We start from the raw sequence: 112,805 nt of genomic DNA, 5'->3' as shown, positions 1-112,805 counted from the left end.
AAACGGCCAAGGTCGCGATCCGCAACCTGCGCCGCGACGCGAACGAAGCGCTCAAGAAGCTCGTGAAGGACAAGGAAATCTCGGAAGACGACGAGCGCCGCGCGAGCGACGACGTGCAGAAGCTGACCGACAAGCACGTTGCCGAAATCGACAAGCTCGTGCAGAGCAAGGAAGCCGAGATCATGACGGTCTGACGACCGTCCTCGCGCGCCGCCTTCTTCCCGCATTACTGTCTCAACGGCCATGACCTATACCAGCTCTACCGTTCGCGTGCCTGACGTCGGCGTCGTGCCGCGTCACATCGCGATCATCATGGACGGCAACGGCCGTTGGGCGACCGAACGCCGCTTGCCGCGCGTCGCGGGGCACACCCGCGGCGTCGATGCCGTGCGGGCGGTGGTCGAAGGCTGCGCGCGCGCCGGCGTCGAGTACCTGACGCTGTTCGCGTTCAGTTCGGAGAACTGGCGCCGTCCGAACGACGAAGTGTCGTTCCTGATGCGCCTGTTCATCACCGCGCTCGAGCGCGAGGTCGGCAAGCTTCACGCGAACGGGATCCGCCTGCGTGTCGTCGGCGATCTCGACCGCTTCGAGCCGCGCATCCGCGAGCTGATTCGCCGCGCCGAAACCAAGACGGCGCGCAATACCCGTCTTACGCTCACCATCGCGGCCAACTACGGTGGCCGGTGGGACATCCTGCAGGCGACGAAGAAGCTCGTCGAGCAGGCCGTGCGCGAGGGTCGCGAGGTCGAAGTGACCGAGGACGCTTTCGCGCCGCACCTGGCGATGGCCTATGCGCCGGAGCCCGATCTCTTCATCCGTACCGGTGGCGAGCAGCGCGTCAGCAACTTCCTGCTGTGGCAACTCGCGTACGCCGAATTCTATTTCACCGACAAATACTGGCCGGATTTCGACGGCGCGGCGCTGGCCGACGCCATGGCGTCGTATACGGAGCGCGAGCGCCGTTTCGGCCGCACGAGCGCACAGCTCGAACCGCAATCGCAGAACGCCGACTCCCTTTCATGCTGAAAACCCGTGTGATCACGGCGATCGTGATGCTGGCGGTCCTGCTGCCGGTGACGCTGTTCGCGCCGCTCGCCGCGTTCGGCGCGCTGATCGGCGTCGTGCTCGTGTTTGCCGCGTGGGAATGGGCGCGCCTGCTCAAGCTCGGCGGCGCCGGCCCGGTCGTCTATGCAGTCGTCGCGGCGCTGGCGCTCGCGGCAACGGCGCCGCTCGGCGTCGATGCGGCATCGTCCCGTCCCCTTTTCATGGCAGCCGGCGTGTTCTGGCTGCTGGTCGGCCCGTTCACGCTGCGGCGCAAGCCGGCGCTCGCGGGCGGCGTATGGCGGCCGTTCCTGCTCGCGGCCGGCCTCGTGGTCTTCGCGGCCTGCTGGCATGCGCTCGTCGCGGCGCGTGCGCAGGGCGTACCGTTCGTGCTGTCGCTGCTTCTGGTCGTCTGGCTCGCCGATATCGGCGCATACTTCGCGGGCAAGGCCTTCGGAAAGCGTAAACTGGCCATCACGATCAGCCCCGGCAAGAGCTGGGAAGGCGCGATCGGTGGCTGGCTCGCCGTGATGGTCGTCGCCGGTGTCGCGATGACCGTGCATGCGTTCGAGCCGACCCTGTTTTCCGCGTTCGCCGTGCGCTACGGCATGCCCGGCGCATGGGCCGCACTGACGCTGCTGGTTGCATACAGCGTGATCGGCGACCTGTTCGAGTCGTTGCTGAAGCGGCAGGCGGGCGTGAAGGATTCGAGCGGACTGCTGCCAGGCCATGGCGGCGTGCTCGACCGTGTCGACGCGCTGCTGCCGGTGCTGCCGCTCGCGATGCTGCTGCTTGGTTAATCCACTCATTCTGTTATGCAAAAACGCCTGACATTGCTCGGTTCCACGGGCTCCATCGGAGACAGCACGCTCGACGTCGTCGCGCGCCATCCCGAGCGCTTCTCGGTCTATGCGCTGACCGCACACCGCAACGGCGACAAGCTGGTCGAGCAATGCCTGCGCTTCACGCCCGAGGTGGCGGTGGTGGGCGATGCCGAGACGGCCGCGCAGGTCGACGCGAAACTGCGCGCGGCGGGCAGCAAGACGACCGTGCTGCACGGGCCGCAGGCGCTCGTCGACGTGTCGAAGAGCGATGGCTGCGACACGGTGGTCGCGGCGATCGTCGGGGCGGCCGGCATGGCGCCGAGCCTCGCGGCCGCGCGCGCCGGCAAGCGCATCCTGCTCGCGAACAAGGAGGCGCTGGTGATGTCGGGCGCGATCTTCATGGACGCCGTGCGCGACCATGGCGCGATCCTGCTGCCGGTCGACAGCGAACACAACGCGATCTTCCAGTGCATGCCGCGCGACGCGGCCGAGCATGGCGGGATCTCGAAGATCATCCTCACCGCGTCGGGCGGCCCGTTCCGCACGCGCGAACCGGCCACGCTCGTCGATGTGACGCCGGACGAGGCGTGCAAGCACCCGAACTGGGTGATGGGCCGCAAGATCTCGGTCGATTCCGCGACGATGATGAACAAGGGCCTCGAGGTGATCGAGGCGCACTGGATCTTCGGGCTGCCGGGCGAGCGCATCGACGTGCTGATCCACCCGCAGAGCGTGATTCATTCGCTCGTGTCGTATCGCGACGGCTCGGTGCTCGCGCAGCTCGGCAACCCCGACATGCGCACGCCGATCGCGCACGCGCTCGCGTTCCCCGAGCGTGTCGATGCGGGCGTCGAACAACTCGATCTCGCGCAAATTGCCCAGCTGTCGTTCGAGAAGCCCGATTACGCGCGCTTCCCGTGTCTCGCGCTTGCGCTGAAGGCGCTCGAGGAAGGCGGCATCGCGAGCGCCGCATTGAACGCGGCGAACGAAGTCGCGGTCGAAGCGTTTCTCGAGCGCCGCATCGGCTTCATGGCGATTGCGGCGACGGTCGACGCCGTGCTCAACGCGCTGCCGAACCGTACGCCCGACGGGCTCGAGGATGTCCTGGCGGCGGATGCCGAGGCACGCCGCCTCGCCGCTGAGATCATTGCGAAAGCGCCTGCGCCACGCGTGGAGCGCACTGTCTGAATGGAGTGCTCATGAACGTGCTGGTCGAACTGATCGCGTTTGCGGTGGCGATCGGGGTGCTGGTCGTCGTGCATGAGTACGGACACTATCGCGTCGCGCGCTGGTGCGGCGTGAAGGTGCTGCGTTTCTCGATCGGCTTCGGCCAGCCCGTCGCGCGCTGGGTCAGCCGCAGGACAGGCACCGAGTGGACGCTGTCGGCGCTGCCGCTCGGCGGCTATGTGAAGATGCTCGACGAACGCGATCCCGGCCCCGGCATCGCGCCCGAGGAGCTCGGCCAGGCGTTCAACCGGCAGTCCGTCTACAAGCGCATCGCGATCGTTGCAGCCGGGCCGATTGCCAACTTCCTGTTGGCAATCGCGCTGTTTTCCGTCGTATTCGCCACCGGTGTAACCGAGCCGGCCGCGATCGTCGCACCGCCGGCCACCGGCACGGTGGCGGCGCGCGCGGGCTTCGACGGCAGCGAGCAGATCGTGTCGATCCGCAACGCGCAGGGCGGCGAGGCCGAGCCGGTGCGGTCGTGGTCGGACCTGCGCTGGAAGCTGCTGGCCGCTGCATTCGATCACCGCGAGATCGTGCTCGGCGCACGCGATGGCAACACGACGTTCGACTTCCGCGTCGACCTCCGCCATGTTCCCGAAAGTCAGCTCGACGACGATTTCATGGCCCATCTGGGCTTCGAGACCGGCGGCGGCACGCTGTCGGTCGCGTCGGTGCAGCCCGGCAGCGCGGCGGAGCAGGCGGGCCTGAAGACCGGCGACAAGCTGGTCGCGCTCGACGGCAAGCCGATCGGCGGCGCGTCACGCTTCATCGATTTCGTGAAACACCATGCGGGCAAGCCGCTCGACCTGCAGATCGAGCGCGACGGCGCCGCGCAGACGGTGTCGATCGTGCCGCAGATGCAGCGCGACGACGAATCGGGGCAGCAGGTCGGCCGCATCGGCGCGGCGCTGTCGATGCATGCGCCGTCCGTCGACGTGCGATATGGGCCGATCGAAAGCCTGCAGCTCGGCGCACACCGTACGTGGGACATCTCCGTGTATTCGCTGAAGATGTTCGGGCGCATGATCACGGGCAACGCATCGCTGAAGAACCTGTCCGGCCCGGTGACGATCGCGGACTACGCGGGCAAGAGTGCGCGGCTCGGTCCGTCGGCGTTCCTGTCGTTCCTCGCCCTTGTCAGCATTAGCCTTGGCGTCCTGAACTTGTTGCCGATTCCCGTTTTGGACGGGGGGCATCTGTTATATTATGCGGTTGAAGCCGCGACCGGGAAAGCCGTCTCGGAGCGCTGGCAGCTGATTCTGCAAAGAGCCGGGTTGATCTGCATCGTCGCATTGTCGGCGATCGCGCTGTTCAACGATCTGGCTCGGTTAATCCATTTCTGAAGCGTCAGGCGGCGGCCGCTGGGCAGCCGCCTGATTTGATGCAGCTAAATATTGGGGATGCATGTTGTTCAAACCTCATCGCTTTGTACCTAAGACAGTTGCAGCGGCCGCGCTCGCCGCGCACGGCCTCGCGGCCCATGCAGCGGCACCGTTCGTGGTGCAAGACATCAAGATCGAGGGGCTGCAGCGCGTCGAAGCGGGTTCGGTGTTCGCCTACCTGCCGATCAAGCAGGGCGATACCTTCACGGACGACAAGGCATCCGAAGCAATCCGCGCGCTGTACGCGACGGGCTTCTTCAACGACGTACGCATCGCCACGCAGGGCAACGTCGTGATCGTGCAGGTGCAGGAGCGTCCGGCCATCGCGTCGATCGACTTCACCGGCACGAAGGAGTTCGACAAGGACAACCTGACGAAGGCGCTGCGCGCAGTCGGCCTCGCCGACGGCCGCTACTACGACAAGGCGCTCGTCGACAAGGCGGAGCAGGAACTCAAGCGCCAGTACCTCACGCGCGGCTTCTACGCGGCCGAGGTCAAGACGACGGTCACGCCGGTCGACGCAAACCGCGTGTCGATCCTGTTCGCGGTGGCCGAAGGCCCGAGCGCGAAGATCCGCCAGATCAACTTCATCGGCAACAAGGCCTTCAGCACCAGCACGCTGCGCGACGAAATGCAGCTGTCGACGCCGAACTGGTTCTCCTGGTACACGAAGAACGACCTGTACTCGAAGGAAAAGCTCACCGGCGACCTCGAGGCGGTGCGTTCGTACTACCTGAACCGCGGCTATCTCGAGTTCAACATCGATTCGACCCAGGTGTCGATCTCGCCCGACAAGAAGGACATGTACCTGACGGTCACGCTGCACGAAGGCGAGCCGTACACGGTGTCGGGCATCAAGCTGTCGGGCAACCTGCTCGATCGCGAAGCCGAACTCAACAAGCTGATCAAGATCAAGCCGGGCGATCGCTTCTCGGCCGAAAAGCTGCAACAGACCACCAAGTCGATCGTCGACAAGCTCGGTGAGTACGGCTACGCATTCGCGACCGTCAACGCGCAGCCGGACATCGACCAGGCGAACCACAAGGTGAACCTGAACCTCGTCGTCGATCCGAGCCGCCGCGTGTACGTGCGCCGCATCAATGTCGTCGGCAACACGCGCACGCGCGACGAAGTGGTGCGCCGCGAAATGCGCCAGCTCGAAAGCTCGTGGTTCGATTCGAACCGCCTCGCGCTGTCGAAGGATCGCGTGAACCGTCTCGGCTACTTCACCAACGTCGACGTGACGACGCTGCCGGTCGAAGGCACGAACGACCAGGTCGACGTGAACGTGAAGGTCGACGAAAAGCCGACCGGCGCGATCACGCTGGGCGCCGGCTTCTCGTCGACGGACAAGGTCGTGCTGTCGGCGGGGGTGTCGCAGGACAACGTGTTCGGTTCGGGTACCAGCCTGTCGGTGAACGTCAACACCGCGAAGAGCTACCGTACGCTGACCGTCACGCAGGTCGACCCGTACTTCACGGTCGACGGCATCAAGCGGATCACGGACGTCTACTACCGCACGTACCAGCCGCTCTACTATTCGACGAGCTCGAGCTTCCGGATCATCAGCGCGGGCGGCAACCTGAAGTTCGGCATCCCGTTCTCGGAAGTCGACACCGTCTACTTCGGCGCGGGCTTCGAGCAGAACCGTCTCGACGTCGATTCGAACACGCCGCAGAGCTACCAGGATTACGTGAACCAGTTCGGCCGCGTGTCGAACACGGTGCCGCTGACGGTCGCGTGGTCGCGCGACGCGCGTGACAGCGCGCTGATTCCTAGCCGCGGCTACTTCACGCAGGCGAACATGGAGTACGGCGTGCCGGTCGGCAAGATCCAGTACTACAAGGCCGACCTGCAGGCCCAGTACTACTATTCGTTCTCGCGCGGCTTCATCCTGGGCCTGAACCTGCAAGGCGGCTACGGTAACGGTATCGGCAACCCGTACCCGATCTTCAAGAACTACTACGCGGGCGGTATCGGCTCCGTGCGTGGCTACGAGCCGAGCTCGCTGGGCCCGCGCGACACGAAGACGAACGACCCGATCGGCGGTTCGAAGATGGTCGTCGGCAACATCGAGCTGACGTTCCCGCTGCCGGGCACGGGCTACGACCGCACGCTGCGCGTGTTCACGTTCCTCGACGGCGGTAACGTGTGGGGCAACGCACCGGGCGGCACGAGTACGGGCGCCAACGGCCTGCGTTACGGCTACGGTGTGGGTCTCGCGTGGATCTCGCCGATCGGCCCGCTGAAGCTGAGCCTCGGGTTCCCGCTGCAGAAGCACGAAGGCGACCAGTACCAGAAATTCCAGTTCCAGATCGGGACGGCGTTCTGATCGAACGCATGACAACAGCAACGAGAGGGTAATTTTGCTAACCGGTAAGTTTTCGAAACGAGTGATGTGCGCGCTGACCGTTGCGCTGGCCTTGGGCGCGGCAACGGTGCACGCACAGGACGTCGCCCGCATCGCGGCGGTCAATTCGGATCGGATCCTGCGCGAGTCGGTGCCCGCGAAGGCGGCGCAGACGAAGCTCGAAGCCGAGTTCGCGAAGCGCGACAAGGATCTGCAGGATCTGGCGGCGCGCCTGAAGTCGATGTCCGATTCGCTGGACAAGAACGGCGCGTCGCTGTCGGCGGCCGACCGCGCGCAGAAGCAGCGTGACCTCGCCCAGCTCGACACCGACTTTCAGCGCAAGCAGCGCGAGTTCCGCGAAGACCTGAACCAGCGCCGCAACGAGGAGCTGGCGGCCGTGCTCGAGCGGGCGAACAAGGTCATCAAGCAGATCGCCGAGCAGCAGAATTACGACCTGATCGTGCAGGAAGCCGTGTACGTCAGCCCGCGCATCGACATCACCGACAAGGTGCTCAAGGCGCTCGCGTCCGGCTCGACGAACTGAACGGAGCAGACGACGAATGGCATTGACGCTTGAGGAACTCGTAAAGCGGTTCGGCGGCGAGATCGCCGGCGACGCACAGTGCAAGGTGGGCGGGCTCGCACCGCTCGACCAGGCAGGCCCGCAGCAACTCGCGTTCCTCGCGAATCCGAAGTACCTGTCGCAGGTCGAGTCGACCCGCGCCGGCGCGGTGCTGATCGCGCCGAAGGATCTGGAAAAGCTGGGCGCGGCCGCAAGCGGTCGCAACTTCATCGTCACGCCGAATCCGTACGCGTACTTCGCGCGCGTCGCGCAGATGTTCATCGACCTGGCCACGCCGCAGCGCGCCGCCGGCGTGCATCCGAGCGCGACGATCGATCCGGCCGCGCAGGTCGCCGCGAGTGCCGTGATCGGCCCGCACGTGACGGTCGAGGCCGGTGCGGTGATCGAGGACGGCGTGCAGCTCGACGCGAACGTCTTCATCGGCCGCGGCACGACGATCGGCGCGGGCTCGCACCTGTATCCGAACGCGTCGGTGTACCACGGCTGCAAGGTCGGCCCGCGCGCGATCATCCATGCGGGCGCGGTGATCGGCTCCGACGGCTTCGGCTTCGCGCCGGATTTCGTCGGCGACGGCGATGCGCGCACCGGCAGCTGGGTCAAGATCCCGCAGGTCGGCGGCGTCACGATCGGCCCGGACGTCGAGATCGGCGCGAACACGACGATCGATCGCGGCGCGATGGCGGATACCGTCATCGAGGAATGCGTGAAGATCGACAACCAGGTGCAGATCGGCCACAACTGCCGGATTGGCGCCTATACGGTGATCGCCGGCAGCGCCGGGATCGCGGGCAGCACGACGATCGGCCGCCACTGCATGATCGGCGGCGCGGCCGGGATCGCCGGCCACGTGACGCTCGGCGACTATGTCATCATCACCGCGAAGTCGGGCGTATCGAAGTCGCTGCCGAAGGCCGGCATCTATACCAGCGCGTTCCCGGCCGTCGACCATGGCGAATGGAACAAGAGCGCCGCGCTCGTGCGCAATCTCGACAAGCTGCGCGAGCGCATCAAGGCGCTCGAAGCCGCGCTCGCCGCCCAGGGCGGCACGGACGCCTGAGCGCATCATGCGAGACCTCGAACCGGGTACGGCCAGCGCAACCGGCCCGGTTTGCCAGACTGGGCCGCACGCCGGCCCACTTCAGCCTTTGCATCACCACCGCGCAGCCTCTGCGTGAGACGAACCATCATGAGCACTGAAAAAATCAATCTCGACATCCACAAGATCCTCACGCTGCTGCCGCATCGCTACCCGATTCTGCTCGTCGATCGCGTGCTCGAACTCGAACCGCACAAGGGCATCAAAGCGCTGAAGAACGTGTCGATCAACGAGCCGTACTTCCAGGGGCATTTCCCGAAGCGGCCGGTGATGCCGGGCGTGCTGATCCTCGAAGCGCTCGCGCAGGCCGCGGCGCTGCTGACCTTCTCGGAAGAGCAGCCGAAGGATCCGGAGAACACGCTGTACTACTTCGTCGGGATCGACGGCGCACGCTTCAAGCGTCCGGTCGAGCCGGGCGACCAACTGATTCTGAACGTGACGTTCGAACGCTACATCCGCGGCATCTGGAAGTTCAAGGCGGTGGCGGAAGTGGACGGCAAGGTGGCGGCGGAAGCCGAACTGATGTGCACGGTCAAGACGACCGACGTGGCGCCCTGAGCGACGCGGCACGGACAGGCAACGCAACGCGACACATCACATCGAGAGGCAACGGCGCATGACCAGGATTCATCCCACCGCGATTGTCGAACCGGGCGCGCAGATCGACGAATCGGTCGAGATCGGCCCGTACGCGATCATTGGTCCGCACGTCACGATCGGCGCGCGTACGACGATCGGCTCGCACAGCGTGATCGAAGGCCATACGACGCTCGGCGAGGACAACCGCATCGGCCATTACGCGTCGGTCGGCGGTCGTCCGCAGGACATGAAGTACAAGGACGAGCCGACGAAGCTCGTGATCGGCAGCCGCAACACGATCCGCGAATTCACGACGATCCACACGGGCACCGTGCAGGACGTCGGCGTGACGACGCTCGGTGACGACAACTGGATCATGGCCTATGTGCACATCGGTCACGACTGCACCGTCGGCAACCACGTGATCCTGTCGAGCAACGCCCAGATGGCCGGCCACGTCGAGATCGGCGACTGGGCGATCGTCGGCGGGATGTCGGGCGTTCACCAGTTCGTGCGCATCGGCGCGCACTCGATGCTGGGCGGCGCATCGGCGCTCGTGCAGGACATTCCGCCGTTCGTGATCGCGGCCGGCAACAAGGCCGAACCGCACGGGATCAACGTCGAAGGGCTGCGCCGGCGCGGTTTCTCGCCCGACGCGATCTCCGCGCTGCGCAGCGCATACCGCCTGCTGTACAAGAACGGCCTGTCGCTCGAGGAGGCGAAAGTACAGTTGCGCGAACTGGCGGCGGCGGGCGGCGAGGGCGACGCACCCGTGAAGGCGCTCGTCGAGTTCATCGACGCGTCGCAACGCGGCATCATCCGCTAAGCGATGCCGCTTCCGACCTCTCAGCTCCGGCTCGCGATGGTGGCCGGCGAACCGTCGGGCGACCTGCTCGGCGCGTCGCTGCTCGGCGGGCTGCGCGAGCGGCTGCCCGAATCGGCCCAGTACTACGGGATCGGCGGGCCGCGCATGATCGCGCAGGGCTTCGACTCGCACTGGCAGATGGACAAGCTGACCGTGCGCGGCTATGTCGAGGCGCTGGGCCAGATTCCCGAGATCCTGCGGATTCGCGGCGAGCTGAAGCGCCAGTTGCTCGCCGAGCGGCCGGACGCGTTCATCGGCGTCGATGCGCCCGACTTCAACTTCAACGTCGAACAGGCGGCGCGCGATGCGGGCATCCCGTCGATCCACTTCGTGTGCCCGTCGATCTGGGCATGGCGCGGCGGCCGGATCAAGAAGATCGCGAAGTCCGTCGATCACATGTTGTGCCTGTTCCCGTTCGAACCGGCGATTCTCGACAAGGCAGGTGTTGCCTCGACCTACGTCGGCCATCCGCTCGCCGACGAGATTCCGCTCGAGCCCGACACGCACGGCGCGCGCATCGCGCTCGGACTGCCGGCCGACGGCCCGGTGATCGCCGTGTTACCGGGCAGCCGGCGCTCGGAAATCGCACTGATCGGCCCGACCTTCTTCGCGGCGATGGCGCTGATGCAGCAGCGCGAGCCTGGCGTACGGTTCGTGATGCCGGCGGCCACGCCCGCGCTGCGTGCGCTGCTGCAGCCGCTCGTCGACGCGCATCCGCAGCTCGCGCTGACGATCACCGACGGCCGCTCGCAGGTCGCGATGACGGCTGCCGACGCGATCCTCGTGAAGAGCGGGACGGTCACGCTGGAAGCCGCGCTGCTGAAGAAGCCGATGGTGATCTCGTACAAGGTGCCCTGGCTGACCGGGCAGATCATGCGCCGGCAGGGTTACCTGCCGTACGTCGGCTTGCCGAACATCCTGGCGGGGCGTTTCGTCGTGCCCGAGCTGCTGCAGCATTTCGCGACGCCCGAGGCGCTCGCCGATGCGACGCTCACGCAGCTGCGTGACGATGCGAACCGCCGCACGCTGACCGAAGTCTTTACCGAAATGCATCTTTCGCTGCGGCAGAACACGGCCGTGAAGGCGGCCGAAGCGGTCGTGCGCGTGCTCGAACAACGCAAGGGGCGCGCATGACCGCAGTCCGTGCACCACGCCGCCGCGCGTCGAGCGACGTGCAGGGCGGTTTCGATTTCAGTCGCCCCGACGAGATCGTCTGCGGCGTCGACGAAGCGGGCCGCGGCCCGCTCGCGGGGCCGGTGGTGGCCGCCGCGGTGATCCTCGATCCGGCGCAGCCGATCGACGGGCTCGACGATTCGAAGGCGTTGTCCGCGAAGAAGCGCGACGCGCTGTACGAGCTGATCGTCGCGCGCTCGCTGTCGTATTGCGTCGCGTCGGCGAGTGTCGACGAGATCGACACGCTGAACATCCTGCACGCGACGATGCTCGCGATGAAGCGGGCGGTCGAAGGGCTGTCGGTCCTGCCGACGCTCGCGCAGATCGACGGCAACCGCTGTCCGACGCTGACCGTGCGCGCCGAGGCGATCGTCAGCGGCGACGCGCTCGTGCCGAGCATCTCGGCCGCGTCGATCCTCGCGAAGGTCACCCGTGACCGCATGCTCGTCGACCTGCACGAACGCTTCCCGGTGTACGGCTTCAACGTGCATGCGGGCTACGGCACCGTGAAACACCTTGCGGCGCTGCGCGAGCACGGCCCGTGCGAAGCCCATCGGCGTTCGTTCGCGCCGGTTCGTGCGGCACTCGACCTGATTCGATGAAAAGCATTACTTCCCGTGACAACCCGCTGTACAAGCGCCTGAAGGCGCTCGCGGGTTCGACGTCCCATCAGCGCCGCGGCGGTCAGGCGCTGCTCGAAGGATTCCATCTCGCGAGCGCATACCTCGATACGGGCGCGACGCCCGAGCTGTGCGTCACGACCGAAGGCGCACTCGGGCATGCCGAAGCGCAGGCGATCGTCGCGCGCATCGATGCGCAGCGGATCGTCACGCTGCCCGACGCGCTGTTCGGGCAGTTGTCGAACGTCGTCAACGGCGTCGGCTTCCTGCTGCTCGTCGACCGGCCGGCGCAGCCGCTGCCGGCGCGCGTGACGCAGTCGTCGGTCGTGCTCGACGGCGTGCAGGACGCCGGCAACGTCGGCTCGATCCTGCGCAGCGCGGCGGCCGCAGGCGTGCGTCACGTGTTCTGTGCGCCGGGCACCGCGTATGCGTGGTCGTCGAAGGTGCTGCGCTCGGGCATGGGCGCGCATTTCCTGCTGTCGATCCACGAGGACGTCGACGCCGGCGCGCTCGCCGAGCGCCTCGCTGTGCCGGTCGCGCTGACCGACTCGCATGGCGCGCAGGCAGTCTATGACTGCGACCTGTCGGGGCCGGTTGCCTGGGTGTTCGGCAATGAGGGGGCGGGTGTGTCGGCGTTCTGGCGCGACGCGGCCACGCATCGCGTGACGATCCCGCAACCGGGCGGGATGGAGTCGCTGAACGTCGCGGCCGCGGCCGCGGTCTGCCTGTTCGAGCAGGTGCGTCAGCAGCGGCGTGCGTGACGCCGCACGCGTGCTCGCTCCGCACCATGAAAAAGGCCGCGTTCGACGCGGCCTTTTCGTTTCCAGTGGCGACCAGGCGGCCGCCAGCGCTCCGGCTTAGTACGACTGCCGGTCGAGACGGATTTCCTGCAGGATCGTCGTCGCGATTTCCTCGATCGACTTGTGCGTCGACGACAGCCACTTGATCCCCTCGCGGCGCATCATCGCTTCGGCTTCGTTGATCTCGTAGCGGCAGTTCTCGGGCGCCGCGTATTTGCTGCCCGGCCGGCGCTCGTTGCGGATCTCGGACAGGCGCTGCGGGTCGATCGACAGCCCGAACAGCTTCTCGCTGTACGCGGCGAGCGCCGACGGCAGCTTGCCGCGCTCGAAATCTTCGGGAATCAGCGGATAGTTGGCCGCCTTCACGCCGTACTGCATCGCGAGATACAGGCTCGTCGGCGTCTTGCCGCTGCGCGACACGCCGACGAGGATCACGTCGGCTTCCGACAGGTTGCGGTTCGACTGGCCGTCGTCGTGCGCGAGCGAGAAGTTGATCGCCTCGATCCGGGTCTTGTATTCCTCGGTGTCCGCGTTCTGGTGGCCGCGGCCCATCGCGTGGCTCGACTTGAGCTCCAGTTCCTGCTCGAGCGGTTCGACGAAGCGCTGGAACATGTCGAGCACGAGTGCGTTCGAGCGCTTGACGATGTCGTTCGACTCGCTGTCGACGAGCGTCGTGAACACGATCGCGCGGCGGCCGTCGTGCACGGCGGCCTCGTTGATCTTCTCGACGGTCGCATAGGCCTTGTCGAGCGAATCGACGAACGGCACGCGCACGAGACGGAATTTCTGGTCGAACTGGGAGAGGATCGAATGCGCGAAGGTTTCGGCAGTGATCCCGGTGCCGTCGGAGACGATGAATACGGTAGGCAGCATGAATCTGGGCGTCGAACGTGAAGGGCGGTTGCGCGGGCGGCTGGAGGTTCGCCTCCAGACGCAGTGACAAGGTCGCGCCACATCCGGCAGCCGGCACGGTAGAATAGCGGCAACCTGTTGGATAAGCAATTGCGGGGGCAGGGCGCGAACGGCGCCCCAGGCTTCGCCGCTCGATTCCAAAATTCCCGGCAAGTTTGGCGATTTGTCTGAAAATATCGCTCTTCTGCCGGGATTTTTGCAAATCGGGTCGGAAGATCATCCGCCGCTGCGATTGTTTCTCCAACAGGTTGCGCAAGACGCGCCGCGCCTTTTTGCAAGCGCCCGCGTCCAAGCCCACTTGCGCAATCGAGCATTTTTTTCACACTTAGGGGCTTGTATGACTAACGCAGCAAACGTCGCAAAGGACCAGGCGTATGTAATTCCGTTCGAGCAGTTGCGGATGACCGATGTGGAGATCGTCGGCGGCAAGAATGCGTCGCTGGGCGAAATGATCAGCCAGCTTTCCGAAGCAGGCGTTCGCGTACCCACCGGTTTCGCCACGACCGCGCTCGCGTTCCGCGATTTCCTCAAGCACAACGACCTTACCGACCGCATCGCCAAGCGTCTCGAGTCGCTCGACATCGACGACGTGAAGGCGCTCGCCGAAGCCGGTGCCGAAATCCGCAAGTGGATCGTCGATGCGCCGATGCAGGCACGTCTCGAGCAGGAAATCCGTGAGCAGTTCGAAACCCTGAAGAACAGCTCGCCGGGCGAGCTGTCGTTCGCCGTGCGTTCGTCCGCGACCGCGGAAGACCTGCCCGACGCATCGTTCGCCGGCCAGCAGGAGTCGTACCTGAACGTCGTCGGCATCGACGACGTGCTCGACCGCATGAAGCACGTGTTCGCGTCGCTGTACAACGACCGCGCGATCTCGTACCGCGTGCACAAGGGCTTCACGCACGCGGAAGTCGCCCTGTCGGCCGGCGTGCAGCGCATGGTCCGCTCGGACGTCGGCGCGGCCGGCGTGATGTTCACGATCGACACCGAATCGGGCTTCAAGGACGCCGTGTTCATCACGTCGAGCTACGGCCTGGGCGAAACCGTCGTGCAGGGCGCGGTGAACCCGGACGAGTTCTATGTGTTCAAGACGACACTTGCACAGGACAAGTACCCGATCATCCGCCGCTCGATCGGCTCGAAGCTGATCAAGATGGAATTCACGCAGCCGGGCGAGCCGGGTCGCGTGAAGACGGTCGACGTGCCGCACGAGCAGCGCAACCGCTACTCGATCACCGACGAAGACGTGATCGAGCTGGCGAAGTACGCGGTCATCATCGAGAAGCACTACCAGCGTCCGATGGACATCGAGTGGGGCAAGGACGGCCGCGACGGCAAGATTTTCATCCTGCAGGCACGTCCGGAAACCGTGAAGAGCCAGGCGACCGGCAAGGCCGAGCAGCGCTTCAAGCTGAAGGGCCAGTCGCAGGTGCTGGCGACGGGCCGTGCGATCGGCCAGAAGATCGGTGCGGGCCCCGTGCGCGTGATCCAGGATCCGTCGGAAATGGAACGCGTGCAGCCGGGCGACGTGCTGGTGGCCGACATGACTGACCCGAACTGGGAGCCGGTGATGAAGCGTGCAGCCGCGATCGTCACGAACCGTGGCGGCCGGACCTGCCACGCGGCGATCATCGCGCGTGAACTCGGCGTGCCGGCAGTCGTCGGCTGCGGCGACGCGACCGACATCCTGAAGGACGGCGCGCTCGTCACCGTGTCGTGCGCAGAAGGCGACGAAGGCAAGATCTACGACGGCCTGCTCGAGACGGAAGTCACGGAAGTGCAGCGCGGCGAACTGCCGGAAATCCCGGTCAAGATCATGATGAACGTCGGCAACCCGCAGCTCGCGTTCGACTTCTCGCAGCTGCCGAACGGCGGCGTGGGTCTCGCGCGTCTCGAGTTCATCATCAACAACAACATCGGCGTTCACCCGAAGGCGATCCTCGAGTACCCGAACATCGACCAGGACCTGAAGAAGGCCGTCGAGAGCGTCGCGCGCGGTCACGCATCGCCGCGTCAGTTCTACGTCGACAAGCTGACGGAAGGTGTCGCGACGATCGCGGCGGCGTTCTATCCGAAGCCCGTGATCGTGCGTCTGTCCGACTTCAAGTCGAACGAGTACAAGAAGCTGATCGGCGGTTCGCGTTACGAGCCGGACGAGGAAAACCCGATGCTGGGCTTCCGCGGCGCGTCGCGTTACATCGCTGAAGACTTCGCGCAGGCGTTCGAGATGGAGTGCCGTGCACTGAAGCGCGTGCGCGACGAGATGGGCCTGACCAACGTCGAGATCATGGTGCCGTTCGTGCGTACCGTGAAGCAGGCGGAGCGCGTCGTCGGCCTGCTCGAGAAGTTCGGCCTGAAGCGCGGCGAAAACGGCCTGCGCCTCGTGATGATGTGCGAAGTCCCGACCAACGCGATCCTCGCCGAAGACTTCCTGCAGTTCTTCGACGGCTTCTCGATCGGCTCGAACGACCTCACGCAGCTCACGCTCGGCCTCGACCGCGACTCGGGCATGGAACTGCTGGCTGTCGACTTCGACGAACGCGACCCGGCCGTCAAGTTCCTGCTGAAGCGCGCGATCGATACCTGCCGCAAGATGGGCAAGTACGTCGGCATCTGCGGCCAGGGCCCGTCCGATCACCCGGACTTCGCGCAATGGCTGACGGACGAAGGCATCGTGTCGATCTCGCTGAACCCCGACACGATCATCGATACGTGGCAGGCGCTCGCCAACCGGAAGTAACGGTCGGTAACGTGCCATCGACGAAGGAGCGGCGCTGCTGCTCCTTCACTGAAGGCAAATTGCAAGGTTCATGCTATAAACACCCCGGTAGATACCGGGGTGTTTTTGTTTGTCGGTACGAAGCGGGCTGCCCCAGGCCTGCCGAACGCCCGCCCGGGAGTCACGAACAAATCGATCCGGAACAGCGCTTCAGCGCGTATTCTGGTTCCATGCCACGCAAGTAAGCGCGGGAGATGTTTTTCTGGAGACCACAATGATGTCGGGGCATCTGTTCTGGTGGGTCGCGGTGGGCGTGCTGGTCGTGGCCGAGTTGCTGACAGGTACGTTCTACCTGCTGATGATCGCGCTCGGTTTTCTCGCGGGCGGGCTGCTGCAGCTGGCCGGTTTCGCGCCGCACGTGCAGTTCGGTGCGGCGGCCGTGGTCGCGATCGTCGCGATGGTCGTGTTGCGGCGTTCGGGGCTCGGCCGCAAGCAGAAGCGCGACACGTCGACGAATCCCGACGTCAATCTCGATATCGGCGCGACCGTCACGGTCGACGCGTGGCGTGACGGCCGCGCGCGCGTGCAGTATCGCGGCGCCGACTGGGACGTCGAGCTCGAGAACGGCGAGCGCGACGACGCGCACGTGTACCAGGTGAGTGCCGTGCGCGGCAATTGTCTCGTGGTCGTGGCGAAACCCGCGGGCTGATCGTCCGCCGATACAACAAGGAGGGAATATTTCATGGATTCGCTGATCATCTGGGTTGTCCTGCTCGTCATCGCGATCGTGATCGTGTCGAAGACGGTGAAGATCGTGCCGCAGCAGCATGCGTGGGTGCTCGAACGCTTCGGGCGCTATCACGCGACGCTGTCGCCCGGCCTGAATATCGTGCTGCCGTTCGTCGATCGCATCGCATACCGGCACGTGCTGAAGGAAATCCCGCTCGACGTGCCGAGCCAAGTCTGTATCACGCGCGACAACACGCAGCTGCAGGTCGACGGCGTGCTGTACTTCCAGGTGACCGATCCGATGAAGGCGTCGTACGGGTCGAGCAACTTCGTGCTCGCGATCACGCAGCTCGCGCAAACGACGTTGCGCTCGGTGGTCGGCAAGCTCGAACTCGACAAGACGTTCGAGGAGCGCGACTTCATCAACCACAACATCGTGTCGGCGCTCGATCAGGCCGCGGCGAACTGGGGGGTGAAGGTCCTGCGCTACGAGATCAAGGATTTGACGCCGCCGAAGGAAATCCTGCACGCGATGCAGGCGCAGATCACCGCGGAGCGTGAAAAGCGTGCGCTGATCGCCGCATCCGAAGGCCGCAAGCAGGAGCAGATCAACCTCGCGTCGGGCGCGCGCGAAGCGGCGATCCAGAAATCCGAAGGCGAGCGGCAGGCCGCGATCAACCAGGCGCAGGGCGAGGCCGCCGCGATTCTGGCGGTGGCCGAGGCGAACGCGCAGGCGATCCAGAAGATCGCGAACGCGATGCAATCGCAGGGCGGGATGGACGCGGTGAACCTGAAGGTGGCCGAGCAGTATGTCAGCGCATTCTCGAATCTCGCGAAGCAGGGCAACACGCTGATCGTGCCATCGAACCTGTCGGATCTCGGCTCGGCGATCTCGTCGGCGCTGACGATCGTCAAGAGCGCGGGGGGCGCGTCGGGCGGGAAGGCCTGAGTCCGGATTGGCGCGGGGCGCCGGTGGCCGCCGCGTGTGATCGACGTGCGGCGAATCGTCGCGCAGCCGGAGGCGGATGATGCCCATGCGGTGCCGTCGTCGGTGCCTTTGTACAGCCGAAACCGGCGGCGTGGCGTGCCGAGTGTCGCCCGTGTAGCCGCGCCCGATTCACTGATACCAAAGCAACACGGCCCGCTTCGAGCGGGCCGTGTCGTGTGTGATGCGTGTTGTCGCGCAGGTCAGGTGCCGGCGCGCATGATGCGGGCCTTTTCGCGTTCCCAGTCGCGCTTCTTCTCGGTTTCGCGCTTGTCGTGCAGCTTCTTGCCCTTCGCGAGCGCGATGTCGCACTTCACGCGACCGCCCTTGTAGTGGAAGTTCAGCGGCACGAGCGTGTAGCCGCGCTGCTCGACCTTGCCGATCAGTTTCTTGATTTCCTCGCGGTGCAGCAGCAGCTTGCGCGTGCGAACCGGGTCGGGCGTGATGTGGGTCGAAGCCTCGGGCAGCGGGCTGATATGGGTACCGATCAGGAAGATCTCGGCGTGCTTGATCACGACGTAACCTTCCCGGATCTGGCCGCGCCCGGCGCGCAGCGCCTTGACTTCCCAGCCCTCGAGCACGAGCCCCGCCTCGTAGCGTTCCTCGATGTGGTAATCGAAGTGCGCTTTCCTGTTGTCGATGATGCTCATGAAAGGATCGGGCCAACTCGTTTAAAATCACGATTTTAGCAAAGCGGGGCGGGAATCGCCCGGCTTGCGTTCTCACCTTGAGCGATGCCGCGCGATTTATGGCAGATGTCCAGAAAACCGTATTGATCCGTCACTCGGCGGAACAGATGTTCGACCTCGTCACCGACGTGGCCGACTACCCCAATTTCCTGCCCTGGTGCGGCGGTGTCGAGATTCGCCGTCAGGACGAGAGCGGGATGGAAGCGCGCATCGACATCAACTTCAAGGGCATCAAGCAGCATTTCGCGACGCGCAACACGCAGCAGCGCCCGACGCGGATCGACATGGAGTTCACGGACGGCCCGTTCAAGAAGTTCACGGGCGCGTGGCGCTTCACGGCACTGCGTGCCGATGCCTGCAAGATCGAATTCGCGCTGCACTACGAGTTCTCGAGCATCCTGCTCGAGAAGATCATCGGGCCCGTGTTCAGCCATATCGCGAACACGTTCGTCGATTCGTTCGTGAAGCGCGCCGACCAGCGCTACGGGAAGGGGTGACGCGATGCTGTCGATCGAAGTCTGCTACGCGCTGCCGGATCGCCAGACGCTGATTCCGCTGTCGCTGCCCGAAGGGGCGACCGTTCGTTCGGCGATCGATGCGAGCGGCGTGCTCGCGCTGCACCCGGAAATCGATCTCGCGAACGCGAAGACGGGCGTGTACGGCAAGCTTGCGCCGCTCGACGCACCGCTTGCCGACCACGACCGCGTCGAGATCTACCGCCCGTTGATCGTCGATCCGAAGCTCGCGCGCCAGCGCCGCGTCGACAAGTCGCGCCGCGCCGGCTCCATCGAGGGCCGCAAGTGGATGCACAAGGATTCGCGCTGACGCCGGCCGTTCCACGCCTTTCGTCCCGATTCGTCTGATCAAACGCCGTGGCGCTCAGTGGGCCGCGGCGTTTGCGTTTGCCGGCGCGCTTTCCGACGTATCGCCGCCGGCGGGCGTGTCGCCGTGCTGCCGCACCGATCCGTAGACGCCCGTGAGCAGCAGCACCAGCGCGGCGATCTCGAGTGCATGCGGCATCCGCTGGTCGTAGACGAACGCGTAAAGCATCGCGAACACGGTTTCGAACACGATCAGCTGGCCCGACAGCGTGAGCGGCAGCCGCTTCGACGCGGCATTCCACAGCCCGTTGCCGAGCCACGATGCGCCGATCGCGAGCACGAGGTTCAGCAGCCAGAACAGCTGCCAGCGCGACGCCGGGACGGCTGCCTGCACGGTGCCGGCCGGCAGCGCGAGGATCGCGATCCAGACGAGCCCGCCGATCAGGCCCGTCACGACACCCCACAGCACCGACCACTCGTTGCCGCCGAAATGATGATGGCGCTGCAGATAGCGTGCGTTCGCGACCGCATACCAGGTCCAGCTCGCGAGCGCGCCGGCCGCGCAGGTCATGCCCGCGAGCTTCTGGCCGAGGGTCGTCGCATGCGCGGCCTCGGAGGTGAACAGGTCGACGTTGATGCAGACGATGCCCGCGATCACCAGCGCGAGTGGGGCCGCGAGCCGCCGCAGCGGCACGGCGCCGTGGTCGCCGAGGCCCGCGAGCGTGACCGTGACGGGCAGCACGCCGACGATCAGCGAACTGGGCGCGATGCCGATCAGATGCACGGCGCCGGACAGCAGCATGTAGTACGCGACGTTGCCGACGACGGCGAGCCTGACCAGCGCGACGAGATCCTCGCGGGTCAGCCGCGCGAGCAGCGAGCGGGCCGCCGGCAGGGCGGCCGCCAGCGACACGAGGCCGTACATCGCGTAGCGGCCGGCGCTCAGCAGCAGCGGCGAGAAGTCGGTCAGCAGCCGAGGAACGAGAAACACCATGCCCCACAGGGCACCTGCCAGGACACCATAGACCACACCGCGTCGCATCGACCGCTCCGAACACATGACTGACGAGCGCGCATCGTAGCGACGCGGCTGCCACGTCGTCTTGTTCATTCCTGCACTCGGCACCGGGCGGCGCGCACGCGTGCTGCGCCCGGGAGCGATCACGGCAGGCTGCGGATCATTCGTCAGCCGAATCGGGCGGTGCGCCCGCGTTGTGGCCCGACGCCCCGGCTCGCGCGGGCCGACGTACGGCGCGCAACGTGCCGCTGTTGCCGCCGCCGCAGTAGAAGCGCTCGTGGCCGTCGGATTCGAGCCCCGATACGCCGACGCCGGCCGGCATGTCGATCTGCTCGAGCACCTGGCCGGTGCGCGGATCGATGTGCCGCAGGTCGGCCTGGTCGGCTTCCCAGGTGCCGTGCCACAGCTCGCCGTCGACCCACGTCACGCCGGTGACGAAGCGGTTCGATTCGATCGTGCGCAGCACGGCGCCCGTTTGCGGGTCCACCTGATGAATCTTGCGTTCGCGGTACTGGCCGACCCACAGCGCGCCTTCGGCCCAGGCCAGCCCGGAATCGCCGCCTTTGCCGGGAGCGGGGATCGTCGCGAGCACGCGGCCCGATTCGGGATCGATCTTCTCGATGCGATCTTCGACGATCTGGTACAGGTGGCGGCCGTCGAACGCCGTGCCCGCATGCGCGGCAACGTCGAGCGAGCGGACGGTCGTGCCGCGTTCCGGGTCGAGCGCATTCAGCTTGTCGCCGGACGCGTACCACACGTACTGCCCGTCGTACGTGACGCCGTGTACGCCGTCGACGCCCGGAAACGGGCCGTATTCGCGAAGGATGTCTGCTCGGGAGCGTTTCATGTTCGTTACCTCGTCGTTCGATGCGGTCATCCTAATCGGCCGGCAGCGGGGCAGGGAGTAACAAGGTCGTCGCGAAACCGGGCAATGGCGGCGTCATCCAGCGGCGCGCACGGCCACGGCCGAGCGCCTGGACCTTGTTCGCTTCAGAGAGTGCGTCGAGCGCGCGCTGCACGGTGCGCTGGCTCGCGCCGAGGGCCAGCGACAGCGCGGAGCTCGACCACGCTTCGCCATCGGCGAGGAGCGCGAGCACGGCCGCGTGGCGATCGTCGACCGGGCGCGCCAGCACGACGGTCTCGCGTATGCCGAGCGGTTCGAGCGCGAAGCCGCGCGGCGTGGCGACGACGTTCGCGAGCGGCCGCAGCACCGCGCGCAGCCGGCCGATCTCGACACGCAGGCGTGCGCGATGCGATTCGTCAGCGTGTTTCGCGCGGAATGCGACGGCGACGAGCGCGTTGCGCGACACGTCGGCCGGCCAGGCCTCGCCGAGCGCGCGGGCAAGCACGAACAGCACGGGCCGCCGCGCAAGCGACACGGTCGTGCGCGCGTCGCGCACCGTGTGGCGGCACGCATCGACGACGAGCGCGTTCGACGCGAACAGTGTTTCGACTTCGTCGAGTTGCACGAGCCGCGATGTACCGCGCGCGATGAGGCGCGCGGCTGGGGCGTCGAGCACGCGTGCCGCGGCCTCGACCTCGGCCGTCAGCGCGGCGATGCCCGCGTCGCGGGCGGCTGCGCGCGCACGGGCAAGCGCTGCGCGGGCTGCGTGCGTGCGGATGCGGCGCATCGCAATGCCGGCCGCGATCAGCTCATGGGCGGCGCGCGATGCAGCCGGCAGCGGCGCGGGATCGAGATTCGCGAGCATCCGCTCGGCATCGTCGAGCTGGCCGATCAGCAGCAGCCGGCGCACGCCGAGATAGTGCGCATGCGCGGCGTTCGCGCGGTCGCCGTGCGCGTCGAGCGTCGCGCATGCGGCATCGAGCGCGCGCGTCGGCCAGCGCAGGTCGCGCGACGCGAGCGCGATCTCCGCTTCCGCGACGACGCAGCGCGCACGCGCCACGGCCTCCCTGGCGCCGAACGCACGCGCGGCGCCGCGCACGAGTGCGCGAGCCCGTTCGAAATCGCCGAGCTGCGCCATCGCGATCCCGCGCAGCGCGAGCGCCGGCGCATCGTCGCGCAGCGCGACGCGGTTCAGCGCGCCGAGCGCGTCACCGGCCGCGAGCGCGCGCGCGGCCGCGGTGATCAGCGAATCCATCCGAATCCCGACACACTTGTCACTCCCTCCGGTCCGATGCCCGCCCCTAATCTAGCACCACGCACACGGCACCGGACGCCGTGCCCGGATACCCATCGGAAGGAGGAACCCGCCATGACGACTCATCTCACCGGAACCCGCGACGAATGGCTGGCCGAACGCCGCGCGCTGCTCGACGCGGAAAAGGCGCTGACGCGGCAAAGCGACGAACTCGCGCGGCGGCGCCAGGCACTGCCCTGGGTGCGCGTCGACAAGACCTACCGGTTCGACACCGAAGACGGGCGGGCAACGCTCGACGACCTGTTTCGCGGCCGTTCGCAACTGCTCGTCTATCACTTCATGTTCGGCCCCGACTACCAGGCCGGCTGCCCGTCGTGTTCGTCGGTCGCCGACGGTTTCGACGGCTTCGCCGTGCACCTGGCGAACCACGACGTGACGCTCGCCGCCGTGTCGCGCGCGCCGCTCGCGAAGCTGCTCGCGTACCGCCAGCGGATGGGGTGGCACTTCCCGTGGGCGTCGTCGGTCGGCGGCGATTTCAACTTCGACTTCAACGTGTCGTTTACCGAAACGCAGCAGCGCGCGGGCGACGTCGAGTACAACTACGCGCGGGCCGGCCACGCGATGGACATGGATCCGCCGCCGGCACCCGTCGTGGCATTCGCGGCGACCTGCGGTACCGACGCGCTCACGTATTCGCTCGACCGGCCGGGGATGAGCGCGTTCGTGCGCGAGGACGGTGCGGTTTATCACACGTATTCGACCTATGCGCGCGGCCTCGACGGGCTGTGGGGGATGTACCAGTGGCTCGATCGCGCGCCGCACGGGCGCAACGAGACCGGCCCGTGGTGGCGCCGTCATGACGAGTACGCACGCGGCTGAGCGCGCCGGCGACGGGCGGAGGCGGGCGATGACTCGGCCTGCCGCAGGCGTCGCGGGCCCCGATCCGCGGGCCTTCGCGGTGGCGCTCGCGGCCGTGTTCGCCGTTGCCGTTGTTGCGACCGTGATGCAGCACGCGTCGATGGCCGCGATAGGCGGCGCACCAATGTCCGGCGGCTGGATGACGCCGGCGGCATGGCAGCGGCCGTGCGGATGGGGCGCCGGCCGCACGTTCGAGGCGTTCGCCGGCATGTGGGGCGCGATGACGGCGACGATGATGCTGCCCGTGCTCGCGCCGGTGCTGTGGCGATACCGGCAGGGCGCCGGGCCGCTGGCGGCGGCGCGTTCGACCTGGCTCGTCGCCGTGGTGGGCGCCGGGTATTTCGCCGTGTGGATGGCAGTCGGCGCGCTCGTGTTTCCGGCCGGCGCGGCGCTGACGAGTGCCGCTGCAAGGCTGCCGGCGCTCGCTCGCGCCATGCCGTTCGTGGCCGGCGCGGTCGTATTGGTCGCAGGCGTCCTGCAATTCTCCGGATGGAAGGCGCGCCGGCTGACGTGCTGCCGGCACGCGGCGACCGGCGTGCATCCGCCGCACGCGGAGGCCGGTGCGGCATGGCGGCACGGGGTGAGCGCCGCCACGCGATGCGGGGCCTGCTGCGGCAACCTGATGGCGGTCGCGCTGGCCATCGGCATGATGGATCTGCGCGTGATGGCGGTCGTGACGGTTGCGATCGCCGCCGAGCGCCTGGTGCCGGCCGGCGGGCGGGTTGCGCGGATCGTCGGCTGCGTCGTGGTCGGCGGCGGCGTGGTGATGATCGTCCGCGCGGCCGGGCTGCTATGAGGCGGGACGGTGGGCCCGTTCGGCCCATTGCCGGGCCGGGCTTCATCGTCGCCGCCGCCGCGTGGCCCGTCCGCAACAGGCGGATAGGCCGTTTCGCGGCCGGCTGCGCGAATGGCTCGATGCGGCGGTGAAACGAAAGGCGATCGAAAACGAACCGAACGGCGATCCGAACGATTCGGCCCCCGAACGGCCGAAACCGGCTAAGCCGTTGTTCGTGTTGTGAAAATTCGCAGCGCTTCGCGTATAATTCGCTTTTGCGCCCATAGGATTTGCCATGCGTCTGATCCAAAAAGCACTCACTTTCGATGATGTGCTCCTCGTTCCCGCCTTCTCCGACGTTCTCCCGCGCGACACCAGCCTCAAGACCAAGCTGACCCGCAACATCTCCCTGAACATGCCGCTCGTGTCCGCCGCGATGGACACGGTCACCGAAGGTCGCCTTGCGATCGCGATGGCCCAGCAAGGTGGCGTCGGTATCGTCCACAAGAACCTCACGCCGGCCGAACAGGCCCGCGAGGTCGCGAAGGTCAAGCGTTTCGAATCGGGCGTCGTCCGCGATCCGATCACGGTGCCGCCGCAAATGAAGGTGCGCGACGTGATCGCGCTGTCGCGCCAGCATGGCATCTCCGGCTTCCCAGTCGTCGAAGGCCCGCAGCTCGTCGGCATCGTCACGAACCGCGACCTGCGTTTCGAAACCCGCCTCGACGAGCCGGTCAAGTCGATCATGACGCCGCGCGAGCGCCTCGTCACGGTCAAGGAAGGCACGCCGCTCGCCGAAGCGAAGGCGCTGATGCACAGCCACCGCCTCGAGCGCGTGCTGGTCGTCAACGACGCGTTCGAACTGCGCGGCCTGATGACCGTCAAGGACATCACGAAGCAGACCGAGCACCCGGACGCGTGCAAGGACGAACACGGCAAGCTGCGCGCAGGCGCGGCGGTCGGCGTCGGTCCCGACAACGAAGAGCGTGTCGAGCTGCTGGTGCAGGCCGGCGTCGACGTGATCGTCGTCGATACCGCGCACGGCCACAGCAAGGGCGTGCTCGAGCGCGTTCGCTGGGTCAAGCAGAACTTCCCGCACGTCGAAGTGATCGGCGGCAACATCGCGACGGCCGCCGCCGCGAAGGCGCTCGTCGAATACGGCGCGGATGCGGTCAAGGTCGGTATCGGCCCGGGCTCGATCTGCACGACGCGGATCGTCGCCGGTGTCGGCGTGCCGCAGATCAGCGCGATCGCGAACGTCGCGGAAGCGCTGAAGGGCACGGGCGTGCCGTGCATCGCCGACGGCGGCGTGCGCTTCTCGGGCGACGTGTCGAAGGCCCTCGCGGCCGGCGCGAACGCGGTGATGATGGGCAGCATGTTCGCGGGCACCGAAGAGGCGCCGGGCGACGTGTTCCTGTACCAGGGGCGCCAGTACAAGTCGTATCGCGGCATGGGTTCGGTCGGTGCGATGAAGGACGGTGCGGCAGACCGCTACTTCCAGGACAACTCGGCGAACATCGACAAGCTCGTGCCGGAAGGCATCGAAGGCCGTGTCGCGTACAAGGGCTCGGTCAACGCGATCCTGTTCCAGCTGGTCGGCGGCGTGCGCGCGAGCATGGGCTACTGCGGCTGCAAGACGATCGACGAGCTGCACGACAAGGCCGAATTCGTCCAGATCACCGCGGCGGGCATGCGCGAGTCGCACGTGCACGACGTGCAGATCACGAAGGAAGCGCCGAACTACCACGTGGACTGATTGCCGATGAAACCGCTGCTGCGAGCCGTGCTGATCATTGATGCCGTGCTGCTGCTGGCGTTCGGCGTGCTGTTCGTGCTGACGCCCTGGCAGTCGCTCTTCAACGCGCTGCAGCTTGCGAACGTCCAGCCGGCGATGCTCGGCCAGGCGCTCGGCATCGCGTTGCTCGGGCTCGCGTGGCTCGCGTTTCATGCAGCGTTCAACGGGGATCTCACGGCGCCGGTCGCGCGTTCGGTCGGCCATGTGTATTGGCTGACCGGCGCGCTGACGATCGTCTGGTCGATCGGCACCGGCAGCGGTCCCGCGCTCGCGGCCGCCGGCCGCGTGCTGTCGGCCGTGGCCGGCGTCGCGCTGATCGTGCTCGGCCTCGGCGGCGTGCGGCTCGCGTCGGCTGTGCGCCGGCGCGAAAAAGAGCAGGCGCGGGAGCAGGCGCTCGAGGCGCGCGCGCCTGCGCAGCGTCCGGCCGAGCCGGCGACGGCACCCGCGTCGTCGCCTGCACCGCAGCGTGTCGAACCCGTCGTCAGCCGTCCCGCAGCGTCCGCTGCATCGTCGTCACCGGCCGCATCCGGCCCATCGTCGTCCGGCACCGTCGCACTCGACGAGCGCCCGCCGATGCAGGATTGACCGGCCATGCGTCGCGCGTGCTGCCTTCCGCCCGACGCCGCTGTCCATGCTATTGACGCAGCGCATGATGAAAATGATGCGCTGCTTTTCTTATTCTCTTCATCCCGTCCGCAGCCATGCACGACAAAATCCTGATTCTCGACTTCGGTTCGCAAGTCACCCAACTGATTGCGCGACGCGTGCGCGAAGCGCACGTCTACTGCGAAATCCATCCGAACGATGTGTCCGACGACTTCGTCCGCGAGTTCGCGCCGAAGGCGGTGATCCTGTCGGGCAGCCACGCGAGCACGTACGAAGACCATCAGCTGCGCGCGCCGCAGGCCGTGTGGGATCTCGGCGTGCCGGTGCTCGGCATCTGCTACGGCATGCAGACGATGGCCGTGCAGCTTGGCGGCAAGGTCGAGTGGAGCGATCACCGCGAATTCGGTTACGCGGAAATGCGCGCACACGGACACACGCGCCTGCTCGACGGCATCGAGGACTTCAAGACGGACGAAGGCCACGGGATGCTGAAGGTCTGGATGAGCCACGGCGACAAGGTTGCCGAACTGCCGCCGGGCTTCGCGCTGATGGCGTCGACGCCGAGCTGCCCGATCGCCGGCATGGCCGACGAGGCGCGCGGCTACTACGCGGTGCAGTTCCATCCGGAAGTCACGCACACGGTGAAGGGCCGCCAGATCATCGAACGCTTCGTGCTGCAGATCGCCGGTGCGAAGCCCGACTGGATCATGAGCAACCACATCGAGGAAGCCGTCGCGAAGATCCGCGAGCAGGTCGGTGACGAGGAAGTGATTCTCGGCCTGTCGGGCGGTGTCGATTCGAGCGTCGCCGCTGCGCTGATCCATCGCGCGATCGGCGACCAGCTCACCTGCGTGTTCGTCGACCACGGCCTGCTGCGCCTGAACGAAGGCAAGATGGTGCTCGACATGTTCGAGGGCCGCCTGCATGCGAAGGTCGTGCACGTCGACGCGTCCGAACAGTTCCTCGGCCACCTGGCCGGTGTGACCGATCCGGAAGCGAAGCGCAAGATCATCGGCCGCGAGTTCGTCGAGGTGTTCCAGGCCGAGGCGCAGAAGCTGTCGAAGGCGAAGTGGCTCGCGCAGGGCACGATCTACCCGGACGTGGTCGAATCGGGCGGCACGAAGACGAAGAAGGCGACGACGATCAAGAGCCACCACAACGTCGGCGGCCTGCCGGAAACGCTCGGCCTGAAGCTGCTCGAGCCGCTGCGCGACCTGTTCAAGGACGAAGTGCGCGAGCTGGGCGTTGCGCTCGGCCTGCCGCCGGAAATGGTGTACCGCCATCCGTTCCCGGGCCCGGGCCTCGGCGTGCGGATTCTCGGCGAAGTGAAGCGCGAGTTCGCGGACCTGCTGCGCCGCGCGGACGCGATCTTCATCGAGGAACTGCGCAACACGACCGCGACCGCGCAGGATGCGGCTGCCGGCCTGTGCGGCGAAGCCGATGTCGGCAAGAGCTGGTACGACCTGACGAGCCAGGCGTTCGCGGTGTTCCTGCCGGTGAAGTCGGTGGGCGTGATGGGCGATGGCCGCACGTACGACTACGTGACGTCGCTGCGCGCGGTGCAGACGACCGACTTCATGACCGCGCACTGGGCGCACCTGCCGTACGCGCTGCTCGGCCGCGCGTCGAACCGGATCATCAACGAGGTGCGCGGGATCAACCGTGTGGTGTACGACATCTCGGGCAAGCCGCCGGCGACGATCGAGTGGGAGTGAATTGACGTCCTTCGATGATTATCGCCAGCCATCGAAAAACTGCCGTAACGTTTTGACTTTCAAATCAATACGTCGCGGAGTCTATCGGTGGCTATCGTCGGCCTGCAAAACAAGTTGGCGGTAGAGTGGGCGGTAAAAGTCGAGGCCGGATCAAGACATTCCCGGTCACTATTCAGACTTTTACCGTCTTCGACGGTAAAAGTCTTCCCGGGGAAGCTTGTTTTATTCGGCTTTCGGGGCATCCGCAGGTCTCCCGATCCCTGACGGTAAAGCCGACGGTAACGCCGTCAAAAAATTGGACGCGGTGAACGTTTCGGAATGTGCGAAACGGACTGCGTTCAAGCGGCTGCGCTGCCGCGAAGCGAGACGGCGTCGTACCAGCGTCGCAGCGCACGGAATTCTTCCGGAATCGACAAGTCGATCGCCTTGGCGGCGAAATCCACTGTGGCGAGCAGCGTGATGTCCGCTACCGAGAAGTTCTCGCCAGCGGCGAAGGGCGACTCGGCCAACCGCGCGTTCATGTCCGCGAACAGATTTTTCACGCGCTGCGTGCTGCGCTCAACCAGTGCAGGGATCTGCTCGTAGTCGTGCGGTCCCGCGATCGCTCGACCCTTCAGGCCGGGCGCCTTGTTGCGAATCGCCTCCATCACTGACGCGAAACCTTCCTGCTCGATGCGGCGATCCCACATCGAGACCACGGCCTGCTCCGCGGGCGTCGTGCCGAAGAGCGAGGGCGTCGGGTACACATCCTCGAGGTAGCGGCTGATGACGGGCACTTCGCCGATGGCCGTCCCATCGTCCAGCACCAGCGTGGGCACGACGCGGCGCGGATTGATGGCGCGGTAGGCGTCGCCGTGTTGTTCGCCCGTGCCCAAGTCGACCGGGACCAGGGTTGGAGTGAGGCCCTTCTCGGCGAGCAGGATGCGCACGCGGCGGGAATTGGGCGACGAGGTGGAGTGATAGAGCTTCATTTGGATTTCCTTGAGAGATTGAATGGGTGGGGGTGCCTCAAAGCTTGGAGCCGCCATCCACGCGCAACGTGTCACCGGTGATCCAGCGCGCCTGGTCCGAGGCCAGGAACGCGACGACGCTGGCGATGTCTTCGGGTTGGGCCACGCGTTGCAAGGCCTGCATGCCGAGGGTTGCCTCGCGTCCCGCGTCCGTCTTGGTGAAACTCGACATCTCGGTTTCCACCACGCCCGGTGCCACCGCGTTGACGCGGATGCCACGCGAGCCGAGAGCCGCAGCCCAGTGCTTCACCAGCGTATCGATCGCACCCTTGGTGGCCGAGTAGGCAGAGAGCGTGCCGACCGAGGCGTGTGCCGCCAGCGAGGACAGCAGGACGATGCTGCTTCCTTTGCACAGAGCAGGCAGTAGTTGCTGCACGAGGAAAAATGGTGCGCGCACGTTGACGGCGAAGAGCGCGTCGAAGTCCTCGACCGTCGTCTCCTCGATCGACGCGGCCTTGGCGATGCCCGCATTGGCCACCAGAACATCCAGCCGTCCGCCGATGATGGTGCGAACGCGTTCGGCGAGCTGGTGCGGACCGTCCGGCGAACGCAGGTCGGTGGCGATCGTCTCGGCTTTGCCGCCGGCCCGGCGGATTTCGTCGACCACGGCGGTCGCCTCCGTCTCGCCGCTGCCGTAGTGAACCAGGACCTGCGCTCCGGCCGCGGCCAGCGTCAAGGCGGTGGCGCGGCCGATGCCGCGCGAAGCACCGGTGACGAGCGCGGTCTTGCCCGTGAGTGAGTTCATGACGTCCGTCTCCAAAGAGGTTGCGAGGTCGCTCAAGCGCTGGCCATGCCGGCCGGGCCTTCGTTCAGGAACTGAACGGCGTGTGCGACGAAGCGCTCCGGGTACTGATAAATCGAGCCGTGGCCGGCGTCCGGATAGAGCACCAGCTGGGCGTTCGGCAGGTGCTGCTGCAGCGTGACGGAGTGCGCAGTCGGGATGATCGCGTCGTGGCTGCCCTGGACGATCAGCGTGGGCTGCCGGATCGACTCCAGGTAGGCCAGCGCATTCTCGTCCGGCGCGATCCATTTGCCGATGGCGGCGCCTTGGGCGGCGACGGTTTGCGCGCTCACTTCCGGGTCGCGATCCTGGCGGCGCCACTTGCGTTGAAGGAAGGCGATGCCGGCTTTCTGGCTGGCCTCGGACGGAGCGAAGTGCACCGACAGCCAGAGATGTTCAGGCGGCTCGTAGCGGCCTGCAAAGATCTCCGCCGAGCGGCTGGCCGTCATGTCGTTGCCGCGATGGCCGGTGCCGACGAGGATGAGCTTGCGCACGAGATCCCCGCCTTGAAGTGCGATCTCTTGCGCGACAAAACCGCCAATCGAGATGCCCAGCACATCGACCTGGGGGAGGCCGAGCGCGCGGATGAAGGCAATGGCGTTGGCGCCCATTTCGGGGAAGCTTGCCGGTGTCTCGCCGGACGAGCTGGACACGCCGGCGTTGTTGAACAGGATCACCTCGCGCGTCTCTGCGAGGCCGTCGGTCACGGCCGGATCCCAATAGTCCATCGTTCCGGTGTAGTGCTGGTTGAAAACGATCGGCACGCCGCTTGACTTACCGAACCGGCGATAGGCGAAGCGGATGCCATTGGCCTCGATGTACTGGGTCGGGGCGGTGTGATGAGTGAAGGTGTGCATGGTCGTATTCCCTATGAGGCTGACGGATCCTTGAGCGGGCAAGGTGCTGCCCCGCCTCGGTGAAAAGCCGGGCGTTGCCTGGGTGACGGGCAGGGCCGCGCCGGCTCGGCGCGGCCCGGATCAGCCGGCTGTCTTGCCGCCATCGACGGTGACGATCTGGCCGGTCACGAACGCTGCGGCGTCCGAAGCCAGGAAGCGCACGGCCGCTGCAATCTCGGCCGGCTTGCCGACGCGGCCCAGCGGCACGCGTGAAGCGAGCGCAGCCTTGTTCTCCGGCGTGGCGGTGAAGCGGTCCAGCATGCCGGTGTCGGTCGGACCGGGAGCCACGGCGTTGACGCGAACGCCTGCGGCCGCCACTTCCAGCGCTGCGGACTTGGTCATGCCCTCGACGGCATGCTTGCTGCCGGCGTACACCGACGCGTAGGCCGCGCCTTCGTGGCCGTAAGTCGAAGAGATGTTGATGATGCTGCCGCTGCCCTGGGCAGTCATCACGCGCAGTTCGTGCTTCATGCTCAGCAGCGTGCCGAGCACGTTGGTGTCGAAGGTGGCGGCGTAGCTGTCGGCGGTCTGGTTCACGATCAGGCCGGGCTGGCCTTCGGTGCCGGCGTTGTTGACGGCCACGTCCAGGCGGCCGAAGTGAGCCACGGTCTGGTCCACCAGATCCTGAACCTCCTGGTCATGCCGGACATCGGCCTGGATGAAGTGGGCCTCGGCGCCCAGCTGACGGAGTTCGGACTCGAGTGCCTGGCCTTCCGCCGGCCGGCGGCCGGAGATGACGAGACGGGCGCCGCTGTCCGCGAACGCCAAGGCGGTGGCGCGACCGATGCCGGTCAGCGCGCCGGTGATGAGAATGACGGGGTGGTGGCTCATGATATGCTCCTTGAGGTATGACGGTTGACGTACGGGCGATGGGTTGCTGTCGTTCCGAATCTGCTTTCCCCGCCGCCATGGGTGAGAATTTAGGGGCTCCCCTTCAGAAACAAAAAGACTTTGTAAGCGGGTGGGGATGCCTAAAAAGCATGGGAGCAAGCATGGAGCTGAGACATCTGCGCTACTTCATCGCTGTGGCGGAAACGGGCAGTCTGACGGTGGCCGCCGAGCGGCGGCTGCATACCTCCCAGCCTTCGCTGAGCCGGCAGATCCGCGACCTGGAGGATCAGGTCGGCGTGGATCTGCTGAGCCGCAGCACGCGCGGCGTCGAACTGACGCCGGCGGGGAAAGCGTTCATCGATCACGCGCGATTGGCCCTGAGTCAGGTCGATGCGGCGATCGAGGCCGCGCGCCGGGCGGCGCAGCCGAGCAAGCAGCGTTTTGCACTGGGCTTCCTGACCGGACAGGAGATGACCTGGTTGCCGAAGGCGCTGAACTTGCTACGCGACGAGTTGCCGAACATCGACGTGACGGTCTCCAGCGATTACTCACCGGACCTGGCGGATGCATTGGCGCGTGGCAGGCTGGACCTGGCCTTCCTGCGCGCCGAGCCGGGCTTCGATCTGGACTACACGACGGTTGGGCAAGAGCCGCTGGTCGTGCTGATGCCGAGCGATCACACCTTGGCCTCGCAAGAGCGCATCCGACCGCAACAACTCGTGGGACAGCCCTTCGTGGCCATGGCCAACAAGGCGCGCGTGCTGCGTTCCGTGGTGGACACGTACCTGCAGCGCGAAGGTGTGACGCTTACGCCCACCCAGGGCGTGGACAATCCAGCGATGGTGATGTCGCTCGTGGCGTCGACGCGCGGGCTGACGTTGATTCCCGACTACGTCGAGAACCTGCTGCCGTGGTCCGTGGTAAGCCGCCCGTTGGCGGGAGACGCGCCGACAATCGACCTCGTTGTCGGTCACAGCCGTTCCAACACCTCTCCAATCCTCAAGCTCTTCCTGTCCCGGTTGAGCGAACTGGTGCCAGCGGCCGCCAAACAAGCCATGCAGCCGAGAGTGTCGTAAGGACAGGGGTTTGCCATGTTCGGCGCAGAACCTGTGGTGCTGCGTCAATTTTTTTGCAATACAGTGCCGAGCCCAAGCTCCGCGCACGGGTTGGAGAAATCGGTTGGGCGCGCACCCTGCTCATCATGTCGCGCTGCAAGCGCGCGCAGGCGCGTCAGGACGACGAGAGCCTGTCCATCTGCATCATCATGTGCAAGAAGAGGCCTTGCATGACACGAACACATCGCAGCTCAGTCAGTCAGCGTCGTGGGCGGCCACAAAATGGCCGTCCTGCCGTTGCCTTATATTTGGAATCAACCGGAAGACTGCTGCGACAAGAAAACGGCCTGGCAGGTTGCCAAGCCGTTTTTCATCAATGGATTGCGCGAATCGGAAGCATCGCGACCCCGGATGCTCACGCGTGTGCGCCCACGAGCGAACGCAAGTACGTCGGCACTTTCGCCTTGGCCGTTGCCTGCACACGGGCCATGAGCGCGTGATCGATGCGATTCAGTCCGTACGTCCGCGCAATGTCGTGCTGCAGCCGGCACCACAGGTGTCCGGCCATCTCGGCATCGACCATCGCCCGGTGCGCACGGCCCGATTTCGGCAGCCGCAGCATATCCACCAGGCTCGACAGGCGGTGACTCCGGGCATCCGGATAGATACGTCTTGCCACGAGCATCGTGCACGCAAAGGCATGCTCGGCCGACACGCCAAGCAGCCCGAGTTCGGATTGCCAGAACCGTTTGTCGAACCCGGCGTTGTGGGCGACGACCGCATGCTTGCCGACGAACGCCGCGGCTTCCTTCATGACCTTCGATGCAGGCGGCGCGGCTGCAATCATCTCGTTCGTGATGCCGGTCAGCGCGACGACATCGGACGGTATGCGTCTGCCTGCATTCATCAGGCTCTGGAAACGGTCGACGATTTCACCGTCCCGGAGCAGGATGACGGCGATTTCGGTCGCACGGTCGCCCATGTTCGGCGAAAGTCCGGTTGTTTCGAAGTCCAGTACCGCAACGGTTTGCATGGTCGAATCCTGTGGCTTCACGCGGTGTCGTTAGAGTGGCCGAGAGGTTAGCATCTCCCGGCCCGCGACAGGCTCGTTCCGTCCGGGAAACGATCATCCGTGCAAGGGTCGAGCGCGTGGTGCCGGTGCGTCGTGCATGACGCGTCACGTGGCCGCATGCGGCATGCGTGGAGCGGACCTGGTATCAGGTCGCCGCGTTCGCGTGCCCGGAGCGCATGACGTGGAGGGCGGCGCGCTATCCCGCGCCGGCCACCGTTATGCGTGCTGCGGCGAGGACAGGGGTGCCGCTCGATAGCGCAGGTGAATCAACGGATAGGCGCGCCCCTGCCCATCGAGCGCCGATCGCCCGGTGCGCTCGAAGCCGAGCCGTTCATAGAATCCTGCCGCCGCTTCGTTCTGTTCGTTGACGTCGGTCGACAGGTCGGGATGACGCTTGAGCGCCTCTCCCACGAGCAGGCGCCCGACACCCGCGCCGTGGTGAGCCGGATCGACGAACAGTGCTTCCATGTGACTACCGTCGAGCAACATGAAGCCGATTGCGCGGTCGGCTTCGTCGACGGCGAGATCGAGCGGTGCACCGGGCAGGAACGCGACGACTTCGGATTCGATCGCGCGGCGGTCGTCGTTGCTGAGGAAGTGGTGCGTGGCGTCGACCGCGTTGCGCCAGATATCCAGCACGCGTGCGCCGTCGGCCGGAGTGGACTTGCGAATTCGGATCATGGGTTGGCCCATCTTTGATTTGTAATTGGCGGTTCGTCGGCGCGTAGCCGGCACCGTTATGGTTCCGATCGGGCCGCGCGCAAGCGCTGCGAGAAAGACAGCGTTGCTTCACGCATTCAAGTATTGGCCGGACGCTGCGCATGACCAAGTGCCGCCGCACGCTCGATCGCGCGTCGCGCGACATCACGAACCCCCACGCTCATCGGCAAGTCATCGCGATCGAGTTCGGCGAGATCGAACCAGCGCGCGTCGAGTGCATCGTCGCCGGCAGCAGGCGCGCCGCGCAACCATCGGCACAGCACCGCGACCATCACGAAATGCTGACGCACGTCGCCGCCGGCATCGTAGTCGAACGCATCCAGTGCGGTAAAGGTGTCGAGCGCCTCGACGTCGACAGTCGCCTCTTCGGCAATCTCGCGCACGACCGCGTTCGCAATCGATTCTCCCGCTTCGATCTTGCCGCCGGGAAAGCCCCAGCAGCCCGCATCGGGCGGATTGGCGCGACGTACCAGCAGCACGTCGCGCTCTCGCAGGACGATGCCGATCACGGCGGGAACCGGGCGGACGGAAGCGGGGACGATGGTCGGGGAGCGGGGTGAGTCGGACATGGGACGCTACGTGCGGGTGCGTTCGAGTGGTTGGGGCGGCCGGCGACGATTCATTGCGCGCCGTCGGTGCGCTGCTCGATCGCGCGGATCACGGCGACCATGTCGTCCGCGCCATGTCCGGCCCGCTCGGTCTCGCCGTACAGCGCATGGCAGATGTCGAGCAGTGGCGACGCGACGCCGATGCCGCGCGCGGATTCGGCGACGAGGCGCGCATTCTTCAGCACGTCGGTGATCGCGGCCTGCACCGAGAAATCGGCCGCGACGAGTTTGCCGAGCTTCACGCGCGACACATCGCTCGCCATCGGGCCCGCGTTCAGCACGTCGGCGAAGCGGGCGAGATCGATGCCGTGGCGTTGCGCAAAATGCGTGGCTTCGGTCAGGCCGGTGACCATCGTGATCAGGAACAGGTTCACGGCGAGCTTCATCGTCAGCGCCGACGGCACGTCGCCGCACACGAAGCTGTCGCGGCAGAGCGGCTTCACGAGCGCGCGGACGGCGTCGACGTCGTCCTGTGCGCCGGCGAGCATCACGACGAGTTGACCGGCTTCGGCCGGCTTGCGCGACCCCGACACGGGCGCTTCGACATAACGGCCCGACGCGGAGGCGATGTCATCGGCCAGTGCGCGCGAATACTCGGGTGCGTTCGTGCCCATGTTCACGATGACGTGGCCGCCGACACGGGCGGCGAAACCGGGCGTGCCGCGCGCGAGGGCGCCGTCGATCGCCGCGTCGTTCGCGAGCATCAGGATCACGGTGCGGCAGGCCGTGAACACGTCGTCGATGTGCTCGGCCACGCGCGCGCCGGCGTCGCGCAGTGCATCGTCGTTGCCGTGCGACCGGCTCCATACGACGAGCGGCGTGCCGGCCCGCGCAAGATTGAGCGCCATCGGCGTGCCCATCACGCCGAGGCCGATGAATCCGACTGCGGTTTGCATGTTCTGGCTCCCACGATGGGTGGAGACGATCGTGGGCGTCAGTATCGCAGCGTTTCCGCACGCCTGCCATGTCGTCCGCGCAGCCGCGGGAGCGACGTCACGGCCGCGCCGTCATGCCCGCCAGATACGGCCACGGATAGATGCCACGCGCATGACCGTCGCCGAACACCACGCGGATGCCGTAGCCGGCTGCTTCAATGCTGTCCAGCATCAGGTCGGGCCGCGCATCGACACGACCGCCGTCGTGCCGGATCCTCCGGCATTCGGCACACGGGCAATCGCCGCGCAACCGTGCATAGCCGACGCGTTGCGTATGACCGTCCGGCCAGCGGAGGGTCAGCGTGCGCGCCGGATGATCGAGCACGATTTCGGTCGGGGAGATCATCGCGACGCCTCGTCGATCTGCCGGATCGCGATCCGCACGGCCTTGCGGACTTCCGGATCGTGATCCTCCCGTGCGCGGGTCAGTGCGGGCAACGTCGCGCGGTCCCGCAATTCGCCGAGCGCAAGCGCGGCTTCCTTGCGCAGGTTGCTGATCGCGTGCGAGAGCAGCGCGACGACGGCCGGCGCCGCGGCCGCGTCGCGCAGTTGCCCGAGCGCACGCGCGGCACGCAGGCGCACCTGCCAGTAGTCGTCGTCGAGCGCGGCGACGAGCGGTTTGCGCGCGGTCGCAATGCGCAGCTTGCCGAGCGTCGTGGCCGCTTCCTCGCGCACCTGCCATTCGCGGTCGCGCAGCGCGGCGAACAGCGCGTGGATGACGAGCGCGTCGTCGGGCGTCGCGAACCCGATCGCGCCGACCGCAATGCGTCGCACGTCCGCTGCGGCATCGCGTGTCGCGACGCCTGCAAGCGGTGGCAGCGCACGCGGATCCTTGAGCCAGCCGAGCACCGCCACGGCTTCGGCGCGCACCTCGGCGTGTTCGGCATCGAGCGCGTGCAGCGCGGGCGCGAACGCGCCGGGGTCGCGCAGCTCTCGCAATCCGCGCAGCACGGCACGGCGCACGAACGGCTCGGGCCGGTCGGCCCATCGGCACAGCACGTTGCCCGATGCCGCGTCCTTCAGTTCGGACAGGCTCTGCGCGGCGGCGGCGCGCACGTCGTCGTCCGGATCGAGCAATGCGCCGCACAGCGCGTCGACGACGTCGGGTTGCTCCCATGCGCCGAGCACACGGGCGGCTTCGCCGCGCACGTCGGCCGACGGATCGTCGCGCAGCGCGGTGACGAACGCGGGCACGAACCCCGCGTCCTCGAGGTCGGCGAGTTCGAACAGGGCGACGCGGCGCACGGCGGCATCGGGCGCGGCGAGGCGGGCGACGAGTGCGGCTTCGTCGGGGGCGTCTGCGCGCGGCAATACGGGAGCGAAGGAGGGGTTGGTCATCGGCGACTCAAATGAGCGTTGAGGGACGCGGTCAGCGCAGCAGGTAAGGGATGTCGACCTTGACCGCGCCGGTCGGGCAATCGCGTTCGCACGGCATGCAGTACCAGCATTCGTCGAACTGCATGTAGGCCTTGCCCTTGGTCACGTCGATCGCGAGCAGGTCGAGCGGGCACACGTCGACGCAGACGGTGCAGCCCTTGTCGGCGATGCAGAGGTTCTCGTCGATCGTCACGGGTGCGCTGCTGCGCTGGAAGATTTCGTGCGGCGTATGGGACATGGCAGGTTCCTCAAAGGGCGGCCGCGAGCGCGGCCGGTTCGCGGATGCGCAAATTCGTGTAGGCGCCGCGTTCGTCGTCGGCAAGCGGCACGACGTACGGTTCGACCGGACGCTTCTCGCTGCGCATCGCGCCCGCGGCGTCCTTGCGCAGCCAGGTGTGGCAGAACCATTCGGCGTCGTTGCGATGCGGAAAGTCGACGCGGTGGTGGTACAGCCCCCAGCGGCTCTCGGTGCGGAACAGCGACGCGCGCGCGGCCATTTCCGCGCAGTCGCGGATCGCACGCACTTCGGCGGCGCGCATCAGTTCGTGCGGATGGTTCGCTTTTATCGCTTCGATATCCTCAGTAATGGCGTCAAAGCGTTGCAGCCCGATTTCCATCTTGCGCGTCACCTTCGGCGGTTGCAGATAGTCGTTCACCATGCGGCGCAGCTTGTATTCGACCTGCGCCGGTGCGAGGCCGCGCTCGCGCAGCAACGGCGCAAGCACACGGGTGCGTTCGGCGGCGACCTGTTCGTCGTCCACCGGCGCATGCGCGCGGCCGGCCACGTAGTCGGCCGCGTTCTGCCCGGCAAACCAACCGTACGTGAATGCGCCGAGCATGTAGTTGTGCGGGACGGCCGCCATGTCGCCGGCCGCGTAGAGCCCCGGCACGGTCGTCTCCGCGCGGGCGTTCACGTACACGCCGGACGCGCTGTGGCCGCTGCAGAAACCGATCTCGGAGATGTGCATCTCGACCATCTGGCTGCGGTAATCGGTGCCGCGCCCGGCATGAAAGCGGCCGCGGCTCGGCCGCTCGTTCGTGTGCAGGATCTGCTCGATGGTCTGGATCGTTTCTTCCGCGAGATGGTCGAGCTTCAGGAACACGGGGCCGTTGCCGCTTTGCAGTTCCTGGTAGAACTCCCACATCATCTGGCCGCTCCAGTAATCGCATTCGATGAAGCGTTCGCCCTTGCCGTTCGCGGTGAAGCCGCCGAGCGGGCCGGTGACGTACGCGCACGCGGGGCCGTTGTAGTCCTTGATCAGCGGATTGATCTGGAAGCATTCGAGATTCGCGAGCGCGGCACCGGCGTGATACGCCATCGCGTAGCCGTCGCCCGCATTGGTCGGATTCTCGTAGGTGCCCATCAGGTAGCCCGAGGCCGGCAGGCCGAGGCGACCGGCCGCGCCGCAGCAGAGAATCACGGCCTTCGCGCGGATCACGTGGAATTCGGCGGTGCGGCAGTCGAAGCCGAGCACGCCGCTTGCGCGGCCCTGCGCGTCGGTCAGCACGCGCGTCGCCACGATCCGGTTCGTGATCGCGATGCGCGCGCGCTTCAGTTGCCGGTACAGCACCTTCTTGATGTCGTGTCCTTCCGGCATCGGCAGCACGTACGAGCCCATGTGATGGACCTTCTTCACTGCGTAGTCGCCGGTGCCGTCCTTCTCGAACTTCACGCCCCAGCGGTCGAGCTGCTCGATCGTTTCGAAGCTGTGCGTCGCATATGCGTACACGGCCTCCTGGTCGACGATGCCGTCGTTGGCGATCGTGATCTCGCGCGTGTACTGCTCGGGCGTCGCATGCCCGGGGATCACGGCGTTGTTCAAGCCGTCCATCCCCATCGAGATCGCGCCGCTGCGCTTCACGTTGGCCTTTTCGAGCAACAGCACGCGCATGGACGGGTCGCGCTCCTTCGCCTTGATCGCCGCCATCGGGCCGGCCGTGCCGCCGCCCACCACGACGATGTCGTATTCGAGCACATGGGTAGTCATTGCTGTTTCCTTGCAGGTTGGCGCGGTTTCTGCCGATCGATGCGCAGCCGGTACTGGAAGGCGTCGCCGCGGAAGTAGAGGTATTCGAAGTCGATCGGTGCGCCCGACGCGTCATGCGTGAGGCGTTCGATGCGCAGCACGGGGCTGCTTTCCTCGACGTGCAGCGCATCGACGATCTCGTCGTCGGCGAGGATCGCGTCGATCGACACGTCGGCATGGCCGAGCGGGATGCCGCAGTCGTTTTCCAGGACCAGGAAAATGTCGCGCGTCGCGAGGTCGGCACCCGCGAGGCGCTTGCCGAGGGCTTCGGGCACCCACGTCTGCTCGAGCGACACGGGCTCGCGATTGAGCAGCCGCACACGATGGATCTCGACGAGCGGCGCGCCTTCGGGCACGTTCAGCTTTGTCGCGAGATGGCGGTCGGCCTTGACGGTGCGGAAGCTGCGCACCTGGTTGACGATCTCGTAGCCCATCGACGACATCGCCTCGGCGAAGCCCTGCAGTGACGTCACGTTCTGGAACGCCTTCGGCTTCGACACGAAGGTGCCCTTGCCGTGCAGCTTGAACAGCAGTCCTTCCTTCTGGAGATCGCCGAGCGCCTGGCGTACCGTGATGCGGCTGACGTCGAACATCGCGCAGAGTTCGTGCTCGGACGGCATCCGGCTGTGCGGCGCATAGGTGCCGTCGAGAATGCGCGCGCGCAGCGTGTCCTTGATCTGCACGTAGAGCGGGGCCGCCGACAGCGGCACGACGTTGGGGGAGGTCATCGGTCAACTTGTTATGACAAGATCGATCGAGTGTAGTCAGCCGGGTCGCGTGGCCCAACCAACTATTTCTGATTTCGACTTTCCGATTCCGGAAAAGCGCGGCGGCAGGGGGCAGACCGAACGGACCACCCGGCATGTAGCGTCGGCTCGCTCCGCCCGTTGCGGGCCGAGCGGATCGGCGGACAATGAAAAATTCGGCGACGCGTGTGCCGCGCATGTCGATTTCGCGGCGCGTCGCCCGTCGTATCCATGTCGACCGGGCCTTGCGCGAAGCAGGTGGCGCCCGGTTCCCGAGGATCGCCGTCACGACAAGGAGGCACCCCATGCCGGATTCCCGATACCGCTGGGTCATCGTCGCCGCGGGCGGCCTGATGGGCTGCATCGCGATCGGCGCGATGTTTTCGCTGCCGGTGTTCCTGCGCGCGATCGCGCGCGACACGGGCTGGTCGATGACCGGCATTTCCGGAGCGATGACGCTCGGCTTCATCGCGATGGCTTTCGCGAGCATGGGGTGGGGCAGCCTGTCGGACCGCATCGGCACGCGCCCGGTCGTCATGACGGGCGCCGTCCTGCTGTCGGCAAGCCTGGCGCTGGCGAGCCGCGCGCCGTCGCTGCTCGCATTCCAGCTCACGTTCGGCCTTGCCGTCGGCGGCGCGACGGCTGCGATATTCGCGCCGATGATGGCGTGCGTGACGGGCTGGTTCGACACGCACCGCAGCCTCGCGGTGTCGCTCGTGTCGGCCGGCATGGGGATGGCGCCGATGACGATGGCCCCGCTGGCAGCGTGGCTCGTGTCGGTGCGCGACTGGCGCACGTCGATGCTGCTGATGGCGGCGCTGGCGGCCGTCGTGATGATTCCGGTGTCGCTGCTGGTACGCCGGGCGCCCGCGCTCGACGGCGCGCAGGCGGCGTCGGCGCCCGCCGGCGAGCCGGCGGCGATGTCGGTCGCGGCCGCGCTGCGTTCCCCGCAGTTCATCGTGCTGCTGCTGACCAACTTCTTCTGCTGCGCGACGCATTCGGGCCCGATCTTCCATACGGTCAGCTACGCGGTGACGTGCGGGATCCCGCTGATCGCCGCGGTGTCGATCTACAGCGTCGAAGGGCTCGCCGGCATGGGCGGCCGGATCGCGTTCGGGATCCTGGGCGACCGCCTCGGCGCGAAGCGCATGCTGGTGGCCGGGCTGCTTGCGCAGGCGCTGGGTGCGCTCGGGTACTACTTCGTGCGCACGCTCGACGGGTTCTACGCGGTCGCGGTCGTGTTCGGCTTCATCTATGCGGGCGTGATGCCGCTGTATGCGGTGCTGGCGCGCGAGAACTTCCCGCTGCGGATGATGGGCACCGTGATCGGCGGCTGCGCGATGGCCGGCAGCCTCGGGATGGCCGCGGGGCCCGTCGCCGGCGGTCTGATCGTCGATACGTTCGGCAGCTACGGCTGGCTGTATCTCGGCTCGTTTGCGATCGGTGTCGGCGCGTTCCTGATCGCGACGATGTTCCGTCCGTTCGCGAACGCGCGGCGGGAAGCGGCGGCTGCGTGACCTTGCGACCGAAGCGGGGACGGCTTCCGTTTCACCGGATCGGCGCGGCGTGGTCCGCGTTGCCGCAGAAAAATAGGGCCCGGCACCGTACGCGTTGGAGGGTATACGAACGGCCCGCAGCCCGCTGCGGCGCAGCAGAGCGGCAAATGAGACCGATCGGCGTGCATGCCCCGCGATTCGGCCCCTAAAAAACACAATATCGAGCATATATTCGAAGGGCCTGTCATACCCGCGTCACCCTGCTAGAATTCGGCCTGCCGCATTGTTCCGATTGACTGATGAGATTGCTTGACGCCCTGGTCGAACAACGTATTGCCGCCGCCGCCGCGCGGGGCGAGTTCGACGATTTGCCGGGTACCGGCGCGCCACAGGCGCTGGATGACGACCTGCTCGTGCCCGAGGAGGTGCGGGTGGCCAACCGTATCCTGAAGAATGCGGGCTTCGTGCCGCCGGCCGTCGAGCAATTGCGCGCGCTGCGCAACCTGCATGACGAAGTGCAGGCGGTCAGCGACCGCGCCGCGCGGTGCCGGCTGCAGGCGAAGATCCTCGCTCTCGACATGGCGCTCGAATCGCTGCGCGGCGGCCCGATGGTGATGCCGCGCGATTACTGCCGGCGCATCGCGGAGCGCTTGTGCGAGCGCGGGCTCGACGAAACGTCCGCCGAAGCGGGGCCGATGTGACGTCCGACGCGCTGCACGACGCAGCCCGGTCGGCAGTCGCCCCGGCGGCCGAACCCGCCGCCGAATCTCCCGTTCCCGAAGCCGCGCCCGTATCGGCGCGCGACCTGCATTTCATGCGTCTCGCCCAGGCCGCCGCCGAAGAGGCGCGCGCGGCCGGCGAAGTGCCGGTTGGCGCGGTGCTCGTGCGTGGCGACGAAGTGATCGCACGCGGCTTCAACCATCCGATCGGCGGGCACGACCCGTCCGCCCATGCGGAAATGGCCGCGCTGCGCATGGCCGCACAGCATCTGCAGAATTACCGGATGCCCGGCTGCGAGCTGTACGTGACGCTCGAGCCGTGCCTGATGTGCGCGGGCGCGATCATGCATGCGCGCATCGCGCGGGTCGTCTACGGTGCCGCCGATCCGAAGACGGGCGCGTGCGGCAGCGTGATCGACGCATTCGCGAATCCGCAACTGAACCACCATACCGAAGTGACCGGCGGCGTGCTCGCCGACGAGTGCGGCGCCGCGCTGAAGTCGTTCTTCGCCGAGCGCCGTCGCGCGCTGCGCGAAGCACGGCTCGCCCGCGACGCCGACTCCGGCGCGTCATAGGCGCCCGCCGCGCCCGTCGCTCGACGCGAACCGGGCGTGCACGGTTCCGTGAACCGGAGACGGTTCGGTCCCTCTAAGGGGTTTGACGACCCGACACCTTTCTTCGCCATGTCCTTCCAGCCTGCCGCGTCCTACACCATCCGCCTGCTTGCGCCGTCCGGCTATCCGCACGATCCGGACGCGATCAATCGCGCGCTCGAACGCCTCAGCACCGCGCAGCATCGCATCGAGAACATCGAGGCGACGCAGCGGCGCTTCCAGCGGTTCGGCGGCACCGACGGCGAGCGGGCAGGCGACCTGAACCGTCTTGCCGATCCCGAGCGGCCGCTGCCGGACATCGCGCTCGCAGTGCGCGGCGGCTATGGCGCGGCGCGCATCCTGCACGGGCTCGACTATCGCGGGCTCGAGCGCAGGCTGCGCGACCAGCCGGTCGCACTCGTCGGCCATAGCGATTTCACGGCGCTCCAGCTCGCGCTGTACGCGAAGGCGCGCATCAAGACGTTCGGCGGCCCGATGCTGTCCGCCGACTTCGGCGCGGAAACGCCGAGCGACTTCACGATGCAGCACTTCTGGCAGACGCTGACGCAGCCGAGCACGACGATCATCGCCGAAGCGCCGCAGGTGCAGAGCGTGAACGTGACGGGCACGCTGTGGGGCGGCAACCTCGCGATCCTCACGTCGCTCGTCGGCACGCCGTACATGCCCGACATCGAGGGCGGCATCCTGTACATCGAGGACGTCAACGAGCAGCCGTTCCGGATCGAGCGGATGATCTATCAACTGCATCTCTCGGGGCTGCTCGCGCGCCAGCAGGCGCTCGTGCTCGGCCAGTTCACCGGTGCGCGGCCGTTCGAGTACGACAACGGCTACGACATGCAGGCGATGATCGACCAGGTGCGCGCGGTGATCGGGATTCCGGTCGTGACGGGGCTTCAGTTCGGTCACGTGCCTGACCTGCTGACGCTGCCGTTCGGCGCACAGGCGCAACTGGTCGCGAATGCACACGGTTTCCGGCTCACTTTGTCGGACTATCCGCACCTCGGTTGAGGCGGTGCAGCCGGTCGAAAGGCGGGGTTCCCGCCTTTTTCTTTATGCAAACGCGCAACTAACGGTCAAATATTTTCGTCGACATCAGCACGCTCGTCGCCGGTTCTTGCACCAGTTTTGTCAACAAAACGACCGGGAGGGTATACGACGAGAAGCGCGCCCATCATACGTACCAGCCTTGTCGTGCATGGATTTGACGCATCGTGCACCGGACAGGGTCACATCGATGCACGCCGATTGTGCGCAATGCCGGAAAAGAATTGTTGACAATCTTTATGTCCGCCCTAGGATGAGGATCATCACACGATGCCGATCATGAACGAGCCCGAATCCCACCCGTCCGGTGCAGCCAGTCCCGAAGCGATCGCCGAGCGGATCCGCACGGCGATTCTCGAGCATCGGCTCGCGCCGGGCGCGAAGCTGACGGAGGCGCAGCTCTGCGACGTGTTCAACGTGAAGCGCGGGGCGATCCGCCAGGCGCTCGCGCAGCTCGCGACCGACAAGCTGGTCGATCTCGAGCCGAACCGCGGCGCGTTCGTCGCGAGCCCGACGCTGCAGGACGTGCACGAAGTGTTCGAGATGCGCCGGATCATCGAGCTCGCGGTGGTCGAGCGGCTCGCGACCGGGCCCGGGGCGAAGCGGCTGAAGGGCGTCGCCGCGCTGATCGAGAAGGAACGCAAGGCGTTCCAGCGGCAGGACTTCGCGGCCTGGATCCGCCTGTCCGGCGAATTCCATACGGCGCTCGCGACGCTGATGGGCAATGCGACGCTCAGCGCGTGCCTCGAAGGGCTCGTCGCACGCTCGACGCTGATGTCGGCGCTGTACGAGTCGCACGGGCGCAGCCCGTGCTCGTGCGACGACCACGACGAGATCCTCGGTGCGCTGGAGGCCGGCGATCCGAAGCGGGCGGTGACGCTGATGGCGCACCACCTGCAGCATGTCGAACTGAAGATGCTGGACCGGCCCGCGCAAGGGCAGGTCGATTTGCGCGAAGTGTTCGGCGGCGCCTGAGCGGCGACGCGAACCCGGCCACGCGCCACAAGAACGAGCGAAATGCAGGCCCGCGGCATTTGCCGCGGGCCGCTGGTCCGACTCCGGGCGTCGATCCGGAGCGATATCGATGACGGTGGAGCGGCCTTGCGGCCGCGTCAAGGAGAAGTCATGGCTCAGTTCAGTGTGGCGCAGGACAGCGCCTATCCGGCGGATGAAGGCGGCGAGGGCGGCGACCCGACACTGCCGAAGGGTTACAGCGAACGTCTGTACAACGAAGATTTGGCACCCCTGAAAAACCAGACATGGGGTGCGTACAACATCTTCGCGTTCTGGATGTCGGACGTGCACAGCGTCGGCGGCTACGTGTTCGCGGGCAGCCTGTTTGCGCTCGGGCTGACGAGCTGGCAGGTGCTGATCGCGCTGATCGTCGGGATCGGCTTCGTGAACCTGCTGTGCAACCTGATCGCGCGGCCGAGCCAGCAGATCGGCGTGCCGTATCCGGTTGCATGCCGCGCGACGTTCGGCGTGCTCGGCGCGAACGTGCCGGCCGTGATCCGCGGGCTGATCGCGATCGCGTGGTACGGGATCCAGACCTATCTCGCGTCTAGCGCGCTGGTGATCGTCGTGCTGAAGTTCTTCCCGCAATGGCTGCCTTACGCGGACGTGCATCGCTACGGCTTCCTCGGGCTGTCGGCGGTCGGCTGGGCCGGCTTCATGCTGCTGTGGGTGCTCCAGGCGTTCGTGTTCTGGAACGGGATGGAGACGATCAAGAAGTTCATCGACTTCGCGGGGCCGGCCGTCTACGTCGTGATGTTCATCCTCGCTGGCTACATGGTGTGGCGCGCGGGCTGGCGCAACATCGGCCTCAACCTCGGCGGCGTGAAGTACCACGGCGCGGAAGTGATTCCGGTGATGATCACGGCCGTGTCGCTGGTCGTGTCGTACTTCTCCGGGCCGATGCTGAACTTCGGCGATTTCTCGCGCTACTGCCGCTCGTTCGGCGAAGTGAAGCGCGGCAATTTCTGGGGGCTGCCGGTCAACTTCCTCGCGTTCTCGCTCGTCACGGTGATCACGACGGCCGCGACGCTGCCGGTGTTCGGCGAACTCATCACCGACCCCGTCGAGACGGTCGGTCGCATCGACCATCCGACCGCGGTGATCCTCGGTGCGCTGACCTTCACGATCGCGACGATCGGCATCAACATCGTCGCGAACTTCGTGTCGCCCGCGTTCGACTTCTCGAATGTCGCGCCGCGCCTGATCAGCTGGCGCGCGGGCGGGATGCTCGCGGCCGTCGCGTCGATCTTCATCACGCCGTGGAACCTGTTCAACAACCCGGCCGTGATCCACTACACGCTCGACGTGCTCGGCGCGTTCATCGGCCCGCTGTACGGGGTGCTGATCGCCGACTTCTACCTCGTCAAGCGCGGCCGGCTCGTGCGCGACGACCTGTACACGATGTCGGAAAGCGGCACGTACTGGTACACGGGCGGCGTGAACCGCCGCGCGCTGGCCGCGCTGTTGCCGGCCGCGGTGATCGCGATCGTCTGCGTGATGGTGCCGGGCTGGCAGGGCGTCGCGAACTTCTCGTGGTTCATCGGCGCGGGGCTCGGCTTCGTGTTCTACCGGCTGCTCGTGAGCGCGAAGGCCTGAGGAGCATGCGATGAAGATCCGACTGATCAATCCGAACACGACCCAGCGGATGACCGACGCGATGGGACGCTGCGCGCGCGAGGTTGCCGCTGCCGGCACGGAGATCGTCGCGGTGAGTCCGCCGATGGGGCCGCCGTCGATCGAAGGGTATTACGACGAGGCGCTGGCGACGCCGGGGCTGCTCGCCGAGATCGTGCAGGGCGAGCGCGACGGCTGCGATGCGTACGTGATCGCGTGCTTCGGCGATCCGGGCCTGTATGCGGCGCGCGAGCTCGCACGCGGGCCGGTGGTTGGCATCGCCGAGGCCGCGATGCATGCGGCGAGCGTGCTCGCCCCGGGCTTCTCGGTCGTCACGACGCTCGCGCGCACCTGCGGGATGGCATGGCATCTCGCCGAGCGCTACGGGATGAAACGGTTCTGCCGCAACGTGCGCGCGACCGACGTCGCGGTGCTCGAGCTCGACCGGCCGGGCTCGGCTGCCCGCCGGATCATCGTCGACGAATGCCGGCGCGCGCTCGACGAGGACGGCGCCGACGCGATCGTGCTCGGTTGCGCGGGGATGGCCGAGTTCGCGCACGAGATCGAGCAGCAGATCGGCGCGCCGGTGGTCGAGGGCGTCACGGCGGCCGTCAAGTGGGCCGAGGCGCTCGTCGCGCTGCGCCTCGCGACCGCGAAGCGCGGCGACTACGCGCGGCCGCTGCCGAAGCGCTACGACGGCGCGTTCGCCCGCTTCAGCCCGCCGGACGGGGCGCAGGCGGAACCGGTGCCGGATTTGCCGCAACCGCACATACACACCGTCTGACACGCACTATCTGCGCCGCTGTATGGGCGCGTATGGACGTTTTCGCTAAACTGGGCCGTCATCGCATCGGCTTGCGCAGCCGGCCTCCGGCCCCCGTGCAGTCGATGCGAACCCATTATTTCAGCGAGCTTTCGCCGCACTTCGAACCATGTCACTCGATCCCAACTATCCTCGCGACCTGATCGGCTACGGCCGCCATCCCGTTCAGGCGAACTGGCCGGGACGCGCCCGCGTCGCCGTGCAATTCGTGCTGAATTATGAGGAGGGCGGTGAGAACTGCGTGCTGCACGGCGATCCGGGCTCCGAGCAGTTCCTGTCGGAAATCGTCGGCGCGGCCGCGTATCCCGACCGCCACATGAGCATGGAGTCGATCTACGAATACGGTTCGCGGGCCGGCGTGTGGCGCATCCTGCGCGAATTCGAGAAGCGCGGGTTGCCGCTGACGGTATTCGGCGTCGGCATGGCGATCGAACGCCATCCGGAGCTCGCGCGCGCGTTCGTCGAGCTGGGCCATGAAATCGCGTGCCACGGCTGGCGCTGGATCCACTACCAGAGCATGACGCCGGAACTCGAGGCCGAGCACATGCGTCTCGGGATGGAAGCGATCGAGCGCGTGACGGGCGAGCGCCCGCTCGGCTGGTACACCGGCCGCGACAGCCCCAATACGCACCGCCTGGTCGCGGAATACGGCGGCTTCCTGTACGACTCCGACAACTACGGCGACGACCTGCCGTTCTGGATGGACGTCGAAGTGTCGGGCGGCAAGAAAACGCCGCAACTGATCGTGCCGTACACGCTCGACACGAACGACATGCGCTTCGCGACGCCGCAGGGCTTCAACACCGGCGATCACTTCTTCGACTACCTGCGCGATGCATTCGACGTGCTGTACGCGGAAGGCGACGAAGCGCCGAAGATGCTGTCGATCGGCATGCACTGCCGGTTGCTCGGCCGGCCGGGCCGGTTCCGCGGGCTGCAGCGTTTCCTCGATCACATCGAGAAGCACGATCGCGTATGGGTGACGCGCCGTGTCGATATCGCACGTCACTGGCGTGAACATCATCCGTATCAGCCCAATCATCGAAACGAAGGGAAAGCATGAAGGCGATGCGCTACACGTTGGAACAACTGAATACGATGGCGCCGAGCGCATTCGTCGCGGCACTGTCGGGGATCTTCGAACATTCGCCGTGGGTGGCCGAAGTCGCCGCGGGTCAGCGGCCGTTCGCGAGCATCGACGCGCTGCACAAGACGATGTCGGGTGCGGTGGAAACGAGCGGCGAAGCGCGCCAGCTCGCGCTGATCAACGCTCACCCGGAGCTGGCCGGCAAGGCTGCCGTGCGCGGCGAGCTGACCGCCGAGTCGACGCGCGAGCAGAGCGGCGCGGGCCTCGACCAGTGCACGCAGGAAGAGTTCGACAAGCTGCTGACGCTGAACCGCACGTATCGCGAGAAGTTCGGCTTCCCGTTCATCCTCGCGGTGCGCGGCTATGACCGGCACGGCATCATCGCGAACTTCGAGTCGCGCGTGAATCACTCGCGCACCGAGGAACTGCGGGCGAGCCTCGACCAGATCTACCGGATCGCGCGCTTCCGCCTCGACGACCTGATCGACGCCTGACACCGCAATACGGCCTGCTGCGTCGCAGCGGCCTGATCGCCTCACTGAAACAAGGAAACATCATGGCTGTTCCGCTTCTCGATCCCAACGCACCCGACTTCACGCGGCGCTACGTGAACCTGGCCGACCCGCGTCTCGGTGCGCAGGCGCTCGAAGCCAGCGACGATTTCTTCGCGCCGAAGGACCGGATGCTGAACCCCGAGCCGGCCGTGTTCATCCCCGGCAAGTACGACGACCACGGCAAGTGGATGGACGGCTGGGAAACGCGCCGCAAGCGCACGACGGGCTACGACTGGTGCATCGTCAAGCTCGCGCGCCCGGGCGTGATCAAGGGCTTCGACATCGACACGAGCCACTTCACCGGCAACTTCCCGCCGGCCGCGTCGATCGAGGCCGCGTTCGTGGCCGACGGCGCGCCGACGCATGCGACCGAGTGGGTCGAGATCGTGCCGTCGACGACGCTGCAGGGCAACAGCCATCACTACGTCGAAGCGAGCGATGCGCGCGCCTTCACGCACCTGCGCGTGAACATCTATCCGGATGGCGGCATTGCGCGCCTGCGCGTGTACGGCCAGCCGCAGCTCGACTGGGCCGGCGCGAGCGCGACCGAGCAGTTCGATCTCGCGGCGATGGAAAACGGCGGTTACGTGGTGGCCGCGAACAACCAGCACTTCGGCGTCGCGTCGAACCTGCTGCTGCCGGGCCGCGGCGTGAACATGGGCGACGGCTGGGAAACCCGCCGCCGCCGCGAACCGGGCAACGACTGGGCAATCATCGCGCTCGCGCAGCCGGGCGTGATCCGCAAGATCGAAGTCGATACCGCGTTCTTCAAGGGCAACTACCCGGATCGTTGCTCGATCCAGGCCGCGTACGTGTCGGGCGGCACGGACAGCTCGCTGATCACGCAGTCGATGTTCTGGCCCGTGCTGCTCGGCGAACAGAAGCTGCAGATGGACAAGCAGCACTACTTCGAACAGGACATCGCGTCGCTCGGCCCCGTCACGCACGTGCGACTGAACATCATTCCGGACGGCGGCGTGTCGCGCCTGCGTCTGTGGGGGACGCTCGACAAATGAAGACGCTTGCCATCGAACCGCTGACCAAGGAAGCGTTCGCGCCGTTCGGCGACGTGATCGAAACGGAAGGGGCGAAGCAGATCCCGATCAACCTCGGCACGACGATCCGCTTTCACGATCTCGCGAAAGTCGACGTGACCGATGAAGACGGCCGCACGCTCGTCAACCTGTTCCGCGGCCAGCCGCGCACGCTGCCGTTCGAAGTGAAGATGCTCGAGCGGCACCCGCTCGGCAGCCAGGCGTTCGTGCCGCTGAACGACCAGCCGTATCTCGTCGTCGTCGCGCCCGCGGGCGATCTCGATCCGGCGAAGATCCGCGCGTTCGTGACGAGCGGCTGGCAGGGCGTCAACTATGCGAAGGGCGTGTGGCATCACCCGCTGATCGCGCTCGGTGGCGTCAGCGACTTCATCGTCGTCGATCGCGGCGGCGATGGCCTGAACCTGAACGAGCAGGACCTTCAGGAATCGCTGTGGCTCACCGACGAGGCGCTGCACGCGCTGACGGCCTGAGTCGCCGGCGTTGCTGCCGGCGTCTGATGAAACCCGCGCATCATGCGCGGGTTTTTTTATGTGCGGCCGATTCGGCGAGATTCAGGTCGCCGCGTTTGTGCGCGTGTCGCGCGAGCGGCCGGCGCCGCGACGCCGGTTCGCAATCGGTGCATGCTGCGCCATCAGCTCGACGACCCAGTCGATGAACACGCGCAGCTTCGCGCTGACGTGCCGGTTCGGCGGGAACGCGACGTACATCGGCATCGGTTCGAGTTGCCATTGCTCGAACAGCGGCACCAGTTCGCCGCGGGCGCGATGCGCGCCCGCCATGTAGTCGGGCAGCCACAGAATGCCCAGTCCGGCGAGGCCGGCCTCGAGGTACGCATTGCCGTCGTCGACCGCGAGCACGTAGCGTCCGCGCACGGTGACCTGCTCGCCGTCGCATGTCATCGCGAACGGCAGCGCCTTGCCGGTGCGCGCCCACAGAAAACCGACGATCCGGTGATGCGTATCCTCCAGCTCGTCCGGATGCGTCGGCGAGCCGGCGCGTGCGAGGTAAGCCGGCGACGCATACACGCCGAGCCGCAGGTCGCCGACGCGCCGCGCGGCCAGCGAGCGGTCGGTCGGTTCGCCGCCGCGCACGACACAGTCGACGTTCTCGCCGATCACGTCCACCACGCGGTCGCTCACGCCCATGTCGAGCTGGATGTCCGGATAGCGCGCATGGAACGCGGGCAGTGCAGGGATCAGGATCAGGCGCGCGAACGGGCTCGGCACGTCCACGCGCAGCCGCCCGCGGGGCGATGCGGAAGCCGCGGACAGGCTCGTTTCGGCATCGTCCATGTCGGCCAGCAAGCGCACGACGCGGTCGTAGTACGCGGCGCCGTCCGCCGTGACGACGACCTTGCGCGTGGTGCGGTTGAACAGCTTCACGCGCAGCCGCGCTTCGAGCTGCTGCACGAGTTGCGTGACGGTGGTGCGGCTCATGTGCAGCGTCTCGGCCGCCTTCGTGAAACTGCCGGCTTCCACCACGCGGGCGAACGCCTGCATTGCGTCGAATCGATCCATCGGGTCAGGGCTCCGCGTCGGTCGGAATTGTTTGGTGCGTGCAAACAGTGTTGGACAGGGTTGCCGGTTTATTCGCCGCGCAACGATCCTTAAAGTGCCTTCATCGTTGATGCCGGGGCGGCTTCGCCCCACCAACCGAAGGAGGTAGGAGATGGTAAAGCGTAGCGTGGTTTTCCCGCCCGGTCGCCAGGCACTGTACGACCGCAACCGCTATTCGCCGGCAGTGCGCTCGAATGGCTTCCTGTTCGTGTCCGGGCAGGTCGGCAGCCGCGAGGACGGCTCGCCGGAGCCGGAACTGGGTGCGCAGGTCCGCCGCGCGTTCGACAACCTGAATGCGGTGCTGCGCGCAGCCGGTTGCACGTTCGACGACGTCGTCGACGTGACGGTGTTCCTCGTCGACCCTGAAGCGACGTTCGAGCGGATCTGGGAGATCGTTCCTGACTATTGGGGTGACGCGCCGCATCCGACGCTGACCGCCGTCGGCGTGACCTGGCTCTATGGGTTCCAGTTCGAGATCAAGGCGATCGCGCGGCTGCCGGAGACGGTCGACGGGTGAGCAGGGCATCCGTGGCTCGTGGCAGCGCACGTTACGGCGCGACCGGCGGCTCCTGTGCGTATGCACGATGCAGCAGCGCGACGAACGACGATGAGTCAGGCAGCGTCGTCGCGCCCAACCGGCGCACGGCGATCCCGGGCGTCCACGAATTCATCACGACGGCGCCGGCCATCGACGGCAGGTCGGCCGGCGTCAGTTCGCGATCGTGCTGCGCGACCCCCAGGCGCGCCAGTTGCCGGCGCACGATGCGCATCGTGACGCCGCCGAGCATGCCGGCCACCGGCCACACGACCGCGTCGCCGGTCCAGAACGCGAGATTCCAGATCGATCCTTCACTGATGCGCCCATGGCGATCGATGAAGGCCGCGTCGTCGAAACCCTGCGCGATCGCGCGGCGCAGGAAGTGCGTCTTCGCGACTTCGCCGACGTGCTTGATGTCCGGCAGCACGCGCTCGTATTCGAACAGCGCGAGATCGAGCGGGCCCATGGGCCCCGACGACGGCGCGGCGGTGCGGACGAGCACGTCGAGCGTTTCGTCGTCGCGCGGCGCGACGAATTCGCCCGTCGTCGCATGCACGGTCGCCGTCAGCGACAGCGCCGACGGCGCGCGCTCGAGCGCGGCGCGCAGGAGCGTGCGAATCCGGTCGTCGGGCAGGGCCTGGCCGAACAGCGTGTTCGACGCATCGCGCAGCCGCGCGAGATGCAGGTCGAGGCCGCGCACGTGGCCGTCGCGTACCTGCATGGCGGTGAAATGCGCGTGGCCCGCGAAAGCCAGCGCAGCGAGCGCGTCGGGCGTGGCGGCGACGCCGTTGATCTGGGCGACGGACGGGAATGATGCAGCGGTCATCGGCGACTCTCCAGGTTGGTCGCGGGCACGGGGCGGCGCGCGATATCTTCAAGAAAGCCTATTGTTTGCCGATTGATGCCGTCTTGAAAAACGAGTAGTTTTGGAACGGTCATCAAATCCGGTTTGAAGATCGATGGAACGCATGTGGCCCGGTACGCGCGCGCTGAGGACGTTCGATGCAGCGGCGCGGCACCTGAATTTCTCGCGAGCGGCCGACGAGGTCGGGCTGACGCCGGCGGCCGTCAGTCACCAGATCAAGGAAATCGAGGCGCAGCTCGACATGGTGCTGTTCGTCCGCACGAGCCGCAGCATCCGGCTGACGCCGGCCGGTGTCGTGCTGGCTGCCGCGGCCGCTGATGCGCTGGCGGGCCTGCAGCGCGCGACTGCCCGGGCACGGCGCGTCGCACGCGAGCAGACGGAGTTGCGCGTATCGGTCGGCGCGCGCTTCGCGACGCACTGGCTGCTGCCGCGCCTGCCGCGTTTCAGGGCCGAACATCCTGCGTTCGAGCTGTCGTTCGATATCACCGACCGGTTGCGCGATTTCGATGACGACGACGTCGATGCCGCGATCCGCTTCGGCACGGGGCGTTATCGCGATGCGTACGCGCAGCGCCTGTTCGATACGTCGGTCGTTGCGATCTGCAGCCCGGCGCTGTTGTCGGCCGGGCCGCCATTGCGCAAGCCGCGCGATCTGCTGCGCCACACGCTGTGCCACGTGGACTGCGAAGTCGATGGCGTGACCTGGCCGCGCTGGTCCGCATGGATGGCCGCTGCCGGCATCGACGGTTTCGACGACAGCCGGTGCGTCGCGTTTCCGGATTCGAGCCACGTCGTGCAGGCCGTGACGGATGGCACGGCGGTCGGGCTGGCGGAGCCGCACATGATCGCGCGCGATCTCGCGGAAGGGCGCGTCGTGCAACTGTTCGACGTGAACGTCGACGTGGCGCCGGGGCTCGCCTATCACGTCGTGTATCCGGAGCACACGCAGGACGATCCGCGCATCGTCGCATTGCGCGACTGGCTCGCGGATGAAGTCGCGACGATGCGCGCGTAGCGGTGACGGTGGCGCGTGCTATCGTGCCCGCATCTCCACCGCGCGACGCCCGATTCCGGGCATGTTCCTCCGATGAGCCAACCTGAAAACGACCTGGCGATCCTGTTGAGCACGATGCAGCCCGAATTGCATCCTGGCGCGTTCGCCTTCGTATCGCTGCCGACCGACGCAGACGTATCGTTATCCGAAGTCATTGCAACGTTCCGCGAAGCGGAGGGGCTGACGGTCGTGGTCGAAGAGGAGACGGCGGCGCGTCACGGCTGGCCCGTGCTGTTCCGCTCGGCCTGGATCACGCTGACCGTGCATTCCGACCTTGCGGCTGTCGGCCTCACGGCGGCGTTCGCACGCGCGCTCGGCGCGGCCGGCATCAGTTGCAACGTGATGGCGGCTGCCTGCCACGATCACATCTTCGTGCCGTTCGACGATGGCCCGCGCGCACTCGACGCGCTCGTCGCGCTCCAGCGCGACGCGATGCGCGGTGAGCGCTAGCAACGCCGCTGCAACACGCAAAAAAAACGGGCCCGTAACGGGCCCGCGAACGGAAAGGATTGCGCCGGAACACGACCCCGGCGCACGGCGGCTTACTTGTTCGCGCCACCCTCGAACCAGGCGGCGAGCTTCGTGCGCTCGTCGTCGGTCATGTGCGTGACGTTGCCGATCGGCATCGCCTTCAGGCGCACGGCCTGTTCATAGATACGCTGCGCGTTCTTCGACACTTCGTCCGGCGTGTCGAACATCACGCCCGCGGGCGCGCTGCCCATCAGCGTCGGCTTTGCCGAGTGGCACTCGACGCAGCGCTGCTGCAGGATCGGCATGATGTCGTTGATCACGACCTTCGGCGCGTTCGCGGCCTGCGCTTCCGGCGCGACCGGCTTCGGCGTCGTCCAGACCAGTGCGCCGGCCAGCAGCGCGACGCCGCCGATCGGCAGGTACCACAGCTGCTTGCCGCGGTGGCGCATCACGAAGAACTGGCGAATCAGCGCGCCGGCCAGCATGATCAGCACGAGCACGACCCAGTTGAACTTGTTCGTGTACGTCATCGCATAGTGGTTCGACAGCATCGCGAACACGACCGGCAGCGTGAAGTACGTGTTGTGCACCGAGCGCTGCTTGCCGCGCTTGCCGTAGATCGGGTTCGGCTCTTCGCCCTTGAGCATCTTGTCGACCATCTTGCGCTGGCCGGGGATGATCACGAAGAACACGTTCGCCGACATGATCGTCGCGAGCATCGCGCCGACGATCAGGTAGGCGGCACGACCCGCGAAGATGTGGCACGCGAGGTACGCGGCGGCGACCACGTAGATGCCGACGCAGATGCCGAGCACGCGGTCGTTGGTGCCGAGGATGCGGCACAGCGAGTCGTAGACGATCCATCCGGCCGCGAGGAAGCCGAGTGCGGACGCGACGGCGACCACCGGGCCCATGTCGAGCACGCTCTTGTCGATCAGGTACGTGTTCGGTGCGAGCAGGTACAGCACGAAGAACAGCGAGAAGCCCGACAGCCAGGTCGTGTACGACGGCCATTTCGACCAGTGCAGGTCATCCGGCATTTCCGGCGGGGCGACCGTGTACTTCTGCATGTTGTAGAAGCCGCCGCCGTGGACGTGCCACAGCTCGCCGAACACACCGCGCTTGCGCTGGTTCGGGTCGGTCGGCGGTTTCAGGCTGTTGTCGAGCGCGACGAAATAGAACGACTCGCCGATCCACGCAATGGCGACGATGACGTGCAGCCATCGCAGCGCGAGGTTCAGCCAGTCGGTGATGAAGCCTTCCATGAAACTCCTCCAGACTCAAATCGTTTGTTTGATGCGGGTGCTGATTCGAATGTCAGCTGCCGCGATAGGTGCTGTACGACCACGGCGACACGAGCAGCGGCACGTGGTAGTGCGAGCCGGTGTCGGCGATGCCGAAGCGGAGCACGACGCGATCGACGAAACGGGGTTCGGGCACCTTCACGCCGAGCGACGCGAAGTAGTCGCCGGCATGGAACACGAGTTCGTATTCGCCGGCGGCGAGCGCGGCGCCTTCGAGCAGGGGGGCGTCGCAGCGGCCGTCGCTATTGGTCAGCACGGACTTGATCGCGCGGCGCGATTCGCCGTCCAGCGCGTAGAGGTCCACCTTGATTGCAGCGCCGGGACGGCCGTGCGCCGTATCGAGTACGTGGGTAGTGAGCTTTCCCATTCGTTGTGTCCTTGTGTGAATGCGAGGTTCGGCGGCGACTCGATCCATGACTGTGCGGCGGATCGAGGCTCCACGTCACGTGGCTACATACCCGTCGGCGAGATTGAAGCGAGCGCCGTGCAGGCATTGTAAAAAGGTTCCCCACGCAAATACGGGCGCGATATCAAAGATAATGCGCCGCGCATGAGCGGCTGTCGACGGCACGCCGGAGGCGGCTTCCGGCGGGCTTCCGGCGGGCATTTCGGGCCGCCGGCGGGGCGCTGCGCGGCGTACCATATCGAATCCGTGAAACGCGGTATTCCGGATCGAGCATTGTGTGCGGCGCGCGCTTGGGCGATCCTCCCGGCGTGCGCGTCGGCCTTGTGGCCCGCGCGTACCCCGAAGACGGCGAGCACGCCGGGTAACCGGGCCAGGGCGTTCGAACGGACGCAGGCACCGGAGCGTGCCGCGATTCAGCGTTCGAACGGCTGTGTGACCGTCCCCAGGATCCGCCCCTGGGGGCAGACCGACGCGGAGAACGCATGAACCTCGAGCAGCACGCTGGCGCACGCGCGCCGAACCCCTCCTCATCCCGCCCGACAACCCTGCTGGTCAAGCACGCCGACGTGCTCGTGACCATGGACGACACGCGTCGCGAGCTGCGCGATGCGGGGCTCTACATCGAAGACAACCGGATCGTCGCGGTCGGCCCGACCGCCGAGCTGCCCGAGACGGCCGACGAAGTGCTCGACCTGCGCGGCCACCTCGTGATCCCGGGGCTCGTGAACACGCACCACCACATGTACCAGAGCCTGACGCGCGCGGTGCCTGCGGCGCAGAACGCCGAGCTGTTCGGCTGGCTCACGAACCTGTACCGGATCTGGGCGCACCTGACGCCCGAGATGATCGAGGTCTCGACGCTCACCGCGATGGCCGAACTGCTGCAGTCGGGCTGCACGACCTCGAGCGATCATCTGTACATCTACCCGAACGGCAGCCGCCTCGACGACAGCATCGGCGCCGCGCAGCGGATCGGCATGCGTTTTCATGCGAGCCGCGGTGCGATGAGCGTCGGCCAGCGCGACGGCGGGCTGCCGCCCGATTCGGTCGTCGAGCGCGAGCCCGACATCCTGCGCGACACGCAGCGCCTGATCGAGACCTATCACGACGAAGGCCGTTACGCGATGCTGCGCGTGGTCGTCGCGCCGTGCTCGCCGTTCTCGGTGAGCCGCGACCTGATGCGCGACGCGGCCGTGCTCGCGCGCGAATACGGCGTGTCGCTGCACACGCATCTCGCGGAGAACGTCAACGACATCGCGTACAGCCGCGAGAAATTCGGGATGACGCCGGCGGAATATGCGGAAGATCTCGGCTGGGTCGGCCACGACGTGTGGCATGCGCACTGCGTGCAGCTCGACGATGCGGGTATCAGCCTGTTCGCGCGCACCGGCACGGGCGTCGCGCACTGTCCATGCTCGAACATGCGGCTCGCGTCGGGTATCGCGCCGGTGAAGAAGATGCGTCTCGCAGGCGTGCCGGTCGGCCTCGGTGTCGACGGCTCGGCATCGAACGACGGCGCGCAGATGGTTGCGGAAGTGCGGCAGGCGCTGCTGTTGCAGCGGGTTGGCTTCGGGCCCGATGCGATGACTGCGCGTGAAGCGCTCGAGATCGCGACGCTCGGCGGCGCGAAGGTGCTGAACCGCGACGACATCGGTGCGCTGAAGCCTGGCATGGCCGCGGACTTCGCCGCATTCGACCTGCGCCAGCCGCTGTTCGCGGGCGCGCTGCACGATCCGGTCGCGGCGCTCGTGTTCTGCGCGCCGTCGCAGACGGCGTACACGGTTGTGAACGGGAAGGTGGTGGTAAGGGAAGGACGTCTGGCGACGCTCGACCTGCCGCCCGTCATCGCGCGTCACAACGCGCTCGCGCAGGCACTGGTGGAGGCATCGCGCTGAAGGAAGGCTGAGGCGCCATCCGGCGGCGGTGTTGCCGCCGGGGCAGGCCGCCGGCTGTCGCCGCGCCGAAACGGCGCGGGCGGTGCGCGCCGTTACGCTTCGATCAGCGTGCGGGTGGCTTCGGCGACGAGGCTGCGCAGCCAGCGCACTTCGTCGGAGTAATGGCAGCGCTCGTGCCACAGCTGGTAGTACTGCATCGGCGGGAAGTCGAGCGGCGCCGGCACGACCGACAGCGGCAGGAACTTCGCGTAGTGATCGGCGAACAGTCGCGTCGTCGTGAAGATCAGGTCGGACTTCACGAGCACGTACGGTGCGAGGTTGAAGTACGGCAGCGTGACGACCACGTGGCGCTTGAGCCGTTCGCGCGCGAGGTGCACGTCGATCGCGCCGCGCTGGCCGACCGAGTATGGCGTCGGCGCGAGATGCGGGGCGTTCAGGTACTGGTCGAGCGTGAGCCCGCCGCGCTTCGCGAACGGGTGCGTATTGCTCATCAGGCAGACGATTTCGTCGACGAACAGGTTCGACAGGTGCAGCTGCTCGGGCGGCTCGGGCCAGTTGCCGACGACGATGTCGAGCTTGCCGTCTTCCAGCGCGAGCTCGTAGTCGAACGCGGGGCCGAGCGAATGGAACTCGAGCGTCGCGTTCGGTGCGGCCTGGCGGAAGCGCTCGACCACGGTCGGCACGAACAGCACGTTCAGGTAGTCGGGGCAGCCGATCCGGTAGCAGCGGATCGACGTGGCCGGGTCGAAATTGTGCTGCTGGAACTTGATGCGCTCGATTTCACGCAGCGCGTTCTGCACGGGCTCGAGCAGGCGCAGCCCGTATTCGGTCGGCACCATGCCGGATTTGCCGCGCACCAGCAGCGGATCGCCGGTGATGTCGCGCAGGCGCCGCAGCGCGGCGCTGATCGCCGGTTGCGACTGGTTCAGTTTGACGGCCGCGCGCGTGACGCTGCGCTCCATCAACAAGGTGTGCAAGACGCGCAAGAGGTACGTGTCGATCGCCTCGCGTTGCTGACTCATGTTATCTCCGGTTTATATGGCTGGGCTGATCGAGGGGTGGGGTGGGTATATTGTTTTTAATATGAACGAAAATCAGCGTCAAGAGATGGATACCCGCAGGTACCCGCCGGCCGGGCCGCGACAAGGGGCCCGAACGGGGGCGAAGTGAAGCGCGCGGCGCCGCGCGGAAGCGCGTTGCACGAATCCGGTCAGCGGCGCGGCGTGTGATGCAGGGGGCGCGTCAGTCGTCGATGCGCATGCCGACCTTCAGCGTGACCTGCCAGTGCACGACCTGATCGCCTTCGATGTGCCCGCGCGTTTCGGTCACCTCGAACCAGTGCAGGTTGTGCAGCGTCTTGCCGGCTTTCGAGATCGCGTTGCGGATGGCGTCGTCGCTCGATTGCTTCGACGAGCCGGTCAGCTCGATCATCTTGTACACGTGGTCGCTCATGATGCGCTCCCTGGGATGTCGGTATGGATGGCCGGCGCAAACCGTGGTCCCGAAGCGGCGCCGCGCGTGCCCGGCTTCTTGAGTGATAGGTATGATGGGCAGCAAGTTCAACCCATATCGGAGACGAGGAGCATCGTGGAAGTCGGATTTTGCGGACCGGGATTGATGGGCGCGCCGATGATTCGGCACTTGCTGGCGGCAGGGCATCGGGTCAACGTGTGGAATCGCTCGCGCGACAAGGCCGAGGCGCTCGTGGAGGACGGCGCGCAGGTGGTCGGCACGCCGCGTGAACTGGCGGAGCGCGTCGAGACGGTATTCGTGTGCGTGCTCGACGGCCGCGCGGTGGGCGATGTCGTGTTCGGCGAGCACGGCCTGCTGTCCGGCGATGCGCGTACGCGTCGCCTGCAGCGTATCGTCGATCATTCGAGCATTGCGCCCGCCGCCACGCGTGACTACGCGGCGCGTGCAGCGGCGCTCGGCGTCGGCTGGGTCGATGCGCCGGTGTCGGGCGGCGTGCCCGGCGCGCAGGCCGGCACGCTCGCGGTGATGGCCGGCGGCCGCGCGGCCGATCTCGACGCGGTGCGGCCGCTGATCGATACCTACGCGTCGCGGATCACGCACATGGGCGACGCGGGCGCGGGACAGACGGCGAAGCTGTGCAACCAGGCGATCGTCACCGCGACGGTGACCGCGATCGCCGAGGCCGTCGGTCTGGCGCAGGCGAGCGGCATCGATGCCGCGCGGCTCGCCGAAGCGCTGGCCGGCGGCTGGGCCGATTCGGTGCTGCTGCAGACGTTCGTGCCGCGCATGACGTCGGGCGGTCATGCGCCGATCGGCGCGCTCGGCACGTTCCAGAAGGACGTCGATGCGATCGCCGACGCGGCGCGCGACACGGGCGCCGTGATGCCCGTATCGGCCACCGTGCAGCAGGTGTTGCGGCTCGGCGCCGCGCAAGGGCTCGCCGGTGCCGATTTCGCCGCATTCATCGACATCGTGCGACCCGGCAACGGGCGTCAGCAGGTGTCGTGACGGGCAAGCGGGGCGCGTGAATGACAGATGGGCCGCCCGGAGCCGGCCCATCGAATGGCAGGGTGATCAGCCGAGGGAGCGTGGTGTCGTGTCGCCGGCGTTCTGGCGACCGAGCCCGCCGCGCAGGCTCGCTTTCGTGCCTGCACCAAACTCGGGCAGGATGCGCGCACGCGCACGGCTCGCGAACACGAGGAAGCCGAAGCCGTTTGCTTCATACCAGTATCCGCCGTTCTCGAGGCCGTCCAGCGGCTGCTCGAGCGCGTTGGCGATCGATTCGATGCAGCGCTTGCGCAACTCGGCGATGGCGGGATAGGGCGGCTGGGCGCCGCGTACGCTGCACAGGAGCACGTCGAGACCGGGCAGCACATGTGCGTACAGGACGGGTTCGTCCTGCGCGCGGGCGCGGGCAATCTTGGTGTCGAGCTGGGCAAACGGTTTCGAGTGGCGCAATACCGCGAGGAATGACTCCTGGCCATCCTGCTGGGCACGCCGACGTTTTTTCGGGAAGGACATAAACACTCGCCTCAAAAACAATTGCAAGAAATGCGGCACTTTCATGCGACCCACTCCCGGCTATGTACGCCGCATGTCGATCCTTTATAGCACACGAAAATGCTGCCTTCGTGCAGTACGACGATCAATGTCTCCCGTCGACCTGCTCGCCATGATCGACACAGCCAGCGTCTTGGCGCCCGTACTGTCGTTTAGTCTCCATCATAGACCTGCTTTCCCCGCGCGTGCATTCGCCCGTCACAAAAAAGTGAGATAGGCCGCACGCGGCGGTGCATCGCGCGCGCAATAAAAAGGCCCGCGCGGGGCGGGCCTGGCTGGCGGAGCGCTTGGTGATCAGCGCTGCTTCAGCGAATCGCGGATCTCGCGCAGCAGCACCGTATCTTCCGGCGTCGCGGCCGGTGCGGCGTCTTCCGGCTTGCGCAGCTTGTTGATGAATTTCACCATCAGGAAAATGATGAACGCGAGGATGACGAAATTGATCGCCACCGTGATGAACGAGCCATAGCCGAACGCGGCGACACCCGCGGCCTGCAGGTCCTTGAACGAATCGGGATTACCCTTGAACGTCGGGGGGATGGTGCCGAGCAGAACGAACTTGTTCGAGAAATCCAGGCCGCCGGTCAGCACGCCGATGACCGGCATGATGAGGTCTTTCACGACCGAGTCGACGATCTTCGAGAATGCGCCGCCGATGATCACGCCGACGGCGAGATCCATGACGTTGCCCTTGACGGCGAACTCCTTGAATTCCTTGATGATGCTCATGAGCGGCTTTCTCCTGTTTGGGGCGAGGGGAGGCGTGCCGCGACGCGCAGGGATGCAGAGCGTCGAATGAGGGTCGGTGGCACGCCGATGGCCGCATGATAGCGAACGCTCCCCATTGCCGGTAGTCCATCTTGAAATGATTGACAAATCCGCGCGTCGGCGCGGCCGGCCCTGCAGGGGAGCGGGGCGTGCAATGCAGCGCGTCGCGGGGGCGTCGACGCGCTGCGTAGCTTCAGGTGTTGTCGTCGGTCCAGCCGTCGTCGTTGCTGCCGAGATCCATGCCGCCGCCGCTGCCGTTGCCGTCGCTCCAGTTCGAACTGTCGCCGCGGCCGAGGTCGAAGCCCGGGTCGTTCTCCTGCCGGCGGCGCTCGCCGTCGACGATCACGTCGCGTTCGACCACGCGCTCGCGACCGCCGGACATCGCCTCGCCGAGCAATACGCCGGTCAGCAACCCGCCCATGCCGCCGCCGAACCCGCCGCCGCCTTGCTGGATCACCACCGGCGGTTGCTGTTGCGGGTAGGGCTGCTGAGGATACGGCTGGCCTTGCGCGCCCGTCATGCGGTCGGCTTCCTGCGCATACACCGAGCCGCTGCCGTTCGCCGGTGCCGCGGGTTGCGCGGCCGGGTCGGGACGGCCTTCGACGCGTGCCTTCACGCTTGCATGACGCTGTTCGAGTTCATCGACGCGATACGGCGGCACCGGGTTCTTGCCGTTCGACAGCGTTTCGACGAGCGTGCGCGCATCGGTCTCGATCGCCTCGAGTTCGCCCGTGAGCGCCGCGGCGCCGGGCGCCGCCGACAGCTTCGCGTCGAGTTTCAGCGGGCGGATGTCGTTCAGCACGTCGGTGGCGCGCTTGAGCTGCGTGCGGCGTTCGTCGTCGGCGCGGCTGTCGTCGGCCGTGCGTGCGCGCCTCAGCGTCCAGCGCAGCACCAGCGCGATCACCGCGACGATCAGCCCGAGGACGATCCACATGCCGGTCGACGGGCCGTGTTTTTCCGCCGGCGCGACAGCGGGCGCGAGCCCCGGCTGCAGCGTCCCGGCCTGCGTGGCCGAAGGCACGTTGCCGCTCACGCGCGCGGCGTCGGCGCGGATGCGCGACTCGGTCTGCGCGAAGCGCGATGCGTCGGTGAACTTGAGTTGCGGATCGAGCGTCTTCGCGCGCTGCAGCTGCTCGAGTGCGTCGGACGCGCGGCCCTCACGGTCCAGCACCTGTGCGTACAGGTAGCGCGCATGCGCGTTGTTCGGATGGGCGTCGATGACTTGCGACAGCTGCGTGTCGGCTTGCTGCCAGTTGCGTTGCGCGATCGATTGCTCGACCTGCTGGAGCGACGGGACCGCAAACGCGGCGGACGACAGCACCATCAGCGAGAGGCCGAGTGCGGCGAGAGATTTCTTCATGGTCGAACCGGGCGCAGGCGCCCGTCTCCTGACGATCGGTTCGCGCCGCGCCCGGGGCGGGCGGCGGCGCGGTGGCCCGCAGTGGCCGTTACTGCGCGGGCGTGTCGAGCTGCTTCTTCAGCGCGGCGAGGCGATCCTCGACCGACGGGCCCTTGTTCAGCGCGGCGAGCTTGTCGTCGAGCCCCTTGCCGCTCGACGTGTCGGCCGAATTCAGGCGCGCGTCCGAGCGGGCGTTCTGCAGCGCGACCTTGTCCTCGAGCTTCTGGAAGTCCTCGGACAGGTTCTTGCCGCCGATGCCGCCCAGGGCGCTGGCCGCGACGTCCTTCGCCTGCGCGATTTCCTGCTTGGCCTGCAGGATGTTCGAGCGTGCATTCAGGTCGTTGCGGCGCTGACGCATGTCGGCGATCTGCCCCTTCAGCTTGTCGACCGACGGCTCGAGCGTCGTCAATTCGGCTGCGAGCGCGTCACGCTCGGCTTCCGCGTTCGACTGTGCGGCGAGGGCCTCGCGGGCGAGCGCTTCGTCACCGGACTGCAGCGCGCGCTTCGCGCCGTCCTCGTACTTCTTCACCTTGTCGTCGGCCGCATCGCGCTTGCTGCGCTGGGTCGCGACCTGTGCCTCGATCTCGATCAGCGAATTCTCGGCACGGCCGATGCTGTCGTCGAGCTCCCGCACGATCTGCCGTGCGTCGCGCGACGGATCCTGTACCGAATCGGCCGCATCGTTCAGCAGGCCTTTGATCGTGCGCGAAACAGAGTCGAAAAGCGACATGAAATCCTCCGTGGTTGAAAGGCGCCGCGTGAGAGCGGCAGTGCCCGTTGCGAGCCGGTTCCGACCCGCATGAGCCGGCGGATATTACACCACCGGTTCACTTAAATACGGCTTAAACGCGCGAGTTCAAGCGGCTTGCGCATCAGGATGTCGAACCTTTCGCAATTGAAAGAAAGCCGGTGCGCGCGCGCGATATCGCGTGTCCATGATAGGCAGAGGATGCCGACAATACGTTCCTTAAATCACGGCATTGCGGGAATTTTTACAAAAAATCGCGAAGGCACCCGGTCGATTTCATTAAAATGCGCTGTCACGTCGCGGGAACGGATCGCCGCGCGGCGGGGTCTGTCGACGTGACAGCCGCATCACGCTGTATCCGCTCTGATTCATTCGCCTGCATTTCCGCATGCGTCCGAGGGCGCCACGACCGCCCGCCATTCCGACATGCCAATTATCAAACGACCGCCTTCTTCTTCCGACAGGAACGAACCCCACTACACGCTGCGCCGTTCGCCGTCCGGAGCCTATTACCCCAATGACGACGATCGCGACGACGACCGCCGCACCCAGCGCAGCGGCGGCGGAGGGCGCGGCCGCTCGTTCGGCTCGCGCGTCATGCTGTGGTTCGCCGGCCTCATCGCGACGCTGGCGATCGTCGGCGCGCTGATCGTCGGCTACGCGCTGGTCGTGATGGCGCCGCAACTGCCGTCGCTCGATGCGCTGACCAACTATCAGCCCAAGGTGCCGCTGCGCGTGTTCACGGCCGACCACGTGCTGATCGGCGAATTCGGCGAGGAGCGCCGCAGCCTCGTGCGCTTCCAGGACATTCCGGACGTGATGAAGAAGGCGGTGCTCGCGATCGAGGACTACCGCTTCTACGAACACGGCGGCGTCGACTTCGTCGGCATCCTGCGCGCGGGTGTCGCCGACCTGATGCACGGCGGCGCGCGCCAGGGCGCGAGCACGATCACGATGCAGGTCGCGCGCAACTTCTTCCTGTCGAGCGAGAAGACCTACACGCGCAAGATCTACGAAATGCTGCTCGCGTACAAGATCGAGAAGGCCCTGACGAAGGACCAGATTCTCGAGCTGTACATGAACCAGATTTATCTCGGCCAGCGCTCGTACGGCTTCGCGGCCGCCGCGCGCGTGTATTTCGGCAAGGACCTGAAGGACATCACGCTCGCGGAAGCGGCGATGCTCGCGGGGCTGCCGAAGGCGCCGTCCGCGTATAACCCGGTCGTCAATCCGAAGCGCGCGAAGGTGCGCCAGGAATACATCCTGAAGCGCATGCTCGAGGTCGGCTACATCACGCAGCCGCAGTACGACGCGGCCGTGAAGGAAGAGATCCACGTGCGCACGCCGGGCAACCAGTACGCGGTGCACGGCGAGTACGTCGCCGAGATGGTGCGGCAGATGATGTACCAGCAGTACAAGGACGAAACCTATACGCGTGGGCTGACCGTCACGACGACGATCAACTCGTCCGACCAGGAAGCCGCGTACCAGGCCGTGCGTCGCGGCATTCTCGACTACGAGCGCCGCCACGGCTATCGCGGGCCGGAAGCGTCGATCAAGCTGCCCGCGGCCGGCGACGACCGCGACGAGGCGATCGACGACGCGCTCGCCGATCACCCGGACAACGGCGACCTGCAGTCGGCGGTCGTGCTGTCGGCATCGCCGAACGCGGTCGAGGTGCAGTTCGTCGGCGGCGCGACCACGACGATCGGCCCGGCCGGGCTGCGCTTCGTCGCGGGCGCGCTCAGCCCCCGCGCGAACGACACGCTGCGCATCAAGCCGGGCTCGGTCGTGCGCGTGCTGAAGGACGGCAAGACGGGTTGGCAGGTCGTGCAGCTGCCGCAGGTCGAAGGCGCGCTCGTCGCGATCGCGCCGCAGGATGGCGCGATCCGCTCGCTCGTCGGCGGCTTCGACTTCAACAAGAGCAAGTTCAACCACGTGACGCAGGCCTGGCGGCAGCCGGGCTCGTCGTTCAAGCCGTTCATCTACTCGGCGTCGCTCGACAAGGGGCTCGGGCCGGCGACGATGATCAACGACGCGCCGCTGTACTTCCCGCCGAGCGTCCCGGGCGGCACCGCCTGGGAGCCGAAGGACGACGACCAGCCGGACGGCCCGATGACGATGCGCACCGGCCTGCAGCGTTCGAAGAACCTCGTGTCGATCCGGATCCTCGCATCGATCGGCACGCAGTATGCGCAGCAGTACGTGACGCAGCGCTTCGGCTTCGATCCCGCGAAGACGCCGCCTTACCTGCCGATGGCGCTCGGCGCGGGCCTTGTGACGCCGCTGCAGCTCGCGACCGGCTATGCGGTGTTCGCGAACGGCGGCTACAAGGTCGATCCGTACCTGATCGCCGAGGTCGACGACGCACGCGGCCAGGCGCTGCAGAAGTCGCAGCCGGTACTCGCGGGCAGCACGGCGCCGCGTACGATCGAAGGCCGCAATGCGTACGTGATGAACAGCCTGCTGCATTCGGTCGCGACGGCCGGCACGGGCGCGGGCACCAACGCACTGGGCCGCAGCGACCTGCAGGGCAAGACGGGTACGACGAACGACGCGAAGGACGGCTGGTTCGCCGGCTACCAGCAATCGCTCGTCGCGGTCGCGTGGATGGGCTTCGACCAGCCGAAGAGCCTCGGCAGTCGTGAGTTCGGCGCGCAGCTCGCGTTGCCGATCTGGGTGAACTACATGCGCACCGCGCTGAACGGCGTGCCCGAGCAGCAGATGCCGATGCCGGACGGCCTGACGTCGATCGACGGCGAGCTGTACTACGCCGATCGCACGCCGGGCAACGGCTTCGTCGCGAACGTCGACATCAACCCGGCCGAGAATTCGATCAGCGCGAACGATGCGCTCGGCTCGGCTGGCGCGGCGGGGCTTGCACCGCCGCCCGTCACGCCGCAGGAGAAGCAGCAGATCATGGACATGTTCGAGAACAAGTAAGCGGCACGCTTCGGTCCGGCATGCGACGGGCGCCTTCGGGCGCCCGTTTTTTTTGTGCGAACGGCCGGCAAACGGAGACGCGTGAATCAGAACGATGCGCAGGCCGGCACGACCGTCATGCCGACCGATTGCTGGTGAAATCGCTGCATGTACGCTTGCCGGATCGCGGCGAGCCGCGCACGTGTCTCGGGCGTATCGTCGGCGATGATACGGATCACGAAGCTGTCTTCGCGCGTGATCCGGCCGCTTGTCTGGTCGCGCCACTGGCCGTGTGTGTCCCAGTAGGTGAGGCCGTCGGGGAACCGTGGCGTGACCGTGTCGGCGAGGAATGCCGCGCGCTCCGGATCGGTGACGGGGCCGCGCCCCGTGATGTCGCGCCCGAACAGCAGGTCGGCCTGCAGCATGCGGTTTTCGCCGGGCTGCGTGCAGGCCGGCGGTGCGTCGACGACGGGCGACGGCGGTGCCGCGCAACCGGCGAGCAGGGCGATCGCCATGGCGCATGCGGCCAGCGGCCGCATCTGCCCATTTCGTGACGATCGACCTCCGCGCGCGCAAAACGCTGCGCGCTCAACCACTTGCGTGCTTGTCCGGCGGGTTATCAACAGGGCTGTCAACATAATCTGGGGATAACCCTAGGTTCGTCCGCGCGTGCCCGATGTGGGGTCAGTCTGCAGTGTCGCGTGCGCGAGATGCATGCCGAGCGTGGCCGGGTCGGTATTGGTGCCCGACAGCAGCACGCCGACGCGCTTGCCCTGCAGCGTTTCGCGCAGCGGGCCGAGCAGGGCGGCCAGCGCGGCCGCGCACGCCGGTTCGACCGACAGTTTCAGTTGCGAGAACAGGAACAGCATCGCGGCCCGCAGCGCGTCGTCGGACACGGTGACGATGCGGTCGACGTGGCGCCGGCACAGCTGGTAGCTGTATTCCTCGGTATGCGGCGCCATCAGCGAATCGGCGATCGTCTGCATCGCGCTCATCTTGATCGTGTGATTCGCCGCGAAGCTGCGGCTCATCGCATCGGCGCCTTCCGGCTCGACGCCGTACACGTGCACACGCGGATTCGCGAGCCGCAGCGCGGTCGCCATGCCGGCCGCGAGCCCGCCGCCGCCGATCGGCACGATCACCGCGTCGAGGTCGGGCGTCTGGGTCGCCCATTCGTAGCCGAGCGTCGCGGTGCCGAGGATCGTGTGATAGCCGTTGAACGGATGGATGAAGAAGCGGCCTTCCTCGGCCTCGATCCGCCGGACCAGATCGAATGCCTGCGATGCGCTGCCGGCCAGCACGACTTCCGCGCGGTACTGCTTGCACTGCGCGATGCGCGACGGGCTGGCGGTATGGAACATCACGACCTTGGCGCTGCTGCCGAGCCGCATCGCCGCGTACGCGACGGCCGCCGCGTGATTGCCGGCCGACACGCACGTGACGCCGGCGTTCCTGCGCGCCTCGTCGAGCGCGAGCAGGTGCGTGAATGCGCCGCGCGCCTTGAAGCTGCCGCTGACCTGCAGCAGCTCGAACTTGAAGTTGACGTGCGTGCCTTCAAGCGATGGCAGGTCGGCGCGTTCGAACACGGGCGTGCGCGCGACCCACGGCGACAGCGCGAAATGCTGCGCGGCGATTTCGTCGAGCGTCGGGATCGGCTCGCCGTCGATCGTCGTATGGGCAGTGCCCTGTTGTTCAGTCGACATGACGTGGCGGGTGGCGAAGTGGGCCGGCCCGCACACGCGGGCTGGCGTGGCGGGGGGCAGTCAGTGCGCGTCGACCGACATGCTGCGGATGAACTTGCGCAGGAACTGTTCGCAGCCGGCGAGCTGCGCGAGCTCGACATATTCGTTCGGCTTGTGCGCCTGCTCGATGTTGCCGGGCCCGCACACGACGCTCGGGATGCCCGCGCGTTCGAACAAACCGGCTTCAGTGCCGTACGCGACCTTGCGCTTGTCCTGGTCGGCCGTCAGCGCGCGCACGAGCTGCGTGATCGCGGCCTGTTCGGTGGCGTCGAGGCCGGGCGCCGCGGCGATCTTCGAGAATTCGATCGCGGCATTCGGATGCTCGCGCAGCATCTGCGGCAGCAGTGTTTCCCGTGCATACGCTTCGATGCGCGTGAAGATCTGCTCGGGATCGAGCGTCGGCAGGTTGCGGAACTCGAAGTCGAACCGGCATTCGGCCGGCACAGTGTTGATCGCGTTGCCGCCCTGGATCGTGCTCGTCTGCGCGGTCGTGAACGGCACGTCGTACAGTTCGTCGAACGGGCCTTCGGCGCGAAAGTGCTCGGCGATGTCGCGGATATGGCAGATGAGGCGTGCCGCGTACTCGATCGCGTTCAGCCCTTTCGGCGTCAGCGACGAATGCGCCGCGTGGCCGCGCACGCAGCAGCGGTACGCGTTGATGCCCTTGTGCGCGATGATCGGCCGCATGCTGGTCGGCTCGCCGACGATGCAGCCGGACGGCTGCACGCCGCGCTTGACCAGATCCGCAATCATCAGCGGCGCGCCGGCGCAGCCGATTTCCTCGTCATAGGACAGTGCGAAATGGATCGGCTTCGCGAGCTTCGTCGCCTGCATCTCGGGCAGCAGCGCGAGCGCGGCGCCGATGAAGCCCTTCATGTCGCAGGTGCCGCGGCCGTACAGGCGGCCGTCGCGGATTTCCGGCGTGAACGGGTTGCTGTCCCATTGCTGGCCGTCGACCGGCACGACGTCGGTATGCCCGGACAGCACGATGCCGCCGTTCGTCGAGCCGTCGTGTGCGGGCACGGTGGCGAACAGGTTCGCCCAGCCTTCACGCGGATCGTGCGTGATCGTCGATGCGATGCCTTTCGCGGCGAGCGCATCACGCACCGTTTCGATCAGGCCGAGGTTCGGCACGCGGCTCGTCGTGTCCATCGACACCAGTTGCTTGATCCAGGGCAGGCTGACGAGCGACGCGTCGCCCTGGGGTGCGGCGGACGGCGCTGTCGCGTCGAGAGTGGACATGGCAAAACTCCGTCTGATGAATGGGAAAATCATACTCAAAAACGCGACGGCCCGCCCGCATCGAGCGCAGTGCGGTGCAGCAACGCTGCATCTGCCGTCAGCGCATCAGCGCACCGCTGCAGCTGCTCCCTGCTTGGGTCCGAGCGCGCGCAGCGTTTCCTTGATCGTCGACACGCGGATCGCGAGATCGGGCGAGCGCGTCTCGATGCGCAGCTTGTCCTGGCCCGCGAGCTTGATGTGCCGGTGCTTCTGCACCATCTCGATGATCCGCATCGGATCGATCGGCGGATTCGGCTCGAACTGCAGCCCGATCGCCACCTCGCTCGCATCGATCTTCACGATGCCGAGCGGCTTCGCGGCGATCCGCAGCCGGTGCGTCTCGACGAGCGCGTGCGCCTGCGGCGGCAGCTTGCCGAAGCGGTCGATCAGCTCTTCCTGGATGCCGTCGATCGCGTCGCCGTGCTCGCAGTTCGCGAGACGCTTGTACAGCGACAGCCGCTCCTGCACGTCCGCGCAGTAGTCGGCCGGCAGGATCGCCGGCGCATGCAGGTTGATTTCCGTCGTCGCGGCGAGCGGGGCGGTGAGGTCGGGCTCCTTGCCGTTCTTCAGCGCCTTCACCGCGTCGTTCAGCATGTCCGTATAGAGCTGGAAGCCGATCTCGTGGATTTCGCCGGACTGCTTGTCGCCGAGCACTTCGCCGGTGCCGCGGATCTCGAGGTCGTGCATCGCGAGATAGAAGCCCGAGCCGAGTTCCTCCATCTGCTGGATCGCTTCCAGCCGGCGCTGCGCCTGCTTGGTCAGCGCCTGCGGATCGTGGACCAGCAGGTACGCATACGCCTGGTGGTGCGAGCGGCCGACGCGGCCACGCAGCTGGTGAAGCTGCGCGAGGCCGAACTTGTCCGCGCGATGCATGATGATCGTGTTCGCGCTCGGCACGTCGATGCCGGTCTCGATGATGGTCGTGCACAGCAGCACGTTCGCACGCTGCGCGACGAAATCGCGCATCACCCGTTCGAGTTCGCGTTCGTGCATCTGGCCGTGCGCGATCACGATGCGTGCTTCGGGCACGAGCGCCTCGAGCATCGCCTTGCGGTTCTCGATCGTCTCGACCTCGTTGTGCAGGAAGTACACCTGGCCGCCGCGCTTCAGTTCGCGCAGCATCGCCTCGCGGATCACGCTTTCCTCCTCGCGGCGCACGAAGGTCTTGATCGCGAGCCGCTTCTGCGGCGCGGTGGCGATGACCGAGAAATCGCGCAGCCCTTCGAGCGCCATCCCGAGCGTGCGCGGGATCGGCGTCGCGGTGAGCGTCAGCACGTCGACTTCCGCGCGCAGCGCTTTCAGCGCTTCCTTCTGGCGCACGCCGAAGCGGTGTTCCTCGTCGATGATCACGAGGCCGAGGCGCTTGAACTGCACGTCCGACGACAGCAGCTTGTGCGTGCCGATCACGATGTCGACGCTGCCTTCGTTGATCTGCGCGATCGCGGCGTTGACTTCCTTCGTGGTCTTGAAGCGCGACAGCTCGACGATCCGCACCGGCCAGTCCGCGAAGCGGTCGGCGAAGGTCTGCGTGTGCTGCTCGGCGAGCAGCGTGGTCGGCGACAGCAGCGCGACCTGCTTGCCGCCCAGCACCGCGATGAACGCGGCGCGCAGCGCCACCTCGGTCTTGCCGAAGCCGACGTCGCCGCACACGAGGCGGTCCATCGGCTTGCCGCTCGTCATGTCGCCGATCACGGCGGCAATGGCGGCCGCCTGGTCGGGCGTTTCCTCGAAGCCGAAGCTTTCGGCGAACTTCACGTAGTCGCGCGGATCGAGCGAGAACGCATGGCCTTCGCGGGCCGCGCGGCGCGCGTAGAGGTTCAGCAGCTCGGCTGCGGTATCGCGGATCTGCTGCGCGGCCTTGCGCTTCGCGCGCTCCCACTGGCCGGAGCCGAGCGCGTGCAGCGGCGCGCTGTCGGGATCGGCGCCGCTGTAGCGCGAAATCACGTGCAATTGCGCGACGGGCACGTAGAGCTTGCTGTCGCCCGAATATTCGAGATGCAGGAATTCGGTTTCGCCTTCGCCGAGATCCATCGACACGAGGCCCATGTAGCGGCCGATGCCGTGCTGCGCGTGGACGACCGGGTCGCCGACTTTCAGCTCCGACAGGTCGCGCACCATCGCGTCGACGTTGCTCGCCTGTTCCTGCCGGCGGCGGCCCGCGCGGCGGCCGAGCGCGCCGTACAGCTCGGTTTCGGTGACGACCGCGTAGCCTTCGCCCGGCACCGCGAAGCCGTTCGAGAGCGGCGCGACGCCGAGCGCGAAGCGTGCGTCGCTCTCGAGCCAGCCGGCGAAGTGGTCGTTCGACGCGGGGCGCAGATGGTGTTCGGCGAGCAGTTGCAGGATCGTCTCGCGGCGGCCGGCCGATTCGACGGTCAGCAGCACGCGCTTGCCCGACGATTCGACAAACGTGCGCAGCGATGCGAGCGGATCGTCGGCATGGCGGTCGACGGTGAGCTCGGGCAGCGCGGTCGCCCAGCCGCCGGCCGGCTGCGCGGGCAGCACGACGCGGGCGAACGGCTTCGCGAACGCGAAGAAATCCTCGTCGGACAGGAACAGGCGCTGCGGTTCGAGAATCGGCCGCTCGCGATCGTGCGCGAGGAACGCGTGACGCTGCTTCGTATCGGCCGTGAAGCGGCGGATCGACGCCTCGAGATCGCCGGTGAACACGAGGTGCGCATCCTGCGGCAGGTAGTGGAACAGCGTGGCGGTTTCGTCGAAGAACAGCGGCAGGTAGTACTCGATGCCGGCCGACGGCACGCCGTTGCCGATGTCCTTGTAGATCGGCGCGCGGCTCGGGTCGCCTTCGAAGGTTTCGCGCCAGCGGCTGCGGAAGGCCGTGCGCGCGGCTTCGTCGAACGGAAACTCGCGGCCGGGCAGGAGGCGCACGTCGCGCACCGGATACAGGCTGCGCTGCGTGTCGGGATCGAACGCGCGGATCGAGTCGACCTGGTCGTCGAACAGGTCGATCCGGTACGGCAGCGGCGAGCCCATCGGGTACAGGTCGATCAGCGAGCCACGCACGCAGTATTCGCCGGGCCGCACGACCTGGCTCACGTGCTCGTAGCCGGCCAGTGTGAGCTGCGCCTTCAGCTTCGCCTCGTCGAGGCGCTCGCCCTGCGCGAATGCGAACGTGTACGCGGCCATGAACGACGCGGGCGGCATCCGGTACAGCGCGGTGGTCGCGGGCACGAGCAGGATGTCGCAGCGGCCCTCGCCGAGGTCGTGCAGCGTGGCCAGCCGCTCGGATACAAGGTCCTGGTGCGGCGAGAACGTGTCGTACGGCAGCGTTTCCCAGTCCGGCAGCAGGCGTACGCGCGCGTCGGGCGAGAAATAGCGGATTTCCTGCGAGAGCCGCTGCGCGTCGACCGCGTTCGCGCAGATCACCGCGAGGAGCGGCACGTCCTGGCGGTTGTCGGCGAGATAACGGGCGATGGCGAGCGCGTCGGCGGAACCATGCGCGCCGTCGAAGGCGAAGCGCTGGCCGGGCTTGACGCGGGCAACGGGCGAGGCGGACGGGGTGGAAGCGTTATCTGGCATAGGGACGACAGGGGTGGCGTGCACGGGCGCATCGCGGTGCGCCGGTCGAGACGAAAGACCTATTATAAAATCCGCTTCTCGATTTCATCTTTCCGGCGTTTCCCTTCGTGACTCCCCGACTTTTCGCCCTGATCCCCTGTGCCGGCACCGGCAGCCGTTCCGGCTCGGCCGTGCCGAAGCAATACCGCACGCTGGCCGGCCGCGCGCTGCTGCATTACACGCTTGCCGCGTTCGACGCGTGCAGCGAATTCGCGCAGACGCTCGTCGTCCTCGCGCCCGACGATTCCCACTTCGACGCGCGCCGCTTCGCGGGCCTGCGCTTCGCGGTGCGCCGCTGCGGCGGCGGCTCGCGCCAGGCGTCGGTGCTGAACGGGCTGCTCGAACTGGCCGAATTCGGCGCGACCGACCACGACTGGGTACTGGTGCACGACGCCGCGCGCCCGGGCATCACGCCAGAGCTGATTCGCACGCTCGTTGCGACGCTGAAGGACGATCCGGTCGGCGGCATCGTCGCGCTGCCGGTGGCCGATACGCTCAAGCGCGTGCCGGCCGGCGGCGACGCGATCGCGCGCACCGAGTCGCGCGACGCGCTGTGGCAGGCGCAGACGCCGCAGATGTTCCGCATCGGCATGCTGCGCGAGGCGATCCTGCGCGCGCAGCGCGAAGGGCACGACCTGACCGACGAGGCGAGCGCGATCGAATGGGCCGGCCATACGCCGCGCGTCGTGCAGGGCAGCCTGCGCAATTTCAAGGTCACGTACCCGGAAGATTTCGCGCTCGCGGAAGCGATCCTCGCGCGCTCCACGAACGCTTCCTGACTTTCACCCCCTCACAATCGGAATACGCATGGATTTCAGAATCGGACAAGGCTACGACGTGCACCAGCTCGTCGAGGGGCGCCCCCTCATCATCGGCGGCGTGACGATTCCGTACGAACGCGGCCTGCTCGGCCACTCGGACGCGGACGTGCTGCTGCACGCGATCACCGACGCGCTGTTCGGCGCGGCGGCGCTCGGCGACATCGGCCGCCACTTCTCCGACACGGACGCGGCGTTCAAGGGCGCCGACAGCCGCGTGCTGTTGCGCGAGTGCGCCGCACGCGTCAAGGCAGCCGGTTTCACGATCCAGAACGTCGACAGCACCGTGATCGCGCAGGCGCCGAAGCTGGCGCCGCATATCGACGGGATGCGCGCGAACATCGCGGCCGATCTCGGGCTGCCGCTCGAGCGCGTGAACGTGAAGGCGAAGACCAACGAGAAGCTCGGCTATCTCGGCCGTGGCGAAGGGATCGAGGCGCAGGCCGCCGCGCTCCTGGTGAAGCAGGGCGGCTGACGCCGGGCTGCGGCGCGCGGTTCGCCCGCCGCGCCGCGCTGTGGAAATGAAAAATGCCACGCGGGTGCGTGGCATTTTCGTTTGGAGCGGCGACCGGGCCGGCGCGGTTGCCGGCCGGGTGGTACAACCGCTTATTCGCCTTCTGCGGCGATCACTTGCGCGGCGGCGTTGATCACCGACGCGATACGGCCGACGTCGCGCAGCTGCGTGACGGTCATCCCTTGCTCGTTCTTCAGCAGCGCATAGTGGGACTTCACGCAGAAGTGGCACTTGCCGACGATCGACGCGGCGAGCGCGTACATCTCGAACTTGCGCTTGTCGACGCCGCCGTGCGTCGCATACGCGCCCATCCGCAGCTCGGCGCGTTGCGTCTTCAGGTCGGCATCGTCGGCCATCTCGACATACGGATACCAGGTGTTGTTCATCCCCATCAGCGCGGCCGCCGTCAGCACGGCGTTCGTTTCTTCGGGCGACAGGACGCCGGCTTCGCGGATCGTCTTGATGAGCACCGTGCTCTTCGCCGCGATGGCCGCCGCCAGCGCGACGCCCACCGCGTCGGTGCCTTCGAGCGACGAGCGCGAGATCGTGCCGTCGAGGTTCAGGCGGATGTCCTTCGCGTAGTCGGGAATACGCGCCTTAATCGAATCGATGAATTCCATTGATATCTCCTATGGGTTGGCCGTTAAAAAAGCCCGCAGGCAGGACGTGCGCCGCGGGCTTCGTGCATCGATGCGCTTACAGCGTTGCGCCGCCGACTGCACGGTTGCACGGGCACAGTTCGTCCGTTTGCAGGCCGTCCAGAATCCGCAGGACTTCTTCCGGGCTGCGGCCGACGTTCAGGTTGTTCACCGAAACGTGCTGGATCGTGTTGTCCGGATCGACGATGAACGTTGCACGCAGGGCCACGCCGGCTTCCTTGTCGCGCACGCCGAGCTGGTCGATCAGCTCGCCCTTGACGTCGCCGAACGAGTAGTGGTTCAGCTTGTCGAGGTCCTTGTGCTCACGGCGCCATGCGAGCTTGACGAATTCGTTGTCCGAGCTGCCGCCCAGCAGGATGGCATCGCGCTCTTCGAACTGCTTCGTGAGCTTCGCGAATTCGACGATTTCCGTCGGGCACACGAACGTGAAATCCTTCGGATAGAAGTAGATGATCTTCCACTTGCCCGGGAACGACGCTTCGGTGACGGTCTCGAACGCCGACTGGCCGTTTTCCTCGTGATTATTGAAGCCCGGCTTCGCGGCTACGACGGTGAAAGCTTCGAGTTTATCGCCCACGGTTTTCATGCGGATACTCCTGTATGAGTTGGGAAGAAGACTGAGTCAAGCTACCTCGGTGCTGCAACGATGATGTGACAGCATGGGCAAAACTATAACACTATTAGTTAGGCGCTTCAATAGATTTTGACTAACGAACCTCATAGCTTTTTTCAACCGGATCGATAGTGTGCAGCGCAAGAAGCGTGCGCGAGCGCGTCACGCAGTCGCACGCGCCTTGCCGGCGCCGGGGAATTCGAGCGTGACTTCGAGGCCCGCCTCCGGGTTGCGGTTGCGCAGCCGCAGCGCGCCGCGATAGCGGCCGACGAGGCGCAACACGATCGCCATCCCGAGGCCCGTGCCGTCCGCCTTGGTGCGGGCGGTGTCCACGCGGTAGAACGGCCGCATCACGAGCGGCAGCTGATCCTCGGGGATGCCGGGGCCTTCGTCGCTCACCGACAGCTCGACGCGCGCGTGCGACACGCGTGTCTCGAGCGTGATGCGCGACACGCCGTCCTGCTTGCTCTGGCCGTACTTGCGCGCGTTCTCGACGAGGTTGCCGATCACGCGACGCATGTCGGTCTCGTCGGCTTCGATCACCGCGCTCGGTGCGAGCCGCGTGCGGATCTCGACGCCATCCTCGCCCGACACGCGGGCGGCGACTTCCTGCGCGATCGACGACAGATCGACCGGCTCCGGCTTGCGTTGCGACGGGCGAGCGTAGTCGATGAAGGCCGCGATGATGCGATCCATCTGCTCGATGTCGTCGACCATCGCGTCCTTGGTCGCCTGGTCGGACGGGCTCATTTCGGTTTCGAGCCGCAGCCGCGCGAGCGGGGTGCGCAGGTCGTGCGAGATGCCCGCGAGCATCAGCGCGCGGTCGGCCTCGAGCTGTTCGAGGTCGCGCACCATCTGGTTGAAGCTGCGATTGGTCTCGGCCGCGACGCCCATTCCGCGCTCGGGCAGCAGCTCGGGTGTCTGGCCCGAGCCGATCTGCCGCGCGGCGAGCGCGAGCCGCGAGAACGGCCGGTTCACCAGACTGGTGATGAACGCGGAGCCGAACAGCGACAACGCGAGCGCGAACAGCCCCCAGCCGGCCCACTGCAGGCCCGTGACGTTGTCGAGCTGGTCGCGGTCGAGCGCGACCCAGTAATCGTCGTCGTCGATCTTGAAGCTGATCCACACGCCGGGAATGTCGTTGACCGACTGGGCGATCACGGTATCGTCGCCGAGGCGGCTGCGGATGTCGTGTTCGATCAGGCGGTTCAGCGATTCGTCGGGCTGCAGCTTGAACTTGTCGGTCTTCTCGCGCGGGTAAACGCGCACGCCCTCGTTGCTCTCGAGGTCCTGCAGCAGCGCGCGCCGCAAATCGGGATCGGAATAGAGCAGGGCGGTGCGCGTGAGCTTCACGATCGCGACGAGCTGGAGAGCCACGCGCTGCGCACGCGGCTCGCGCTCGATCACGCGAAAGCTCTGGAACCACGCGGCGAGACTGACCGAGATCAGCAGCGCGATCAGCAGGAAGGTGCGCCAGAACAGCCCGCCGAACGCGAGCTGCAGGAGGCGCCGGTCGATACGCATGGGACGGGCCGTGGGCGGGCGAAACCGGAAAGGAAAAAGATCAGGCGGCGCCGTCCGGGATGAACACGTAGCCGAGGCCCCAGACGGTCTGGATGAAGCGCGGGCTGCCCGGATCCGGTTCGATCAGCTTGCGCAGGCGCGAGATCTGCACGTCGAGGCTGCGGTCGAACACTTCGTATTCACGGCCGCGTGCGAGCTCCATCAGCTTTTCGCGCGACAGCGGCTGGCGCGGATGACGCGCGAACACCTTCAGCACCGAGAATTCGCCGGTGGTGAGCGGAATTTCCTGGCCGGACTTCGTCAGCGTGCGCGTGGCGAGATTCAGCGAGAACTCGCCGAACTCGAACACCTCGGTGGTTTCCGACGGCGCGCCCGGCAGTTCGGCCGGCGCCTGGCGGCGCAGCACCGCATGAATGCGCGCCACGAGTTCGCGCGGGTTGAACGGCTTCGGCAGGTAATCGTCGGCGCCCATCTCGAGGCCGACGATGCGATCCACATCCTCGCCCTTCGCGGTGAGCATGATGATCGGCGTGCGGTCGTTGCTGCCGCGCAGGCGGCGGCAGATCGACAGGCCGTCTTCGCCCGGGAGCATCAGGTCGAGCACGAGCAGGTCGAAACGCTCGCGTACCCAGAGCTTGTTCATTGCAGTCGCGTTTTCCGCGACGTAGACATTGAAACCCTGCTCGCCGAGATAGCGGCGCAGCAGATCGCGCAGGCGCGGGTCGTCGTCGACGACGAGAATCTTGGAGGGGTTTTTCGTTTCCATGATCGGCATCTTATCGCGAATGGGAATTGACGCACGGCCGTGAATTTTCGTGCGTTACAGTCGGTTACAAAATTTACCCGTAGTGTCGCGCCGAGTAAAGGCAGGCTATAGAGATTCCTTTACTCGAAGCCGAAATTCGGTAGATACTCCCCTGCACTCCATCATTCATCTTTGCACACCCGAATTCCGCAGGGTTTTTCAAGTACCAGAGGTAGCCGGTTGCCGCGTGACGAAGGGAACAAATCGACCAAAGAAGCGAGGACGGTCATGCGATCTGCCCGGATTGCACTGATGCTGACGATCGCGCTCGCCGGTCCGTATGCGTCGAACTTCGCGTATGCGCAGCGCCCCGAGCAGGGCGCATCGTCGCGCAAGCTGCCGCGCGGCAAAGCGCCGCAGTCCGATCGTACCGCCGAGATGACGGTTCGTTCCGCCGTGCCTCCCGATCTCGAACAGCGCCGCCGCGACGGGCACATGACGCCCGAGGAACGCCACCTTTTGCGCCAGCACATCGAGGACGCCGTTCGCGAGCTGTACAAGCGCTGACACGCCGTCTTTCTCCCTGCGCGGAATTCACCGCGCGGAAAAGTTTCGTAGCAATTTTTCCGTCAACTTTCGCCTGCCGATTGCCGTTGTACCGGCATCCGCACCGCCGGTGCGCTCCGGGAGTCCATGACGATGAAAGCGAACGCTGCCGCACCGGCGCCGTCGCCCGCCATGCAGTCGCCGCTCGATGCCGACGATGCATTGTTTTTCCTGAGTCGTACCGGTTTTTCTCCCGCGCCCGCCGATGTCGCGCGCGTCGTCGGCATGACGCGCGCGCAAGTCGTGGCCGACACGCTCGGCAACGTTCGCCGCGATCCCGTCACGACCTGGCCCGACTGGATCGCCGAGTTGCCGCCGACGCGCGCGCAGCGCCAGGCGCTGACGCCCGACATGCGGCGCGACGAGCAGCGCGAGCGCAACGTTCGGTACGATGCGCTGCGCGCGGCGTGGGTCAACGAGATGATCGTCACGCCGTCGCCGCTCACCGAACGCATGACGCTGTTCTGGCACGGGCACTTCACGTCGGGGCAGGACAAGGTGCCTTACCCGCAGACGATGGCGGTGCAGAACGCGCTGTTTCGCCGCGAGGCGCTCGGCAACTTCGGCGTGCTGCTGCATGCGGTCGCGAAGGATCCGGCGATGCTGCAGTACCTCGACGGCGCGAGCAATCGCAAGGGGCGCCCGAACGAAAATTTCGCGCGCGAGGTGATGGAGCTGTTCACGCTCGGCGAAGGGCATTACACGCAATACGACGTGACCGAAGCCGCGCGTGCGATGACGGGCTGGACGGTCGATCCCGATACGTATCGCTTCGAGGTTCGGCCGGATCTGCACGACGCCGGCGACAAGACGATCCTCGGCGAAACCGGGCCGTTCGATGGCGACGGCTTTCTCGACATCCTGCTGAAGCGGCCCGGTACCGCGCGTTTCATCGCCGCCAAGCTGTGGCGCGAGTTCGTGTCGGATACGCCCGATCCGGGCGCGCTCGATGCGGTGGCCGAACGGTTTCGTTCGAGCGGCTACGACATTCGCGCGACGCTCGCCGCGCTGTGGTCGACCGACGCCTTCTGGGATCCTCGCAATCGCGGCGTGCTCGTCAAGTCGCCCGTGGAGTTCGTCGTCGGGTCGGTGCGGCTGTTCGACGTGTCATACGGCGATCCGCAGATGCTCGCGAACACCGTGCGCACGCTCGGGCAGAACCTGTTCTATCCGCCGAACGTGAAGGGCTGGCCGGGCGGCGCGCTGTGGATCAACAGCACCACGCTGCTCGCGCGCAAGCAGTTCGTCGAGCAACTGTTCCGCGCGACGGAGACGGCCGGCATGCACCCGCCGGCGCATGCGATGGTGCCGCCGCCGAGTGCCCGCGCGCATGCGATGCCGGTGGTCGAGACGGCATCCGCTGCCGGCATGCACGCAACACCTGCCAAGCCCGCGCGCGCCGGCCTGCGATTCGACCTCGAACGCTGGCTGGCGCAATATCGCGCGCGGCCGCAGGCGATCGCCGGTTTGTCGACCGAGCTTCAACTGCAACATGCGGTGCTGCAACTGTCGCCGGTCGCGGCGATCGACACGGATTCGACCGGCAGCGCGTATCTCGAGGCGCTGCTGATGGATCCGGCCTATCAACTGAAATGATTCGAACGACGATGAAGCGGGGAGCCGGTGCGGCAAACGTGTCGGACGGTGAACCAAAGGATGCGCGATGAACCGACGTGATTTTCTGACGCTGACGGGCGCCGCGGCCGCGGCCGGCGTGTCGATGTGGCAGGCGCCTGCGATGGCGGCTTCCGTGGCGCAGGCGGGGCGCCCATCGGCGGCCGGGTACACGAACGTGCTGATCCTCGTCGAGCTGAAGGGCGGTAACGACGGCCTCAACACGGTGGTGCCGTATGCGGACCCGCTGTATTACCAGTTCCGCCGCAGCATCGGCATCAAGCGCGAGCAGGTGCTGCAACTCGACGCGCACACGGGCCTGCATCCGTCGCTCGCGCCGTTGATGCCGCTGTGGCGCGACGGGCAGGTCGCGGTCGTGCAGGGCGTCGGCTATCCGCAGCCGAACCTGTCGCATTTCCGCTCGATCGAGATCTGGGATACCGCATCGCGCTCGGATCAATATCTGCACGAAGGCTGGCTGACGCGCACGTTCGCGCAGGCGCCCGTGCCGCCCGGTTTCGCCGCCGACGGCGTCGTGCTCGGCAGTGCCGAGATGGGGCCGCTCTCGAACGGTGCGCGTGCGATCGCGCTCGTCAATCCCGCGCAGTTCATTCGTGCGGCCCGGCTTGCCGAGCCGTCGTCGCTGCGCGAACAGAACCCCGCGCTCGCCCACATCATCGACGTCGAGAACGACATCGTGAAGGCGGCCGACCGGCTGCGTCCGCGTGGTGGGATGCGTGAATTCAAGACTGCCTTTCCGGCCGGCGCGTTCGGCACGTCGGTCAAGACCGCGATGCAGGTGCTGGCCGCGTGCGAAGCGTCCGGGCCGGGCGCGCAGGATGGCGTCGCGGTGCTGCGCCTGACGCTCAACGGCTTCGATACGCACCAGAACCAGCCGGGGCAGCAGGCCGCGCTGCTCAAGCAGTTCGCGGAAGGGATGAGCGCGATGCGCGGCGCGTTGATCGAACTGGGGCGCTGGCACCAGACGCTCGTAATGACGTATGCGGAATTCGGGCGGCGCGTGCGCGAGAACCAGAGTAACGGTACCGATCACGGCACGGCCGCGCCGCATTTCGTGATGGGCGGCCGCGTGGCCGGCGGGCTGTACGGTGCGCCGCCGGCGCTCGGGCGGCTCGACGGCAACGGCAACCTGCCGGTCGCGGTCGATTTCCGCCAGCTCTACGCGACCGTGCTCGGGCCATGGTGGGGGCTCGATGCCACCCGCGTGCTGCAGCAGCGCTTCGATACGCTGCCGTTGTTGAAGGCGTGAGGCGTGAGGCGTGAGGATCAGCGACGGCGCGCGGTGCGCCACGCGATCCACAGCTTGCGGATCGGCGTCAGCGCGATGCGCTGATGCAGCACCTGGTAGCCGTCGCGCGCGATTTCGTCGAGCAGCGCGCCGGCCAGTGCGATCTGCGCGCGCAGCGTGCGCTGGGCGCGGCGTTCGGATGCCGGGATCGCCGCTTCGGCGGCCACGAGTGCTTCGCGCGCGCGGGCCGTCTGGAATTGCAGCAATTCGATGAAGGCCGGGCTGTAGCGGCGGTTCAGCAGATCGGCCGCGGTCACGTTGTAGCGCTGCAGTTCGTCGATCGGCAGATAGATGCGGCCGTGGCGTGCATCGTTGCCGAGATCCTGCACGAACTGCGCGAGCATCAGCGCGCGGCCGGCATCCGCGGCCCACGGTTGCGGGTCCGCCGGGTTTGGCGAACTTGCGCGCGCGACCAGCGACGCGAAGGTGCCGCCGACCTGTGCGATATAGCGCTGCAGGTTCGCCAGATCGAGGTAGCGCGCCTGTTCGAGATCCATCCCGTAACCGTTGACGAGCGTGCGCAATGCATCGGCCTCGGCGGCGATCGCCGGATGATGCTGCGCGAGCGCCTTCGTGACCGGGTGCGACGGCTGCCCGTCGGCCAGCGCCGCGAGTTCCTTGTGCCACCACGCGAGCTTCGTGTGTCCGACGGTCGGGTCGCTGGTTTCCTTGACGGTTTCCTCGAGTTCGCGGCGCAGCGCGAACAGCGCGGTCAGGCGCGGCTGCGTGGCGCGCGGTGCCTGGCGCAGCGCGTAGTAGACGCTGGAGCCCGCAGGGGCGGCCTTTTGCTGACAGTAGTCGTCGAAGTTCACGGGCGGAATCGTGTGGGGGGGCGGGGTTCGGGGGACGCGCGGCGGCGCGGTGCCGAAACGTCGAGCGCGGCATTCTAGCACCGCTGCACGACGGGTGCCGGCAGGGGCGAGACAAGCCCGCGCGGATCGGGTAGAATCTCGCGCTCGCCTGATCGGGCGTGCCGGTTACAAACCAACCGGCTCGATGTCCCGGGCGCGTGGTCATGCATCTTTCGTGCCGCGTGGTCAGGCGACAGAAATGCGCGTGAGTGGCGAAATTGGTAGACGCACCAGGTTTAGGTCCTGACGCCCGCAAGGGTGTGCCGGTTCGAGTCCGGCCTCACGCACCAGAAGTCGAATGCGCCTCAATCAGGGGCCGTTCACCCAAAAGCGCTGTCGGTCGATTGACCGCAGCGCTTTTTTGTTGATGTCGGTGCTGCTCCCGGTACGCGAGCCGGGCAAGCGGTGCGCGAATATTCGTGCCGCGTGTAATATTGTGTTCGCTTCACCTATAAGAAACACAATCACGCCGAGGACCAACGATGAAAAACGTACGCATTCCGATTTCCGTACTGGCGCTGATGCTGGTCGCGCCGGCATTTGCCAATACGCCTGCCGAGAACATTGCGTGGAGCGCCAAGCCCGTGCAGACGGGGGCATCGTCGTCGCCGTCGGCGTGCACTGCGTATTCGGGGCGCGTGATGTCGAGCGGCGAGACGTTCTCGACGGAAAACGTGCTGAAAGCAGTCGGCACGTCGCTGGCCGGCGCCGCGCTGGGCGCGGTCGCAGGGGGATATCAGGGCGCAGCCCCCAATCCGTGTGCGCGCCCGGGCCTGTGACCGGCCCGCGAGCGAACCGCGGGAATTCCCGCTTCATCTGAAACAAGCCAGACACCCAGCGCCGCGCGTCGCCCGACCCGCGGCGCTGCGTCATTTGACGCGCACCTATTCCCAGAAGCTCCGGATCGCGACCGCCACGATCACCGGCACCGAGAACACCAGCGGGATCGCGAAATATTGCGCTTCGCGATCGACGACCCAGCTATAGATCACCCACGCCGCGCCGATCGCGAACGTGATGAGGCCGACCGTCACGGCGGCGATGTTCAGGACCAGCTTCGAAGGCTGGCGGCGCGTCTTGGCATCGTCATTGTGATCGCGCGGGGACGATTTCATCGGAAGAGTGCGGCTTCGGGCCGGAAGGGGGTAAAAGCACAGGAAACCCCATCCGCTCCGATCGCGCAAGAGGGCCGGCACTGGCCGGCCTTCGTCGGGTCCGCCGGCGCGCGCTACAACCCGAACGACGTAGCCAGTTCGTCGAGCAATTCGCGCTGGAACGCAACGAACCGCGCGCCGGGCTGCTGCGCGATCGCGAGGTCGAGCATCGGATCGGCGACGTCGGTGCGAACATCCGCCAGTGCCTCGACGATCGCGAGCCCGCAGAACGGCACGTACGCCTCCGAATAGCCGCCTTCGTGCACGATCACGAGCCGCCCGCCGCAATGGCGTTGCGCGGCCTCCTTCACCGCCCGCGTCATGAACCGGTAGCTGTCGGTATGCAACTGCATGCGCGCGAGCGGATCGACCGCGCTTGCGTCGAGGCCGCTCGCGACGATGATCAGCTCGGGCCGGAAACGCTCCAGCGCCGGCAGCACGATTCGTTCGAACGCGTAGCGATACGCATCGTCGCCACTGCCCGCGAGCAGCGGCACGTTCAGATTTGCACCGATACCCGCGCCTTCGCCGCAATCGTCCGCGCCGCCGTAGCCGGGCGGGAAGCAGCGATCCTGGTGCAGCGAGATCGTCAGCGTGTCCGGATCGTCGTAGTAGATCGACTGCGTGCCGTTGCCGTGGTGCACGTCCCAGTCGATCACCGCGACGCGCTCGATGCCGTGTTTCGCGCGGGCGGCCTCGATCGCGATCGGGATGTTCGCCAGCAGGCAGAAGCCCATCGGGCGGTCGCGCAGGCAGTGATGGCCGGGCGGCCGCGACAGCGAGAAGGCGTTTGCCGCACGTTCGCCGAGGACCGTATCGACGGCCGCGATCGCGAGTCCGGCCGACAGCGCAGCGATCTCGTAGCTGCCCTTGCCGAACGGCGCGAGATCGCCGAGGTCGCCGCCGTTCGCGTCGCTGAGTGCGCGGAACGCGTCGAGATAGTGTGCGGGATGAATGCGCAGCAGGTCGGCGGTCGAGGCCGGCTCGGCGCCGCGCAGGTCGAGCTGCGCGGCCAGGCCCGAGGCCTGCACGAGCGACAGGAAGCGGCGTTTCGAATCGGGCGATTCCGCGTAGCCCGCGCTCGACGGTGGCTGGACCCAGCCGCCGACCGGGAAGAACAGCGCGTGCGTGCCGCCGGTGTGCCAGAAAGTGCGTTCGTCGGTGAAGAAGGCAGTGCGATTCATGGATGTGCGTGACCTGTCACGGTTGGGTGGAAATGGAAGGGCGCGTGCGGCGATCGATGTGGCGCAACGCGGCGAACGACGCGATCGCGACGGCCGTCGCGGCCGTGAACAGCACGCGCATCGTGCCGCCGGCATCGAGCATCAGCCCGGCTAGCAGCGGGCCGGCCGCGAGCCCCGCGCCGATCACGAAATTGAGCGTGGCCACGAGGCGGCCCGACGTGTCGATCTGCGCGACGGTCGCGAGGATGAACGGCAGGACGAACGTCCACGCGAACTTGAACGCGAAGATCGCCGCGCTATAGCCGCCGGCGTGCCGCATGACCGCGAGCGCGACGAGCGAGGCCGCCAGCAGCGCGTAACCGGCCGCGAGCATCGCGCGCCGTGCGAGCCGGCCGCCTGCGCACGACGCGAGCGCCGCACCGACGATGCCCATCACGCTTGCGATCGCGAGTACGTTGCCGGTCGACTGCGGATCGAGCCCGGCGTCGGTCGCGGCGCGGCTGGCGAACGTCCACACGCTGCCGATCGCGAGATAGAACGTCAGCACCGCGCCGATCGCGAGCACGACGAAGCGTTGCGGTGTCTGCGCCGCAGCGTTGCGCGCGTTCTGCGCGGCTGTGGCTCGCGTGCCCAGCGTGGACGGAAAGCCGCGCGACAGCGGCGCCGCGACCAGCGCGAGGGCGGCGAGGGCGACATACAGCGCGCGCAACCCGAACGCCGCGAACACATGCGGCAGCACGAACAGGCCGATCGCGCCCGCGATCAACTGGCCGACGACCCACAGGCCGTACACGCGGTCGCTGTTCTCGCTCGTCGCGGCGCTCGTCATGCAGAGCACCATCAGCGAGCCGCCGCCGAGCGCGGTGACGGCGCGCAGCGCGAGCAGCGCGACGAAGCCCGGCATCCACAGCGCGGTCAGCAGGTTGCCCGCGCCGAACAGCGCGACGGCGAATGCGGCGACGCGGCGCGCGTCGACCCGGCCGAGCCACAGGTACGACGGCACGGTCGCGAGGCTGAACGCGCCGAGTTCGACGAAGAAGTAGGTGCCGATCTGCGACGCGGACAGCCCGAGCTGCGTCGCGAGCTGGCCCGCGACGGCGGGTGCCACGAGCAGCAGCAGCGGCGTGATGGCCGCGAACACGACGAGCGCGACGAGCGTCGAGCGCGCGAAGGTCGATGCGCGGCCGTCGGACGGGAGTGCGGCATCCGGTGAAAGGGTTTTCATGGCGGGTTCTCGTGTGGGGAATCAGAACAGGTGGTACATGCCGACCATCGCGCCGAACTGCGATGCGCCGGCGAGCGGCGTCGGGTCGTATTCGTAGACGGTCTGCGAACTCCGGCCGCTGTTGCGTGCGTAGCCGAGGTTCACGTACGCGACGGTGCGTTTCGACAGCGCGTACGTGGTGCTCGCGATGAACAGCGTCGGGTGGCCGATTGCCGGCGTGCGCGAGTCGGTGTGGTAGACGCCCGTGTTCAGGCCGATCTCGCTCGACATCTGGTAGCGCGCACCGCCCCAGACGATCGTGCGTGCCGCGTCGAGATCGCCGGTCAGGCGCTCGACGCCGGCATAGACGGTGAGCGGCAGTGTGGCGAACGCATAGCGCGCGGCGAGCGTGCCGAGTTCGCGGCGGCGCGCCGACGTGTCGTCGGCCGCCGAAACCTCGCCATGTGCCTGATGCAGTACCGCGCTGACCGACAGGCCGTTGCTCGTGAACTGGCCGCCGAGTTCGAGCACGCGTCCGGCGCGCGTATTGCCGGCGACGCCGGATGTCGCGGCAAGCGCCTCGACGTCGAAGCCGGCGAACGTCGGCGACTGGTACTTGACCGAGTGGTCGATGAAGTTCGCGGTCATCGGCACGATGACGCCCTGGCCGCTGTACGACGCATACCAGAGCGGGTCGTAGAACAGCGTCTTGTCGAACAGCACGCTGAACTGCCGGCCGAGTGTGACGGTGCCGACGGGCCCCGCGATGCCGACGTACGCACCGCGGAAGAAGGCATAGCCGGGCACGGTCGCGGTGCCGTCGTTGAGGTTGAGGCCCTGTTCGAGCTTGAACAGCGCACGCCAGCCGCCGCCGAGATCTTCGTGACCTTTCAGCCCGATCTGGGAAGGCAGGATGCCGTAGTTCCGCAGTTGAACGGCCGAGTGGCGCCCGTCGGCATGCGTCAGGTATTGCACGCCGGCGTCGAGCGCGCCGTACAGCGTGAGACTCGACTGCGCGTGCGCGGCAGCGCTGCACGCGGCAAGCGTCGCGACGGCCGCGGCCGTGCGGATGAAGCGGGGTTTCGTCACGTGGGGTTCTCCATACCGTCCTGCATCGGTTTGTCGTTGGTGTTGTCGCGACGCAGTGTCCGCAGCGGGAAAACCTTCGAACAGTCGTACAGATGAACGGTGTGGAAAACCCGTGGTGCGCGGCACGCAAGCGGCGAGTAGCCGTGGCGCGGCGTGCTGCGGAGCAGCAACGTGCCGTGCACCGTTCAAATGGATGGGGCTGGCGCCCGTTCCGGCACCGTGGCCCGTCAAAAAAGCCGATCGCTATAATCGGCCGGTGTCGTTGCGCACATCAGCAGCCCGATCGGGCAGGGGAGCGGAAGGTGAGGATCACGACGGATATCGGGCAGGATCTCGATGCGCTGCGCGACGTGCCGGCCGCCATCGTGCTCGACGACTTCGCCTGGCCGCCGCTGCCGTCCCGGCGCGCCGATTTCGACGGCGTCACGCGCGGCCACGCATCGCAGCGCGAACTCGGGCTGATGCTGCTCGACCTGTACGCGGTTGCCGCACGGTCCGGCATCGGCGAATTCGAATTCCGCTTCTTTTCGCTGTTGCAGGCGCTCATCCCGTTCGACGCCGCATGGACGGGCGTCGCGACCCACGTGCCGACCGGCCCGGTGATGCACAACAGCTTCCTGTACCGTCTGCCGCATGCGTTCTTCAGCGACTGGAAGCGCGTGCGCGATTGCGACCCGCTCGCGCACCGCACGTTGCGCGGCGCGCATGGCCATGCGGTGCGGCTGTCGGTCGTCGAGCCGGGGCTCGATGCGCGGTTTCGCGACTGGTGCGTAAAGTACGGGCTCGCGCAACTGATGTGCGTGTGCACGCTCGATCGCCGGTTCGGCCTGACGACGTTCATGTCGATCTACCGCCAGGGCCTGAATCGTCCGTTCAGCGACGACGATGCACACCGCTTCGAGGAAGTGATCCCGCATCTCGCGGCGGCGCTGACGATCAATCGCGCGGCGCAGCTCACGCGCGAACGCGGCGAGACGGTCGCGCCGGCGGCGCGTGCACTGTGCGACAACTTCGGCGTGCTTCACCATGCCGATCACGGTTTCGACGACGTGCTGCGCACCGAATGGCCGGCATGGGCCGGTGCGCGCGTGCCGGAGCCGCTCGTCGCGCATTTGCGGCGCCAGCCGGGTCAGCCGTTCGTCGGCGATGCGCTGCGAATTCAGTGCGTGCCGGTTGCGGGCCTGTTCCAGATCGAGGCGCGGCCGCGCTCGCTGCTCGACCGGCTGAGCCCGCGCGAGCTCGCGGCGATCCGCTATTACGGCGCAGGGCGCTCGCACAAGGAAGTCGCGCAACAGATGGCGATTTCGCCGACGACCGTGCGCCACTACCTGCGTTGCGCGTACCGCAAGCTCGGCATGCACGACAAGAGCCAGATCGCCGGCGTGCTCGGCGCAACGGGCAGCGCAGCCGACGGCGAGCCGGTGGAAGCCGGTGGCGAGTCGCGCTGAATTGCGCTGAGTCGCACGACCGCCGCATGTCGCATGCGGTCGCGAGAATGGTTGTGCCTGCAACTATTGAGCGTTATGCTCGTCAGCTCCCAGGAGACGGAATTCCATCATGAACGACACGAATTCAGGGTCGGTGCGCGCGGCGGTGGTCGGGGTCGGCGCGATCGGCGGGTTGCTCGCGGCCGCGCTGTCGCGGGCCGGCATGACCGTGAGTGCGTATGCGCACGGCGCGACGCTCGATGCGCTGAATGCGCACGGCGTGCGTGTGATCGACGAGGCGGGCGAGACATCGTCGGTTCCGGTGCGAGCGAGTGACGATGCGGCCGCGCTCGGCGTGCAGGACTACGTGGTGATCGCACTGAAGGCTCAGGTGCTGCCGGCGCTGGCCGCCCGAATTGCGCCGCTGGTCGGGCCGGACACCGTGATCGTCGCGGCGATGAACGGGCTGCCGTGGTGGTTCACGCACGGGCTCGAAGGGGCGCTCGACGGCGTGTCGCTCGATGCGGTCGATCCGGCCGGCGCGGTGTCGGCGGCGTTGCCGCCCGCGCAGGCGATCGGTTGCGTCGTGCACCTGTCGTCGAGTACCGACGCGCCGGGCATCGTGCGCCGTGGGCGCGGCAACCGGCTGATCGTCGGTGCGCCCGATCCGCGGCTTGACGTCGCCACGGCCCGGTTCGCCGCGGCGCTCGCCGCGGGCGGTTTCGACGTCGAGTCGACGCCCGCGATCCGGACCGAGATATGGACGAAGCTGTGGGGCAACATGAACATGAATCCGCTGAGCGCGCTGACGGGGTCGACGGCCGAGCAGTTGCTCGACGATCCGTTCACGCAGGATCTCGCGCTGCGGATGATGGAAGAGGCGGCCGCGATCGGCGCGAGGCTCGGTCTGTCGACGGGAATGAGCGGGCCCGAGCGGATCGCGGTCACGCGCAAGCTCGGCGCGTTCAAGACGTCGATGCTGCAGGATTTCGAAGCGGGGCGCGCGCTCGAGATCGGGCCGATCCTCGGGGTGTTTCCCGAACTCGGGCGCAAACTCGGCGTGCCGACCCCGTATTGCGACGCGGTGCTCGGGCTGCTGCGCCAGCGCGCGGCGAACAGCGGGTTGTAGCGCGGGCGGGGCCGCTGCATGCTCGACGCAGGCAAGGCCGGGCGCTGCGGTCCGTTTGCATCGCGTAGCGCGGCATGACGCAAAGCGGGCCGCCCAAGTCGCGGGTCAAGCGACCGGGGCGGCCCGTCGAATTCGTCGGATCAAACCTGCGGGCGCCTTGCTTGTGTCGCGGTTCAGTCGTCGCGCTCAGTCGCGTGCGCGACGACCTTGTCGAGCAGCCGTTCGAACGTCTGGCGTTCGCTGTCGGACAGGCACGCAAGCAAGCCGTCGTTCCACTTGCGCACGATCGGCATGATCTTGCGATGCAGCGCGCGGCCGTCGGCGGTCAGCGCGATCAGCACGATCCGGCCATCCTCCTCGCTTGCGCTGCGCTCGAGCAGCCCCTGGCGCAGCAGCGCCTCGGCTGCCCGGCTCGCCTGGCTCTTGTCGAGATTGGTGTGGCGTGCGAGATCCATGATCGAGAACGGGCCGAAGGCGCCGACGGCGGCGATCACGCGCGCCTCGGGCAGCGAGATGTCGAGCTTGTGCCGGTACACCTCGCCGATCCCGCGGTCGGAGCGCTTCGTGAGCGCATGGAGGCGATAGGTCAGAAACTGATCGAGCCCGGCTTGACGGCCTTTCATGTCGAATCCTGAAGAAAAAGGGCGGGCCCGATTGTTCCTGTATCGCGCGCTCGGGTCAACGGTCAGTGTGCGCCGTACTTCAGGCGTGTCAATTGCTCCGCTTCGTTCGCGAGCAGATTGGCCGCGTCGCGGATCGCGACGTCGAGCGTTATCGGCCCGGGAGCCGGCGAGAAGCAGCCGGAAAAATGTTCGGACAGGCGCGGCAGCGCGGCCGGGTCAACGGCGCCCGACAGCAGCGACGCGGGCACGCCGGCGGCCTGCGCGTGGCGGCATGCGATGAACGGCGCCTTGCCGTGCAGCGTCTGCACGTCCGAGCGGCCTTCGCCGGTGATCAGCCAGTCGGCGCCCGCGAGCGCCGTATCGAGCCCGACCTGCCGCGCGACCACTTCGGCGCCCGCTTCGAACTGCGCGCCGAGCATGTGCAGCGCGAAACCGAGGCCGCCCGCGGCGCCGGCGCCCGGCAGGTCGCGGCTGCGACGGTCGAGCGCGGCTTCGAGCAGGTCGGCGAAGCGGGCGAGGGCGGCGTCGAGGGTGGCGACCTGCCCGGGCGTCACGCCTTTTTGCGGGCCGAACACGGCGGTCGCGCCGTGCGCGCCCGTCAGCGGGTTGTCGACGTCGGACATGCCGACGAATTCCGTTTCCTTCAGCCGCGGGTCGAGCCCCGACGCGTCGATGCGCGCGATGTCGGCGAGCCGTGACGGCACGGGCTCGACCGATTGGCCGGCCGCGTCGAAGCACTGCAGGCCGAGGCCCGCGAGCAGCCCGGCGCCCGCGTCGTTGGTGCTGCTGCCGCCGAGCGCGACGAAGAAGCGGCGCACGCCTTCGTCGAGCAGCGTGCGGATCGCCTCGCCCATCCCGCGCGTACTGCGTGCGTCGACCGGTACGCTCATGCCGACCGGATCCGTAATGCCGACGATCTCGGCCGTCTCGACGATCGCGGTGCGCGCATCGATAACGCCGACCGCCGCATCGCGTGCCGCGAGCGACGCGCCGGCCACCCGCAGCGCGCGCCGCGTGCCGCCGCCCGCCAGCATCGCGTCGAGCGTGCCTTCGCCGCCGTCGGCCATCGGGCAGCAGCGCACGACGGCGTCGGGCCGGGCCCGGCGGATGCCGGTGGCGATCGCGTCCGCGACCTGCTCGGCGGAAAGCGAGCCTTTGAACGAATCGGGCGCGATGACGACGACAGGCGCGGACGGGTGTTGCGGCATGGTGTCTCCGGAAGGCGTGATTGGTGTGACGAATATTGGGGCCGCGACGGCGGCGACCTCTCAATCGGAGCTTACAGGATGGCGGGCCCGTGGTGGATACGGCGTTCGGCATAGCGGCGATCCGCTTACATTGCCGTGCAAAGGGCGGTTGACGCGGCGCGGACGCATGCGCGTCGCGCCGATCTGGCGGTGTGATGAAAATTGTTTGCTAGAATAGTCGATTCTTCCGGCCAAAGCCGTGCTCCGAGCCGCTTGCGCTAGCCATCCGGCGCGTGCAGGGATGGCGTGGCGCTCCGGCGCGGCGAGTGGATGTGACACACATCACGCCGCAGGCAGGCACGGCAAGGAAAACCCGATTCGCTCGAATAATTTTAGGACGATTGAAGCCATGGCTAACGTTGTTGAGAACCTCGGCAAGCTTGAACGCCGCGTGACGATTTCCCTGCCGAAAGACACCGTGCAGAAGGAAATCGACGCCCGTATCCAGAAACTCGCGAAGACCGTGCGCATGCCGGGTTTCCGCCCGGGCAAGGTGCCGGTGAAGATGGTCGCGCAACAGTACGCGGGCCAGGTCGAGGCGGAAGTGCTGAGCGACAAGATCGGCCAGGAATTCTTCACGATCAGCCGCGCGGAAAACCTGCGCGTCGCTGGCCAGCCGAGCTTCGAGCCGAAGCAGGAGCAGGCTGAAGGTGCATACGCGTTCGACGCGACGTTCGAGGTCTACCCGGAAGTCAAGATCGGCGATCTGGCGACGGCTGAAGTCGAGCGCTCGACGACGTCGATCGGCGACGCCGAAATCGACCGCACGCTGGACATCCTGCGCAAGCAGCGCGTGCACTTCCACGCACGTGGCGAAGCCGGCGAGCACGGCGACGGCGGCGCGGACACCGCAGCGAAGAACGGCGACCGCGTGACGGTCGACTTCGTCGGCAAGATCGACGACGTCGCGTTCCAGGGCGGCACGGCTGAAGATTTCCCGTTCGTGCTCGGCGAAGGCCGCATGCTGCCGGAATTCGAAACCGCGGCGCTGGGCCTGAAGGTCGGCGAATCGCGCACGTTCGACCTGGCGTTCCCGGAGGACTACCACGGCAAGGACGTCGCGGGCAAGACGGCGCAGTTCACGGTCACGATGAAGAAGATCGAGTGGCCGCACCTGCCGGAAATCGACGCGGAATTCGCGAAGTCGCTCGGCATCGAAGACGGCGACCTCACGAAGATGCGCGCCGAGATCAAGGAAAACCTCGAGCGCGAAGCGAAGCGTCGCACGCAGTCGATCGTCAAGAACCAGGTGATGGACGCGCTGCTGAAGATCTCCGAACTCGACGTGCCGAAGGCGCTGATCGAGCAGGACCAGCAACGTCTCGTCGAAATGGCTCGCCAGGACCTCGCGCAGCGCGGCGTGCCGAACGCGAAGGACGCACCGATCCCGGCCGAGATGTTCACCGAGCAGGCAGAACGCCGCGTGAAGCTGGGCCTCGTGCTGGCCGAGCTCGTGAAGTCGAACGGCCTCGAAGCGAAGCCGGAACAGATCCGCGCGGAAGTCGACGAGTTCGCGAAGAGCTACGAAGACCCGAAGGAAGTGGTCCGCTGGTATTATTCGAACCAGCAGCGCCTCGCCGAGATGGAAGCGTTCGTCGTTGAAAGCAACGTCGTCGATTTCGTGCTGGGCAAGGCGAAGGTGACGGACAAGGAAGTGAGCTTCGAAGCACTCGCGAGCGCATCGGCGCAAGCGTAAGTGTTGCTCTAGCGGCGTGCCGGCTGTCGGAGCGACGGCCCGCACGCCGTTTTTACGTCAAGCGCACGGTTGCCATTAATATGGCGATTGAGCGGGCGGCTTCCTTCCGTTCAATTTTCCATTCGAACAAGGTTCATTGAATGATCACTCGCGCTGAATTGCTGGACATGCTTGCTTCGAACGCGCCGCAGGGTTTCGAGGCGCAAGCGCTGGGGCTGGTGCCGATCGTCGTCGAAACGAGCGGCCGCGGCGAGCGTTCGTACGATATCTACTCGCGTCTCCTGAAGGAGCGCCTGGTGTTCATGGTCGGCGAAGTGAACGACCAGACCGCCAACCTCGTGGTCGCGCAGCTGCTGTTCCTCGAGAGCGAGAATCCCGACAAGGACATCAGCCTGTACATCAACAGCCCGGGCGGGTCGGTGTCGGCCGGCATGGCGATCTACGACACGATGCAGTTCATCAAGCCGGACGTGTCGACGCTGTGCATGGGCCTCGCGGCCAGTATGGGTGCGTTCCTGCTCGCGTCGGGTGCGAAGGGCAAGCGTTTCGCGTTGCCGAACTCGCGCGTGATGATTCACCAGCCGCTCGGCGGCGCACGCGGCCAGGCATCCGACATCGAGATCCAGGCACGCGAAATCCTCTACCTGAAGGAGCGGCTGAACCAGTTGCTCGCGCAGCACACGGGCCAGGACGTCGAGCGCATCGCGCGCGACACCGACCGTGATAACTTCATGTCGAGCGAGGACGCGAAGGCGTACGGGCTGATCGATCAGGTGCTGTTGAAGCGCCCGTGAGCTTAAACGGGGTGCCGCCCCGATTCGGGCGGCGCCGTCAAACGTCCCGAGTGCCCTGAGCATCTGCGGCAAGCGCATCCAGCCGGCTCCGGTCGCGCCCTAGGCGCGGCGTCCGGAGCAATCGGCGTATCATGTCATTTACCTGTCCGGAGGCTCTACATTCATGGCGGACAAAAAAGGTTCGAACAGCGAGAAGCTGTTGTATTGCTCGTTTTGCGGAAAGAGCCAGCATGAGGTGAAAAAACTCATCGCGGGCCCGTCGGTGTTCATCTGCGATGAATGCATCGACCTCTGCAACGAAATCATTCGCGACGAGGCGGCTGCCGCCGGCGTCGAGGCCAGCCTGTCCCGGTCGGATCTCCCGAGCCCGCAGGAAATTCGCGACATCCTCGATCAGTACGTGATCGGCCAGGAGCGTGCGAAGAAAATCCTCGCGGTGGCCGTGTACAACCACTACAAGCGCCTGAAGCATCTCGACAAGAAGGACGACGTCGAGCTGTCGAAGAGCAACATCCTGCTGATCGGCCCGACGGGCTCCGGCAAGACGCTGCTCGCGCAGACGCTCGCGCGGTTGCTCAACGTGCCGTTCGTGATCGCCGATGCGACGACGCTGACCGAAGCCGGCTACGTCGGCGAGGACGTCGAGAACATCATCCAGAAGCTGTTGCAGAACTGCAACTACGAGGTCGACAAGGCCCAGCGCGGGATCGTCTACATCGACGAAATCGACAAGATCAGCCGCAAGTCGGACAACCCGTCGATCACGCGCGACGTGTCGGGCGAGGGCGTCCAGCAGGCGCTGCTGAAGCTCGTCGAGGGCACGATGGCGTCGGTGCCGCCGCAGGGGGGCCGCAAGCACCCGAACCAGGATTTCATCCAGGTCGACACGACCAACATCCTGTTCATTTGCGGCGGTGCATTCGACGGCCTCGAAAAGGTGATCACCGACCGTACCGAGAAAACCGGCATCGGCTTCGGCGCGACGGTCAAGAGCAAGCAGGAACGCGACGCGGGCGAAGTGCTGCGCGAAACGGAACCGGAAGACCTGATCAAATTCGGTCTGATCCCCGAATTGATCGGCCGCCTGCCGGTGGTCGCGACGCTCGGCAAGCTCGATGAAGCCGCGCTGATGAAGATCCTGGTCGAGCCGAAGAACGCGCTCGTCAAGCAGTATCACAAGCTGTTCGCGATGGAGCGCGTCGAGCTGGAGATCCGGCCGGGCGCACTGCAGGCAGTCGCCCGCAAGGCGATCCGCCGCAAGACCGGCGCGCGCGGTTTGCGTTCGATCATCGAACAGGCATTGCTCGACGTGATGTACGAGCTGCCGACGATGAAAGGGGTCAGCAAGGTCATCATCGACGAGAACGTCATCGATGGCGACGGCAAGCCTTTGCTGATCTACGAGGACACGCCGAAGGTGGCGGGTTCGAACTGACCGGCTTGCCGACGATGTTCTGCGAAAAAGGCCGTTCATGAGACCGTGGGCGGCTTTTTTTCGTTTATCTTGTGGGTAACTCTGACTCGACACGCGGTGGTTACTTTCTTACCGAATATTTCCCGCACTTGAAGGCTTGCAATTCGTTGTGGCGGCCTCAATTACCGAACAATTGATTCCACTCATGGGGAAATGAAATGTCAGGCACCCAACTTCTCCCGCCGGAACGCATCACGCTCCCGCTGCTGCCGCTGCGGGATGTCGTCGTTTTCCCGCACATGGTGATTCCGCTCTTCGTGGGCCGGCCGAAATCGATCAAGGCCCTCGAAGCAGCGATGGAAGGCGGCAAGCACATCATGCTCGTCGCCCAGAAAACCGCGGCCAAGGACGAACCGACCGAAAAGGACATGTACGAGGTCGGTTGTATCGCCAACATCCTGCAGATGCTGAAGCTGCCGGACGGCACCGTGAAGGTGCTCGTCGAGGGCCTGCAGCGCGCGAAGGCGTTGTCGATCGAAGAGCAGGAAACGCAATTCTCCTGCGAAGTGATGCCGCTCGAGCCCGATCACGCCGACAGCGCTGAAACGGAAGCGCTGCGCCGCGCGATCGTGTCGCAGTTCGACCAGTACGTGAAGCTGAACAAGAAGATCCCGCCGGAGATCCTCACGTCGCTGTCGGGCATCGACGAAGCGGGCCGCCTCGCCGACATGATCGCCGAGCGCCTGCCGCTGAAGCTCGACCAGAAGCAGCACATCCTCGAGATGTTCCCGGTCATCGAGCGCCTCGAGCATCTGCTCGCGCAGCTCGAAGCCGAGATCGACATCCTGCAGGTGGAAAAGCGCATCCGCGGGCGCGTGAAGCGCCAGATGGAAAAGAGCCAGCGCGAGTACTACCTGAACGAACAGGTCAAGGCGATCCAGAAGGAACTGGGCGAAGGCGAAGAGGGTGCGGATCTCGAGGAACTCGAGAAGCGCATCAATGCCGCGCGCATGCCGAAGGAAGCGAAGAAGAAGGCCGACGCCGAGCTGAAGAAGCTGAAGCTGATGTCGCCGATGTCGGCGGAAGCCACCGTCGTGCGCAATTACATCGACACGCTGATCGGCCTGCCGTGGCGCAAGAAGAGCAAGGTCAACAACGACCTGTCGAACGCCGAGCAGGTGCTCGACGAGGATCACTTCGGCCTCGAGAAGGTGAAGGAACGTATCCTCGAGTATCTCGCGGTCCAACAGCGCGTCGACAAGGTGAAGGCGCCGATCCTGTGCCTCGTCGGGCCTCCGGGCGTCGGCAAGACCTCGCTCGGCCAGTCGATCGCCCGCGCGACGAACCGCAAGTTCGTCCGGATGGCGCTCGGTGGCGTGCGTGATGAAGCCGAGATCCGTGGCCACCGCCGGACGTACATCGGTTCGATGCCGGGCAAGATCCTGCAGAGCCTCACGAAGGTCGGCGTGCGCAATCCGCTCTTCCTGCTCGACGAAGTCGACAAGATGGGCATGGATTTCCGCGGCGATCCGTCGTCGGCGCTGCTCGAAGTGCTCGATCCGGAACAGAACCACACGTTCGCCGACCACTACATCGAAGTCGACTTCGACCTGTCGGACGTGATGTTCGTCGCGACGTCGAACTCGCTGAACATCCCGCCGCCGCTGCTCGACCGGATGGAAGTGATCCGCCTGTCGGGTTACACGGAAGACGAGAAGGTCAGCATCGCCCAGCGTTACCTGCTGCCGAAGCAGAAGAAGAACAACGGGCTGAAGGAAGGCGAGATCGAGGTCACCGAGCAGGCGATCCGCGACATCATCCGCTACTACACGCGTGAAGCCGGTGTGCGTTCGCTCGAGCGGGAAGTGTCGAAGATCTGCCGCAAGGTCGTGAAGATGCTGCTGCTGAAGAAGGCATCGGGCGCGATCAAGGTCGACGGCGAAAACCTCGATACGTTCCTCGGTGTACGCAAGTACGACTTCGGCCTCGCGGCGAAGGAAAACCAGGTCGGTCAGGTGACGGGCCTCGCGTGGACGGAAGTCGGTGGCGATCTGCTGACGATCGAAGCCGCGGTGATGCCGGGCAAGGGCAACGTGATCCGTACGGGTTCGCTCGGCGACGTGATGAAGGAGTCGGTCGAGGCGGCACGTTCGGTCGTGCGCTCGCGCTCGCGTCGTCTCGGCATCAAGGACGAAGCGTTCGAGAAGCAGGACATCCACATCCACGTACCGGAAGGCGCGACGCCGAAGGACGGTCCGTCCGCGGGCGGTGCGATGACGACCGCGCTGGTGTCGGTGCTGACGGGTATCCCCGTGCGTGCCGATGTCGCGATGACGGGTGAAATCACGCTGCGTGGTGAGGTCCTGCCGATCGGTGGTCTGAAGGAGAAGCTGCTCGCCGCGCATCGCGGTGGCATCAAGCTCGTGCTGATCCCGGAAGAGAACGTGAAGGATCTCGCCGAGATTCCGGACAACGTGAAGAACGCGATCGAGATCGTGCCGGTCCGCTGGATCGACAAGGTGCTGGAACTCGCGCTCGAGCGTTCGCCGACCCCGCTGCCGCCGGAAGAAGAGGCGAAGGCGGCGGCACCGGTCGCCGATGCGGCGAAGGATGCCGGCTCGACGGAATTCGTCAAGCACTAAGCATCGGGACATCGTCGTTCCTGACGGTTGTTCACGAAACCCGCGGCATGGCCGCGGGTTTTTTTATGCGCAGCCGAATCGTGTGCGCGAACGTTTAAAAAATTCGCGTCAGGGCTTTGCAAAATGATCGGGGATGAATTAAACTTGCGGGCTCGCTGGTTGTTGATGCCGAAACGCAGATCGCAGCCAGAACGAATCGGAAACGGGTGCTTAGCTCAGCTGGTAGAGCGGCGCCCTTACAAGGCGTAGGTCGGGGGTTCGAACCCCTCAGCACCCACCAGTTTCCTGATTCAGCCAGACCAAGGAGCGGTAGTTCAGTCGGTTAGAATACCGGCCTGTCACGCCGGGGGTCGCGGGTTCGAGTCCCGTCCGCTCCGCCAGAAGATGAAGAAGCCCGCCTTGTGCGGGCTTTTTCATTTGCATCGTCCGTTGCGCCCGCTTGCCGGGCGCGTGACTGCGGAGTGGAGGAAGCTGCCTGCGCGGCTTCCGGCGGGGCCGGAAGGGCTGCGCTTGCAAGCGCAGCCGCCGCCTGCAGGATGTAGGCGAGTCCCGTCCGCTCCGCCAAACGAACGAAAATGCCCGCCGAGTGCGGGCATTTTTGTTTTGTGCGCCCGTTTGCCGCGCCATAGTCGCCCAAGCGACGCCTGCTTTTCTCCCGTCCCACCCCGTATGTTGTAATATCGGACGTTTTGTCCAATTTTCCCGTCACGCATGCTCGATTTCTTCCGTAATCACCAGCGCCTGATGATGGCGCTCCTGCTCCTGATCGTGTTGCCGGGGCTGGGTTTCGTCGGGATCCAAGGCTTCCGCGGCTTCTTCGACGACAGCGCGAACGTCGCGGCAGTCAACGGGCACAAGATCACGCGGGTCGAATTCGACGGCGCGTTCCGTCAGCAGATCGACCAGGCGCGTCAGGCGCTCGGCGGGCAGTTCGACATCAAGATGTTCGATACGCCCGAGCACCGCAAGCAGGTGCTCGACGGCCTGATCCAGCAACGCGTGCTGGCCGACGAGACCCAACGTCTGCACCTGACCGCCTCCGACAACGCCGTGCGCGACGCGCTGATGAGCGACCCGATGATTGCGTCGCTGAAGAAGCCCGACGGTTCGATCGATGTCGAGCGCTATGCGCAACTGCTGTCGTTCCAGGGGATGACGCCCGAGCAGTATCAGGAGCGCGTGCGCTACAGCCTCTCGCTGCAACAGATCCCGGCCAGCATCGTGTCGACTGCATTCACACCGAAGAGCCTTGCGCAACGCCTGTCCGAACTCGCCGCGCAGCAGCGCGAAGTGCAGGCGCTCGTGCTGAAGACCAGCGACTTCGCCGCGAAGGTCCAGCCGACCGATGCGCAGCTCGCCGCGTACTATGACGCGCACAAGCAGAGCTTCGCGACGCCGGAGACCGCGACGATCCAGTACCTCGTCTATTCGCCCGCCGCAGCAGCCGCGGGCGCGCAGCCGACCGAGGCGGACATCAAGAAGTTCTATGACGACAATCCGACGCACTTCCGCACCGAAGCACAGGTGCGCGTGAGCCACATCTTCATCGCCGCGCCGGGCAACGCAAGCGCGGCCGACAAGGCTGCGGCGAAGACGAAGGCCGAGCAGCTGCTGGCCGACGTGAAGGCGCATCCGGACCAGTTCGCGCAGATCGCGCAGAAGAGCTCGCAGGACGCACCGTCTGCCGCGAAGGGCGGCGACCTCGGCTTTATCACGCGTGGCTCGACGGCGGGCGGCAAGGCGTTCGACGATGCCGCGTTCGCACTCAAGCAGGGCGACGTGAGCGGTGTCGTGCAGTCGGATCTCGGCTTCCACATCCTGAAGGCGACGGAAGTGAAGCCGGCCGCCGTCAAGCCGTTCGCCGACGTGAAGGACCAGATCGCAGTCGATCTCAAGCAGCAGTACGCATCGAAGGCGTTCACGGACAACGCGGAAGGCTTCACGTCCACCGTCTACGAAAAGGCGAAGACGCTGCAGCCGGCCGCGGACAAGTACAAGCTGACGATCCAGACGGCCACCGTCACGTCGACGCCGAATCCGCAGCTGCCGCCGACGAGCCCGTTGAACAATCCGAAGTTCCTGGCCGCCGTGTTCGCCAACGACTCGGTGAAGAGCCAGAACAATACGCAGGCGATCGACGTCGGCAACAACACGCTGATCTCGGCGCGCGTGACCGACTACAAGCCGGCCGCCGTGCCCGCGCTCGACGCGATCAAGGACGTCTTGCGCCAGAAGGTCGTGGCCGAACAGGCTGCGGAACTCGCGAAGAAGGACGGCGCGGCGAAGCTCGCCGAACTGCAGAAGTCGAAGTCGGTCGACGGGTTCGCGGCCGCGCAGAAGGTGTCGCGCACGCAGTCGCAGGGCCTGACGCCGGCGGCACTGAGCGCCGTGTACAAGGTCGATGCGAAGACGCTGCCGGCGTACGTCGGTGTCGATCTCGGCGCGGACGGCTATGCGATCTACCGCGTGAACGCGGTGATCCCGGGTTCGGCGGTCGATCCGCAGCAACTGGCCGCCGCACAGCAGCAGATGGCGCAGGTCGACGCGCAGAGCGAAGGCGAAGCGTATCTCGCCGCACTGCGTGACCGCTCGAAGGTGAAGCTGTACGGCTCGACGGCCAGCCAGTCGCAGGACGGCGACAACTGAGCGTCGTTTCGCACGCAACAAAAAGCCCCGCTTCATGCGGGGCTTTTTGTTTTCCGGCGGGGCGGCAGCGTCAGCCGCGCGGCTTGCCGAGCAGCGGCTTCAGCGCAGGCCAGACGTTGTCGAGCAGAATGCCTTGCGCCTGTTGTGCAGGGTGCATCTGGTCGGCCTGGAACAACTCCGGCTTGTTCTCGATGCCGGCCAGCAGGAACGGCACGAGCGGCACGCCGAGATCCTTCGACAGCCGCGTATAGACGGCGTGGAACTTCTGCGTGTAGTCGGGGCCGTAATTGGGTGGCACATACATGCCGACCAGCACGACCTTCGCCCGCGCCTGTCGTGCGCCTGCGATGATGTCGCGCAGGTTCTGCTCGGTCGTGGCGAGCGGCACGCCGCGCAGCGCATCGTTGGACCCGAGCTCGACGACGACGATCGACGGCTTGAGCCGTTGCAGCACCGCGGGCAGCCGCGCGCGGCCGCCGCTCGTGGTGTCGCCGCTGACGCTGGCGTTCGCGACGCTATAATCGATTCGCTCGGTCGTGAGCCGTTGCCGCAGCAATGCCACCCAGCCGGTGTCGCGCGGCAGCCCGTATTCGGCCGACAGGCTGTCGCCGAGCACGACGATCACGGGCTGGCCTGATGTCGCCGCCGGCGTCGTTGCGGCGCGCGCCGGCACGGTGGCAGCGAGCAGGGTGCCCAGCAGCGCGGCGACTGCCGCGCGTCTTTTCCAGCGAAATGTCGTGTCCATGTTCAAGATTCCCGATCCGATCATCGAAGTCCATGACGTATGCAAGCGGGTCGCCGATGCAACGGGCGAGCTGACGATCCTCGACGGCATCACGTTCGCCGTGCAGCCGGGCAGCAGCCTCGCGATCGTCGGCGCGTCGGGCTCGGGTAAATCGACGCTGCTCGGCCTGCTTGCCGGGTTGGACAGCGCGACGAGCGGCACGGTTCGCCTGCTCGGTCGTGCGCTCGACCAGCTCGACGAGGATGCGCGCGCGGCGCTGCGCAACGGCGCAGTCGGCTTCGTGTTCCAGTCGTTCCAGTTGATGCCGCACCTGACGGCGCTCGAGAACGTCATGCTGCCGCTCGAGCTGCAGGGAGGCATCAGCGCACGTGAAGCAGCCGATCGTGCCCGGGCGCTGCTCGTGCAGGTCGGTCTCGGCGAGCGTACCGCGCATTATCCGAAGCTATTGTCCGGGGGCGAGCAGCAGCGTGTCGCGCTTGCACGCGCATTCGTCACGCGCCCGGCGATCCTGTTTGCCGACGAGCCGACCGGCAGCCTCGATGCGGCCACCGGCCATGCGGTCATCGACCTGATGTTCGAGCTGAACCGCACGCACGGCGCCACGCTCGTGCTCGTCACGCACGATGTCGAACTTGCACGCCGCTGTGCGACGACCGTGACGATCGACGCCGGACGCATCGTCGAGCCGCACGCGGAGCAGCGCGGCACCTGAATTGAGCGGCCGGCCGCGCAAGCAGGGCTGCGCGGCCGGCATCGGCATGACGCCGATACCTGAGAGCGTCAGCGCTTCAGCGCCGCGCGGGCGCGCTCGATCAGCGCGGTGGTCGACGAGTCGTGCTTGGCCGGATCGACCGACTCGGACGTCAGGTCGGCTTCCACCACCTTGCCGAGAATCTTGCCGAGCTCGACGCCCCACTGGTCGAACGGATTGATGTCCCACACCGTTGCCTGCACGAGCACCTTGTGTTCATACAGCGCGATCAGCGCGCCGAGCGTGCGCGGCGTCAGCGCATCGACGAGCAGTGTCGTCGTCGGGCGGTTGCCCGGGAACGTCAGGTGCGGCGCGAGCGCCTCCTTGCCCGGGCCCGCCACCTTGCGCGCTTCGTCGAGCGTGCGGCCGAGCATCAGCGCCTCGCTCTGCGCAAAGCAGTTCGCCAGCAGCTTCGGATGATGGCTCGCGAGCGGATGCTCGGGCGTCAGCACCGCGATGAAGTCGATCGGCACGATCGTCGGCCCCTGGTGCAGCATCTGGAAGAACGCGTGCTGGCCGTTGGTGCCCGGCTCGCCCCACGTGACGGCGGAGGTCGGGTAGTCGACGAAGGTGCCGTCCAGGCGCGCGGATTTGCCGTTGCTCTCCATTTCGAGCTGCTGCAGGTACGACGGCAGGTAGTGCAGCGCTTCCGAATACGGTGCGACGAGATAGCTCTGCGAACCGAAGAAATTCCGGTACCAGATGCCGATCAGGCCGAGCAGCACGGGCAGGTTGCGCTCGAGCGGCGCTTCGCGGAAATGTCGGTCCATGTCGTTCGCGCCCGCCAGCAGCTCGTCGAACTGCTCGGGGCCGATCGCGATCATGATCGACAGGCCGACTGCCGACCACAACGAATAGCGGCCGCCGACCCAGTCCCACATTTCGAACACGTTGTCCGCGGCGATGCCGAACTTCACGACTTCGGCCGGGTTCGCCGACACGCCGACGAAGTGCTTCGCGAGCGCGTCCTCGGGGCAGCCGCGCGCGACGAACCAGTCGCGCAGCGAGCGAGCATTCGTCATCGTCTCGAGCGTCGTGAAAGTCTTCGACACGATGATCGCGAGCGTTTCCTCCGGATCGACCTGCTCGAGCACGCGCGCGAGATCGGCGCCGTCGACGTTCGACACGAAGTGCGTGGTGATGTCAGGCGTCGCGACGTGATGCAGTGCATGCACGACCATCTTCGGCCCGAGATCGGAGCCGCCGATGCCGATGTTGATCACGTGGCGGATGCGCTTGCCGGTGTAGCCCGTCCACGTGCCGCTGCGCACGGCGCGCGCGAAGGTCGCCATCTTCGCGCGCTCGGCGCTGATCTGTGCGTGGAACGGCGCTTGCGGATCGGTCGCGCGCAGCGCGGTGTGCAGCGCGGCACGGCCCTCGGTCGGGTTGACGATCTCGCCCGCGAACATCGCGTCGCGGCGTGATTCGACGCCCGCGTCGCGCGCGAGTTGCACGAGCAGGCGCAGCGTCTCGTCATTGATGCGGTTCTTCGAGAAATCTGCGGCGAGGCCGCCGCCTGCGAGCGTGAAGCGCTCGGCACGCGTCGGCGCGTGGTCGTGTTCCGGCGCGAACCAGTCGCGCAGGCGAGCATGGCGGATTTGCTCGAAGTGGGATTGAAGGGCAGTCCAGGCGGGGAGCGAATTCAGCGTCATGGCGGTTCGAGTGAAGCGTGAATCGGGAGGAATGCCGCGCCGGCTCATCGGGATCGGAAGGCCGGCGGACGAGAGGGCCCGCCGTGCGGCGGGGCAGTCAGTATAGCGGCGTTATGTGTCGGCGCGCGGCGACGCGTAAAAAACGCGATTGATCAGCGTGCGCACCATCGGCGCGAGTTCGCCGGCCGTGAGGCCGGCCGGGCCGGTGCCGTGTGCGGTCAGCGTGTCGGCCGCGAGGCCGTGCAGGTAGACGCCCGCGAGCGCTGCCTCGTACGGTGCGACGCGCTGCGCGAGCAACGCGCCGATCAGTCCGCCGAGTACGTCGCCGGTGCCGCCCGTGGCGAGCGCCGCATTGCCGGTCGGATTGATCGTCACGCGGCCGTCGGGTGCCGCAATCACCGTGCCCGAGCCTTTCAGCACGACGATCGCCGCATGACGCGCCGCGAGCGCCTGCGCGGCCGCCACGCGGTCGCGCTGGATCGTCGCCGTGTCGCTGCCGAGCAACCGGGCGGCTTCGAGCGGATGCGGCGTCAGCACGCACGGATTGCCGCGCGTACCGCGCGTGGCGACGGCGGTCGCGAGATCGGCATGTGTCGCGACGAGGTTCAGCGCATCGGCATCGAGCAGCGTCGCGGCATCGTGTGCGAGCACGTCGCGCACGAGCGTCGCCGCCGCCTCGCGCGTGCCCAGCCCGCAGCCGGCCGCGATGGCGGTCATCGCGCCGAGATCGAGGCCGTCGGCCGGATGCAGCATCAGTTCGGGGAACGGCGGGTCGTACGGCGGCGCGCCGGCGCCGAGGAAGCCGACGTGCACCTTGCCGGCACCGGCGAACAGCGCGGCGCGGGCGGCCAGGATCGGCGCGCCGCACATGCCCGTGTCGCCGCCGAGTACCGCGAGACTGCCGAACGTGCCCTTGTGGGACGCGAATGCGCGCGCGGGCAGGGCGGCGGCGAACCGCGCGGGCGCGTTCAGCACGATGGCCGGCGCGGCGGGGGGCGCGACGTCGAGCGCGGCGACGTCGATCTCGCCGGCGAGATCGCGGCCTTCGCCCGTGTAGAGGCCCGGTTTCGCGGCGATGAAGGTGAGCGTATGGGTAGCGGCGACGGCGACGCCCGCGCCGACGATCTGGCCCGTATCGCTGTCGAGCCCGCTCGGTACATCGAGGGCGAGCACCTGGCCGCCGCTGCGCGCATGCGCGGCGATGCGCTGGGCCTGCTCGGCGAATGCGCCGTCGAGCGCGCGGCCGAGACCGATGCCGAACAGCCCGTCGACGATCCATGCAAAGCTGTCCAGCGAAGCAGGCGGTGTGGCGGATAGCGGTACGCCCGCCGCGCGCGCGAGGCCGAGCGCCCATTGCGCGTCGTCTGGTTTGACGGGCACCGGCATCCACGCTTGCGTGGCGACGCCGAGCTGCTGGAGGTGAGCGGCGGCAACCAGCGCGTCACCGCCGTTGTTGCCCGGGCCGACCGCGAACCACACGGGCCGGTCGTCGCCGGCCATGCGCTCGGACAGCCAGTGCGCGGCGGCGGCGCCGGCGCGACCCATCAGCGTATGCGGCGGCAGCGCCGCCGCGGCGTCGGTTTCGGCCGTGCGCAGGTCGGCGACGCGCAGCAGCGCGATCGGATCGGAATCGGGGAGCGGGCGGGTATTGACGGTCATCGCGGGGTCGTGGCGGCTGGCTAGGTGGCCGCCGGGAGCGGGCCCGCGGCGGTCAGGTCGTGAAGCGCCCGGCGCGCAGCGCGGCGAGCGTGTCGGCGGGCCAGTGCTGCACGTCGCCGCCCAGATAGTCGGTCACCACTTTAGCAGACCCGCAGGCGAGCCCCCAGCCGGCCGGGCCGTGTCCGAAATTGACGAACACGCGCGGATGCGGGGTCGGACCGACGACCGGCAGGCCGTCCGGTGACAGCAACTGCGTGCCTTGCCACGACAACGCGGCCGAGATCCGCGCGGCGCCGGGCACCCAGTCGTGGACGGCCTGGCCGAGCAGCGCGAGCGCGGCCTCGGACAGCGGCTCGGCGAGCGGCTTCGCGGTATCGGGCAGGCTCTGCAGCACGGCGCCGCCGCCGACGCGCAGCCGCTGGTGGGTGCGCGTGATCGAGATTCGCTTGATCGAATCGATGACGTTCAGGTGCGGCGCGTGTTCTTCGTACGCGACCGGCGCGGTGAGCGTATGGACGCGCACCGGATGCAGCGGCAGGCGCCAGCCGAGCCGGTCGAGCAGCGGCAGGCTGCCGGCGCCGGCGGCGACCACGATCGCATCGGCGGAAATGACGTCGACCTCGCGTGCGTTCGACGCGCGCCGGTCGCCGGGCGGGACGAGCTCGACCGCGGCACGGCCGGTGTCGACGCGGATCGCGGCGACTTCCGCGCCGAAGCGGAACTGCACGCCGTGCTCGTCGAGCGTCTGCTTGACCAGTTTCGCGAACAGCGGGCAATTGCCGGTGCGTTCGGTCTCGAGCAGCACGCCGCCGGCGAAGCCGGGTTCGGCCGGCACCGACGGTTCGAGCGTCGCGCATTCGTCGGCGGAGAGCAGGCGGTACGGCTGGTCGAGCGTGCGCAGCAGGTCGAGCGCGGGCTGCATCGCGTCCCAGTCGCGCGGATCGCGCACCACGTGCAGGATGCCGGGCTTCTGTTCGAATTCGAGTTCGAGGCGCGTCTCGATGTCGGCGAGCGTGTCGCGCGACGCATCGATCAGCGGGCGCAGCCGCGCGTACTGGGCGGCGAACGCGCCGGGTTCGCGCAGCGTGCCGAGCTGCTTGACGAAGCGGCGCACGCCGCCGTTGAAGCCCGGCTTGTAGACGATGCCGCTGTCGCGCGGCTGGCGCTGGCGCATGAAGGTCGGGCCGAACCAGACGTCGAGCGGGCTCGGCAGCAGCGCGCCGCCGTCGCCGTAGGTCGCACCCTGCGCGACGGTGGCGTGACGTTCGACCACGCACACGCGATGGCCGGCCGCGCGCAACTGGTAGGCGGTGGCGACGCCGCTGATTCCGCCGCCGATGACGATGACATCCATGGATTGCTTCGATGACGGGCGGCGCGCAGGCGCCGCCCGGTGAGAATTCGCTGAGGGCCCCGGCCCGGTGAACCCGGAATGATAGCGCCAAAATCGCGGGAGCCGGCGCCGGGCGAGCACGGACCGTGCAGCCGCGCCACGGCCGCCGGCTGCCGCGCCCGCGCGGGGCGGCCCGGCGGGCGGGCTGTGCGCGGCGCGCACCGTGGCACCGTTGCGGTGCATGCACGCTACCGATTGGCCGGTCTGGGGCGACCGACTTCCGGGTATAATTACGGCCTTCCTTTCGCCCCACGTCGCCACCTCGCGCGACTCATCGACGTCAGTCCAGCCCATGGCTCACTTCTCGTGTTTTCCCGGCGCTTCGGCCCTCTCCGATTTCCGTCAAACCCGTCTGCTCGACACGCTCAAGCAAATCGACGCCAACATCGTCGCGGTGCGCGGGCAGTTCCTGCACTTCGTCAATGCGGCCGAGCCGCTGTCGGCCGACGACAGCGCGCGCATCGACGCGCTGATGCACTACGGCGCGCCGTTCGAGCCGGCGGCCGAGAAGGGCACGGCCGAGACCTTCGTCGTGCTGCCGCGCTTCGGCACGGTCTCGCCGTGGGCGAGCAAGGCGACCGACATCGCGCAGCACTGCGGCCTCACGCAGGTGCGCCGCATCGAGCGCGGCGTCGAATTCACGGTCACGCTGAAGTCGGGCCTGCTCGGCGGCAAGAAGGCGCTGTCGGATGACGCGCGCGCAGCCGTGGCAGCTGCGCTGCATGACCGGATGACCGAAAGCGTGGTCGCCGCACGCGACGACGCGAAGCACCTGTTCGACGAACTGCCGGCCAAGCCGCTCGCGCGCGTCGACGTGCTGGGCGTCGGCCGCGGCGCGCTCGAACGCGCGAACGTCGAGCTGGGCCTCGCGCTCGCCGACGACGAGATCGACTACCTGGTCGACGCGTTCCGCAAGCTCGAACGCAACCCGACCGACGTGGAACTGATGATGTTCGCGCAGGCGAACAGCGAGCACTGCCGCCACAAGATCTTCAACGCGCAGTGGACGATCGACGGCGAGGCGCAGGACATGTCGCTGTTCGCGATGATCCGCAACACCGAGAAGCTGAACCCGCAGGGCACGATCGTCGCGTATTCGGACAACTCGTCGATCATGGTCGGCGCCGAAGCCGAACGCTGGTTCCCGCGCAACGCAGGCGCGGCCGGCGAGCCGGGTGAACGCTATGGCCGCCACACCGAGCTCACGCACACGCTGATGAAGGTCGAGACGCACAACCACCCGACGGCGATCTCGCCGTTCCCGGGTGCGGCGACCGGCGCGGGCGGCGAGATCCGCGACGAAGGCGCGACGGGCCGCGGTGCGCGCCCGAAGGCCGGCCTCACGGGCTTCACCGTGTCGAACCTCGATCTGCCCGACGCACGCCAGTCGTGGGAAAACGCGCGCGACGCGGCCCAGCCGGTCGGCGAGCGCAACCCGAACGAGGCGCACGGCCCGTACGGCCGCCCCGACCGCATCGCGTCGCCGCTGCAGATCATGATCGACGGCCCGCTCGGCGGCGCCGCGTTCAACAACGAATTCGGCCGTCCGAACCTCGGCGGCTATTTCCGCGTGTACGAGCAGAACGTCGGCGGGAAGGTGCACGGCTATCACAAGCCGATCATGATCGCGGGCGGTCTCGGCAACATCGCCGACCAACATACGCACAAACACGACGTGCCGGCCGGCTCGCTGCTGATCCAGATCGGCGGCCCGGGCATGCGGATCGGCATGGGCGGCGGCGCCGCGAGCTCGATGGCGACCGGCGCGAACACGGCCGAACTGGACTTCGACTCGGTGCAGCGCGGCAACCCGGAAATCGAGCGTCGCGCCCAGGAAGTGATCAACGGCTGCTGGCAGCTCGGCGCGGAAAACCCGATCCTGAGCATCCACGACGTCGGCGCGGGCGGCCTGTCGAATGCGTTCCCCGAGATCGTCGACGGTGCGGGCAAGGGCGCGCGCTTCGAGCTGCGCAAGGTCGCGCTCGAGGAATCGGGCCTGTCGCCGCGCGAAATCTGGTCGAACGAAGCGCAGGAGCGCTACGTGCTGGCGATCGCGCCGGCCGACCTGCCGCGCTTCGAGGCGATCTGCGCCCGCGAGCGCTGCCCGTTCGCGGTGGTCGGTGTCGCGACCGACGAGCGCCAGCTGAAGCTCGTCGACGACGAAGCGACGGGTGCCGACGAATACCCGGTCGACATGCCGATGGAAGTTCTGCTCGGCAAGCCGCCGCGCATGCATCGCGACGTCACGCGCGTGGCGACCGAGCGTGCGCCGGTCGACGTGACGGGCATCGCGTTGTCGGCGGTCGCGGTCGACGTGCTGAAGCACCCGACGGTCGGCAGCAAGTCGTTCCTGATCACGATCGGCGACCGCTCGGTCGGCGGCACGTCGGTGCGCGACCAGATGGTCGGCCCGTGGCAGGTGCCGGTGGCCGACTGCGCGGTCACCGCGCTCGACTACGCGGGCTTCAAGGGCGAGGCGATGACGATGGCCGAGCGCACGCCGCTCGCCGTGATCAATGCGCCGGCATCGGGCCGCATGGCGGTCGGCGAGGCGATCACGAACATCGCGAGCGCGCCGATCGCGGCGCTCGACAAGCTGAAGCTGTCGGCGAACTGGATGGCGGCATGCGGTACGGCCGGCGAGGACGCCGCGCTGTTCGATACGGTCAAGGCGATCGGCATGGAGCTGTGCCCGGCGCTCGGGATCGGCATCCCGGTCGGCAAGGATTCGCTGTCGATGAAGACGAAGTGGGACGAGCAGGGCGTCGCGAAGGAAGTGGTGTCGCCGGTGTCGCTGATCATCTCCGCGTTCGCGCCGGTCGAGGACGTGCGCCGTCACCTGACGCCGCAACTGCGCCGCATCGCCGACGCGGGCGACAGCGTGCTGATCGCGATCGATCTCGGCCGCGGCAAGAACCGGATGGGCGGCAGCATCTTCGCGCAGGTCACGCAGCAGGTCGGCGACACGACGCCGGACGTCGACGACGCGGAAGACCTGAAGCGCTTCTTCAACGCGATCCAGTCGCTCAATGCGCAAGACAAGCTGCTGGCCTACCACGACCGCTCGGACGGCGGCCTGTGGGCGACGGTGTGCGAAATGGCGTTCGCGGGCCACGCGGGCGTGTCGCTGAACGTCGACATGCTGACGCTCGACCCGAATCACGAATCCGACTACGGCGACGCGAAGGACTGGGCGAAGCAGACGAGCGGCCGCCGCGAGGATCGCACGCTGCGCGCGCTGTTCTCCGAGGAACTCGGCGCCGTCGTGCAGGTGCGTGCAACCGATCGCGACGCGGTGCTCGGCGCGCTGCGCGAGTTCGGCCTGTCGGCGTGCTCGCACGTGATCGGCTCGGTCAACGATCGCGACGTGATCGAGGTATACCGCGACGCGAAGAAGATCTTCGACGCACCGCGCACCGAACTCCATCGCGCATGGAGCGAAGTGAGCTGGCGCATCGCGCGCCTGCGCGACAACCCCGCGTGTGCGGATGCCGAATACGACGCACTGCTCGACGCGGCCGATCCGGGCATCTCGCCGGTGCTGAGCTTCGATCCGGCCGACGACATCGCCGCGCCGTTCATCGCGACAGGCGCACGGCCGCGCGTCGCGATCCTGCGCGAGCAGGGCGTGAACTCGCATCTGGAAACGGCCTACGCGTTCGACCGCGCGGGCTTCGATGCACACGACGTGCACATGAGCGACCTGCTCGCCGGCCGTGCCACGCTCGCCGATTTCGCGGGTGCGGTCGCATGCGGCGGCTTCTCGTACGGCGACGTGCTGGGCGCGGGCGAAGGCTGGGCGAAGACGATCCGCTTCAACGCGAACCTCGCCGACATGTTCTCGGCCTTCTTCGCACGTCCCGACACGTTCGCGCTCGGCATCTGCAACGGTTGCCAGATGCTGTCGAGCCTCGCGTCGATGATCCCGGGCGCGGAGGCGTGGCCGAAGTTCACGCGCAACAAGTCCGAGCAGTTCGAGGCGCGTTTCTCGTTCGTCGAAGTGGAGAAGTCGCCGTCGATCTTCTTCGCGGGGATGGAAGGTTCGCGGATTCCGGTCGCGGTCGCGCACGGCGAAGGCTATGCGGACTTCTCGCAGCAGGGCGACATCGATCGCGTCGCGGTCGCGATGCGTTACGTCGACCACCGCGGCGAAGCCACCGAGCGTTATCCGTTCAACCCGAACGGCTCGCCGGCCGGCATCACGTCGGTCACGACGGCCGACGGGCGCTTCTCGGTGCTGATGCCGCACATGGAGCGCGTGCATCGCACGGTCGCGATGAGCTGGCACCCGGAAAGCTGGGGTGAAGCGAGCCCGTGGATGCGCGTGTTCCGCAACGCGCGCCGCTGGATCGGCTGATCGGGATGATGTTCGACCCGAACGCGCCGGTCGAGGTCGTCACGCTGCGCGATGAGCGTGCCAGCGAGGCCGACGCGATCGGCCGCGTGATCGTCGTCGCGTTCGCGGGCGAGCCGGAAGGCGGGCAGTTCGAGCGGCGGATCGTCGATACGTTGCGGGCGGACGGTGCGTTGAGCGTCTCGCTCGTCGCGGAGCGCGACGGCCGCCTGATCGGGCACGTTGCGTTCTCGCCGGTGTCGATCGGCGGCGCACCGTCCGGCAGCCAGGGCTGGTACGGGCTGGCGCCGCTCGCGGTGCTGCCCGATTGCCAGCGGCAGAGTATCGGTGCGGGGCTGGTGCGTACGGGGCTCGACGCGTTGCGCCGGCTTGGCGCGCGCGGTTGCGTGCTGCTCGGCGAACCCGCGTACTACACGCGGTTCGGCTTTGCGCCATCCGGCGACATCGTGTCCCCGGGCGTGCCGCCCGAGTATTTCCTCGCGCTGTCGCTCGACGATTCGGCGCCGCGGCCGTCGGGTGACGTTCGCTATCACGACGTGTTCCATCCTGCGTAGCCTGCCGCGCTGGCGGTGCGCGTGAATCCGGCACGGGAAAGGCCGCTCTTTGGAGCGGCCTGTTTCTTTTGCCGGGCTGCAAGCGAAGCATCATGACTCGTCCGCAGGCAGGGTGCGCGGTGTCAAGTCCTGGAATAGGTTGACAGTATCCAGGCGCTAGAACGCCCGATGCACCGCATCGGGCGTTTTGTATTTCAGAGCCGTATGCGGTCGCTCATGGTTGTAGATGTGCACCGACTGTTCG

The 112,805-nt window shown here is 66.9% G+C and carries 105 protein-coding genes and 3 tRNA genes (1 of these 108 running past the window's edge); 60 read left to right on the top strand and 48 right to left on the bottom strand.

What is annotated here, in order from left to right; genetic code table 11:
- The 13 genes from frr to LGM56_RS23560 form a co-directional block, all read left to right on the top strand.
- Positions 1–194, top strand: the 3' portion of a protein-coding gene (gene frr / locus LGM56_RS23620; RefSeq protein WP_039342717.1) for a ribosome recycling factor. The gene continues 367 nt to the left of window position 1, outside the view; the window shows 194 of its 561 coding nt (coding positions 368–561); its start codon lies off the left edge, out of view; the stop codon is at positions 192–194.
- A 49-nt stretch (positions 195–243) separates the two neighbouring features.
- Positions 244–1,026, top strand: coding sequence for a polyprenyl diphosphate synthase (gene uppS, locus LGM56_RS23615; RefSeq protein WP_006478494.1), 783 nt, complete (start codon positions 244–246; stop codon positions 1,024–1,026).
- A complete protein-coding gene (locus tag LGM56_RS23610) occupies positions 1,020–1,841 on the top strand; it encodes a phosphatidate cytidylyltransferase (RefSeq protein WP_124584573.1) in 822 nt (273 codons plus the stop codon). The genes uppS and LGM56_RS23610 overlap by 7 nt, the downstream gene beginning before the upstream one ends.
- Before the next feature lie 15 nt (positions 1,842–1,856).
- On the top strand, positions 1,857–3,053 hold the full coding sequence (locus tag LGM56_RS23605; RefSeq protein WP_089495099.1) for a 1-deoxy-D-xylulose-5-phosphate reductoisomerase: 1,197 nt from the start codon (positions 1,857–1,859) through the stop codon (positions 3,051–3,053).
- Positions 3,054–3,064: 11 nt separating this feature from the next.
- Positions 3,065–4,435, top strand: a complete 1,371-nt coding sequence (gene rseP, locus LGM56_RS23600; RefSeq protein WP_089495098.1) for an RIP metalloprotease RseP — start codon at positions 3,065–3,067, stop codon at positions 4,433–4,435.
- Between the two features lie 61 nt (positions 4,436–4,496).
- Positions 4,497–6,806: an outer membrane protein assembly factor BamA gene (bamA, locus tag LGM56_RS23595; RefSeq protein WP_089473095.1), complete on the top strand. Its 2,310-nt coding sequence runs from the start codon at positions 4,497–4,499 to the stop codon at positions 6,804–6,806.
- A 64-nt stretch (positions 6,807–6,870) separates the two neighbouring features.
- Complete coding sequence (locus LGM56_RS23590) at positions 6,871–7,368, top strand: OmpH family outer membrane protein (protein WP_011352452.1); 498 nt, start codon at positions 6,871–6,873, stop codon at positions 7,366–7,368.
- Positions 7,369–7,384: 16 nt separating this feature from the next.
- Complete coding sequence (gene lpxD, locus LGM56_RS23585; RefSeq protein ID WP_089425683.1) at positions 7,385–8,464, top strand: UDP-3-O-(3-hydroxymyristoyl)glucosamine N-acyltransferase; 1,080 nt, start codon at positions 7,385–7,387, stop codon at positions 8,462–8,464.
- A 129-nt stretch (positions 8,465–8,593) separates the two neighbouring features.
- Entirely contained in the window at positions 8,594–9,061 is a 468-nt protein-coding gene (gene fabZ, locus LGM56_RS23580; protein ID WP_011352450.1) for a 3-hydroxyacyl-ACP dehydratase FabZ, read from the top strand.
- A gap of 58 nt (positions 9,062–9,119) precedes the next feature.
- Positions 9,120–9,908, top strand: coding sequence for an acyl-ACP--UDP-N-acetylglucosamine O-acyltransferase (gene lpxA, locus LGM56_RS23575; RefSeq protein WP_089495097.1), 789 nt, complete (start codon positions 9,120–9,122; stop codon positions 9,906–9,908).
- A 3-nt stretch (positions 9,909–9,911) separates the two neighbouring features.
- Positions 9,912–11,081: a lipid-A-disaccharide synthase gene (lpxB, locus tag LGM56_RS23570; RefSeq protein ID WP_089473092.1), complete on the top strand. Its 1,170-nt coding sequence runs from the start codon at positions 9,912–9,914 to the stop codon at positions 11,079–11,081.
- Positions 11,078–11,722, top strand: a complete 645-nt coding sequence (gene rnhB, locus LGM56_RS23565; protein ID WP_089425680.1) for a ribonuclease HII — start codon at positions 11,078–11,080, stop codon at positions 11,720–11,722. The genes lpxB and rnhB overlap by 4 nt, the downstream gene beginning before the upstream one ends.
- Positions 11,719–12,501, top strand: a complete 783-nt coding sequence (locus tag LGM56_RS23560) for a TrmH family RNA methyltransferase (RefSeq protein WP_089473091.1) — start codon at positions 11,719–11,721, stop codon at positions 12,499–12,501. The genes rnhB and LGM56_RS23560 overlap by 4 nt, the downstream gene beginning before the upstream one ends.
- A 96-nt stretch (positions 12,502–12,597) precedes the next feature.
- Here the strand turns inward: LGM56_RS23560 and LGM56_RS23555 are convergent, their stop codons facing one another.
- Positions 12,598–13,413 (bottom strand): pyruvate, water dikinase regulatory protein, encoded by an 816-nt coding sequence (locus tag LGM56_RS23555; protein ID WP_011352445.1) that lies wholly within the window; start codon positions 13,411–13,413, stop codon positions 12,598–12,600.
- 376 nt (positions 13,414–13,789) lie between these two features.
- Here LGM56_RS23555 and ppsA point away from each other — a divergent pair, with 376 nt between their 5' ends.
- The 3 genes from ppsA to LGM56_RS23540 all read left to right on the top strand — a co-directional run bounded on the left by ppsA (position 13,790) and on the right by LGM56_RS23540 (position 17,846).
- Positions 13,790–16,189, top strand: coding sequence for a phosphoenolpyruvate synthase (ppsA, locus tag LGM56_RS23550; protein ID WP_089495095.1), 2,400 nt, complete (start codon positions 13,790–13,792; stop codon positions 16,187–16,189).
- A 253-nt stretch (positions 16,190–16,442) separates the two neighbouring features.
- Positions 16,443–16,877: an NfeD family protein gene (locus tag LGM56_RS23545; RefSeq protein ID WP_046545972.1), complete on the top strand. Its 435-nt coding sequence runs from the start codon at positions 16,443–16,445 to the stop codon at positions 16,875–16,877.
- A 33-nt stretch (positions 16,878–16,910) separates the two neighbouring features.
- Entirely contained in the window at positions 16,911–17,846 is a 936-nt protein-coding gene (locus LGM56_RS23540; protein WP_089495094.1) for an SPFH domain-containing protein, read from the top strand.
- A 239-nt stretch (positions 17,847–18,085) separates the two neighbouring features.
- On the opposite strand, the gene smpB is transcribed toward LGM56_RS23540, so the two are convergent.
- Complete coding sequence (gene smpB / locus LGM56_RS23535) at positions 18,086–18,532, bottom strand: SsrA-binding protein SmpB (protein ID WP_039342760.1); 447 nt, start codon at positions 18,530–18,532, stop codon at positions 18,086–18,088.
- Positions 18,533–18,630: 98 nt separating this feature from the next.
- Between smpB and LGM56_RS23530 the strand changes: the two genes are divergently transcribed.
- Positions 18,631–19,068 (top strand): type II toxin-antitoxin system RatA family toxin, encoded by a 438-nt coding sequence (locus LGM56_RS23530; RefSeq protein ID WP_043190873.1) that lies wholly within the window; start codon positions 18,631–18,633, stop codon positions 19,066–19,068.
- Positions 19,069–19,072: 4 nt separating this feature from the next.
- Entirely contained in the window at positions 19,073–19,396 is a 324-nt protein-coding gene (locus LGM56_RS23525) for an RnfH family protein (protein WP_226206901.1), read from the top strand.
- Positions 19,397–19,450: 54 nt separating this feature from the next.
- On the opposite strand, the gene LGM56_RS23520 is transcribed toward LGM56_RS23525, so the two are convergent.
- The 3 genes from LGM56_RS23520 to LGM56_RS23510 all read right to left on the bottom strand — a co-directional run bounded on the left by LGM56_RS23520 (position 19,451) and on the right by LGM56_RS23510 (position 22,509).
- Positions 19,451–20,434, bottom strand: coding sequence for a DMT family transporter (locus tag LGM56_RS23520; RefSeq protein WP_226207059.1), 984 nt, complete (start codon positions 20,432–20,434; stop codon positions 19,451–19,453).
- 136 nt (positions 20,435–20,570) lie between these two features.
- Positions 20,571–21,257: a DUF5074 domain-containing protein gene (locus LGM56_RS23515; RefSeq protein ID WP_226206900.1), complete on the bottom strand. Its 687-nt coding sequence runs from the start codon at positions 21,255–21,257 to the stop codon at positions 20,571–20,573.
- 31 nt (positions 21,258–21,288) lie between these two features.
- Positions 21,289–22,509, bottom strand: a complete 1,221-nt coding sequence (locus LGM56_RS23510; protein ID WP_226206899.1) for a helix-turn-helix domain-containing protein — start codon at positions 22,507–22,509, stop codon at positions 21,289–21,291.
- Between the two features lie 114 nt (positions 22,510–22,623).
- On the opposite strand from LGM56_RS23510, the gene LGM56_RS23505 reads away from it, so the two are divergent.
- From LGM56_RS23505 to guaA, 5 genes are all read left to right on the top strand, one after another.
- Positions 22,624–23,388, top strand: a complete 765-nt coding sequence (locus LGM56_RS23505) for a DUF899 domain-containing protein (RefSeq protein WP_226206898.1) — start codon at positions 22,624–22,626, stop codon at positions 23,386–23,388.
- Between the two features lie 28 nt (positions 23,389–23,416).
- On the top strand, positions 23,417–24,223 hold the full coding sequence (locus LGM56_RS23500; RefSeq protein ID WP_226206897.1) for a DUF2182 domain-containing protein: 807 nt from the start codon (positions 23,417–23,419) through the stop codon (positions 24,221–24,223).
- A gap of 274 nt (positions 24,224–24,497) precedes the next feature.
- Positions 24,498–25,958 carry an IMP dehydrogenase gene (gene guaB, locus LGM56_RS23495; protein ID WP_011352433.1) on the top strand — a complete coding sequence of 487 codons (1,461 nt, stop codon included), beginning with the start codon at positions 24,498–24,500 and terminating at the stop codon, positions 25,956–25,958.
- Between the two features lie 6 nt (positions 25,959–25,964).
- Positions 25,965–26,582: an alkaline shock response membrane anchor protein AmaP gene (locus LGM56_RS23490; RefSeq protein WP_226206896.1), complete on the top strand. Its 618-nt coding sequence runs from the start codon at positions 25,965–25,967 to the stop codon at positions 26,580–26,582.
- Between the two features lie 116 nt (positions 26,583–26,698).
- On the top strand, positions 26,699–28,318 hold the full coding sequence (gene guaA / locus LGM56_RS23485; RefSeq protein WP_089431228.1) for a glutamine-hydrolyzing GMP synthase: 1,620 nt from the start codon (positions 26,699–26,701) through the stop codon (positions 28,316–28,318).
- Between the two features lie 338 nt (positions 28,319–28,656).
- Here the strand turns inward: guaA and LGM56_RS23480 are convergent, their stop codons facing one another.
- The 4 genes from LGM56_RS23480 to LGM56_RS23465 all read right to left on the bottom strand — a co-directional run bounded on the left by LGM56_RS23480 (position 28,657) and on the right by LGM56_RS23465 (position 31,836).
- Positions 28,657–29,289, bottom strand: a complete 633-nt coding sequence (locus LGM56_RS23480) for a glutathione S-transferase family protein (protein WP_226206895.1) — start codon at positions 29,287–29,289, stop codon at positions 28,657–28,659.
- 37 nt (positions 29,290–29,326) lie between these two features.
- Entirely contained in the window at positions 29,327–30,073 is a 747-nt protein-coding gene (locus LGM56_RS23475; protein ID WP_089440344.1) for an SDR family NAD(P)-dependent oxidoreductase, read from the bottom strand.
- Positions 30,074–30,105: 32 nt separating this feature from the next.
- Entirely contained in the window at positions 30,106–30,966 is an 861-nt protein-coding gene (locus LGM56_RS23470; RefSeq protein ID WP_226206894.1) for an alpha/beta fold hydrolase, read from the bottom strand.
- A 120-nt stretch (positions 30,967–31,086) separates the two neighbouring features.
- On the bottom strand, positions 31,087–31,836 hold the full coding sequence (locus tag LGM56_RS23465) for an SDR family NAD(P)-dependent oxidoreductase (RefSeq protein WP_226206893.1): 750 nt from the start codon (positions 31,834–31,836) through the stop codon (positions 31,087–31,089).
- A 161-nt stretch (positions 31,837–31,997) separates the two neighbouring features.
- Between LGM56_RS23465 and LGM56_RS23460 the strand changes: the two genes are divergently transcribed.
- Positions 31,998–32,912, top strand: coding sequence for a LysR family transcriptional regulator (locus LGM56_RS23460; protein WP_089495307.1), 915 nt, complete (start codon positions 31,998–32,000; stop codon positions 32,910–32,912).
- Between the two features lie 394 nt (positions 32,913–33,306).
- Here LGM56_RS23460 and LGM56_RS23455 read toward each other — a convergent pair whose 3' ends face one another.
- The 9 genes from LGM56_RS23455 to LGM56_RS23415 all read right to left on the bottom strand — a co-directional run bounded on the left by LGM56_RS23455 (position 33,307) and on the right by LGM56_RS23415 (position 40,358).
- Entirely contained in the window at positions 33,307–33,924 is a 618-nt protein-coding gene (locus LGM56_RS23455) for a PolC-type DNA polymerase III (RefSeq protein ID WP_089495084.1), read from the bottom strand.
- A 255-nt stretch (positions 33,925–34,179) separates the two neighbouring features.
- Entirely contained in the window at positions 34,180–34,644 is a 465-nt protein-coding gene (locus tag LGM56_RS23450) for an acetyltransferase (RefSeq protein ID WP_089495083.1), read from the bottom strand.
- A gap of 116 nt (positions 34,645–34,760) precedes the next feature.
- Positions 34,761–35,252 (bottom strand): NUDIX hydrolase, encoded by a 492-nt coding sequence (locus LGM56_RS23445; RefSeq protein ID WP_089495082.1) that lies wholly within the window; start codon positions 35,250–35,252, stop codon positions 34,761–34,763.
- A 50-nt stretch (positions 35,253–35,302) separates the two neighbouring features.
- Positions 35,303–36,187, bottom strand: a complete 885-nt coding sequence (locus LGM56_RS23440; RefSeq protein WP_089495081.1) for an NAD(P)-dependent oxidoreductase — start codon at positions 36,185–36,187, stop codon at positions 35,303–35,305.
- Between the two features lie 97 nt (positions 36,188–36,284).
- Positions 36,285–36,572, bottom strand: a complete 288-nt coding sequence (locus tag LGM56_RS23435) for a gamma-butyrobetaine hydroxylase-like domain-containing protein (protein ID WP_089495080.1) — start codon at positions 36,570–36,572, stop codon at positions 36,285–36,287.
- A complete protein-coding gene (locus tag LGM56_RS23430) occupies positions 36,569–37,564 on the bottom strand; it encodes a HEAT repeat domain-containing protein (protein ID WP_226206892.1) in 996 nt (331 codons plus the stop codon). The genes LGM56_RS23435 and LGM56_RS23430 overlap by 4 nt, the downstream gene beginning before the upstream one ends.
- A gap of 31 nt (positions 37,565–37,595) precedes the next feature.
- Entirely contained in the window at positions 37,596–37,841 is a 246-nt protein-coding gene (locus LGM56_RS23425; RefSeq protein ID WP_226206891.1) for a ferredoxin family protein, read from the bottom strand.
- Positions 37,842–37,851: 10 nt separating this feature from the next.
- The gene (locus tag LGM56_RS23420; protein WP_089495078.1) at positions 37,852–39,591 is read right to left on the bottom strand and encodes a fumarate reductase/succinate dehydrogenase flavoprotein subunit; all 1,740 of its coding nucleotides are present in this window, start codon (positions 39,589–39,591) and stop codon (positions 37,852–37,854) included.
- The gene (locus tag LGM56_RS23415; protein ID WP_089495077.1) at positions 39,588–40,358 is read right to left on the bottom strand and encodes a GntR family transcriptional regulator; all 771 of its coding nucleotides are present in this window, start codon (positions 40,356–40,358) and stop codon (positions 39,588–39,590) included. The genes LGM56_RS23420 and LGM56_RS23415 overlap by 4 nt, the downstream gene beginning before the upstream one ends.
- A gap of 323 nt (positions 40,359–40,681) precedes the next feature.
- Here LGM56_RS23415 and LGM56_RS23410 point away from each other — a divergent pair, with 323 nt between their 5' ends.
- The 11 genes from LGM56_RS23410 (at position 40,682) to LGM56_RS23360 (ending at position 50,866) form a co-directional block, all read left to right on the top strand.
- Positions 40,682–41,893, top strand: a complete 1,212-nt coding sequence (locus LGM56_RS23410; RefSeq protein ID WP_226206890.1) for an MFS transporter — start codon at positions 40,682–40,684, stop codon at positions 41,891–41,893.
- Positions 41,894–42,171: 278 nt separating this feature from the next.
- A complete protein-coding gene (locus tag LGM56_RS23405; RefSeq protein WP_226206889.1) occupies positions 42,172–42,573 on the top strand; it encodes a DnaJ family domain-containing protein in 402 nt (133 codons plus the stop codon).
- Positions 42,570–43,166 (top strand): tRNA adenosine(34) deaminase TadA, encoded by a 597-nt coding sequence (tadA, locus tag LGM56_RS23400; RefSeq protein ID WP_089495076.1) that lies wholly within the window; start codon positions 42,570–42,572, stop codon positions 43,164–43,166. Before LGM56_RS23405 ends, tadA begins: the two co-directional genes overlap by 4 nt.
- A 108-nt stretch (positions 43,167–43,274) precedes the next feature.
- On the top strand, positions 43,275–44,213 hold the full coding sequence (gene ldcA / locus LGM56_RS23395; protein WP_226206888.1) for a muramoyltetrapeptide carboxypeptidase: 939 nt from the start codon (positions 43,275–43,277) through the stop codon (positions 44,211–44,213).
- Positions 44,214–44,519: 306 nt separating this feature from the next.
- Entirely contained in the window at positions 44,520–45,224 is a 705-nt protein-coding gene (locus LGM56_RS23390; RefSeq protein ID WP_206136224.1) for a GntR family transcriptional regulator, read from the top strand.
- A 150-nt stretch (positions 45,225–45,374) separates the two neighbouring features.
- The gene (locus LGM56_RS23385) at positions 45,375–46,859 is read left to right on the top strand and encodes an NCS1 family nucleobase:cation symporter-1 (RefSeq protein WP_226206887.1); all 1,485 of its coding nucleotides are present in this window, start codon (positions 45,375–45,377) and stop codon (positions 46,857–46,859) included.
- A gap of 10 nt (positions 46,860–46,869) precedes the next feature.
- Entirely contained in the window at positions 46,870–47,661 is a 792-nt protein-coding gene (locus tag LGM56_RS23380; RefSeq protein WP_089495074.1) for an aspartate/glutamate racemase family protein, read from the top strand.
- Positions 47,662–47,809: 148 nt separating this feature from the next.
- Positions 47,810–48,763 (top strand): allantoinase PuuE, encoded by a 954-nt coding sequence (gene puuE / locus LGM56_RS23375; RefSeq protein ID WP_089456400.1) that lies wholly within the window; start codon positions 47,810–47,812, stop codon positions 48,761–48,763.
- Positions 48,760–49,281, top strand: coding sequence for a 2-oxo-4-hydroxy-4-carboxy-5-ureidoimidazoline decarboxylase (uraD, locus tag LGM56_RS23370; RefSeq protein WP_089473075.1), 522 nt, complete (start codon positions 48,760–48,762; stop codon positions 49,279–49,281). Before puuE ends, uraD begins: the two co-directional genes overlap by 4 nt.
- 62 nt (positions 49,282–49,343) lie before the next feature.
- A complete protein-coding gene (alc, locus tag LGM56_RS23365) occupies positions 49,344–50,357 on the top strand; it encodes an allantoicase (protein ID WP_011352409.1) in 1,014 nt (337 codons plus the stop codon).
- Positions 50,354–50,866, top strand: a complete 513-nt coding sequence (locus tag LGM56_RS23360; RefSeq protein ID WP_043187989.1) for an ureidoglycolate lyase — start codon at positions 50,354–50,356, stop codon at positions 50,864–50,866. The genes alc and LGM56_RS23360 overlap by 4 nt, the downstream gene beginning before the upstream one ends.
- An 81-nt stretch (positions 50,867–50,947) precedes the next feature.
- On the opposite strand, the gene LGM56_RS23355 is transcribed toward LGM56_RS23360, so the two are convergent.
- A complete protein-coding gene (locus LGM56_RS23355; RefSeq protein WP_226206886.1) occupies positions 50,948–51,913 on the bottom strand; it encodes a LysR family transcriptional regulator in 966 nt (321 codons plus the stop codon).
- A gap of 151 nt (positions 51,914–52,064) precedes the next feature.
- Between LGM56_RS23355 and LGM56_RS23350 the strand changes: the two genes are divergently transcribed.
- On the top strand, positions 52,065–52,469 hold the full coding sequence (locus tag LGM56_RS23350) for a RidA family protein (protein WP_226206885.1): 405 nt from the start codon (positions 52,065–52,067) through the stop codon (positions 52,467–52,469).
- Between the two features lie 31 nt (positions 52,470–52,500).
- Here LGM56_RS23350 and LGM56_RS23345 read toward each other — a convergent pair whose 3' ends face one another.
- Positions 52,501–53,316 carry an aminotransferase class IV family protein gene (locus LGM56_RS23345; RefSeq protein WP_226206884.1) on the bottom strand — a complete coding sequence of 272 codons (816 nt, stop codon included), beginning with the start codon at positions 53,314–53,316 and terminating at the stop codon, positions 52,501–52,503.
- A gap of 133 nt (positions 53,317–53,449) precedes the next feature.
- Between LGM56_RS23345 and LGM56_RS23340 the strand changes: the two genes are divergently transcribed.
- Positions 53,450–54,370, top strand: coding sequence for a LysR substrate-binding domain-containing protein (locus LGM56_RS23340; RefSeq protein WP_226206883.1), 921 nt, complete (start codon positions 53,450–53,452; stop codon positions 54,368–54,370).
- A gap of 72 nt (positions 54,371–54,442) precedes the next feature.
- Positions 54,443–54,859 carry an ACT domain-containing protein gene (locus tag LGM56_RS23335; RefSeq protein WP_089495068.1) on the top strand — a complete coding sequence of 139 codons (417 nt, stop codon included), beginning with the start codon at positions 54,443–54,445 and terminating at the stop codon, positions 54,857–54,859.
- A 92-nt stretch (positions 54,860–54,951) separates the two neighbouring features.
- Here the strand turns inward: LGM56_RS23335 and LGM56_RS23330 are convergent, their stop codons facing one another.
- Both LGM56_RS23330 and uraH read right to left on the bottom strand, forming a co-directional pair.
- The gene (locus LGM56_RS23330; protein ID WP_039342830.1) at positions 54,952–56,145 is read right to left on the bottom strand and encodes a urate hydroxylase PuuD; all 1,194 of its coding nucleotides are present in this window, start codon (positions 56,143–56,145) and stop codon (positions 54,952–54,954) included.
- Between the two features lie 52 nt (positions 56,146–56,197).
- Positions 56,198–56,551 (bottom strand): hydroxyisourate hydrolase, encoded by a 354-nt coding sequence (uraH, locus tag LGM56_RS23325; RefSeq protein ID WP_226206882.1) that lies wholly within the window; start codon positions 56,549–56,551, stop codon positions 56,198–56,200.
- Positions 56,552–57,072: 521 nt separating this feature from the next.
- On the opposite strand from uraH, the gene LGM56_RS23320 reads away from it, so the two are divergent.
- Complete coding sequence (locus tag LGM56_RS23320) at positions 57,073–58,485, top strand: 8-oxoguanine deaminase (RefSeq protein ID WP_089425650.1); 1,413 nt, start codon at positions 57,073–57,075, stop codon at positions 58,483–58,485.
- A gap of 92 nt (positions 58,486–58,577) precedes the next feature.
- Here the strand turns inward: LGM56_RS23320 and LGM56_RS23315 are convergent, their stop codons facing one another.
- Both LGM56_RS23315 and LGM56_RS23310 read right to left on the bottom strand, forming a co-directional pair.
- A complete protein-coding gene (locus tag LGM56_RS23315) occupies positions 58,578–59,507 on the bottom strand; it encodes a LysR substrate-binding domain-containing protein (protein WP_006762467.1) in 930 nt (309 codons plus the stop codon).
- A 220-nt stretch (positions 59,508–59,727) separates the two neighbouring features.
- Entirely contained in the window at positions 59,728–59,937 is a 210-nt protein-coding gene (locus tag LGM56_RS23310) for a dodecin (RefSeq protein ID WP_089495065.1), read from the bottom strand.
- 135 nt (positions 59,938–60,072) lie between these two features.
- Here LGM56_RS23310 and LGM56_RS23305 point away from each other — a divergent pair, with 135 nt between their 5' ends.
- A complete protein-coding gene (locus LGM56_RS23305; RefSeq protein WP_226206881.1) occupies positions 60,073–60,966 on the top strand; it encodes an NAD(P)-dependent oxidoreductase in 894 nt (297 codons plus the stop codon).
- Positions 60,967–61,032: 66 nt separating this feature from the next.
- On the opposite strand, the gene LGM56_RS23300 is transcribed toward LGM56_RS23305, so the two are convergent.
- The 4 genes from LGM56_RS23300 to LGM56_RS23285 form a co-directional block, all read right to left on the bottom strand.
- Entirely contained in the window at positions 61,033–61,479 is a 447-nt protein-coding gene (locus LGM56_RS23300; protein ID WP_027784713.1) for a hypothetical protein, read from the bottom strand.
- A gap of 333 nt (positions 61,480–61,812) precedes the next feature.
- A complete protein-coding gene (gene mscL / locus LGM56_RS23295; RefSeq protein ID WP_039342842.1) occupies positions 61,813–62,244 on the bottom strand; it encodes a large conductance mechanosensitive channel protein MscL in 432 nt (143 codons plus the stop codon).
- 232 nt (positions 62,245–62,476) lie between these two features.
- A complete protein-coding gene (locus LGM56_RS23290) occupies positions 62,477–63,643 on the bottom strand; it encodes a tetratricopeptide repeat protein (RefSeq protein WP_226206880.1) in 1,167 nt (388 codons plus the stop codon).
- A gap of 88 nt (positions 63,644–63,731) precedes the next feature.
- A complete protein-coding gene (locus tag LGM56_RS23285; protein WP_226206879.1) occupies positions 63,732–64,412 on the bottom strand; it encodes a PspA/IM30 family protein in 681 nt (226 codons plus the stop codon).
- Positions 64,413–64,856: 444 nt separating this feature from the next.
- Here LGM56_RS23285 and LGM56_RS23280 point away from each other — a divergent pair, with 444 nt between their 5' ends.
- On the top strand, positions 64,857–67,373 hold the full coding sequence (locus tag LGM56_RS23280; RefSeq protein WP_089495062.1) for a penicillin-binding protein 1A: 2,517 nt from the start codon (positions 64,857–64,859) through the stop codon (positions 67,371–67,373).
- A gap of 86 nt (positions 67,374–67,459) precedes the next feature.
- Here LGM56_RS23280 and LGM56_RS23275 read toward each other — a convergent pair whose 3' ends face one another.
- From LGM56_RS23275 to mfd, 4 genes are all read right to left on the bottom strand, one after another.
- Positions 67,460–67,891, bottom strand: coding sequence for a DUF3574 domain-containing protein (locus LGM56_RS23275; protein ID WP_226206878.1), 432 nt, complete (start codon positions 67,889–67,891; stop codon positions 67,460–67,462).
- A 114-nt stretch (positions 67,892–68,005) separates the two neighbouring features.
- Positions 68,006–69,055 carry a threonine/serine dehydratase gene (locus tag LGM56_RS23270; protein WP_226206877.1) on the bottom strand — a complete coding sequence of 350 codons (1,050 nt, stop codon included), beginning with the start codon at positions 69,053–69,055 and terminating at the stop codon, positions 68,006–68,008.
- A gap of 60 nt (positions 69,056–69,115) precedes the next feature.
- Positions 69,116–70,336, bottom strand: a complete 1,221-nt coding sequence (argE, locus tag LGM56_RS23265) for an acetylornithine deacetylase (protein WP_226206876.1) — start codon at positions 70,334–70,336, stop codon at positions 69,116–69,118.
- 105 nt (positions 70,337–70,441) lie between these two features.
- The gene (mfd, locus tag LGM56_RS23260) at positions 70,442–73,912 is read right to left on the bottom strand and encodes a transcription-repair coupling factor (RefSeq protein ID WP_089495058.1); all 3,471 of its coding nucleotides are present in this window, start codon (positions 73,910–73,912) and stop codon (positions 70,442–70,444) included.
- Positions 73,913–74,019: 107 nt separating this feature from the next.
- Here mfd and ispD point away from each other — a divergent pair, with 107 nt between their 5' ends.
- Both ispD and ispF read left to right on the top strand, forming a co-directional pair.
- On the top strand, positions 74,020–74,730 hold the full coding sequence (gene ispD, locus LGM56_RS23255) for a 2-C-methyl-D-erythritol 4-phosphate cytidylyltransferase (RefSeq protein WP_011352390.1): 711 nt from the start codon (positions 74,020–74,022) through the stop codon (positions 74,728–74,730).
- A 28-nt stretch (positions 74,731–74,758) separates the two neighbouring features.
- On the top strand, positions 74,759–75,244 hold the full coding sequence (gene ispF / locus LGM56_RS23250; protein ID WP_226206875.1) for a 2-C-methyl-D-erythritol 2,4-cyclodiphosphate synthase: 486 nt from the start codon (positions 74,759–74,761) through the stop codon (positions 75,242–75,244).
- A gap of 131 nt (positions 75,245–75,375) precedes the next feature.
- Here the strand turns inward: ispF and LGM56_RS23245 are convergent, their stop codons facing one another.
- From LGM56_RS23245 to ompR, 4 genes are all read right to left on the bottom strand, one after another.
- A complete protein-coding gene (locus tag LGM56_RS23245; RefSeq protein WP_011352388.1) occupies positions 75,376–75,903 on the bottom strand; it encodes a carboxymuconolactone decarboxylase family protein in 528 nt (175 codons plus the stop codon).
- A 76-nt stretch (positions 75,904–75,979) separates the two neighbouring features.
- Positions 75,980–76,528, bottom strand: coding sequence for a peroxiredoxin (locus LGM56_RS23240; protein ID WP_034181176.1), 549 nt, complete (start codon positions 76,526–76,528; stop codon positions 75,980–75,982).
- 189 nt (positions 76,529–76,717) lie between these two features.
- Positions 76,718–78,079: an ATP-binding protein gene (locus LGM56_RS23235; RefSeq protein ID WP_089445825.1), complete on the bottom strand. Its 1,362-nt coding sequence runs from the start codon at positions 78,077–78,079 to the stop codon at positions 76,718–76,720.
- A 40-nt stretch (positions 78,080–78,119) separates the two neighbouring features.
- Complete coding sequence (ompR, locus tag LGM56_RS23230) at positions 78,120–78,854, bottom strand: two-component system response regulator OmpR (protein WP_006478565.1); 735 nt, start codon at positions 78,852–78,854, stop codon at positions 78,120–78,122.
- 258 nt (positions 78,855–79,112) lie between these two features.
- Here ompR and LGM56_RS23225 point away from each other — a divergent pair, with 258 nt between their 5' ends.
- The 3 genes from LGM56_RS23225 to LGM56_RS23215 all read left to right on the top strand — a co-directional run bounded on the left by LGM56_RS23225 (position 79,113) and on the right by LGM56_RS23215 (position 82,314).
- Positions 79,113–79,391, top strand: coding sequence for a hypothetical protein (locus LGM56_RS23225; protein ID WP_011352385.1), 279 nt, complete (start codon positions 79,113–79,115; stop codon positions 79,389–79,391).
- Positions 79,392–79,523: 132 nt separating this feature from the next.
- Positions 79,524–81,026 carry a DUF1800 domain-containing protein gene (locus LGM56_RS23220; RefSeq protein WP_226206874.1) on the top strand — a complete coding sequence of 501 codons (1,503 nt, stop codon included), beginning with the start codon at positions 79,524–79,526 and terminating at the stop codon, positions 81,024–81,026.
- Between the two features lie 67 nt (positions 81,027–81,093).
- Entirely contained in the window at positions 81,094–82,314 is a 1,221-nt protein-coding gene (locus tag LGM56_RS23215) for a DUF1501 domain-containing protein (RefSeq protein WP_089495056.1), read from the top strand.
- Positions 82,315–82,331: 17 nt separating this feature from the next.
- Here the strand turns inward: LGM56_RS23215 and hpnD are convergent, their stop codons facing one another.
- On the bottom strand, positions 82,332–83,165 hold the full coding sequence (gene hpnD, locus LGM56_RS23210) for a presqualene diphosphate synthase HpnD (RefSeq protein ID WP_226206873.1): 834 nt from the start codon (positions 83,163–83,165) through the stop codon (positions 82,332–82,334).
- Between the two features lie 242 nt (positions 83,166–83,407).
- Here hpnD and LGM56_RS23205 point away from each other — a divergent pair.
- Both LGM56_RS23205 and LGM56_RS23200 read left to right on the top strand, forming a co-directional pair.
- Positions 83,408–83,494: transfer RNA gene (locus LGM56_RS23205), tRNA-Leu, on the top strand.
- A gap of 192 nt (positions 83,495–83,686) precedes the next feature.
- A complete protein-coding gene (locus LGM56_RS23200; protein WP_089495054.1) occupies positions 83,687–83,983 on the top strand; it encodes a hypothetical protein in 297 nt (98 codons plus the stop codon).
- Positions 83,984–84,088: 105 nt separating this feature from the next.
- Here the strand turns inward: LGM56_RS23200 and LGM56_RS23195 are convergent, their stop codons facing one another.
- From LGM56_RS23195 to LGM56_RS23180, 4 genes are all read right to left on the bottom strand, one after another.
- Positions 84,089–84,319, bottom strand: coding sequence for a hypothetical protein (locus LGM56_RS23195; RefSeq protein WP_089440309.1), 231 nt, complete (start codon positions 84,317–84,319; stop codon positions 84,089–84,091).
- A gap of 113 nt (positions 84,320–84,432) precedes the next feature.
- Positions 84,433–85,542: a class II histone deacetylase gene (locus LGM56_RS23190; RefSeq protein WP_226206872.1), complete on the bottom strand. Its 1,110-nt coding sequence runs from the start codon at positions 85,540–85,542 to the stop codon at positions 84,433–84,435.
- A 16-nt stretch (positions 85,543–85,558) separates the two neighbouring features.
- Entirely contained in the window at positions 85,559–86,767 is a 1,209-nt protein-coding gene (locus LGM56_RS23185; protein WP_226206871.1) for an MFS transporter, read from the bottom strand.
- Between the two features lie 21 nt (positions 86,768–86,788).
- The gene (locus LGM56_RS23180; protein ID WP_226206870.1) at positions 86,789–87,835 is read right to left on the bottom strand and encodes a porin; all 1,047 of its coding nucleotides are present in this window, start codon (positions 87,833–87,835) and stop codon (positions 86,789–86,791) included.
- 302 nt (positions 87,836–88,137) lie between these two features.
- Between LGM56_RS23180 and LGM56_RS23175 the strand changes: the two genes are divergently transcribed.
- Together LGM56_RS23175 and LGM56_RS23170 are read left to right on the top strand one after the other, a co-directional pair.
- Positions 88,138–89,283, top strand: coding sequence for a helix-turn-helix transcriptional regulator (locus tag LGM56_RS23175; RefSeq protein WP_226206869.1), 1,146 nt, complete (start codon positions 88,138–88,140; stop codon positions 89,281–89,283).
- A 109-nt stretch (positions 89,284–89,392) separates the two neighbouring features.
- On the top strand, positions 89,393–90,391 hold the full coding sequence (locus tag LGM56_RS23170) for a 2-dehydropantoate 2-reductase (RefSeq protein ID WP_226206868.1): 999 nt from the start codon (positions 89,393–89,395) through the stop codon (positions 90,389–90,391).
- Between the two features lie 173 nt (positions 90,392–90,564).
- Here the strand turns inward: LGM56_RS23170 and LGM56_RS23165 are convergent, their stop codons facing one another.
- The gene (locus LGM56_RS23165; RefSeq protein ID WP_039367176.1) at positions 90,565–91,014 is read right to left on the bottom strand and encodes a MarR family winged helix-turn-helix transcriptional regulator; all 450 of its coding nucleotides are present in this window, start codon (positions 91,012–91,014) and stop codon (positions 90,565–90,567) included.
- A gap of 62 nt (positions 91,015–91,076) precedes the next feature.
- Positions 91,077–92,222 (bottom strand): glycerate kinase, encoded by a 1,146-nt coding sequence (locus tag LGM56_RS23160; RefSeq protein WP_089495047.1) that lies wholly within the window; start codon positions 92,220–92,222, stop codon positions 91,077–91,079.
- Positions 92,223–92,610: 388 nt separating this feature from the next.
- Between LGM56_RS23160 and tig the strand changes: the two genes are divergently transcribed.
- The 7 genes from tig (at position 92,611) to LGM56_RS23125 (ending at position 101,453) form a co-directional block, all read left to right on the top strand.
- The gene (gene tig, locus LGM56_RS23155; protein WP_046545923.1) at positions 92,611–93,957 is read left to right on the top strand and encodes a trigger factor; all 1,347 of its coding nucleotides are present in this window, start codon (positions 92,611–92,613) and stop codon (positions 93,955–93,957) included.
- Between the two features lie 140 nt (positions 93,958–94,097).
- Positions 94,098–94,751: an ATP-dependent Clp endopeptidase proteolytic subunit ClpP gene (gene clpP, locus LGM56_RS23150; protein ID WP_010092137.1), complete on the top strand. Its 654-nt coding sequence runs from the start codon at positions 94,098–94,100 to the stop codon at positions 94,749–94,751.
- Positions 94,752–94,914: 163 nt separating this feature from the next.
- Complete coding sequence (clpX, locus tag LGM56_RS23145) at positions 94,915–96,186, top strand: ATP-dependent Clp protease ATP-binding subunit ClpX (RefSeq protein ID WP_006489345.1); 1,272 nt, start codon at positions 94,915–94,917, stop codon at positions 96,184–96,186.
- Positions 96,187–96,383: 197 nt separating this feature from the next.
- Positions 96,384–98,807: an endopeptidase La gene (lon, locus tag LGM56_RS23140; protein WP_011352361.1), complete on the top strand. Its 2,424-nt coding sequence runs from the start codon at positions 96,384–96,386 to the stop codon at positions 98,805–98,807.
- 204 nt (positions 98,808–99,011) lie between these two features.
- Positions 99,012–99,087: transfer RNA gene (locus LGM56_RS23135), tRNA-Val, on the top strand.
- Positions 99,088–99,110: 23 nt separating this feature from the next.
- Positions 99,111–99,187, top strand: a tRNA-Asp gene (locus LGM56_RS23130).
- Positions 99,188–99,518: 331 nt separating this feature from the next.
- Positions 99,519–101,453, top strand: coding sequence for a SurA N-terminal domain-containing protein (locus LGM56_RS23125; protein WP_226206867.1), 1,935 nt, complete (start codon positions 99,519–99,521; stop codon positions 101,451–101,453).
- 70 nt (positions 101,454–101,523) lie between these two features.
- Here the strand turns inward: LGM56_RS23125 and LGM56_RS23120 are convergent, their stop codons facing one another.
- A complete protein-coding gene (locus LGM56_RS23120) occupies positions 101,524–102,198 on the bottom strand; it encodes an arylesterase (RefSeq protein WP_089425623.1) in 675 nt (224 codons plus the stop codon).
- Between LGM56_RS23120 and LGM56_RS23115 the strand changes: the two genes are divergently transcribed.
- On the top strand, positions 102,197–102,910 hold the full coding sequence (locus LGM56_RS23115; protein ID WP_226207058.1) for an ABC transporter ATP-binding protein: 714 nt from the start codon (positions 102,197–102,199) through the stop codon (positions 102,908–102,910). The two genes, LGM56_RS23120 and LGM56_RS23115, sit on opposite strands and share 2 nt — an antisense overlap.
- Positions 102,911–102,978: 68 nt before the next feature.
- On the opposite strand, the gene pgi is transcribed toward LGM56_RS23115, so the two are convergent.
- The 3 genes from pgi to LGM56_RS23100 form a co-directional block, all read right to left on the bottom strand.
- Positions 102,979–104,601, bottom strand: coding sequence for a glucose-6-phosphate isomerase (pgi, locus tag LGM56_RS23110; protein ID WP_226206866.1), 1,623 nt, complete (start codon positions 104,599–104,601; stop codon positions 102,979–102,981).
- A 111-nt stretch (positions 104,602–104,712) separates the two neighbouring features.
- Positions 104,713–106,260, bottom strand: a complete 1,548-nt coding sequence (locus tag LGM56_RS23105) for an NAD(P)H-hydrate dehydratase (RefSeq protein ID WP_226206865.1) — start codon at positions 106,258–106,260, stop codon at positions 104,713–104,715.
- A gap of 52 nt (positions 106,261–106,312) precedes the next feature.
- On the bottom strand, positions 106,313–107,614 hold the full coding sequence (locus LGM56_RS23100) for an FAD-dependent oxidoreductase (RefSeq protein ID WP_226206864.1): 1,302 nt from the start codon (positions 107,612–107,614) through the stop codon (positions 106,313–106,315).
- A 331-nt stretch (positions 107,615–107,945) separates the two neighbouring features.
- Here LGM56_RS23100 and purL point away from each other — a divergent pair, with 331 nt between their 5' ends.
- Together purL and LGM56_RS23090 are read left to right on the top strand one after the other, a co-directional pair.
- Positions 107,946–112,010, top strand: coding sequence for a phosphoribosylformylglycinamidine synthase (gene purL / locus LGM56_RS23095; protein WP_226206863.1), 4,065 nt, complete (start codon positions 107,946–107,948; stop codon positions 112,008–112,010).
- Positions 112,011–112,015: 5 nt separating this feature from the next.
- A complete protein-coding gene (locus LGM56_RS23090; RefSeq protein ID WP_226207057.1) occupies positions 112,016–112,561 on the top strand; it encodes a GNAT family N-acetyltransferase in 546 nt (181 codons plus the stop codon).
- A 156-nt stretch (positions 112,562–112,717) separates the two neighbouring features.
- Here LGM56_RS23090 and LGM56_RS23085 read toward each other — a convergent pair.
- A partial coding sequence (locus LGM56_RS23085; protein ID WP_206150763.1) for an integrase core domain-containing protein occupies positions 112,718–112,805 on the bottom strand: 88 nt, incomplete at its 5' end.

This window comes from Burkholderia sp. AU38729, assembly GCF_020419725.1.
In the GTDB taxonomy this organism is placed as follows: domain Bacteria; phylum Pseudomonadota; class Gammaproteobacteria; order Burkholderiales; family Burkholderiaceae; genus Burkholderia.
This window is presented reverse-complemented; position numbering and strand designations above follow the sequence as displayed.

Bases quoted from the DNA above. Each gene is read 5' to 3' on its own strand.
- LGM56_RS23590 (WP_011352452.1), top strand. From the start codon at position 6,871: ATGTGCGCGCTGACCGTTGCGCTGGCCTTGGGCGCGGCAACGGTGCAC.
- LGM56_RS23105 (WP_226206865.1), bottom strand. From the start codon at position 106,260: ATGACCGTCAATACCCGCCCGCTCCCCGATTCCGATCCGATCGCGCTG.
- LGM56_RS23490 (WP_226206896.1), top strand. From the start codon at position 25,965: ATGAAACCGCTGCTGCGAGCCGTGCTGATCATTGATGCCGTGCTGCTG.
- LGM56_RS23405 (WP_226206889.1), top strand. From the start codon at position 42,172: ATGAGATTGCTTGACGCCCTGGTCGAACAACGTATTGCCGCCGCCGCC.
- LGM56_RS23245 (WP_011352388.1), bottom strand. From the start codon at position 75,903: ATGGAATTCATCGATTCGATTAAGGCGCGTATTCCCGACTACGCGAAG.
- LGM56_RS23450 (WP_089495083.1), bottom strand. From the start codon at position 34,644: ATGATCCGAATTCGCAAGTCCACTCCGGCCGACGGCGCACGCGTGCTG.
- LGM56_RS23190 (WP_226206872.1), bottom strand. From the start codon at position 85,542: ATGAATCGCACTGCCTTCTTCACCGACGAACGCACTTTCTGGCACACC.
- LGM56_RS23280 (WP_089495062.1), top strand. From the start codon at position 64,857: ATGCCAATTATCAAACGACCGCCTTCTTCTTCCGACAGGAACGAACCC.
- LGM56_RS23310 (WP_089495065.1), bottom strand. From the start codon at position 59,937: ATGAGCGACCACGTGTACAAGATGATCGAGCTGACCGGCTCGTCGAAG.
- rseP (WP_089495098.1), top strand. From the start codon at position 3,065: ATGAACGTGCTGGTCGAACTGATCGCGTTTGCGGTGGCGATCGGGGTG.
- LGM56_RS23315 (WP_006762467.1), bottom strand. From the start codon at position 59,507: ATGAGTCAGCAACGCGAGGCGATCGACACGTACCTCTTGCGCGTCTTG.
- LGM56_RS23430 (WP_226206892.1), bottom strand. From the start codon at position 37,564: ATGACCAACCCCTCCTTCGCTCCCGTATTGCCGCGCGCAGACGCCCCC.
- LGM56_RS23390 (WP_206136224.1), top strand. From the start codon at position 44,520: ATGCCGATCATGAACGAGCCCGAATCCCACCCGTCCGGTGCAGCCAGT.
- LGM56_RS23440 (WP_089495081.1), bottom strand. From the start codon at position 36,187: ATGCAAACCGCAGTCGGATTCATCGGCCTCGGCGTGATGGGCACGCCG.
- puuE (WP_089456400.1), top strand. From the start codon at position 47,810: ATGTCACTCGATCCCAACTATCCTCGCGACCTGATCGGCTACGGCCGC.
- LGM56_RS23220 (WP_226206874.1), top strand. From the start codon at position 79,524: ATGAAAGCGAACGCTGCCGCACCGGCGCCGTCGCCCGCCATGCAGTCG.
- LGM56_RS23505 (WP_226206898.1), top strand. From the start codon at position 22,624: ATGACGACTCATCTCACCGGAACCCGCGACGAATGGCTGGCCGAACGC.
- LGM56_RS23200 (WP_089495054.1), top strand. From the start codon at position 83,687: ATGAAAAACGTACGCATTCCGATTTCCGTACTGGCGCTGATGCTGGTC.
- lon (WP_011352361.1), top strand. From the start codon at position 96,384: ATGTCAGGCACCCAACTTCTCCCGCCGGAACGCATCACGCTCCCGCTG.
- LGM56_RS23420 (WP_089495078.1), bottom strand. From the start codon at position 39,591: ATGACTACCCATGTGCTCGAATACGACATCGTCGTGGTGGGCGGCGGC.
- pgi (WP_226206866.1), bottom strand. From the start codon at position 104,601: ATGACGCTGAATTCGCTCCCCGCCTGGACTGCCCTTCAATCCCACTTC.
- LGM56_RS23270 (WP_226206877.1), bottom strand. From the start codon at position 69,055: ATGTCGACTGAACAACAGGGCACTGCCCATACGACGATCGACGGCGAG.
- lpxD (WP_089425683.1), top strand. From the start codon at position 7,385: ATGGCATTGACGCTTGAGGAACTCGTAAAGCGGTTCGGCGGCGAGATC.
- LGM56_RS23470 (WP_226206894.1), bottom strand. From the start codon at position 30,966: ATGCACACCTTCACTCATCACACCGCCCCGACCCAGTACATCGAGGCC.
- LGM56_RS23525 (WP_226206901.1), top strand. From the start codon at position 19,073: ATGCTGTCGATCGAAGTCTGCTACGCGCTGCCGGATCGCCAGACGCTG.
- guaA (WP_089431228.1), top strand. From the start codon at position 26,699: ATGCACGACAAAATCCTGATTCTCGACTTCGGTTCGCAAGTCACCCAA.
- LGM56_RS23510 (WP_226206899.1), bottom strand. From the start codon at position 22,509: ATGGATTCGCTGATCACCGCGGCCGCGCGCGCGCTCGCGGCCGGTGAC.
- LGM56_RS23445 (WP_089495082.1), bottom strand. From the start codon at position 35,252: ATGTCCGACTCACCCCGCTCCCCGACCATCGTCCCCGCTTCCGTCCGC.
- LGM56_RS23345 (WP_226206884.1), bottom strand. From the start codon at position 53,316: ATGACCGCTGCATCATTCCCGTCCGTCGCCCAGATCAACGGCGTCGCC.
- tig (WP_046545923.1), top strand. From the start codon at position 92,611: ATGGCTAACGTTGTTGAGAACCTCGGCAAGCTTGAACGCCGCGTGACG.
- LGM56_RS23435 (WP_089495080.1), bottom strand. From the start codon at position 36,572: ATGATCTCCCCGACCGAAATCGTGCTCGATCATCCGGCGCGCACGCTG.
- LGM56_RS23610 (WP_124584573.1), top strand. From the start codon at position 1,020: ATGCTGAAAACCCGTGTGATCACGGCGATCGTGATGCTGGCGGTCCTG.
- LGM56_RS23185 (WP_226206871.1), bottom strand. From the start codon at position 86,767: ATGAAAACCCTTTCACCGGATGCCGCACTCCCGTCCGACGGCCGCGCA.
- clpX (WP_006489345.1), top strand. From the start codon at position 94,915: ATGGCGGACAAAAAAGGTTCGAACAGCGAGAAGCTGTTGTATTGCTCG.
- LGM56_RS23545 (WP_046545972.1), top strand. From the start codon at position 16,443: ATGATGTCGGGGCATCTGTTCTGGTGGGTCGCGGTGGGCGTGCTGGTC.
- LGM56_RS23385 (WP_226206887.1), top strand. From the start codon at position 45,375: ATGGCTCAGTTCAGTGTGGCGCAGGACAGCGCCTATCCGGCGGATGAA.
- LGM56_RS23560 (WP_089473091.1), top strand. From the start codon at position 11,719: ATGAAAAGCATTACTTCCCGTGACAACCCGCTGTACAAGCGCCTGAAG.
- LGM56_RS23225 (WP_011352385.1), top strand. From the start codon at position 79,113: ATGCGATCTGCCCGGATTGCACTGATGCTGACGATCGCGCTCGCCGGT.
- alc (WP_011352409.1), top strand. From the start codon at position 49,344: ATGGCTGTTCCGCTTCTCGATCCCAACGCACCCGACTTCACGCGGCGC.
- LGM56_RS23285 (WP_226206879.1), bottom strand. From the start codon at position 64,412: ATGTCGCTTTTCGACTCTGTTTCGCGCACGATCAAAGGCCTGCTGAAC.
- LGM56_RS23540 (WP_089495094.1), top strand. From the start codon at position 16,911: ATGGATTCGCTGATCATCTGGGTTGTCCTGCTCGTCATCGCGATCGTG.
- LGM56_RS23320 (WP_089425650.1), top strand. From the start codon at position 57,073: ATGAACCTCGAGCAGCACGCTGGCGCACGCGCGCCGAACCCCTCCTCA.
- LGM56_RS23355 (WP_226206886.1), bottom strand. From the start codon at position 51,913: ATGGATCGATTCGACGCAATGCAGGCGTTCGCCCGCGTGGTGGAAGCC.
- LGM56_RS23275 (WP_226206878.1), bottom strand. From the start codon at position 67,891: ATGCGGCCGCTGGCCGCATGCGCCATGGCGATCGCCCTGCTCGCCGGT.
- rnhB (WP_089425680.1), top strand. From the start codon at position 11,078: ATGACCGCAGTCCGTGCACCACGCCGCCGCGCGTCGAGCGACGTGCAG.
- LGM56_RS23360 (WP_043187989.1), top strand. From the start codon at position 50,354: ATGAAGACGCTTGCCATCGAACCGCTGACCAAGGAAGCGTTCGCGCCG.
- bamA (WP_089473095.1), top strand. From the start codon at position 4,497: ATGTTGTTCAAACCTCATCGCTTTGTACCTAAGACAGTTGCAGCGGCC.
- LGM56_RS23415 (WP_089495077.1), bottom strand. From the start codon at position 40,358: ATGACCTCCCCCAACGTCGTGCCGCTGTCGGCGGCCCCGCTCTACGTG.
- LGM56_RS23330 (WP_039342830.1), bottom strand. From the start codon at position 56,145: ATGGAAGGCTTCATCACCGACTGGCTGAACCTCGCGCTGCGATGGCTG.
- uppS (WP_006478494.1), top strand. From the start codon at position 244: ATGACCTATACCAGCTCTACCGTTCGCGTGCCTGACGTCGGCGTCGTG.
- uraD (WP_089473075.1), top strand. From the start codon at position 48,760: ATGAAGGCGATGCGCTACACGTTGGAACAACTGAATACGATGGCGCCG.
- LGM56_RS23475 (WP_089440344.1), bottom strand. From the start codon at position 30,073: ATGAACTCACTCACGGGCAAGACCGCGCTCGTCACCGGTGCTTCGCGC.
- LGM56_RS23425 (WP_226206891.1), bottom strand. From the start codon at position 37,841: ATGTCCCATACGCCGCACGAAATCTTCCAGCGCAGCAGCGCACCCGTG.
- LGM56_RS23350 (WP_226206885.1), top strand. From the start codon at position 52,065: ATGGTAAAGCGTAGCGTGGTTTTCCCGCCCGGTCGCCAGGCACTGTAC.
- LGM56_RS23340 (WP_226206883.1), top strand. From the start codon at position 53,450: ATGGAACGCATGTGGCCCGGTACGCGCGCGCTGAGGACGTTCGATGCA.
- uraH (WP_226206882.1), bottom strand. From the start codon at position 56,551: ATGGGAAAGCTCACTACCCACGTACTCGATACGGCGCACGGCCGTCCC.
- LGM56_RS23465 (WP_226206893.1), bottom strand. From the start codon at position 31,836: ATGAGCCACCACCCCGTCATTCTCATCACCGGCGCGCTGACCGGCATC.
- purL (WP_226206863.1), top strand. From the start codon at position 107,946: ATGGCTCACTTCTCGTGTTTTCCCGGCGCTTCGGCCCTCTCCGATTTC.
- LGM56_RS23335 (WP_089495068.1), top strand. From the start codon at position 54,443: ATGAGCCAACCTGAAAACGACCTGGCGATCCTGTTGAGCACGATGCAG.
- mfd (WP_089495058.1), bottom strand. From the start codon at position 73,912: ATGCCAGATAACGCTTCCACCCCGTCCGCCTCGCCCGTTGCCCGCGTC.
- LGM56_RS23530 (WP_043190873.1), top strand. From the start codon at position 18,631: ATGGCAGATGTCCAGAAAACCGTATTGATCCGTCACTCGGCGGAACAG.
- lpxB (WP_089473092.1), top strand. From the start codon at position 9,912: ATGCCGCTTCCGACCTCTCAGCTCCGGCTCGCGATGGTGGCCGGCGAA.
- LGM56_RS23410 (WP_226206890.1), top strand. From the start codon at position 40,682: ATGCCGGATTCCCGATACCGCTGGGTCATCGTCGCCGCGGGCGGCCTG.
- lpxA (WP_089495097.1), top strand. From the start codon at position 9,120: ATGACCAGGATTCATCCCACCGCGATTGTCGAACCGGGCGCGCAGATC.
- LGM56_RS23555 (WP_011352445.1), bottom strand. From the start codon at position 13,413: ATGCTGCCTACCGTATTCATCGTCTCCGACGGCACCGGGATCACTGCC.
- LGM56_RS23165 (WP_039367176.1), bottom strand. From the start codon at position 91,014: ATGAAAGGCCGTCAAGCCGGGCTCGATCAGTTTCTGACCTATCGCCTC.
- LGM56_RS23100 (WP_226206864.1), bottom strand. From the start codon at position 107,614: ATGGATGTCATCGTCATCGGCGGCGGAATCAGCGGCGTCGCCACCGCC.
- ispF (WP_226206875.1), top strand. From the start codon at position 74,759: ATGGATTTCAGAATCGGACAAGGCTACGACGTGCACCAGCTCGTCGAG.
- LGM56_RS23215 (WP_089495056.1), top strand. From the start codon at position 81,094: ATGAACCGACGTGATTTTCTGACGCTGACGGGCGCCGCGGCCGCGGCC.
- guaB (WP_011352433.1), top strand. From the start codon at position 24,498: ATGCGTCTGATCCAAAAAGCACTCACTTTCGATGATGTGCTCCTCGTT.
- LGM56_RS23235 (WP_089445825.1), bottom strand. From the start codon at position 78,079: ATGCGTATCGACCGGCGCCTCCTGCAGCTCGCGTTCGGCGGGCTGTTC.
- clpP (WP_010092137.1), top strand. From the start codon at position 94,098: ATGATCACTCGCGCTGAATTGCTGGACATGCTTGCTTCGAACGCGCCG.
- LGM56_RS23480 (WP_226206895.1), bottom strand. From the start codon at position 29,289: ATGAAGCTCTATCACTCCACCTCGTCGCCCAATTCCCGCCGCGTGCGC.
- ompR (WP_006478565.1), bottom strand. From the start codon at position 78,854: ATGCCGATCATGGAAACGAAAAACCCCTCCAAGATTCTCGTCGTCGAC.
- LGM56_RS23160 (WP_089495047.1), bottom strand. From the start codon at position 92,222: ATGCCGCAACACCCGTCCGCGCCTGTCGTCGTCATCGCGCCCGATTCG.
- LGM56_RS23115 (WP_226207058.1), top strand. From the start codon at position 102,197: ATGTTCAAGATTCCCGATCCGATCATCGAAGTCCATGACGTATGCAAG.
- LGM56_RS23380 (WP_089495074.1), top strand. From the start codon at position 46,870: ATGAAGATCCGACTGATCAATCCGAACACGACCCAGCGGATGACCGAC.
- LGM56_RS23515 (WP_226206900.1), bottom strand. From the start codon at position 21,257: ATGAAACGCTCCCGAGCAGACATCCTTCGCGAATACGGCCCGTTTCCG.
- smpB (WP_039342760.1), bottom strand. From the start codon at position 18,532: ATGAGCATCATCGACAACAGGAAAGCGCACTTCGATTACCACATCGAG.
- LGM56_RS23460 (WP_089495307.1), top strand. From the start codon at position 31,998: ATGGAGCTGAGACATCTGCGCTACTTCATCGCTGTGGCGGAAACGGGC.
- mscL (WP_039342842.1), bottom strand. From the start codon at position 62,244: ATGAGCATCATCAAGGAATTCAAGGAGTTCGCCGTCAAGGGCAACGTC.
- fabZ (WP_011352450.1), top strand. From the start codon at position 8,594: ATGAGCACTGAAAAAATCAATCTCGACATCCACAAGATCCTCACGCTG.
- LGM56_RS23455 (WP_089495084.1), bottom strand. From the start codon at position 33,924: ATGCAAACCGTTGCGGTACTGGACTTCGAAACAACCGGACTTTCGCCG.
- LGM56_RS23170 (WP_226206868.1), top strand. From the start codon at position 89,393: ATGAACGACACGAATTCAGGGTCGGTGCGCGCGGCGGTGGTCGGGGTC.
- LGM56_RS23125 (WP_226206867.1), top strand. From the start codon at position 99,519: ATGCTCGATTTCTTCCGTAATCACCAGCGCCTGATGATGGCGCTCCTG.
- LGM56_RS23195 (WP_089440309.1), bottom strand. From the start codon at position 84,319: ATGAAATCGTCCCCGCGCGATCACAATGACGATGCCAAGACGCGCCGC.
- LGM56_RS23605 (WP_089495099.1), top strand. From the start codon at position 1,857: ATGCAAAAACGCCTGACATTGCTCGGTTCCACGGGCTCCATCGGAGAC.
- LGM56_RS23300 (WP_027784713.1), bottom strand. From the start codon at position 61,479: ATGTCCTTCCCGAAAAAACGTCGGCGTGCCCAGCAGGATGGCCAGGAG.
- ldcA (WP_226206888.1), top strand. From the start codon at position 43,275: ATGTCCTTCCAGCCTGCCGCGTCCTACACCATCCGCCTGCTTGCGCCG.
- ppsA (WP_089495095.1), top strand. From the start codon at position 13,790: ATGACTAACGCAGCAAACGTCGCAAAGGACCAGGCGTATGTAATTCCG.
- LGM56_RS23290 (WP_226206880.1), bottom strand. From the start codon at position 63,643: ATGAAGAAATCTCTCGCCGCACTCGGCCTCTCGCTGATGGTGCTGTCG.
- LGM56_RS23500 (WP_226206897.1), top strand. From the start codon at position 23,417: ATGACTCGGCCTGCCGCAGGCGTCGCGGGCCCCGATCCGCGGGCCTTC.
- argE (WP_226206876.1), bottom strand. From the start codon at position 70,336: ATGTCCACTCTCGACGCGACAGCGCCGTCCGCCGCACCCCAGGGCGAC.
- LGM56_RS23520 (WP_226207059.1), bottom strand. From the start codon at position 20,434: ATGCGACGCGGTGTGGTCTATGGTGTCCTGGCAGGTGCCCTGTGGGGC.
- LGM56_RS23090 (WP_226207057.1), top strand. From the start codon at position 112,016: ATGATGTTCGACCCGAACGCGCCGGTCGAGGTCGTCACGCTGCGCGAT.
- LGM56_RS23120 (WP_089425623.1), bottom strand. From the start codon at position 102,198: ATGGACACGACATTTCGCTGGAAAAGACGCGCGGCAGTCGCCGCGCTG.
- LGM56_RS23240 (WP_034181176.1), bottom strand. From the start codon at position 76,528: ATGAAAACCGTGGGCGATAAACTCGAAGCTTTCACCGTCGTAGCCGCG.